Source organism: Streptomyces sp. R818 (assembly GCF_056172735.1).
The window spans coordinates 357,940-473,282 of the sequence record NZ_JAOCNE010000001.1 but is presented as its reverse complement, the minus strand read 5'-3'; the positions used below and the strand labels follow the sequence as shown (position 1 = coordinate 473,282).

Sequence of the window (115,343 nt, the reverse complement as noted above, 5' to 3'; positions counted from 1 at the left end):
CCAGCTAAAGAATGCGGCTACGGTGAATGCCTATTTGAAAAGCTAATTACTGCGTTCGGGCTACTCATCCGTAAGTGCAGCAACAGGTCGGCGGAGCGGCTTTGGGCTGGAGCTGCTTTGGCGCGAGTGATCATGGCCCCGTAAGCTTCCGGCGCGTCGGGCAGTCTGTGGACCTGCCCGGTAAAGCACGACGTTGGGGCCATGATCTTCGAGGCTCGCGCCAAAGTGGCTGCCTAAAGCCGTGGAGCCGACCACCCCAGCCACGACGTACCCCTTCTCTGGCATCAGGCGGCTGGTTTCTGTGCGCGCGGCACGGGCGCCGGCCGGGCTGGAGCGGGGCGGAGACAGGAGCGCAGGCCCGGCCGGGGGCCGGGCCGCGCGCGGTGAGCGGAGCGAGCCGCCTTGAACCAGTAGAGAAAGTTGTAACTCAGTCTGGCCACTGGGACTTGAAGTCGTATGCGCAGGTGGGGAGTTCGGCAGCCTGCCTGTGAGCCAGGGGCAGGAAGAGGACCGGGCGTATCGTCCAGGTGATCCGGGTGTTCGCGTGGGTCACTGAGACCGTGCACGGCTCTATGCGTAGGAGGGCCCGTCGGGTGTGGATGCGCCCCTCGTACAGCCATCTCCAGGCTTCTTCGGAGGCGTCCGCGTCGAGCGTCGGTGAGATGGTGCGCAGTGCGATTGCTACCCACCTGTCGGCCTGGGGCGCTGAGTAGGCGTCGAAGGATGCTCGCAGCCTTGGGGGTGCTGCCTCGGTGTCGGTGAGGTCTTCGGTCCAGCATTCACACCAGAAGCCGGGCCGCGGCCTAGGTTGGTCGGTTAGCACGAGCGGGCTTCGGGGTGCAGGCTGACGAAGAGTTCCGCCATGACCGTGTGGCCCCGGTCGCTGTCGTGGACCACGACCCGGTGCGCGAGGATGCTGACCATTCCTAGGCCCCTGCCGTGTTCTGCCTCCTGGTCGAGGTGCTCGACCTTGGGGGTTGATCCGGCGCCCCCGTCGTCCGTCACCGACAGCGCGACCATGTGCGGTGTCACCGCGACGGAGAGATGGAAGTTGCCGCCTGGGAGGCGACCGCTGGCGGTGTGCAGGATCGCGTTCGCGCTCAGCTCGCTCACGATCAGCTCGGCGTCGTCCACCAGGGGCGAGCCCTGGAGGATGTCCCGCGTCCAGCGTCGGGCCCGGCTCACCTCTTCGGGGAAACCTGGGCAAGTGAGGCCCCAGACTCGCATTGTGCTCGTATACTCGTGCATACAAGTTCCTTCGTGCTGGTAGGCCGCCATGTGCAGCGGGTTAGAGCTAGACGAGTTTGACGCCGTCGTGGGCGCGGACGGCCGGCGGGCACGGTGCGTCGAGTGCGTCCAGGACGCGGATCGCGTATGCCTCGTCGGCGAGTTCGGTGACTTCTTCGCGGGTGGCCCAGCGCAGGGCGCGGGTCTCGTCTCCGGTAGTGGGCGTGCCGTCGGCGGCCTCACAGCGGAAGACCATGGAGACGATCAAGCCGGTCATGTTCTTGTAGATGCCGGTGAGGGTCGCGGGGAGTGCGATCTTGATGCCGGTTTCTTCGAGGACTTCGCGTTGCAGGGCCTCGGGGATGGTTTCCTCGGCTTCGAGGACGCCGCCCGGGGGCTCCCAGTGGCCGTTGTCCCGGCGCTTGATCAAGAGGGCGCGGCCCTGGTCGTCGACGATGACTCCAGCAACGCTCACGGAGTGCGGACGGTCAGTGCTCAAGGTCCTCGGCCCTCTCGAATAGCTAGGCTCTCCACCGTAGCAACAACACTCGCCCACTCGTCTAGATACCTAAAGGAGTGCACGTGACGTCCCTTCCTGGCCTGCTTGGTGCCATTGACCCCACGAGTGATCGCGCGGTCTTCCGGCAGATCGCTGACCAGCTGCGCGAGTCCATCGACCGCGGGCGATTCAAGGAAGGCGAGAAGCTGCCTTCCGAGGCGGAACTCGTCGAGCACTACGGCGTCTCCCGGATGACCGTTCGGAACTCCTTCTCCGTTCTTCAGGGTGAGGGCCTGGTCCACGCCGAACACGGAAAGGGCGTCTTCGTTCGACCACGGCCACCCGTGCGGCGTCTCGCCTCCGACCGCTTCGCCCGGCGCCACCGCGACCAGGGGAAGTCCGCGTTCATCGTCGAGGCCGACGCGGCGGGCAGCCACCCCCAGGTCGACAGCCTGGAGGTCAAGGAAGAGAAGGCCAGTCAGGACATCTCCACCCGGCTCGGCTCGGTGCGGCGGGTGCTTGCTCGTCGTCGGCGGTATCTCCTCGATGGCCGGCCGGTCGAGTTCGCCACCTCCTACCTTCCGCTCGACATCGCGCGCGGTACGCAGATCGCCGAACCCAACCCCGGCCCCGGCGGCATCTACGCCCGTCTCGAGGAACTGGGTCACCACCTCGACCACTTCGAGGAGGAGATCCGGGCCCGGATGCCTTCGCCGTCCGAGGTGAAGACGCTCCGGCTGGCCTCCGGTGTGCCCGTGATCCATCTGGTCCGCACCGCGTTCGACACCGAGGGGCGAGCGGTCGAGGTCTGCGACACGGTCATGGCGGCGGACGCCTACGTGCTGTCGTACCAGCTCCCGGCCACGTGAGGGCCTGACGGTCGTGGCGCGGCGCGGGGCGCTTCCCGAACTCGTACACGCCGACAGGCATACTCGTATAGACGAGTGGGCAAGTTGTGTGGCAAGGTGGTCGCCGTTCCCGGAGATCGGGTTCGAAGGCTGCATCTTGTATAGACGAGTAGATGGGAAGAACCTTGCGAACCATCCGTGTGGAGACCTCGGCCGCGACGATCCTGCTCACCGAGGCGCCCGAGCCCAAGGTCCGCGACCGTCAGACCGGCGAGATCGCCAAGGACGCCAACAGCGGTGAGGCGCTGATGACGCTCGGCGTCGTCTACATCGAGGAGGGGGAGTCGTCCCTGATTAAGGTGACCGTTCCGGAGAGCGGTGTGAGTGACGGGCTGACGCTCGGGGCGCCGGTCTCGCTGCCGGGGCTCGTCGCCCGGCCGTGGGAGAGCGTGTTCAACGGGCAGCAGCGGCACGGCATCGCCTACCGCTGCGCCGCCGTCACTCCGGCCGCCTTCCCGGCCGCCATGGGGGCGTCGGCCTGATGTCCGACCTGACAACGCTCCTGGAGGTGGGTGGTCCTGTCGCCGCACTCGGCGGCGGGGCTGCCTACGCCCGAGCCAAGAACCCCGGCCTCTACTGGTCCACGGTCGGCCTGCCCATGTCCACGGCTCGCCTGCTCGGCTCGTACGGCTCGGTCATGGAGTCCTGCGGGCTGACCGTGACGCCGTCGCGGTTACGGGTGCTGGCGGTCAAGGCCACCACCCGGGGGAGGTCCGGCCCGTTCCACCGCGTCGCGGACTCATTCGCCCGACCACGACCGGGCTCCGGCTGCGCCTGCGGCTCGCGCCCGGCCAGGAACCCGCCGACGTGGCCGCCTCCGCCGAACGGTTGCGGCACGCCTGGGGTGTGCACGGCGTCTACGTGACCCCGGTCAAACCCGGCGTGGTCGACCTGCGGCTCGTCGGCTACGACGTCCTGCGCAAGGTCCGCATGCCGCGCAAAGCCGTGGGCGGCTTCCTGAAGGTGCCCGTGGCGCTGCGGGAGGACGCGACACCCTTCATGCGCGACTACCGGGCCGCACCGCACGGGCTCACCCTCGGCGCCACCCTGTCCGGCAAGTCCATGTACCTGCGGCACCTCGTCGCCGGGCTCGCGCGACAGCCGGTCGCCCTGGTCGGCATCGACTGCAAGCGCGGGGTGGAGCTGGCGCCCTTCGCCCCGCGACTGTCGGCGCTCGCCACCGACCCCGACCAGGCTGCCGAGCTGCTGCCCGTGCTCATCCGGGAAATGGAGGACCGGTACGACCTGATCAAGGCTCGGCAGGGGATTGCCCCGAGCACCCCGGATGAGGTCATCACGTCCGACATCTGGGGCCTGCCCGAGCACGAACGTCCCGTACCGATCGTGCTGGTCGTCGATGAGGTCGCAGAACTCTTCCTCGTCGCCACCAAGAAGGAGGAAGAGCGGCGGGACGAGATGGTCACCCAGCTCATCCGCCTCGCCCAACTCGGCCGCGCCGCCGGAATCTACCTCGAAGTTTGCGGGCAGCGCTTCGGCGCCGAACTCGGCAAGGGCGCCACCATGTTGCGGGCCCAGTTGAGCGGGCGGGTCTGCCACCGCGTCAACGACGAAGCCTCCGCCAAGATGGCTCTTGGCGACATCGCGCCGGAAGCCGTCTCCGCCGCCTGCACTATCCCGGCCGAGCGGCCCGGCCTCGCCGTCGCCGGGGACACCTCCGGTGGCTGGTCCCGTATCCGTACGCCGTATCTCTCGCTCGCTGATGCCGCCGCGACTTGCCGCGCGTCGGCTGACATGGTCCCCGACCTGCCCGCGCTGAAGCCGTTCCGGCCGTCCGTGCCCGTAGCGCCGCCGGTCGCGTCCCCGGCACCGGCCGTGCGACCGCGTCCGGCGACTAGCTGACCCGCACCTCCCGCACTCCGGTCGGCGTGACCGTCTCGCGCCATGTCCCTACCCCTCCCATGCCTGAACCCGGAAGGAGCCGCAGCATGCGCGCCCAACTGGCCCGTGTCGACGCGGTGCTCGTCCAGGCCGTCATCGCCGCCGCGCTGTCCTTCGCCCATCTGCACGACGTCGCTTCGGCGGCCGGACAGGACGGATGGAAAGCGTGGGCCTACCCGGTCTCGGTCGACCTGCTGCTCGTCGCCGCCTGGCGCCGACTGCGGACCGGTGACAGCAAGGCCGCGGGCTGGTGCTGGTTCGTCATCGCGCTCGCCGCCTCCCTCGGCGCGAACATCGCCACCGCCGGACTGCTCGACATGACCCACGTACCGGCCTGGCTCCGCATCCTCGTCGCGGGCTGGCCGGCGGTCGCCTTCCTCGGCGGGACGCTCCTCGCCCACTCGACGCCGTCCCCGCACGAAGGGACCGGCGCCACCGAGAACCAGAGCCAGACAACCGAGAACGTCGAGCACCAGGACGACGCCACGCCCGAGCCCGCCCCGGAACTCCCGCCGACACCGCTCCCCGTGCCCGCCTCGCCCCCTCCGCCCGCCGTCCCCGTCCCGGTCGCCCTGGTCGAGCACGCCCGCAAGGTCGCCGCCGAACACCACACCCGGACCGGAACGGTCATCGACACCCCGACGCTCCGCGCCCGGCTCGGTGTCCCCGCGCCGATGGCTGAGGCCATCTCCGCCCAACTCACCTGAGAAGGAGGCTCCACCGATGCCACACCTCGACCGAGACACGGCCGCCGACTACTACGACGCCGCCCGCGAGATGGCCGCCACCGGCCGCCCGACGCTGGCGCGACTCCTCGCCGAAGAGGCCGCCGCACGCACCGCCGACCCCGACCAGGCCGCCGAAATCCTGCGCGACTTCTCCAGCTTCAGCCTTCGCCGGGAGGGCTGAGGCATGACTCCTCTGAAGCGCTTCCGCAACGTCACCCGTATCGGCCCCGTCCAGGTCGGCACCGCCTACGACAACCGGGGCCGCGAGAAGCACACCGCCGCCTGCACCGCCCCGCGCTGCGGCTTCTCCGCCGACTACGACAGTCGCGCCGCCGCCGAGCTGGCCGCTCGCACCCACCGCTGCCCCGTCCGCTGAAAGGACCGATCACCGTGACCGTCAGCCTGCCGCTCGTCTTCGTCCTCGGCTGCTTCGCCTGGGGAGCGGTCAAGTTCCTCGGCGTCCGCACGTGGATCGTCGTCGTGATCGCACTGTTCGGCTTCTGGCTCTCGCACACGTTCATGGCCCCGGCCATCGAGTCCGGCACGCGCTCCGGCGTGGACATCGTCAACGGCTCACATAACTAGACGAGTAGGTAAGGAGAACTTCACCGTGTTCCTGCCCAAGTACCCCGACAGCCACACGCCGCCGCCCGCCCACACGCACGCGCCCAGCGACCCGGCTCCCGCCCGGCGACCGGTCCCGCAGATCTCCGTCAGCACCGGCGCGGTCGTGACCGTCCTCGTCGGCGGCGTCGTGCTCACCGCGCTCCTGGCCGCCGTCGCCGTCTCGGCCATCTCCGTGGCCATCACCGCCGTGGTCCTGCGCTCGATGCTCCGCGACCAGCGCCACCGCTGACCCACACGGACTCAGTCCGTACGCAGACCCCCGGGGCGGCCTTGATACCGCCAAGCATCCGCCGCCCCGGGAGCCCTGTCCCTCCTGACCGAAGCCAGAAGGAGAAACCATCATTACCCGCGCCACCCCGCCCCCGCTGCCCGAACTGGGACAGTTGGCCGCCTCCGGCACCATGCCCGCGCTGCTACGCCAGCTCTCCGGCCTCGGCGGCTGCACCCGCCCCATCCGCCTCGACGGCCACCGCACCGAACACGCCGTCGACACCCGTACCGGCGAGATCGGCAACGTCCTCCACCGCCTCGACTCCACCGACCTCCCGGCCGGTCACCTCCTGGTCCGCTGCAACAACCGCCGCACCACCCGCTGCCCGGCCTGCGCCGAGGTCTACCGCCGTGACACCTTCCACCTGATCACCTCCGGCCTGCGCGGCGGCAAGGGCGTCCCCGAACGCGTCGCCGCCCACCCCCGCGTCTTCGCCACCTTCACCGCCCCCGGCTTCGGCTCGGTCCACAACCGCCCCACCGGCCCCGCCCGAACCATCCGCCCCTGCCGCTGCGGCGTCCTCCACGACCAGGACGACCCCGCCCTCGGCACACCCCTCGACCCCGACACCTACGACTACGAGGCAGCCGTCCTCTGGAACGCGCACGCGGGCCTGCTCTGGCGCCGCTTCTCCATCTACCTCCGCCGCGAGGTCGCCAAGCGCGCCGGACTCACCCAACGCGCCCTCCGCGACTACGCCCGCGTCTCCTTCGCCAAGGTCGCCGAGTACCAGAAACGCGGCGCCGTCCACTTCCACGCCGTCATCCGCATCGACGGCCCCGACGGCGGCGACACCCCACCACCCTCCTGGGCAAGCGCCGAGCTGCTGACCGACGCCATCCGCGCCGCCGCGACCAACGCCCGCGTAGACGGCCCGATCATCGACAACCGCGCCCACGCCTTCACCTTCGGCCGCCAACTCGACGTCCGCACCATCCGCTCCGCCGACTTCGACGGCGGTCAGGAACTCACTGAACGGGCCGTCGCCGCCTACATCGCCAAGTACGCCACCAAGGGCGCCGAAACCGCCACGGGAGCTCTCGACCGCCCGCTCAAGTTCTTCGCCGAACTCGCCCAGCTCGACATCAGCGATCACGCCCGCCGCATGGTCCGAACCGCTTGGACTCTCGGTGCACGAAAGGAACTCGCAGACCTCCGGCTCCGCGCCTGGGCCCACATGCTCGGCTTCCGTGGCCACTTCTCCACCAAGAGTCGCCGCTACTCCGTCACCCTCGGCGCCCTCCGCGACGCCCGAGCCGAATGGCGCCGCGCCCAAGCCGCCACCGACGACCAGGCAGCCCCGGACACGACCCTCGTCCTCGCCCACTGGGTCTTTGCCGGGACCGGCCTCACGGACACCGAGACCTGGCTCGCCGAAACGCTCGAACCCGCCCTCGGAACCGAAGGAGAACCGACGTGAACTCCGGCCGTGACGAGCTGATGACCGTTCGCCAGGTCCTGGACGAGCTTGGCGGCGTATCCCGCCGGACGTTCTACCGGTGGCGCGAGTTGGGCCAGGGTCCGGCGGCGTTCAAGCTGCCTAATGGGGAGCTCCGGGTCTGGCGGAGTGACTTCAGCACGTGGCTGCGGCAGTTGGAGGCAGCAGCGTGAAGTCTCTCGATGTGAAGGTCTGGGGCGTCCGGAAGCGCGATACCAAGACGCCTTCGTACGGCGTTCGCTGGTCCGTAGCGGGCAACGTGTTCTCGGACTCCTTCCGTACCAAGGCGCTCGCTGATCACTACCGCAACAAGCTCATGCGAGCCATGAGGGACGGAGAGGAATTCGACACGGAGTCCGGCCTTCCGGCCTCGCTGGAAGAGCAGAAGCCGACCCTGTCTTGGTACGACTTCGCCCTGAGGTACCTCGCGATGAAGTGGCCGCATGCAGCGCCCAACACGCGGGACGGCATCAACGAATCGCTCACGAGCGTGACGATGCAGCTCCTCGACGAACGTCCCGGCCGACCCTCGGACGAGGTGATCCGCAAGACTCTGCGCAACTGGGCCTTCGTACTACCGGGCCCCGATCAGGAAGCCCCGGACGACGTGCGGAACGTCCTCCACTGGGTGTCCAAGGCTTCCCGGCCTCTGGCTGATCTCGCAGAGCCCGCCACGGCCCGCGCGGTCCTCGACTCGCTAAAGCTCAAGCTCGATGGCACGGCGGCCGCGGCGGAAACTGTGCGGCGTAAGCGCCGGACCCTGGTCAACGCCGCCAACTATGCCGTCGACCTGGGGGAGCTGCGCGAGAACCCGATCACGGCCGTCCGCTGGCAGAAGCCGAAGGTGTCTAACCAAGTCGACCCGCGGGCCGTCGCCAACCCGGAGCAGGCGCGGAACCTTCTGGCGGCTGTCTCCTACGTGGGCGGCTACCGGCGTGCGCGTGGCCGTCGCCTCGTGGGCCTATTCGCAGCGATGTACTTCGGTGGTCTCCGGCCGGCGGAAGCGGTCGGCCTAGTCGAAACGGATCTGAGCTTGCCTGAGCGTGGGTGGGGGTCGGCCCTGCTACACCGGACCCGTCCATCCGTCGGCAAGCGGTGGACCGATTCGGGGGAGACGCACGACGATCGCGGGCTCAAGAATCGACCGACTGAGGACATCCGGCGCGTGCCGATTCCACCTCAACTCGTCGCCGCGTTCCGTGAACACCTGGCCACCTTTGGCACGGCGGACGATGGACGGCTCTTCTTCAGCGAGAAGGGATCGGTCGTGCCGTCCTCGACCTACTATCGCGTGTGGCAGGAGGCTCGACTCCTTGCGCTGCCGCCGACCGTGGCGGCCTCACCGCTTGCGAGCCGCCCCTACGACCTTCGGCATTCGGCGCTCTCCACATGGCTCAATGCGGGCGTCGACCCAACCGAGGTGGCCGAGCGCGCGGGCAACAGCGTTGAGGTCCTGCTGACCCGCTACGCGAAGTGCCTCGACGGGCGGCAAGAGGTCGCCAACCGGCGTATCGAGGACCTGCTGCGCGAGTACGAGTGATCAACCCGACCGTCTCTGAGGCCCCTGGCGTCCAGTCCAGGGGCCTCGTCGTTTTCAGGGGCTCACCTGCGACGATGTGCCAAGATCCCGTCCACGCCTCGTCCACAAGCCCTGACATACGCCCACTCTGGGCTGCATACGCCTGCACATACGCGAAGACCCCGTTCTCAGCGTTTCCGCTGGTGACGGGGTCTTTGGACACCTCATGCAAGGTGCCCCCGGCAGGATTCGAACCTGCGCACACGGCTCCGGAGGCCGTTGCTCTATCCCCTGAGCTACGGGGGCGTGTGCCGCTGTGGGCGGCGACGGGTAGAACCCTACCAGCTCATCCGGGGTCCTCAGGAACAGGTATTTCGGGTGGCCAGGGGCGGGGTGTGCGCTCAGTTCCCCTGTACGGGGTGGAAGTGGGGAAAACCCGGACGCGGTGGTGGGTGTCGACCTACTCTCGAGTTGTGCCAGGCGCCTCGGGCCGGGTCCTCGTTGTCGACGACAACAAGGTGATCCGGCAATTGATCAGGGTCAACCTCGAGCTGGAGGGCTTCGAGGTGGTGACCGCCGCTGACGGTGCCGAATGCCTCGATGTCGTTCATCAGGTGCAGCCCGATGTCGTCACCCTCGATGTCGTCATGCCGCGGCTCGACGGGCTGCGGACCGCCGCAAGGTTGCGTGGGGATGCCCGGACCAGCGGGCTGCCCATCGTCGTCGTCAGCGCATGCAATCAGGTCGAGGTCGAGACCGGGCTCGAAGTCGGCGTCGATGCCTTTCTGGCCAAGCCGTTCGAGCCCAATGAGCTTGTGCGAGTGGTGGGGGAGCTGCGTAAGCGGGGGAGGGGAGTCGAGGTCCCGGTCACCTCGGTGGCTCCGGTGAACCCCATGACCTCCGTGGGCCCGGTCACTTCCAGCACCCCCTCCTCCGCCGAATCCCGGCACGACAGCGAGTCCACGGCCAGCGACCAGCCCCGCCCACCCATCTCGGACTCCGCCCACACCGCCGACGACCCGGGCCACCCGGCCCCGAGCCCGGATTCCTCCAGCCCCGCCCCCGGCGCCTGACCCGCTCGCCGAGCCACCCGCGTCCGCATCCCGGACGATCCGCCAAATCGACTCGCCTACCCACCCCCCTCCTCCCCTACGCTTGCCCCGTGACCCCAGCCGAGATCTCCCACACCGTGCTGCACGCCGTGCGTCGCGCGGTGGACGACGGTGAGCTGGCGGGCGGGGCACTTGGGATCCTGGAGCAGCCGGAGGCGGGTAGCGGCGCGCGGCGGCCCCGTGCCCGTATCGTCATCGAGCGGCCCCGGCCCGGCGGGCACGGGGACTACGCCACCAACGTCGCCCTGCAACTCGCGGGCCCGGCCGGACGGCCCCCGCGGCAGGTCGCCGAGGTTCTCAGGCAGCGGCTCGCCGAGAGCCCCGGCATCGATGCCGTCGACATCTCCGGGCCCGGGTTCCTCAACCTCACCCTCAGCCCCGGCGCCCCCGCCGACGCCACCCGCGACCTCCTCCTCCGCATTCGGCGCGAAGGACTCGCCTACGGGCATGGGCACGCCCTCCGTGGGCACGACATCGACCTGCGCATCCCCCGGGAACCCCGCGCCGAGATCCTCGCCGACGTCATCGGCCGTATCGGGCGCAGCCAGGGCGCCGAGGTCCGCGTCGAGCACGCCGCGGCCCCACGCGACGTCACCTTCCGGCCCGTTCCCGGCGACCCCCACCCCCTCGGGCTCGGCCGCGACGCCGGGCGCTGGGCCCTTCTCCACCCCGCCCCGCACGATCACCCCCACCTCGGCGAGGACCCACGGACGCACCTCGCCCAGCGCGAGTCCAACCCCCTCTTCCGCGTCCGCTACGCCCACGCCCGCACCCGCGCCCTCACCCGCAACGCCGCCGACCTCGGCTTCGTGAGTGCCCTCGATGACCCGTCCGGCGGTGCGGACGTCCTTGCCACCGCCCTCACCCGCAACGCCGCCGACCTGGGCTTCACCGTCGACCCGAGCGACGACGACGGAACCAGCCCCCACCTCCTCACCCCCCTCGCCGACCACCCCCGCATCCTGCTCAGCGCCGCGCGCCACCGTGCCCCCGACCGGCTCGCCCGGCACCTCGTCGTTCTCGCCGACGCCTTTCTCACCGACCCGGACGTGTACGCCCGCGCCCTCCCCATGGGTGAGGAGAAACCCTCGGCCGCCCACCGCGCCCGGCTCGCGCTCGCCGAAGCCGTCGGGACGGTGCTGGCCGGCGGCCTGTCCCTGCTCGGCATCGACGCCCCCGCACATCTATAGCCCCGGCACACAGCTCCGGCACACGAGAAGACGAAGAGAGCGCCCCGCAGTCATGAGCCGTTCCGCACACCCCGCAGGACCCCGCCACGCCGACGTCCTGCCCGAGGGGCACTACACCGCCCCGCCCGCCGACCTCAACGTCCTCGACCCGAAGGTCTGGGCGCAGACCGTCGCCCGTACACCGGAGGGCGGCGTACACGTCGGCGGCATCGAAGTGGCCCGGCTCGCCGAGGAGTTCGGGACCCCGGCCTACTTCCTCGACGAGGACGACTTCCGCGCCCGGTGCGCTGCGTGGCGGGATGCCTTCGGCCCGGACGCGGACGTGTTCTACGCCGGTAAGGCGTTTCTCTCCCGCGCCGTCGTCCGGTGGCTGCACGAGGAAGGGCTCAATCTCGACGTCTGTTCCGGAGGGGAGCTGGCCACTGCTCTCTCCGCCGGGATGCCCCCCGAGCGCATCGCCTTCCACGGCAACAACAAGACCGAGGAAGAGATCCACCGCGCCGTCGAGGCCGGGGTCGGGCGGATCGTGCTCGACTCCTTCCAGGAGATCGTCCGCGTCGCGCACATCGCCGACAGCCTCGGCAAGCGGCAGCGCGTGCAGATCCGCGTGACCGTCGGCGTCGAAGCACACACCCATGAGTTCATCGCCACCGCTCATGAAGACCAGAAGTTCGGGATCGCGCTCGCCGGGGGGCAGGCCGCCGAGGCCGTGCGGCGCGCCCTCAAGCTCGACGGGCTCGAGCTCATCGGCATCCACTCGCACATCGGGTCGCAGATCTTCGACATGGCCGGGTTCGAGGTCGCCGCCCGGCGCGTCGTCGGGCTGCTCGCCGAGGTGCGGGACGAGCACGGTGTCGAGCTGCCCGAGATCGACCTCGGTGGCGGGCTCGGTATCGCCTACACCAGCGACGACGACCCGCGCGAGCCGCAGGAGATCGCCAAGGCGCTCAGCGAGATCGTCACCCGCGAGTGCGAGGCCGCCTCGCTCCGGACCCCCCGGATCTCCGTCGAGCCCGGACGCGCCATCGTCGGGCCCACCGCCTTCACGCTGTACACGGTCGGCACCGTCAAGCCGCTCGAAGGGCTGCGGACGTACGTGTCCGTGGACGGCGGCATGTCGGACAACATCAGGACCGCTCTGTACGACGCCGAGTACACCGTCGCGCTCGTCTCCCGGCGCTCCGACGCCGAGCCGATGCTGGTCCGTGTCGTCGGCAAGCACTGCGAGAGCGGGGACATCGTCGTGAAGGACGCGTTCCTGCCCGCCGACATCGCGCCGGGAGATCTCATCGCCGTCCCGGCCACCGGCGCGTACTGCCGCTCCATGGCCAGCAACTACAACCACGCACTTCGCCCGCCGGTCGTCGCCGTGCGCGACGGCGAGGCACGGGTGATCGTCCGCCGTGAGACGGAGGAAGATCTCCTGCGTCTCGACGTCGGATGATGAAATAGACGTCTCGCCATCCGGACCGAGGACAGAAACCCCGGTCCGGTGGGTGAGACTGGATCCACCGTACGAAAACGCTGTACGAAAACAACCGTACGAGAACGGCGTATCCGAACGCCGGACACACATGCCGTAGGGAAACGAGGTCGGATGATGCGTACGCGTCCGCTGAAGGTGGCGCTGCTGGGCTGTGGGGTAGTCGGCTCAGAGGTGGCGCGCATCATGACGACGCACGCCGCCGACCTCGCCGCCCGCATCGGTGCCCCGGTCGAGCTCGCGGGCGTCGCCGTGCGGCGCCCCTCCAAGGTGCGCGAGGGGATCGACCCGGCGCTCGTCACCACCGATGCCACCGCCCTGGTCAAACGGGGAGACATCGACGTCGTCGTCGAAGTCATCGGAGGGATCGAGCCCGCGCGCACCCTCATCACCACCGCCTTCGAGCACGGCGCCTCCGTCGTCTCGGCCAACAAGGCGCTGCTCGCGCAGGACGGCGCGGCCCTGCACGCGGCCGCCGTCGACCACGGGCGCGATCTGTATTACGAAGCTGCCGTGGCCGGTGCCATTCCGCTGATCCGGCCCCTCCGTGAATCCCTCGCGGGCGACAAGGTCAACCGCGTACTGGGCATCGTGAACGGCACGACCAACTTCATCCTCGACGCCATGGACACCACCGGCGCCGGATACCAGGAAGCCCTCGACGAGGCCACCGCCCTCGGGTACGCCGAAGCCGATCCGACCGCCGATGTCGAGGGGTTCGACGCCGCCGCGAAGGCCGCCATCCTCGCCGGTATCGCCTTCCATACGCGGGTGCGTCTCGACGACGTCTACCGCGAGGGCATGACCGAGGTGACCGCCGCCGACTTCGCTTCCGCGAAGGAAATGGGCTGCACCATCAAGTTGCTGGCCATTTGCGAGCGGGCCGCCGACGGGGGTTCCGTCACCGCCCGCGTGCACCCCGCCATGATTCCGCTCGACCACCCTCTCGCCTCCGTGCGCGGCGCCTACAACGCCGTGTTCGTCGAGGCCGAGGCCGCCGGGCAACTGATGTTCTACGGACCCGGTGCCGGCGGCTCGCCGACCGCGTCCGCCGTACTCGGCGACCTCGTCGCCGTCTGCCGCAACCGCCTCAACGGCGCGACGGGACCCGGCGACTCCGCGTACACGCAACTGCCCGTCTCACCCATGGGCGACTCCGTGACGCGGTACCACATCAGCCTCGACGTGGCCGACAAGCCCGGTGTTCTCGCGCAGGTGGCGACGGTCTTCGCCGAGCACGGGGTCTCCATCGACACCGTGCGGCAGTCGGGGAAGGACGGCGAGGCAAGTCTCGTCGTCGTCACCCACCGCGCGGCGGACGCGGCCCTCACCGGGACCGTGGACGCGCTGCGTCAGCTCGACACCGTGCGCGGTGTCGCCAGCATCATGCGTGTTGAAGGGGAGTAGCAGCGATGACCGGAATGACCCACCAGTGGCGCGGCATCATCGAGGAGTACCGGGACCGGCTCCCGGTGACGGGCACCACACCGGTCGTGTCGCTGCGCGAGGGCGGCACGCCGCTCGTGCCCGCGCAGGTCCTCTCCGAGCGCACGGGCTGCGAGGTCCACCTGAAGGTGGAGGGCGCCAACCCCACCGGCTCCTTCAAGGACCGCGGCATGACCATGGCCATCACGAAGGCCAAGGAGGAGGGCGCGCAGGCCGTCATCTGCGCCTCCACCGGCAACACCTCCGCCTCCGCCGCGGCCTACGCCGTGCGCGCCGGCATGGTCTGCGCCGTGCTCGTGCCCCAGGGCAAGATCGCGCTCGGCAAGATGGGCCAGGCGCTCGTCTACGGCTCGAAGATCCTCCAGGTCGACGGAAACTTCGACGACTGCCTGAATCTCGCTCGCAGCCTCTCGGAGAACTACCCCGTCGCGCTGGTCAACTCCGTTAACCCCTTCCGTATCGAGGGGCAGAAGACCGCCTCGTTCGAGATCGTCGACGCGCTCGGCGACGCGCCCGACATCCACGTCCTGCCGGTCGGCAACGCGGGCAACATCACCGCCTACTGGAAGGGCTACAAGGAGTACGCCGCCGACTCGGTCGCGTCCCGTACGCCGCGCATGTGGGGGTTCCAGGCCTCCGGTTCCGCGCCGATCGTGCGCGGCGAGATCGTGAAGGACCCGTCGACGATCGCTACTGCGATTCGCATCGGGAACCCGGCCTCCTGGAACTACGCGCTCGCCGCGCGCGACGAGTCCGGCGGCTTCATCGACGAGGTGACGGACCGTGAGATTCTGCGCGCCTACAAGCTGTTGGCGTCCCAGGAGGGTGTCTTCGTCGAGCCCGCGTCCGCCGCGTCCGTCGCCGGTCTGCTGAAGGCCGCCGAGCAGGGCAAGGTCGACAAGGGCCAGAAGATCGTCTGCACCGTCACCGGCAACGGCCTGAAGGACCCCGACTGGGCCGTCTCCGGCGCCCCGCAGCCGGTCACCGTGCCGGTCGACGCGGCCGCGGCGGCGTCGCGGCTCGGCCTCGCCTGAGCCGAAACCGCCTGAATCGGCGCTGCGTCGGTACGGAGTCGGTACAGGGGGTGCACGGGGGGCTCACGACACGCATCGTGCGCCTCCTGTGCGCCCTATGTCGCCACAGAACCTTCCTTCGATAGGCTGTACCGAACCCGCCCGCCGCATATGCCGCGGTGCCGCCGCCGTTCCGTCGTTCCCCGACGAAGTTCCGCCGCGGTTCCGTCGTCAGCGGCCCGGGTCGAGCCGTACGCAGCACAAGACATCGGAAGTCTCGGAAGTTCTCGTCTCGGAAGTTCTCGAAACATCCCGCAGCTCAAGGAGAGTCATCGAGCGATGGCCGGTCCCGCGTTCCGCGCCGCCGCCGTCAGGGTGCGCGTTCCCGCAACCAGCGCCAACCTCGGCCCCGGCTTCGACAGCCTCGGCCTGTCGCTGGGGCTCTACGACGACGTCGTCGTCAGGGTCGCCGACTCCGGGCTGAACATCGACATCGCGGGCGAGGGCTCCGAGACCCTGCCGCGCGACGAGTCGCACCTTCTCGTACGGTCCCTGCGCACCGCCTTCGACCTGCTCGGCGGGCAGCCGCGCGGCCTCGAGATCGTCTGCGCCAACCGCATCCCGCACGGCCGCGGACTCGGCTCCTCCTCCGCCGCCATCGTCGCCGCGGTCGTCGCCGCGCGCGCCGTGACGATAGGCGGCGACGCCCGCCTCGACGACGCCGCGCTGCTCGAACTCGCCACCGAGATCGAGGGCCACCCCGACAATGTGGCGCCCTGCCTGCTCGGCGGCTTCACCATCGCGTGGATGGAGGCGGGCGCGGGCCGCGCGGTCCGCCTCGACGCCGCGCCCACCGTCGTGCCGGTCGTCTTCGTGCCGGGCAAGCCCGTTCTCACCGAGATGGCGCGCGGCCTGCTCCCGCGCGCCGTCCCCCATGTGGACGCGGCGGCCAACGCGGGCCGGGCCGCCCTCCTCGTCGAGGCGCTGACCCGCCGCCCCGAGCTGCTGCTCCCCGCCACCGAGGACCGGCTGCACCAGGAATACCGGGCTCCGGCCATGCCCGAGAGCGCCGCGCTCGTCGAGCGGCTGCGGGCCGACGGGGTTCCCGCGATGATTTCCGGGGCGGGGCCGACGGTCATCGCCCTGGTGGAGGACGGTGCGGCCGACAAGGTCGCCCGGCTCGCCGGAGAGGGATGGGCGGCCAATCGCCTGGCCCTCGACGCCGGCGGGGCGAGCGTACTGCCGCTCGGATCCTCGCCCGACTGATCCATACGTACGGTTGCCGGATTTCGAGAGGGGGAATGTTTGTTGGATCCGGTAGTGTTAACCTCAAGTCTGCACCCGACCTCACCATGGCGCGGTGCTGTGTGTCCCCGTCCGGGACAGCCATTCTTCCGGGAGCCTCCCCAGCAATTCCGCACAGCGTCCCGCTATGCCAGGACGCGGTGCTGAACGACGGCGAGCATGCTCCGGAACCGGTGTGACCGAACCGCGTGACACAGAGATCAAGTGCACCCGCGGACATCGCGAATCGCCGTCACCAATGAATTCTTCCGCCTCATCGGCGGACAACCGCCCCGGCACGGTCCGTAACTGCAGGACCACCGCCGGACAGCACGACCGGTCGCCGAGCCAGAAGGCCGACGTCCGCTCCAGGGAAGGACCCTTCGTGAGCGACACCACCGATCTGATGGGCGTGACTGCCGACAGCTCCGCTGCCGCGCCCGCCGCATCCGCAGGGGATGGATCCGCTGCGCCTGCCACCGGTGCTTCGGGCTCCCGGCGGCGCCGCGGTACCGGCCTCGACGGCATGGTGCTGGCCGAGCTGCAGCAGGTCGCATCGGGCCTCGGCATCAGGGGCACCGCGCGCATGCGCAAGAGCCAGCTGATCGAGGTCATCAAGGAGGCGCAGGCGGGAGGCGGAGCCCCCGCGAAGAGCGCCGACGCCGCCGAGACCAAGCCGAAGCGCCGGGCCACCTCGAAGGCCCGTACCGGCGAGGAGCCCGCGGCCGACGCCGCGCAGGCCAAGGCGGACGCCAAGGCGGCGAAGGCCGAGGCCCCCGACAGCGGCGCGGCCAAGGCGAAGAAGGCCACGGGCCAGCAGCAGATCGACATCCCCGGCCAGGGCGCCGGGGACGAGCAGCCGGCCGGTGAGCGCCGCCGTCGCCGCGCCACCGCCGAGGCGGGCAGCCCGGAGACCGTCACCGCCGAGGCCCAGGCCGCCACGAAGACCGAGCCGAAGGCCGACAAGCAGGACGGCGGCGACAACCGGGGCGACGGCGGCCAGGACGGCGGCAACGAGAACCGCCGTGACCGGCGCGACCGCCGTGACCGTGCCGACCGGGGCGACAGGAACGACCGCGGTGACCGTGGTGGCCGCGACCGCGACCGCCGCGGCAAGGGCGACGACCAGGGCGGCCAGGGCAACAAGGACCGTCAGCAGCAGGGCGGCAACCGCCAGGACCGTGACCGCGACCGGAACAACGGCCCGCAGGACGACGGCTACGACGACGACGGCGGCGGCCGTCGCGGCCGCCGTGGCCGCTACCGCGACCGCCGTGGCCGCCGCGGCCGCGACGAGCAGGGCTTCGGCAACGAGCCGCAGGTCTCCGAGGACGACGTCCTGATCCCCGTCGCGGGCATCCTCGACATCCTCGACAACTACGCCTTCATCCGTACGTCGGGCTACCTGCCCGGCCCCAACGACGTCTACGTCTCCCTCGCCCAGGTCCGCAAGAACGGCCTGCGCAAGGGCGACCACGTCACCGGTGCCGTGCGCCAGCCCAAGGACGGCGAGCGCCGCGAGAAGTTCAACGCGCTGGTGCGCCTGGACTCGGCGAACGGCATGGCGGCCGAGTCCGGCCGCGGGCGTCCCGAGTTCAACAAGCTCACGCCGCTGTACCCGCAGGACCGGCTCCGTCTGGAGACCGACCCGGGTGTGCTGACGACCCGCATCATCGACCTCGTCGCCCCCATCGGCAAGGGCCAGCGCGGTCTGATCGTGGCCCCGCCGAAGACCGGCAAGACCATGATCATGCAGGCGATCGCCAACGCGATCACGCACAACAACCCCGAGTGCCACCTGATGGTCGTCCTGGTCGACGAGCGTCCGGAAGAGGTCACCGACATGCAGCGGTCGGTGAAGGGCGAGGTCATCTCCTCGACCTTCGACCGCCCCGCCGAGGACCACACCACGGTCGCCGAGCTCGCCATCGAGCGTGCGAAGCGCTTGGTGGAGCTGGGTCACGACGTCGTCGTGCTGCTCGACTCGATCACCCGTCTGGGCCGTGCGTACAACCTCGCCGCGCCCGCCTCGGGCCGCATCCTGTCCGGTGGTGTCGACTCGACCGCCCTGTACCCGCCGAAGCGCTTCTTCGGTGCCGCGCGCAACATCGAGGACGGCGGCTCGCTGACCATCCTCGCCACCGCGCTCGTGGACACCGGCTCGCGCATGGACGAGGTCATTTTCGAGGAGTTCAAGGGCACGGGCAACGCCGAGCTCAAGCTCGACCGCAAGCTCGCCGACAAGCGCATCTTCCCCGCGGTGGACGTCGACGCGTCCGGCACCCGCAAGGAGGAGATCCTGCTCGGCAGCGACGAGCTGGCGATCACCTGGAAGCTGCGCCGCGTGCTGCACGCGCTCGACCAGCAGCAGGCGATCGAGCTGCTCCTCGACAAGATGAAGCAGACGAAGTCGAACGCGGAGTTCCTGCTGCAGATCCAGAAGACGACGCCGGCGCCGGGCAACGGCAACGACTGACGTTCTTCACGGCAGCACCGCAAGGGCTGGGCCCCGTCGCAGTACGCGACGGGGCCCAGCCCTTTTTCCCGCCCGTTTCCCCGCGCGCCGGAGACCTTCACCACAGGCATAAGGATGCGGCGCACCCGTGAAACATGCGCCGTACGAGGGTGAATGTGCTGGTGAGAGCGGTGTTACGGGCATCGTCCCGCACGCTGTGCGGTCCGCGCGCTCCCGCTGCGGGGACAGAACGCTGTGCAACCCTTCATGGCGGTCCGCCGTCACACCGAGTGAAGAGTGCAGCGGACGGGAACGCAGCCAGAGCGAACGAGGAGCACATGCCGGACAGTGACAGCAAGCCCGGGCGCCGTCGCGCCAAGGGACGCCGCCGCAAACCGCGCTCCGGCGGATCCAAGGCGCTGCGCGTCGTGGCGTGGAGCGCGGCGGGCGTCGTCGTCCTCGGCGGCACGGGCGCCGGCTACCTCTGGTTCCACCTCAACGGCAACATCAGAAGCGTCGACATCAACCAGGCGCTCGGCACCGACCGGCCCGAGAACGTCGACAACGGCTCGGAGGACATCCTCGTCCTCGGCTCCGACAGCCGGGCGGGCAAGAACAAGAAGGCCGGCGGCGGGATCGACGACGGCAGTGCCCGCTCGGACACCGCGATGGTCGTCCACGTCTACAAGGGGCACAAGAAGGCGAGCATCGTCTCCATACCCCGCGACACCCTCATAGAGCGCCCGTCCTGCACCGACAAGGACGGCACCGAGCACCCGGCGCAGAGCGACGTCATGTTCAACTCCGCCTACTCGACCGGCGGCGCGGCCTGCGCCGTCAAGACCGTCGAGTCGATCAGCGGAATCCGCATGGACCACTACGTCGAGGTCGACTTCAGCGGCTTCGAGCAGCTCATCGACGACCTCGGCGGCGTGAAGGTCACCACCAGCAAGGCGATCGACGACCCCGACAGCCACCTCGAACTCGACGCGGGCACCCACCAGCTCACCGGCGAGCAGGCGCTCGGCCTCGTCCGCACCCGGCACGGCGTCGGCGACGGCAGCGACCTGGGCCGCATCCAGCTCCAGCAGGCGTTCATGAAGGCGCTGATGGACCAGCTGGGGCACGTGGGCGTCTTCGGCAACCCCAAGAAGCTCTACGACCTCGCGAACACCGCCACGAAATCCGTGACCACCGACTCGGACCTGGCCTCGGTCAAGAACCTCACCTCGTTCGCGGGCGGCCTCAAGGGCATCGGCTCCGGCGACATGAACATGGTGACGCTGCCGGTCCAGTACGACACCGCCGACGCCAACCGCGTCCTGGTCGACCGGGCCAAGGCCGACCTGGTGTGGAAGGCCCTGAAGGCGGACAGGACGGTCCCGAGGTCGGCCGTCGAGGGCACGGCGAAGGGCGCCGCGGACGGCGTCGTCAGCTGACGCGCGGAGTCGCCGGAGGACCGTCGGAGGACCGTCGGAGGGCCGCCGGAATAGATCCGGGCCCACCCCCGTTTTGGGAGATACGAACAGTCCTGGCAGACTGGTACGTCGGCTCCGGTTCACGCTCCCGCAATCCGCGTCAGCGACCCGGCGCCCTCCCGAACCTAGGAGACACCCTTGAAGCGCGACATTCACCCCGAGTACGTCGAGACCCAGGTCAGCTGCACCTGCGGCGCGTCGTTCACCACTCGCAGCACCATCGACAGCGGCACCATCCGGGCCGAGGTCTGCTCCGAGTGCCACCCGTTCTACACGGGCAAGCAGAAGATCCTCGACACCGGTGGCCGCGTGGCCCGCTTCGAGGCCCGCTTCGGCAAGGCTGCCGCTGCCAACAAGTAGCGAGGCTTCAGCGCCGGTCTCCGGTGCCCCGATCGCAGGGGCACCGGGACCGGCGCTTTGCGGTGCAGCCCCCCTTGTGTCCGCAGCGACACAGCCACTTCGTACACGCAGGAGCCGGAGATGTTCGAGGCCGTCGAGGACCTCATCGGCGAGCACGCCGAGCTGGAGCAGAAGCTCGCGGACCCCTCGGTCCACGCCGACCAGGCCAACGCGCGCAAGCTGAACAAGCGCTACGCAGAGCTCACCCCGATCGTCGCGACGTACCGCTCCTGGAAGCAGACCGGCGACGACATCGAGACCGCGCGCGAGCTGAGCGCCGACGACCCGGACTTCGCCGCCGAGGTCAAGGACCTGGAGAAGCAGCGCGAGGAGATCACCGAGAAGCTGCGCCTTCTCCTGGTGCCCCGCGACCCGTCCGACGACAAGGACGTCATCCTGGAGGTCAAGGCCGGTGCGGGCGGCGACGAGTCCGCCCTGTTCGCCGGTGACCTGCTGCGCATGTACCTGCGCTACGCCGAGCGCGTCGGCTGGAAGACCGAGATCATCGACGCCACCGAGTCCGAGCTGGGCGGCTACAAGGACGTCCAGGTCGCCGTGAAGACCAAGGGCGGCAACGGCGCGACCGAGCCCGGCCAGGGCGTCTGGGCCCGCCTGAAGTACGAGGGCGGCGTGCACCGCGTGCAGCGCGTCCCGGCGACCGAGTCCCAGGGCCGTATCCACACCTCCGCGGCCGGTGTCCTCGTGACGCCCGAGGCCGAGGAGGTCGACGTCGAGATCAACATGAACGATCTCCGCATCGACGTCTACCGCTCCTCGGGCCCCGGCGGCCAGTCCGTCAACACGACCGACTCCGCCGTGCGCATCACGCACCTCCCGACCGGCGTCGTCGCCTCCTGCCAGAACGAGAAGAGCCAGCTGCAGAACAAGGAGCAGGCGATGCGTATCCTGCGCTCCAGGCTCCTTGCCGCGGCTCAGGAGAAGGCCGAGGCCGAGGCGGCCGACGCCCGCCGCAGCCAGGTCCGCACCGTCGACCGCTCCGAGAAGATCCGCACGTACAACTTCCCGGAGAACCGCATCTCGGACCACCGCGTCGGCTTCAAGGCGTACAACCTGGACCAGGTGCTCGACGGTGACCTCGACGCCGTGATCCAGGCGTGCGTCGACGCGGACTCGGCGGCGAAGCTCGCCGCCGCGTAACACCCCGTACGTATCCCCGTACGTCCACAGTTCGACCCGGAGGACCAGCGTGAACCTGCTGCTCGCGGAAGTGGCCCAGGCCACCCGGCGGCTGGCCGACGCCGGCGTGCCCTCGCCGCGCAACGACGCGGAGGAGCTCGCCGCCTTCGTGCACGGCGTGAAGCGGGGCGAGCTGCACACCGTCAAGGACGCCGACTTCGACGCCCGCTACTGGGAGGCGACCGCGCGCCGCGAGGCACGCGAACCGCTCCAGCACATCACCGGACGCGCCTACTTCCGCTACCTGGAGCTCCAGGTCGGACCGGGCGTCTTCGTGCCGCGCCCGGAGACCGAGTCGGTCGTCGGGTGGGCCATAGACGCCGTACGGGCGATGGACGTCGTCGAACCGCTCATCGTCGACCTGTGCACCGGCTCCGGCGCCATCGCGCTCGCGCTCGCGCAGGAGGTCCCGCGCTCGCGCGTGCACGCCGTGGAGCTGTCCGAGGACGCCCTCCAGTGGACGCGGAAGAACGTCGAGGGGTCCAGGGTCGACCTGCGCCAGGGAGACGCCCTGACGGCCTTCCCCGACCTCGACGGCCAGGTCGACCTCGTCGTCTCCAACCCGCCGTACATCCCGCTCACCGAGTGGGAGTACGTGGCCCCCGAGGCCCGCGACTACGACCCGGACATGGCGCTGTTCTCCGGCGAGGACGGCCTCGACCTGATCCGGGGCATCGAACGCACCGCCCACCGGCTCCTGCGCCCCGGCGGCGTCGTCGTCATCGAGCACGCCGACACCCAGGGCGGCCTCGTGCCGTGGATCTTCACCGAGGAGCGGGGCTGGGCGGACGCCGCCGACCACCCCGACCTCAACAACCGCCCGAGGTTCGCGACCGCCCGCAAGGCGATGCCGTGACCACCTCTGACTTCTCCGACTTCTCCGACTTCCCCACCACCGCAGTACAGGCATTCGAGCAGGAGGCCCGCTAAATGGCACGGCGTTACGACACCAATGACGCGACCGACCGCGCGACCGGTCTGCGCGAAGCCGCGTCCGCCGTCCGCCGCGGCGAACTCGTCGTGCTGCCCACCGACACCGTCTACGGGATCGGTGCCGACGCGTTCACCGCCGAGGCCGTCGGCGACCTCCTGGAGGCCAAGGGGCGCGGCCGCAACATGCCGAGCCCGGTCCTCATCGGCTCCCCGAACACGCTGCACGGCCTCGTCACGGACTTCTCCGAGATGGCCTGGGAGCTGGTCGACGCGTTCTGGCCGGGCGCCCTGACGATCGTCGCCAAGCACCAGCCGTCCCTCCAGTGGGACCTGGGGGAGACCCGGGGCACCGTCGCCGTCCGGATGCCGCTGCACCCGGTCGCCATCGAGCTGCTGACGGAGGTGGGCCCGATGGCGGTGTCCTCCGCCAACCTCACCGGTCATCGCGCCCCCGAGGACTGCGACGCCGCGCAGGAGATGCTCGGCGACTCCGTCTCCGTCTACCTCGACGGCGGCCCCACCCCCGGCATCGTCCCCTCCTCAATCGTCGACGTCACCGGCAAGGTCCCGGTGCTGCTGCGGGCCGGCGCCCTCACCGCCGACGAGCTGCGCAAGGTCGTACCCGACCTCGAGGTGGCGAATTGACAGCCCCTGAGACGGGGCGTGGCATAGGCACCGACTACGGAGCGCCGCTCGCGCTTCCCGGCGACTCCTTCCGCATCCTCCACGTCAGCACCGGCAACGTGTGCCGCTCCCCGATCACCGAGCGGCTGACCCGGCACGCCCTCGCGGACCGGCTCGGCGACCCGCTCGCCGGCGGTCTCATCGTGGAGAGCGCGGGCACCTGGGGCCACGAGGGCGCCCCGATGGAGGCCAACGCCGAACAGGTCCTCGCCGAGCTCGGCGCGGACGCCTCCGGCTTCGTCGGCCGCGAGCTCCTCGACGACCACGTCATAAGAGCCGACCTCGTCCTCACGGCGACCCGCGACCACCGCGCCCAGGTCATCTCCATGGGCCACAGCGCGGGCCTGCGCACCTTCACGCTGAAGGAGTTCACCCGGCTCGTCCAGGCCATAGACCCGGCCACCCTGCCCGACCCCCTCGACACCAAGGCGGGCGGCGTCGTCGAACGCGCCCGCTCCCTGGTCCGCGCGGCGGCGGCCCTGCGCGGCTGGCTCCTGGCCCCGAGCGTCGAGGCGGACGAGGTGTACGACCCGTACGGGGCGCCCCTGCCGTTCTTCCGCTCGGTGGGAGGGGAGATCAGCGAGGCGCTGGACCCGGTGGTGGCGGCACTGACGGGCAAATCCAGCCCCTCCGGCGTTTGAGGAGCGGGGTCCGGGGCGGAGCCCCGTGACGGCGAGCCCAGGCGCCCTGAGCCCTCCGGACCTACATTGGGTAGCACCTCTCCCACTCAAAGGCCCGGAGCCGAAAATGCCGGTCACGACAGGACCCGCACCCCTGGCGGAGCTAACGCGTCAAGACCCCGAACTGGCCGAACTGCTCGCCGGCGAGGCGACCCGCCAGGCCGACTCCCTCCAGCTCATCGCCGCAGAGAACTTCGTCAGCCAGGCAGTCCTCGAGGCACTCGGCTCGCCCCTGGCCAACAAGTACGCGGAGGGCTACCCCGGCGCCCGCCACCACGGCGGCTGCGAACTCGTCGACATGGCCGAACGCCTGGCGATCGAACGCGCGAGGGCCCTGTTCGGCGCCGAGCACGCCAACGTGCAGGCCCATTCCGGCTCCTCCGCCGTCCTCGCCGCGTACGCGGTCCTGCTGCGCCCCGGCGACACCGTCCTGGCGATGGGCCTCCCGTCCGGCGGCCACCTCACGCACGGCTCCCCGGCCAATTTCTCCGGCCGCTGGTTCGACTTCGCGCCGTACGGGGTCGACCCCGAGAGCGGCCTCATCGACTACGACCAGGTGCACCACGCGGCCCGCGCCCACCGCCCCAAGGTCATCGTGTGCGGCTCGATCTCCTATCCGCGCCACATCGACTACGCGGCGTTCCGCGCCATCGCCGACGACGTGGGCGCGAGCCTCGTCGCGGACGCCGCGCACCCCATCGGGCTCGTCGCCGGGGGAGCGGCCCCGAACCCGGTCCCGTACGCCGACATCGTCTGCGCCACCACGCACAAGGTGCTGCGGGGCCCGCGCGGCGGCATGCTGCTGTGCCGCGCCGAGCTCGCCGACCGGGTGGACCGGGCCGTCTTCCCGTTCACGCAGGGCGGCGCGCAGATGCACACGATTGCCGCGAAGGCCGTCGCGTTCGGCGAGGCGGCGACACCGGCGTTCACCGCGTACGCGCATCAGGTCGTCGCCAACGCGAAGGCGCTGGCCGGGGCGCTGGCGGCCCAGGGCTTCGCCGTGACCACCGGGGGTACGGACACCCACCTCGTGACGCTGGACCCGGCGCCGCTGGGCGTACTGGGCCAGATGGCCCGCGGCCGTCTGGCCTCGGCCGGAATGGTCCTGGACATCTGCGCACTGCCGCACGGGGACGGCCGGGGGCTGCGCCTTGGCACCGCCGCGGTGACCACGCAGGGCATGGGCGAGGCGGAGATGGCACGGATCGCGGAACTTCTCACGGGCGTCGTACGCGGTGATCTCGACGCGGGCGCGGTGCGCGGCGAGGTCCGTGCACTGACCGCGCTCTTCCCGCCGTACGCGCCCCGGTGACGGGCGGCCGGAGGGCCGAAACCGTCCGTGGCGGGCCACCGTGGCGTGACCGTACGGTAACTCGTGCAACCATCGTCGCTACCCGGAAGTCCCCACCACTAAGCACGCGAGACTAGGGTGTGGGGCTGAGATGGCCAGCGATACCTGTGGGGAAGCCCGTGCGTGAATACCTGCTGACGCTCTGCATCACGGCCGCGGTGACCTATCTGCTCACAGGCCCGGTGCGGAAGTTCGCGATCGTGGCCGGCGCGATGCCGGAGATCCGGGCGCGTGACGTGCACCGGGAGCCCACGCCGCGGCTCGGCGGTATCGCCATGTTCTTCGGCCTGTGCGCGGGCCTGCTCGTCGCCGACCACCTCACCAATCTGGACAAGGTCTTCGACTCGTCGAACGAGCCGCGGGCGCTGCTCTCCGGGGCCGCGCTGATCTGGCTGATCGGTGTCCTGGACGACAAGTTCGAGATCGACGCGCTGATCAAGCTCGGCGGCCAGATGATCGCCGCGGGCGTCATGGTGATGCAGGGTCTGACGATCCTGTGGCTGCCGATCCCGGGCGTCGGCACGGTCGGCCTGACGCAGTGGCAGGGCACGCTCCTGACCGTCGCCCTGGTGGTCATCACGATCAACGCGGTGAACTTCGTCGACGGCCTCGACGGGCTCGCGGCGGGCATGGTCTGCATCGCGGCGGCGGCGTTCTTCCTGTACGCGTACCGCATCTGGTACGGCTACGGCATCGAGGCCGCGGCCCCGGCCACGCTCTTCGCGGCGATCCTGATCGGCATGTGCCTGGGCTTCCTGCCGCACAACATGCATCCGGCCCGCATCTTCATGGGCGACTCCGGCTCGATGCTGATCGGCCTTGTCCTGGCAGCGGGCGCGATCTCCATGACCGGCCAGATCGACCCGGACGCGCTCAAGCTGAACCTCGGCGGCTCCACCCGTGACACCACGCACGCGATGCTCCCGGTCTTCATCCCGCTGGTGATGCCGCTGACGATCATCGCGATTCCGTTCGCGGACCTCGTCCTCGCCATCGTGCGCCGCACCTGGAACGGCCAGTCGCCGTTCGCCGCCGACCGAGGCCACCTCCACCACCGCCTGCTCGAGATCGGCCACTCCCACAGCCGCGCGGTCCTGATCATGTACTTCTGGTCGGCGCTCATCGCCTTCGGCGCGGTCGCCTACTCCGTCCACTCCGCATCCGGAATGTGGGTCGTCCTGACGATCGTCGCCCTCAGCTTCGTCGGCCTGATCCTCCTCCTCCTGCCCCGCTTCACCCCACGCGTCCCCGTGTGGGCCCAGCGGGTGGTACCGCCGCGCTATCGACGCCGTACGGCCGCGAGCGGGGCCCCTGAGGCCTCCTGCGACGCACCGGCCGAGGACGAGGACCGCACTCCGGTCCCCGCGGGGATCAACGGAGCGACAGCCATCGGCGCTCGCTCGCGCTTCACGGACCGCAGCAAGGACAAGAGCTACAGCTGAGCACGGGGCGCGGCCGTGGCTCTGTGATCAAAACCGGGTGCCCTGCGTGATCGTCCTGTGTTAGGAATGTTCACGTCATAGGGGGAACGCGCCGCTCCTGACCAGGGCGGCACCCTCCTCACTCATTCATGAGCAGAGGATGATCCATGCGTAGATTTGCTGTGCTCGGCGTCGCTGTCGTGGCGTTCAGCGGTTCGTTGGGGACCGCGGCCGTGGCCGCTCCCCAGACGCAGACCGTTGCCGCGGGGGCCGTCAGCGCCCAGGGGGCCGCCCCCAGCTGCGTCAAGGTGAAGAAGACCCGCCAGGACGAGGGGTACAAGACCTTCAAGGTCACCAACAAGTGCTCCGGCACGAAGAAGCTCAAGGGCATCTTCAAGTACGGCTACGACTCGTCCTGCACGGCCGTGAAGAAGGACAAGACGGCCCTGCTCTCGTCGACCCAGCCGTGGGCCGACTGGGACAAGGTCGTCACCTGCTGAGCGAGTTCTGCCTGACGCCCCCGGGATCCCTGAGGATCCCGGGGGCGTCAACGTGAGGGCGATCGTTCGGGTGGTGGGTGCCTGGCAACGGGCCACAAAGTCGCTCAATACAGGATGAGTTGCCTTCCCGGGCGCACAGACGCGCAGGTTCCCTCTCACGTGTGACGGTTGGCACACGTCCTAGGTAAAGACCGCATCAAATAGTTTGTGATACCGTTCACGAAACCCGGGGATAGAGCCGAAAGACCGTAGTGCGACGGTCCCTTGGCCCGAATCTCTCACTCGGCCCCGGACTACGCTCGTCCATGACGACACCCTGCCCCCATCAATAAGCGGAGCTGCCGCCATGCCGTCCAACGACGCACGGACCCTTCTGAAAATTGCCGTACCCCCGGCTGCCGTCGGCGTGATCACCATCGTGGTCAGCGCCGTGGTCGCGGGCGGCAAGGGGGCCCTCGGCGCGCTCGTCGGAACGCTGGTGGCGATCGTCTTCATGGGGCTCGGGCTCTTCGTCCTCGAGCGCACCGCCAAATCTCTTCCGCACCTGTTCCAGATGATGGGCCTGATGCTCTACGCGGCCCAGTTGCTGCTGATGGTCGTCTTCATGGCCCTCTTCAAGGACACGACGCTGTTCAACCCGAGGGCCTTCGCGATCGCCCTCGTCGTCTCGACCCTCGCGTGGATCGGCGCTCAGACGCGCGCCCACATGAAGGCCAAGATCCTTTACGTCGAGCCCGACTCCCAGAAGGGCGAGAAGCCCGAGAAGACGGGGCCGAAGTCGTGAAGCGTAGGGGCGGGATAAGTGGGGGTTCACGACCCTGCTATCGTCCGGTGCCAACTGCGGCATCGCGGGCGCGGGCAACTGAGCTGACGCCTGCTGTAGCGCGAGGCTCGATGCCCGACCGCCGCCCCCACATCCGAACCACCAGTCCCGTGCCGAACCGCGGCTGCGCGCCGCGCCGACACAACGAGGTTGCCGTACCTATGCGCCACGCTGAAGGAGCCCGCGGTGAGTGCTGACCCGACGCAGGTGCTCGCCTTCGAGACCGACTGCCACCTTTTTGATGGGTGTGGCTTCCCGGCTCCCGGCCTGCACTCGTTCCTGTTCGAACCCCTGTGGGGCGACGCGGACAGCAACATGTACTTCAACAAGCCGATGCTGCTGGCGCTGCTCGGCTCGCTCATCATCGTCGGCTTCTTCTGGGCCGCCTTCGGCAAGCCGAAGATGGTCCCCGGCAAGCTGCAGATGGTCGCGGAGGCGGGTTACGACTTCATCCGGCGCGGCGTCGTCTACGAGACGATCGGCAAGAAGGAGGGCGAGAAGTACGTACCGCTCATCGTCTCGCTGTTCTTCTTCGTCTGGATGATGAACCTCTGGTCGATCATCCCGGTCGCCCAGTTCCCGGTCACGTCGATCATCGCCTACCCGGCCGTACTCGCCGTAATCGTCTACATCCTCTGGGTGTCGCTGACGTTCAAGCGCCACGGGTTCGTCGGCTTCTTCAAGAACGTCACCGGCTACGACAAGTCGCTGGGCCCGGTTCTGCCGCTGGCCATGGTCATCGAGTTCTTCTCGAACCTGCTGGTCCGCCCCTTCACGCACGCCGTGCGACTCTTCGCCAACATGTTCGCCGGTCACACCCTGCTGCTGCTCTTCACGATCGCCAGCTGGTACCTGCTGAACGGCATCGGCATCGCCTACGCCGGCGTCAGCTTCATCATGACCCTGGTGATGACCGCGTTCGAGCTGTTCATCCAGGCACTTCAGGCTTACGTGTTCGTCCTGCTGACGTGCACCTACATCCAGGGCGCGCTCGCCGAGCACCACTGAGTGCCCCTCACCCACACCCCCTCAGACGTCCGGTGGCCAACCCCCACCGGTTCGCACAGAAAAGGAAGAACTGGCATGTCCCAGACCCTTGCCGCTGTTTCCGGTTCGCTCGGCTCCATCGGTTACGGCCTCGCTGCCATCGGCCCCGGCGTCGGCGTCGGCATCATCTTCGGTAACGGCACGCAGGCCCTGGCCCGTCAGCCCGAGGCGGCCGGCCTCATCCGCGCCAACCAGATCCTCGGCTTCGCCTTCTGTGAGGCGCTCGCCCTGATCGGTCTGGTCATGCCGTTCGTCTACGGCAAGTAATTCGCGGACTTACGAACCGCCGACTAGACGAAAGGCACTGAAATGAGCCAGCTGCTCACGATCGCGGCCGAGGAGATGGAGAATCCCCTCGTCCCGCCGATCCCCGAGCTTGTCATCGGCCTGATCGCCTTCGTCATCGTCTTCGGCTTCCTCGCCAAGAAGCTCCTCCCGAACATCAACAAGGTTCTGGAAGAGCGTCGCGAGGCCATCGAAGGCGGTATCGAGAAGGCCGAGGCCGCTCAGACCGAAGCCCAGAGCGTCCTCGAGCAGTACAAGGCTCAGCTCGCCGAGGCCCGGCACGAGGCCGCGCGGCTGCGCCAGGAGGCGCAGGAGCAGGGCGCCACGCTCATCGCCGAGATGCGCGCGGAAGGCCAGCGGCAGCGTGAGGAGATCATCGCCGCCGGTCACGCGCAGATCGAGGCCGACCGCAAGGCCGCCGCTCAGGCGCTGCGTCAGGACGTCGGCCAGCTGGCCACCGACCTGGCCGGCAAGCTCGTCGGCGAGTCCCTCGAGGACCACGCCCGGCAGTCGCGCACGATCGACCGCTTCCTCGACGGGCTCGACGACGCCGCGACGAAGGCAGAGGCTGCTCGATGACCGTGCACGGAGCGAGCCGCGAGGCCCTCGTCGCCGCGCGTGAGCGTCTGGACGCGCTGACCGACAACACGTCGGTCGACGTCACGGCGCTCGCCGGCGACCTGGCCGCGGTCACCGCGCTGCTCGACCGCGAGGTGTCGCTGCGCCGGGTCCTCACCGACCCGTCGCAGGCCGGCGACGCCAAGGCCGAGCTTGCGGGCCGACTGCTCGGCGGTCAGGTCAGCGGCGAGGCCGTCGACCTGGTGGCCGGCCTGGTCCGCTCCCGGTGGTCGTCCTCGCGTGACCTGGTCGACTCCCTGGAGGAGCTGGCGAACACCGCGGACCTGACCGCGGCGCAGAAGAGCGGTGACCTCGACAACGTCGAGGACGAGCTGTTCCGGTTCGACCGGATCGTCGGCTCGAACGCCGCGCTCCGCTCCGCGCTCACGGACCGCACCGCGTCGGCCGCCGCCCGCGGCGGACTCGTCAAGGAGCTGCTCGGCGGCCGGGCACGGCCCACCACCGAGCGCCTCGTCGAGCGTCTTGTGACCGTGCCGCGGGGACGTAGCCTGGAAGCGGGACTCGAGTCCCTCTCCAAGCTCGCCGCCGAGCGCCGGGAGCGCATGGTGGCCGTCGTCACCACGGCGGTCCCGCTGAGCGACCAGCAGAAGCAGCGCCTGGGCCAGTCCCTGGCGAAGCTCTACGGCCGCCAGATGCACCTGAACCTGGACGTGGACCCCACGGTCCTCGGCGGGATCAAGGTGCAGGTGGGCGACGAGGTCATCAACGGCTCCATCGCGGACCGCATCGAGGAGGCCAGCCGCCGTATGGCCGGCTGACCGCACTCACCACGTACTACCTACGGCCCTAGTTGGGCCGTGCAGAGGATTCCTGGGGGCTGACCCCAGACCCCCCAAGAACACTTCGGGCCCAACAAGGAGAGCAGGGAACCCAGATGGCGGAGCTCACGATCCGGCCGGAGGAGATCCGGGACGCGCTGGAGAACTTTGTCCAGGCGTACAAGCCGGACGCGGCCTCGCGCGAGGAGGTCGGTACGGTCACCGTGGCCGGCGACGGCATTGCCAAGGTGGAGGGTCTCCCCTCGGCCATGGCCAACGAGCTGCTGAAGTTCGAGGACGGCACCCTGGGTCTCGCCCTCAACCTCGAGGAGCGCGAGATCGGTGCGGTCGTCCTCGGCGAGTTCAGCGGCATCGAGGAGGGCCAGCCGGTGCACCGCACCGGTGAGGTGCTCTCCGTCGCCGTTGGCGAGGGCTACCTGGGTCGCGTCGTCGACCCGCTCGGCAACCCGGTCGACGGCCTCGGCGACATCGAGACGTCCGGCCGCCGCGCCCTCGAGCTGCAGGCCCCCACGGTCATGCAGCGCAAGTCGGTGCACGAGCCGATGGAGACCGGCTACAAGGCCGTCGACGCGATGACCCCGATCGGCCGTGGCCAGCGTCAGCTGGTCATCGGCGACCGCCAGACCGGCAAGACCGCCCTGGCCGTCGACACGATCATCAACCAGCGTGACAACTGGCGCTCGGGCGACCCGAAGAAGCAGGTCCGCTGCGTCTACGTCGCCATCGGTCAGAAGGGCTCCACCATCGCCTCCGTGCGCGGTGCCCTCGAAGAGGCCGGCGCGCTCGAGTACACGACCATCGTCGCCGCCCCGGCGTCCGACCCGGCCGGCTTCAAGTACCTGGCGCCGTACACCGGTTCGGCCATCGGCCAGCAGTGGATGTACGAGGGCAAGCATGTCCTCATCATCTTCGACGACCTCTCGAAGCAGGCCGACGCCTACCGCGCCGTGTCCCTGCTGCTCCGCCGCCCGCCGGGGCGCGAGGCCTACCCGGGTGACGTCTTCTACCTGCACTCGCGTCTGCTTGAGCGCTGCGCGAAGCTCTCGGACGACCTGGGCGCCGGTTCGATGACGGGTCTGCCGATCGTCGAGACGAAGGCCAACGACGTCTCCGCGTTCATCCCGACCAACGTCATCTCCATCACCGACGGCCAGTGCTTCCTGGAGTCGGACCTGTTCAACGCCGGTCAGCGCCCCGCGCTGAACGTCGGTATCTCCGTCTCCCGAGTCGGTGGTTCCGCGCAGCACAAGGCGATGAAGCAGGTCTCCGGCCGTCTGCGTCTGGACCTGGCCCAGTACCGCGAGCTGGAGGCGTTCGCCGCCTTCGGATCCGACCTGGACGCCGCGTCGAAGGCGCAGCTGGAGCGCGGTCAGCGCCTGGTCGAGCTGCTGAAGCAGGCTCAGTACCAGCCGATGCCGACCGAGGACCAGGTCGTCTCCGTGTGGGCCGGTACCACCGGCAAGATGGACGACGTGCCGGTCGCCGACGTGCGCCGCTTCGAGAAGGAGCTCCTCGAGTACCTGCACCGCAAGGAGCAGGGCCTCATGACCTCCATCAAGGAGGGCGGCAAGATGTCGGACGACACCCTCACGGCCGTCGCCGACGCCATCGCGGAGTTCAAGAAGCAGTTCGAGACCTCGGACGGGAAGCTTCTCGGCGAGGACGCCCCGGCCGCCGCCGGCAAGTGACGACGGAAGGGACCTGACTCATGGGAGCCCAGCTCCGGGTCTACAAGCGTCGCATCCGATCCGTCACGGCGACCAAGAAGATCACCAAGGCGATGGAGATGATCGCCGCCTCGCGTGTCGTCAAGGCGCAGCGCAAGGTGGCGGCCTCCACGCCGTACGCGACCGAGCTCACGCGCGCGGTCACGGCGGTCGGCACTGGTTCGAACACCAAGCACCCGCTGACCACCGAGGCGGAGACGGCGACCCGTTCCGCGGTGCTGCTCCTCACGAGCGACCGCGGTCTGGCCGGCGCCTTCAACTCCAACGCGATCAAGGCCGCGGAGCAGCTGACGGAGCGGCTCCAGGCCGAGGGCAAGGAGGTCGACACGTACATCGTCGGCCGCCGTGGTCTGGCCCACTACAACTTCCGCGAGCGCAAGGTCGTGGAGTCGTGGTCGGGTTTCACCGATGAGCCCACGTACGCGGACGCCAAGACGGTGGCGGGCCCGCTGATCGAGGCCATCGAGAAGGACACGGCCGAGGGTGGCGTGGACGAACTCCACATCGTCTTCACCGAGTTCGTCTCGATGATGACGCAGACGGCGGTCGACAGCCGCCTGCTGCCGCTCAGCCTCGAAGAGGTGGCGCAGGAGTCGTCGTCGAAGGGCGACGAGATCCTCCCGCTGTACGACTTCGAGCCGTCGGCGGAGGACGTCCTCGACGCCCTGCTGCCGCGCTACGTCGAGAGCCGTATCTACAACGCGATGCTCCAGTCGGCTGCCTCCAAGCACGCCGCCACGCGCCGCGCGATGAAGTCGGCGACCGACAACGCGGGAGACTTGATCAACACGCTCTCCCGACTTGCCAACGCGGCCCGCCAGGCCGAAATCACCCAGGAAATCAGCGAGATCGTCGGTGGCTCTGCAGCCCTGGCCGACGCGACCGCGGGGAGTGACAAGTAATGACGACCACTGTTGAGACGGCCGCTGCCACGGGCCGCGTCGCCCGGGTCATCGGCCCGGTCGTCGACGTGGAGTTCCCCGTCGACGCGATGCCGGACATCTACAACGCCCTGCACGTCGAGGTCGCCGACCCGGCGCAGGACGGCGCGAAGAAGACGCTGACCCTGGAAGTCGCCCAGCACCTGGGTGACGGCCTGGTCCGCGCGATCTCGATGCAGCCCACCGACGGTCTGGTCCGCCAGGCCACGGTGGTCGACACCGGCTCCTCCATCTCGGTGCCGGTCGGCGACTTCACCAAGGGCAAGGTGTTCAACACCCTCGGCGAGGTCCTGAACGTCGACGAGCAGTACACCGGTGAGCGCTGGGGCATCCACCGCAAGGCGCCGAACTTCGACGAGCTCGAGTCGAAGACCGAGATGTTCGAGACCGGCGTCAAGGTCATCGACCTTCTCACCCCGTACGTCAAGGGTGGAAAGATCGGCCTGTTCGGCGGTGCCGGCGTCGGCAAGACGGTGCTCATCCAGGAGATGATCTACCGCGTCGCCAACAACCACGACGGTGTCTCCGTGTTCGCCGGTGTCGGTGAGCGCACTCGTGAGGGCAACGACCTCATCGAGGAGATGGCCGAGTCCGGCGTCATCGACAAGACGGCGCTTGTCTTCGGTCAGATGGACGAGCCGCCGGGCACCCGTCTGCGCGTGGCCCTCGCGGGTCTGACCATGGCGGAGTACTTCCGCGATGTGCAGAAGCAGGACGTGCTGTTCTTCATCGACAACATCTTCCGCTTCACGCAGGCCGGTTCCGAGGTCTCCACGCTGCTCGGCCGTATGCCGTCCGCCGTGGGTTACCAGCCGAACCTGGCCGACGAGATGGGGCTCCTCCAGGAGCGCATCACGTCGACCCGTGGCCACTCGATCACGTCCATGCAGGCGATCTACGTGCCCGCGGACGACCTGACCGACCCGGCCCCGGCCACCACCTTCGCCCACCTCGACGCGACGACGGTGCTCTCCCGTCCGATCTCGGAGAAGGGCATCTACCCGGCCGTGGACCCGCTGGACTCGACGTCCCGCATCCTCGACCCGCGGTACATCGCGGCGGACCACTACAACACCGCGATGCGCGTGAAGAACGTCCTGCAGAAGTACAAGGACCTCCAGGACATCATCGCGATCCTCGGTATCGACGAGCTCGGCGAGGAGGACAAGCTCACTGTCCACCGCGCCCGTCGCGTGGAGCGCTTCCTGTCCCAGAACACCCACGTCGCCAAGCAGTTCACCGGCGTCGACGGGTCGGACGTCCCGCTGGACGAGTCGATCGCGGCCTTCAACGCGATCATCGACGGTGAGTACGACCACTTCCCGGAGCAGGCGTTCTTCCTCTGCGGTGGCATCGAGGACCTCAAGGCCAACGCCAAGGACCTCGGCGTCTCCTGACCCCGTAGTCCGCGAGAGGGCCGGGTCCGTACCCGGCCCTCCCGCGACGCCCACTAGACTTTGACCCAACACCCGGCAGCAACGCCGGGTGGTGACCCGAGGAGCCCACCTTGGCTGCTGAGCTGCACGTCGAGCTCGTCGCCGCGGACCGCAGTGTCTGGTCCGGCGAGGCCACCCTGGTCGTCGCGCGTACCACGTCCGGCGACATCGGCGTCATGCCCGGTCACCAGCCGCTGCTCGGTGTGCTGGAGTCGGGCCCGGTGACCATCCGCACCAGCGAGGGCGGAACGGTCGTGGCAGCTGTCCACGGCGGTTTCCTCTCGTTCGCGGACAACAAGCTGTCGCTGCTGGCCGAGATCGCCGAGCTGTCGGACGAGATCGATGTCCAGCGTGCGGAGCGGGAGCTCGAGCGCGCGAAGGCGGAGGGCGATGCCTCCGCCGAGCGTCGCGCGGACGTCCGCCTGCGCGCGGTGGCGGCGCGCTGATCCCAGCGCACCCGTAGACGCGACTCAGCCGCGGCCCGGACCGGAGATACGCTCTCCGGACCGGGTCGCGGCTGAGGGCATCTACACCCGTTTTTGCTGTTCCGTTATCTGGCGTTTGGATCTGTCGAGAAGCGAGGAGGTCGGTGCAGATGGTCCTCGTTCTCGTGCTGTGCGTAGTCGCGGTCGTCGTACTCGTACTGCTGGGGCTCTTTGTCTTCGGACTGCGGCGCCGGCTGATCCAGCGCTCGGGCGGCACGTTCGACTGCTCCCTGCGGTGGGACGCGCCGGGCCCCGACGCCGAGGACACCTCCGGCAAGGGCTGGGGCTACGGCATCGCCCGCTACAACGGCGACCGGATCGAGTGGTTCCGCGTCTTCTCGTACGCCCCGCGCCCCAAGCGGATCCTGGAGCGGGCCGCCATCGAGGTCACCGGCCGCCGCGCCCCGGAGGGCGAGGAGGAGCTCGCGCTCCTCTCCGACGCCATCGTTCTCGCCTGTGTGCACCGGGGGACCCGGCTTGAGCTCGCGATGAGCGAGGACGCGCTGACCGGTTTCCTGGCGTGGCTGGAGGCGGCGCCGCCCGGCCAGCGAGTGAACGTGGCCTGAGTAATTCAAGCCCCGCTCTTCGAACGAGAGGCAGCGGGGTCCGGGGCAGCGCCCCGTGACGTGAGCATGGAAGAAGCCGAGCTGGTAGGGGGCGTTCCCACCAGCCCGGCTTCAGTCTTTGTGAACCCCGGCCGACTACTTCAGGCCGGAGTCGATCGCGCTGACCAGCTCACCGTTCGTCGTGTCTCCCGAGAACTCCCAGAAGAACGCCCCGCCCAGACCCTGCGACTTCGCCCAGCTCATCTTCGAGTTGATCGTCGCCGGGGTGTCGTAGGACCACCAGTCGGACCCGCAGTGGGCGTACGCCGTACCGGCGATCGTGCCGTTCGAGGGGCACTTGGTCTTGAGGACCTTGTAGTCCTCGATGCCCTGCTCGTACGTGCCGGCGGCCGGACCCGTGGCGGTGCCGCCCGGCGCGTCCTGCGTGACGCCGGTCCAGCCGCGCCCGTAGAAGCCGATGCCGAGCAGCAGCTTCGACGCGGGGGTGCCCTGCGCCTTCAGCTTGGCGATGGCGTCCGCGGAGGTGAAGCCCTGCTGCGGGATGCCCGAGTACGAGGTGAGCGGGGAGTGCGGGGCCGTCGGGCCCTTGGCCTCCCAGGCGCCGAAGAAGTCGTACGTCATGACGTTGTACCAGTCGAGGGACTGGGCCGCGCCTGCGTAGTCGGTCTTCTCGATCTTGCCGCCGGCCGAGCCGTCGGCGGTGATCGCGGCGGTGACCAGGTTCTTCGTGCCGAACTTGGCGCGCAGGGCCGAGGTGAGCCCCTTCAGCGCGTTGGGCCCGGAGGTGTCACAGGTCAGGCCGCAGGCGTTCGGGTACTCCCAGTCGATGTCGATGCCGTCGAAGACATCGGCCCAGCGCGGGTCCTCGACGAGGTTGTAGCAGGACTCGGCGAACGCGGCCGGGTTCTTCGCGGCCTCACCGAAGCCGCCGGACCAGGTCCAGCCGCCGAAGGACCACAGGATCTTCAGGTTCGGGTGCTTGGCCTTCAACTGGCGGAGCTGGTTGAAGGCGCCGCGCAGCGGCTGGTCCCAGGTGTCGGCCTGGCCGGAGACGGAGTTGGCCGCGGTGTAGGCCATGTCCGTGTCGGCGTAGGCGTCGCCCATGGTGCACTTGCCGCCCTGGACGTTGCCGAAGGCGTAGTTGATGTGCGTGATCTTCGCGGCGGAGCCGGAGGTCTCCAGATTCTTCGGGTAGTACTGGCGGCCGTAGACGCCCCAGTCGGTGAAGTACCCGAGCTTGACCTTGTCGCCGGTGCCGGGGTTGCCCGGGTCGGTGCCGCCGCCAGTGGTGTGGACCTTCACGGCGCCGGAGACCGGGCCCGTCTGGTCGGCGGTGTCGCGCGCCTGGACCGTGTACGAGTAGTCGGTGCCCGCGGTGAGGCCGCTGTCGGTGTAGCTGGTGCCGGTCACCGTGGCGACCTTGGCGCCGTCGCGCAGGACGTCGTAGTTCTTGACGCCCTTGTCGTCGGTGGCGGCCGACCAGGAGAGCTTGACCGAGGTGTCGGTGATGCCGGAGGCGGTCGGGGTGCCGGGCGCGGAGGGTGCCGCGTCGCCGGGCACGTCGCCGCCGTCACAGGAGCCGCCGTTGAGCTTGCAGCCGGTGGGGGCGCCGGTGCCGGAGCCGTTGAACCCGAAGGAGATGGAGGCGCCGGGGGCGAGTGTCCCGTTCCAGGAGAGGTTCTTGGCGGTCCAGTGGTTGGCGGAGTTGGTGACGGTGGCGTCCCACGCCGAGGTCACCTTCGTGCCGGAGGGGTAGTCCCACTCGACGGTCCACGAACTGAGGCTCGTGGTGCCGGAGTTCTTGATGGTCCACTTGCCCTCGAAGCCGCTGCCCCAGTCCTGGGTCTTGGCGAACGTGGCGGTGACCGCGCTCGCCTCGGCGGCGGCCTGGGACGGGGTGGCGAGGGCGACCAGACCGGCCGCCGGCAGCAGCATGGTGGCCAGGACCGCGGTGGTGCGGTGCCGAAGTCTTCGTCGGGGTACGTCACTTGAGCGCATTGCTGGCTCCTCGGGTGTTCCTGGGTTCGCTATGACGGGGGACGGAACCCTGCGACGCCCGTGAGCACCGGAAGTGGGGGGTGTGCTCACCGCAGTGCGGCGAGAATAGAAAGGTCTGGACCAGCGGTCAAGGTCTAAACCAATTACAGGTTTCGGCCAACCTGCTGAGCAGCGTCTAAACCTCTACAGACCCAACTCCTGCGCGAGCACGGCGGCTTGCACCCGGCTCCGCAGCCCCAGTTTTCCCAGCAAGCGGCTGACGTGCGTCTTCACGGTGGCCTCCGCCATGTCGAGACGCGCCGCGATCTCCGCGTTCGACAGCCCTTCGCCGAGCCGCCCGAGCACCTCGCGCTCGCGCCGCGTGAGGGTCTCCAGCTCCGGGGGAGCGGCGGGCGGTTCCGCCCGCGCGGCGCCCGTCGCGAACTCCGCGATGAGCCGGCGGGTCACCGCGGGCGCGATCAGCCCCTCGCCGCGCGCCACGGTCCGCACGCCCTCGATCAGGTCCTTCGCGTCGGTGTTCTTCAGCAGGAACCCGGCCGCGCCCGCGCGCAGCGCCCCGAAGACGTACTCGTCGTGGTCGAAGGTGGTCAGGACGAGCACGTCCGCCAGCCCTTCACCGACCACCGCGCGCGTGGCCGAGACACCGTCCAGGCGCGGCATCTGTACGTCCATGAGCACCACGGTGGGACGGAGTTCGCGGGCCCGCTCCACGGCCTCCTCGCCGTCCGCCGCCTCCCCGACGACCTCGATGTCGGGGGCGCTGTTCAGGATGAGGACGAGCCCGGCGCGCACGGCCGTCTGGTCCTCGGCGACGAGTACGCGGATCACGCGGGCTCTCCTTCGGGGGCGGGGTTCGCGGGGTTCTCCAGCGGCAGCACGGCTCTCACCCGCCAGATCTTGCCCCCGTCGGAGCGGCCTTCGGGGCCCGCGTCGAACGCGCCGCCGAGCAGCGCCGTACGTTCGCGCATGCCGACGAGCCCGGCGCCGGAACCGGGCGCGCGCGGGCCGTCCCGGTCCCCGTACGGGCTGCTCACGCACACCTCGACGCGCTCGTCGCCGCGGCGCTCGACGACGACCGTGACCTGGCCTTTCGCGGCGTGCTTGAGGGCGTTGGTGAGGGACTCCTGGACGATGCGGTAGGCGGCGAGCTCGACGGGGGCGGGCAGGTCCTCGGTCGAGCCGGTCAGGGTGAGGGCGACGTCCAGCCCGTTCGTACGGGACTGCTCGACGAGGGCGCCGAGTCCGTCGAGGGTGGGTGCGGCGGCGGGTCCCGTGTCACCGCTGGAGTCGCGCAGGATGCCGATGAGGCGGCGCATTTCGGCCAGCCCGTCGACGCTGTTCTCGCGGATCGTCTCCAGGGCGGTGCGGGTGGTGGCGGGCTCGTTGATGGAGAGCGCGGCCGTGGAGTGGATGGCGATGGCCGAGAGGTGGTTGGCCACCATGTCGTGCAGCTCGCGGGCCATCCGCGCGCGCTCCGCCGTGACCGCCTGCGCCCGGTCCATCTCGGCGAGCAGTGCGGTCTGTTCGGCGCGAAGGCGCTCCTCGGCGGCGCGGTCGCGGTGGTTGCGGACGAGGACGCCGGTCGCCGCGGGACCGAACGCGACGAGCCCGGTCGCCACGCCCACCAGGACCGCCTCCGGCTCGCGCCACCAGGCCAGGAAGCCGAGCGTGGCGGCCACGGTGACCAGGCCGGTGGAGACGGGCAGGCGGCGGGCCATGGCCGGGGTGCCGTAGAGCGCGGCCGCGTACATCAGGTCGGTGAACATCAGCACCGTCGCCAGGCTGCCCTGCGTGAACTGGTCCGCGACCAGGACGAGCGTGCCCGCCACCACCGCGAACTGCGGGCGCGTCCGGCGCAGCAGCTCCAGGGCGGACATCAGGACGAGCGGGATCAGCAGCCACGAGCCGTTCAGCAGCCGTCCGGGGTTCATCCCGAGCCCGATGCCCCACAGCGCCAGCCCGCCGAGCAGGCCCACCGCGGCGATACGGACGTCGTCGCGGTGCGGGCGGGGCTGCGGCAGGTGCATGACCCCCATCCAACACGCAGGGCGCGGGCTCGGCATGGGACGCGGGGACGAAGCGGAGCGGCCGGTCGCTACATCGAAGGATGCAGTCGTACTTCGTCACCGGCGACGACGATCACGGGCCGTGGCGGGGCGAGGCTTGAGGGGAGGACGAGAGGAGTTCGCCGTGATCGTCACCCTGATCATCATCTGCGAGGTCGGCTTCTGGGTGCTGCTGGCCGCCGGTCTCGCGCTGCGCTACTGGGCGCGGATGCCGCGCGCGAGCGTCGCCGTGCTGCTGTGCGAGCCGCTCCTCGAAGTGCTGCTGCTGGTCGTCACCGCCGTCGACCTGAAGAACGGCGCCGAGCCCGACTGGAAGCACGGCCTCGCCGCCGTCTACATCGGCTACTCCATCGCCCTCGGCCACTACACGATCAAGTGGGTCGACGTCCGCGTGGCCCACCGCTTCGCGGGCGGCCCGCCCCCGTCGACCCCGAAGTACGGCACCGCGCGCGCCCTGCACGAGTGGCGTGTGGCCGCCCTGTGGACCCTGGCCGCACTGATCGCCATGGGGCTGCTGCAAGGCGCGATCTGGTACGTCGGCGACGACGGCTCGACCAGCTCCCTCGAAGCCTGGCAGCAGAGGATGCTGTTCGTGATCGCCATCAACGTGATCATCGCGGTGAGCTACACGGTGTTCCCGAAGAAGGCGCCGGCGGGCACGGCCTAACGCTCACCGCCCGGCACCCACAGCACGTCCCCGACCTCCTTGTTCGCGATCCGCGCCAGGATGAACAGGAGGTCGGAGAGGCGGTTGAGGTAAGTGGCCGTCAAGGGGTTCATGGTCTCGCCGTGCGCTTCGAGCGCCGCCCACGTGGAGCGCTCGGCGCGGCGCACCACCGTGCACGCCTGATGCAGGAGCGCCGCGCCCGCCGTGCCGCCGGGGAGGATGAAGGAGCGGAGCTTCTCCAGCTCGGCGTTGAAGCGGTCGCAGTCCGCCTCCAGCTTGTCGACGTAGAACTGCTCGACGCGCAGCGGCGGGTACTCGGGGTTCTCGACGACCGGCGTCGACAGGTCGGCGCCGACGTCGAAGAGGTCGTTCTGGACGCGGGTGAGGACCTTGACGACCTCCTCGTCGAGGCCGCCGAGCGCGATGGCGGTGCCGAGCACGGCGTTGGCCTCGTTGGCGTCCGCGTACGCCGAGATCCGCAGATCGGTCTTGGCGGTGCGGCTCATGTCGCCGAGGGCGGTGGTGCCCTTGTCTCCGGTACGGGTGTAGATGCGCGTCAGATTGACCATCCGGCCAGCCTAGCTAGCCGTTCGTCCGGCAGAAGGCGCGTGTGCCCACTGTCACCGAGAGCGCGGCGAAGGCGAGTGCGGCCACGGTCCCGTACAGCATGTGCGCCGTCGCGTACTGGCCGACGTACGCGTCCCTGACCGCGTCCACCAGATAGCGCACCGGCATGACGTGCGAGAGCGCGTCCAGCCAGCCCGGCGCGAGCGCCATCGGCAGCATCAGCCCCGACAGCAGCATCGAGGGCATGGTGACCGCGTTGACGACCGGGCCGAACTCCTGCGGCTTGGTGACCTTCGCGGCGAGCGCGTACGACAGCGACGCGAGGGACACGGTCAGGAGCGCCGTGAAGCCGAAGCCGATCAGGATGCCGGCGAGCGGCGCCCGCAGGCCCATCACCAGCGCGGCGAGCACGAGCAGCACGGCCTGGAACAGGAAGAGCAGCGTGTCCCGCAGGACCCGGCCGAGCAGCAGCGCGAGCCGGCTGACCGGCGTGACGCGCATCCGCTCCAGAATGCCGGAGTTCTTCTCCAGGAGGACTCCGAAGCCCGCGAACGCGGCGCCGAACAGGCCGAGCTGGAGCAGCAGCCCAGGGACCAGGACCTGCCAGGAGTCGGCGTCCGGGCTGAGCGGCAGATCGGTCAGAAGCGGGCCGAAGAACAGCAGGTAGAGCAGGGGCATGAGGACGCCGAAGAGCATCTGGAAGCGGGAGGAGAGGGTCTGCCGGGCGTACCGCCCGAAGATCAGGAACGTGTCCGAGGCCAGGGTTCCCATCGCGGTCACACCGCCACCGGGGCCGCGTCCACCGGCGCGGGAGCCCGCCCGGTGATGGCCAGAAAGGTGTCCTGGAGCGTCGCGTCGACGGAGCCGCCGTACCGGAGCTTGAGCGCGCCCGGCGTGCCCTCGGCGGCGACCACGCCCTGGTCCACGACGACGATCCGGTCGGCGAGCGCGTCGGCCTCATCGAGGTAGTGGGTGGTGAGGAAGACGGTCGTGCCGTGCGCGGCGCGCAGCCTGCGCACCAGGTCCCACAGGTCGGCGCGGCTGCCGGGGTCGAGCCCGGTCGTCGGCTCGTCGAGGAACAGCACGTGCGGCCGGTGGGTGAGCCCCATCGCGATGTCGAGGCGGCGGCGCTGGCCGCCGGAGAGCGCGGCCGTCCTGCGGTCCATCAGCTCGGTGAGGCCGAGGTCCGCCGCCAGTTCGTCCGCCCGCTCCTTCGCCTGAGCCTTCGTCAGCCGGTACAGGCGGCCCTGCGTGACCAGCTCCTCCCGCACGGAGACGGTCGGGTCGACGCCGCCGGACTGGGCCACGTAGCCCACCGCGCGCCGGACCCCGGCCGGGTCGGTCGTGAGGTCGCAGCCCGCGACGGTGGCCGCGCCACCCGTCGGCGCGAGCAGGGTCGTGAGCATCCGCAGGGTGGTGGTCTTGCCCGCGCCGTTCGGCCCGAGGAAGCCGAGGATCTCGCCGGGGGCGACGCGCAGGTCGATCCCGCGGACGGCCTCCACCGGGCCCCGCTTGGTCTGGAAGGTCCGGGCGAGGCCGGACGCGCTGATGACTGCCATGCGCCTCAGAAAAACAGAGTCACTGGAATTTTGCAACGCCTCCAAAAATTCAAAGGGTCCAGCCAATCGGTAGGATCGACGGCATGGCAGAGGGGCTCAGAGAGCGGAAGAAGCGGCAGACCAGGCAATACATCTCCGACGTCGCGACCGGACTCTTCCTGGAGCGCGGCTTCGACGCGGTGACCGTCGCGGAGATCGCGGCCGCCGCGGACGTCTCCGTGAACACCGTCTACAACTACTTCCCGGCCAAGGAGGACCTGTTCTTCGACCGCTCCAAGGGCATCGTCGACCGGTTGTCCCGCTGGGTGCGCGGCCGTGCGCCGGGCGAGTCCGCTGCCGTCGCCGTCCTGCGGGAGCTGCGCGAGGAGATCGAGGCCGTCTCGCCGCACGTCGGGCTGATGGACGGCTACAGCGCCTTCATGCGCGTCGTGCAAGCGGCCCCCGCCCTGCGCTCCCGCCTGTGGGCCATCCAGCAGGAGGTCATCGAGAACCTGACCGCGACGCTGCGCGAGGAGACCGGCGCGGGCGACGGCGACCCGCTGCCCGACCTGATCGCCGGTCAGATCGGCTGGGTCCAGTCGACCGTCATGGCGGCCATCGGGCGGCGCATGCTCGACGGCGGCACCCCCGCCGCCGTCTCGCGGGAGATGCTCGACGTCCTGGACGACATCGAGGGACTCCTGAGCGAGAAGGTGCTCAACTACGCCGTCCGCGACGCCTGATGGCGCGGGGCGCCCCGCACCGGTGTGATGTCCGTCATTCGAGACGTGACGCGCATCTCTAAGCGGTCACACGGCCCCTCACGGACGCTAGGGTCCGCAAAAGAGCAACGTAAACAGTGGTCGCGAACAGTGGTCGCGCGGAACGTGACAACGCGGTTAGGGGAAGCGCACGTGGCAGGGAAGCTCGCCGTCATCGGAGCCGGTCTCATGGGGTCCGGCATCGCTCAGGTCTCCGCCCAGGCGGGCTGGGACGTCGTCCTGCGCGACGTCACCGACGAGGCCCTCACCCGCGGCACGGACGGCATCAAGGCGTCGTACGACAAGTTCGTGAGCAAGGGCAGGCTCGCCGCCGACGACGCCGAGAAGGCGCTCGCCCGCATCACCACGACCACCGACCTGGACGCGGTCGCCGACGCCGACATCGTCGTCGAGGCCGTCTTCGAGAAGCTCGAGGTCAAGCACGACATCTTCCGTGCGCTCGACAAGATCGTGCGCCCGGACGCCGTGCTCGCCTCGAACACCTCCGCCATCCCGATCACCAAGATCGCGGCGGTGACCGACCACCCCGAGCGCGTCGTCGGCGCGCACTTCTTCTCGCCGGTGCCGATGATGCAGCTCTGCGAACTCGTGCGGGGCTACAAGACCAGCGACGAAACCCTCGCCACCACGCGGGAGTTCGCCGAGTCCGTCGGCAAGACCTGCATCGTCGTCAACCGCGACGTCGCCGGGTTCGTGACCACCCGCCTCATCTCGGCCCTCGTCGTCGAGGCCGCGAAGCTGTACGAGTCGGGCGTCGCCACCGCCGAGGACATCGACACCGCCTGCAAGCTCGGCTTCGGCCACGCCATGGGACCGCTGGCCACCGCCGACCTCACGGGCGTCGACATCCTGCTCCACGCCACCGGCAACATCTACACCGAGTCCCAGGACGAGAAGTTCGCGCCGCCCGAGCTGATGCGCCGGATGGTTGACGCCGGTGACATCGGACGCAAGAGCGGGCAGGGCTTCTACAAGCACGCGTGACGCGGCGCCTGACGCCATGTCACCCGTCGGGGTGAATTCGGTATCGGTTCGCTTACAGACGGCAACTTATGGCTCACCGAGCCCGTCAGTTGCTGTGACATACCCAGATCACCCGGACCACCGAATTCACCCGGACCACATGACCAGCTGAGTACCCGAGTACTTCCGCCTCACACGGGGAGCGCATATGCACATCAGGGGCGACCACGCCGAGCTGATCGTCGGGGGCCGCCTCGACGTCCGCAGCGCGGCGGACGCCCGTACGGTCCTGCACACCGCCGTCGACGACGGTTTCGGCGACCTCGTACTGGATCTGTCCGAACTGGACTCCTGGGACGCGACCGGCCTCGGCGTCATCATGGGCGCCCACCGCCGCGCCGGGCGCTGCGGCCGCCGCCTCGTGCTGCGCGGCGTGCCGCCCCAGATGCAGCGCCTCCTCGTCGCGACCCGGCTGCACCGGATCCTGGCCATCGAGGGCGGCATCGGCGTCGAATCGCTGCCCCGGGTGTGACCCGGGGCCGCCCCGGTGTGTGACCCTGGGATGAATACGCCGTTCCTGTGGGCAGCGCCCACAATCCTCACGAGACTGTGACGTCTCGGACGGCGCGGGACCCCGAGTGTTCATAGATACTGTGCCAAGGTCTAGGGTTCGGTCGCCCGCGTCATGACGAACCCGCCACGCGGGACCGGACCAGAAGCGACAGCGCAGTGTGCACAGGCCGGGAGGGCAGAAGGCGCACCACGCTTTTGGGGGGCTTTGACCATGGACCCGAACAACCGCGGACCGGAGAATTTCGGCCAGGACCAGCGCGACGACACGCCCGCCGGAGGCAGGCGCCCGCCGCGCGACCAGTTCACGCCCGACTTCGGCCAGCCGTCGCCCGCGCTCGCCCGCACCGTGCAGCTCGTCTCCGGCGACTACCTCCTCACCGTCAACCCCGTCGACGGCAGCGAGATCGAAGCCTGCCCGCCGGACCGCCGCCCCGGCCGGCCCGGCAAGCACGACGCCGCGGACCGCGCCGAGCTCGCGCGCGCCGCCCGCCCGCCGCTGCCCCCGGGCCCCGCACTGCCCCGCCTGCCGCTCCTGGAGCGCCAGGAGGAGCGCGAGCGCCTCGTACGCCTCCTCGCGCGCGGGCGCTCCGTACGGCTCACCGGACCCTCGGGCGCCGGGCGCACCGCGCTGCTCGACCAGGTCGCCGAGGACTGCGCCGACATCGCCCCCGACGGCGTCGTCCGCCTCTCCGGACACCGCCGCACCGCGACCGACCTCCTGTACGACCTCTTCGCCGCCGTCCACGACGCGCCGCTGCACCGCCCGGACCGCGCCCTCCTGCTCGAACTCGTCCACGAGATCGGCGCCGTCGTCGTCCTCGACGACCTCGAGTTCGGCGGCGCCGCGCTCGACGAACTCCTCGAGGCGACACCCGAGTGCGCCTTCCTCCTGGCCACGACACCCGACATCGCCGCGCCGTCCGCCGACTCCCTCGTCGAGGAGGTCTTCCTCGCCGGCCTCAGCCGCGGCGCCGGACTCGAACTCCTGGAGCGCGCCGTCGGCCGCGTCCTCACCGACGACGAGGCGCAGTGGGCCGGCGACCTCTGGTTCGAGTCCGAGGGCCTGCCCCTGCGGTTCGCGCAGGCCGGCGCCCTGCTGCGGCAGCGCGACGTGCTCCGCGCCGACCCCGACGGCTTCGACGCCTTCGGCCTCGGCGAGGACGCGGGCGCCGCCCCGGCCGACCCGCCCCTCCTCGACACCTCCTACGCCATCGAGGACGGCCCCGACGTCCCGCTGCCCTCGCTCGCCGACGGGGCCGCGCCCGCCGCGCTGCTCGCCTCCCGGATGAGCGCGTCGGCCCGCGCCACCCTGCGGTTCGCCGTCGCGCTCGGCGGCGAGGTCCCGCACCAGGCGCACCTGCCCGCGCTCGTCGGCGACACCCACGCCGACGCGGCGCTCGCCGAACTCGTCTCCTGCGCCCTCGTCACCTCCGTCGGCGCCCGCTACCGCCTCGCGTCCGGCGTGCAGGTGCAGCTGGAGGCCGTCGGCTTCGGCGAGGAGACCGTCGAGTACGCGCACACCGCCGCCCGGCACTACGCCTGGTGGGCCGCGCACCCCTCCGTCGGCCCCGAGCGGGTCGCCGCCGAGGCCGACGCCGTGCTCGCCGCGCTCTCCGTCCTCGTCCCCGGGACGACACCACCCGGCGAGGACGAGGTGAGTCCCGCCGTGGAGCTGGCCCGCGCGGCGGCGCCCGCGTTCGCCGCCGGGTTCGCCTGGGGCGCCTGGGAGCGCGCGCTGCGCTCGGGCCAGGAGGCGTCCCGGCTCTCCGGCGAAGTGCCCGAAGAGGCCTACTTCCACCACGAGTTGGGCATCCTCGCCCTCCTCGGCGGCAACCTCGACCGGGCCCGCGCCGAACTGGAGGCCTCCATCGGCCTGCGCGGCGCCCTCGCCGACAAGCGCGGCACCATCGCGGGCCGGCGCGCCCTCGCGCTCGTCGCGGACCGCTCCGGCGGCGTCCTGCCCGGCGGGCGCACCGCCGCGGGCGAGGAGGTCCCGGAGGCGATGTACGAGGAGTCGGCGTCGCCGCCCGGCGGCACTCCGGCCGCGTACCCCTTCCCGGTGCCGGTCCCCGAGCCGGACACGGTCGCCACCCGCAGGGTGCCGCCCGTGCCCACGCCCGTACCCGCCCCGACCGTCGTCGGCGGCAAGGCGCCCACCCGTAAGTCCATCGTCGGCGGCACCCGGCGCAACCTCGTCGCCGCCGGGGCCGGCGCGCTCCTCGTGGCGGTCCTCGGCACGGTCGTCACGCTCGGCGCCACGTCCGGCAACGACGATCCGCCGTCCGACAAGGTCGGTACGAATCCGTCGGCGACGGCAGGGGAGAACAGCGGCGACCTCGGCGCGGACGAGGCCCCACGCGGTGGCGGCACCACCAGCGGCCCGGCCTCGTCCACCCCGTCCGACCCCGGCGCGGACGGCATCCCGGGCACGGCGGACGACCCGACGCCCACGTCCCGCACCAGCGCCTCACCGTCGAGCATCCCGAGCGGTTCGGCCACACCGGACGACCCGGAGACGTCGCCGAGCAAGTCGCCGAGCAAGAGCCCCAGCAAGTCGCCGAGCAAGACGCCGCCGCCGAGCAGCCCCACCCCGTCGACCAGCGAGCCGGACCCCGACCCGTCTACCAGCGAGCCGGACCCCGGCCCGACGACCACGCCCCCGGAGCAGCCGGGAACGACGACCAACTCGGCACCTCTGACGTCGACCAGCGCCCCGTAAGGGGCGCGGGGAACTGCGCGAGCAACCACAGAAAAGCCGCGGTCGCGTTTGCTCGGTACATGAGCAGACGCGACCGCGGCTTTGTCATGGCTGAGCGCGCAGTTCCCCGCGCCCCTGGGCGGCTTAGAACAAGCGGAGCTTGTCGTCCTCGATGCCACGCATGGCGTTGTAGTCGAGCACGGTGCAGCCGATACCCCGATCGGTGGCCAGAACCCGGGCCTGCGGCTTGATCTCCTGCGCGGCGAACACGCCTCGCACCGGCGCCAAGTGCGGATCCCGGTTCAACAGCTCCAGATACCGCGTGAGTTGCTCGACCCCGTCGATCTCCCCACGCCGCTTGATCTCGACCGCCACGGTCTGCCCCTCGGCATCCCGGCACAGGATGTCGACGGGCCCGATGGCGGTCATGTACTCGCGGCGGATCAGCGTGTACCCCTCGCCGAGCGTCTCGATACGGTCGGCGAGCAGCTCCTGGAGGTGCGCTTCCACGCCGTCCTTGATGAGCCCCGGGTCGACACCCAGTTCGTGGGAGGAGTCGTGCAGGATCTCCTCCATCGTGATGATGAGTTTCTCGCCCGCTTTGTTGATGACGGTCCAGGTGCCCGCGTCGTCCCCGGTCCCTTCCTTCAGGGTGCACGGGGGCGACATCCAGTTGAGGGGCTTGTAGGCCCGGTCGTCCGCGTGGATGGAGACGCTGCCGTCGGCCTTCACGAGGATGAGGCGCGGGGCGAGAGGGAGATGGGCGGTGAGCCTGCCCGCGTAATCCACGGAGCAGCGGGCGATGACAAGACGCATGGTCGGCAACGCTACTCGACGCCGACGGGTCCACGCGATTCGCCCGCCCCATGGCCCCCAGCACGCTACGGGCGCCCCACCGGGCGCCCTTTATCATCCGGAACCCACCCGTTCGTTATTGGCCGGTTGTGTGCGAACCAGGCTCTGCACGCCCTGTTGCGGCCCGGATGCGTTGCCTACCGTAGAAGCAGGAGGTCGCGGCGCGTGCACGCTGTGTGTTCGGAGGGTCGTGCCGTGGGCTCCTGGTCTGTCCGTCAACCCCCGCTCCGTTGGGGGTGCGAGAGGAGAACCCATGTCGCTCGACGTCTCACCGGCACTGTTGGAACAGGCCGAGCGAGGCGAGGTCGACGAAGCGGATTTCGTCGACTGCGTCCGGACCTCCCTGCCCTACGCGTGGGAGATGGTCAGCTCGCTGGTGGCACAGCTGAAGGTCGACGGCGGAGAGTTCGCCGACAACCAGACGCCGCCGCCGGACGAGCAGGCACGTGGGCAGCTGCTGCGCGCGCTCGCGAGCGACGCGATTCGCGGCGCGCTGCAGCGGCACTTCGGTGTACGGCTGGCTTTCCAGAACTGCCACCGGGTCGCGGTGTTCCCGCAGGACCCGGCGGTGGACGGGACACTGGCCCGCTTCACCTCGGTCCGTAACCAGCTGCTCAACCAGTCACCCGAATTCCGTGACTGCTGACGGCTGAACCGGAATGCCTGCCGTCCCGTACGCGGGAGGTGCATCAGTACGGGACGACAGGCATCACGGGAACAGCCACCGCGCTCAGCTGAGCTGGGGCAGTACCTCCGAGCCGATCCGCCGCACGTTCTCCTCCGTCGTCGCGAGATCGCCCGAGCCCTCGACCAGGAGCGCGAACCGGGTGATACCGGTCCGCTCGGACGTGGCCGCGAGCCGGTCCGCGCACAACTGCGGCGTGCCGACCGGGTGCAGCCCGCACAGCAGCTCCGTGTAGGCGAACGGGTCCCGCATCGAGCGCGCCCGCCCGTCCACCGTCACATGCGCGTCGAGCCCCTGCTTCAGCCAGCCCGGCATCGCCTTCAGCAGCGCCTCCGCGGCCTCCGCGCGGCCGTCACCGACCTGGGCGACCCCGGCGGAGACATGGGGTGCGGTGACTATGTCGGCCGCCGGATGCCCGGCATCGCGGGCGCAGCGCCGCCACAGGGCGACCATCTCGGCCTTTTCCTCGTCACCGATGTGCATGCCGAGGAGCATGGGCAGACCGCGCTCGGCGGCGAGCCGCACGCTCTTCGGCGACGTGCACGCGACGACGACCTCGGGGCCCGCCGGGTCCGTCCCGCCGATCGCCTCCGCGGGGCGCGGCACGACCGGCACCTCGCGGAAGGCGAACCGCTCGCCCTCGCCCGCCACCCGGGGCTCTCGCAGCCAGCGCAGGAGCAGATCGAGGGAGTCGGGGAAGCCCTGCTCGTACGCCTCGACGCCCGCGCCGAAGACCTCCAGGTCGACCCAGGGTCCGCCGCGCCCGACGCCGAGCGAGAACCGCCCGCCGGAGGTGAGGTGCAGCAGGGCCGCCTGCTCGCCCAGGGCCACCGGGTGCGCCGTGGGCAGGACGCTCACCGCCGTGCCGACGCGCAGCGTGCGGGTGCGGCCGAGCAGCAGCGCGGCGAGGGTGATCGCCGACGGGCATGTCCCGTACGGTACGAAGTGGTGCTCGGCGAGCCACACCGAGTCCAGGCCGGCCTCCTCGGCGACCTCGGCGGACCGCACCGCGCGGTGCAGCGCCTCCCCCTGCCCCTGACCCGGGAACTGGGCCGCCAGTACAAAAGTTCCTACGCGCATCGCCTTCCTGCCTCTCTCGGCGCCGACGCCGCACTCCCCCTGAAGGCAATAACGGCTGACAAGTGCCAAAGGCACGGCTGCGCATGCAGATTTGCGGATTTTCCGCAGAACCTTGACAGGGCGCCCGAACGGTGACGGGCGGGTACCCCTGCCCGGTCGGCGTACGCTGGACGCGCGTTTCCGCCCCCGTACCCGCACACTCCGTGAGGTGAGCCGTGTCCCCGCGCCGCAACCGTCCGAAGGCCGGCGGGCCGCCCGCAGGCAGCAGCGAGGACGAGGGGCAGCGCTACGGCGGGTTCCAGTCCACCGAGAGCTGGCAGGGCGAGGAGTGGTGCGTACGGCACGTGGCGGGGGCGAGCGCGGCCGGGAAGACGTATCGCTGCCCGGGTTGCGACCAGGAGATCCCGTCCAGGGTCGCACACGTCGTGGCGTGGCCGGAGTACGGCGGCGTGGACGACCGCCGCCACTGGCACAAGGCGTGCTGGAACGCGAAGGACCGCCGCACCACGAAGGTGCAGCGGTCCCGGAGCGCGCCGCGCCACTGAGGGCGCGGCATCGAGCGCGGACTACACGTCGCGGTTGTTCAGGGTGAAGAAGGCGCCGCCGAGCGCGACCGCCGCGATCACTCCCATGATCCACAGCGGGTCCCAGCCGGACGGCCCAGAGCCGCCCGCGACCGAGTCGCCGTAAAGCACCGCGAGCTGGCTGGGGATCGAGTACTCGAAGAGGGCCTGCTGCAGGTCGGCGAGCGAGTCCGAGAACATGAACATCGCGAGGACCAGCGGCAGCAGCACGATGCCGATCATGATGGTGATGGCGCCCGCCGAGTGCCGTACGAGGGTGCCGACGGCCAGGCCCACCAGGCCGAGCAGCCCGACGAAGAGACCGACGCCGACGGTCGCCTTGAACCACTGCGAGCCGCTCGGCGAGTCGACGCCCACGATGCCGACCTGGAGCACGGAGACCAGCGCCGTGAGCACCGTCGTCAGGACGAAGACCAGCGAGAAGAAGACGATCGCCTTGGCGGCGAGCACCCGGCTGCGGCTGGAGCAGGCCGTCATCGTCGTACGGATCATGCCGGTGCCGTACTCCGACGCGATCGTCAGGACACCGAGCGTGATCACGCAGATGGTGCTGAGGAGCACGCCGAAGAAGCCGAGGCTGAGCACCTCGTCCGGCTTCGGCTGCGTGGTGTCGGCCGCGGTGACGATCGCCGCGGAGCCCAGGCCGATGCCGACCATGAGCAGCACCATCACGCCGAGCGTCCACATCGTGGAGCGCACCGAGCGGATCTTCGTCCACTCCGAGGCGAGCGCGTCCCCGAGGTGCGCGCGGCGCACGGGGATCGGCGAGGTGTACGAGCCCGGGAAGACCTGCCCGACAGGCGTCGCCGGGGGCTGCTGCGGGGCGGCGTAGGGCGGGGGCGGCGTGCTCATCGGGCGTCGTCCTTGTCCATGGTCGGAGCGGCGGCGGGCGGCTGCGGCGCGGGTGCGGGGGCGGCCTCGGGCGCGGGTGCGGCGGGTGCCGGTACGGGCGCGGGGGCGGCCGCGGGCGCCGGTGCGGCGTACGGGTTGGCGACCGGTGCCTGCTGCGGCTGTGCCTGGGGAGGCGGCGGGGCGTACCAGCCGGGCTGGCCCTGTCCGGCGACCGGCATCGGCTGTGGCGGCAGCGCGCCGGGCGGCAGCGGCTGCGCGAAGCCCGCGAGCTGGTCGTCGGTGGAGCGGTAGTCGACGGCGCCCTGCGTCATCCGCATGTACGCCTCCTCCAGGGACGCCTGGTGCGGCGAGAGCTCCCAGAGGCGGACGTCCGCGCCGTGGGCGAGGTCGCTGATGCGCGGCAGCGGCAGGCCCATGACACGCAGCGCGCCGTCCTGCTCGGGAAGGACCTGGCCGCCCGCCTCGGTCAGCGCCGAGGTCAGCTTCTCGCGCTGCTGCGGCTCGGCGTCGGGGGTGCGGACCCGGGCGAAGTCGGCCGAGTTGTGCGAGATGAAGTCCCTGACGCTCATGTCGGCGAGGAGCTGGCCGCGCCCGATGACGATGAGGTGCTCGGCGGTCAGCGCCATCTCGCTCATCAGGTGCGAGGAGACGAAGACCGTGCGGCCCTCCGCGGCGAGCGTCTTCATCAGGTTCCTGACCCAGAGGATGCCCTCGGGGTCCAGGCCGTTGACCGGCTCGTCGAAGAGGAGGACCTGGGGGTCGCCGAGGAGGGCGGCGGCGATGCCGAGCCGCTGGCCCATGCCGAGCGAGAACCCCTTGGAGCGCCGCTTGGCGACGTCCTGGAGGCCGACGACGCCAAGCACCTCGTCGACGCGGCGGGCCGGGATGCCCGCGAGCTGGGCCAGGCACAGCAGGTGGCTGCGGGCGGCCCGGCCGCCGTGCATCGCCTTGGCGTCGAGCAGGGCGCCGACCTGCCGCGGCGCGTTCGGCAGCTTGTTGTACGGGTAGCCGCCGATCGTCACATGTCCGGTGGTCGGCTGGTCGAGGCCGAGGATCATGCGCATCGTCGTCGACTTGCCCGAACCGTTGGGTCCGAGAAAGCCGGTGACGGTCCCCGGCCGCACCTGGAAGGAAAGGTTGTACACGGCCGTCTTGGCGCCGTAGCGCTTCGTCAGGCCGACTGCCTCGATCATTCTCCGCACCCATCGGAAGGTTCTGAAAAGGTTCAGGACTCCGGGGCACACGCCCCCGTAAGGGTTAGGAGGATATCCGGGCGCTGACGGTTCCGGCCAAGAGTGAGTAAAGGGTTCGGCGGCTCTCCGCGCGCCTCCCGAGGCGTTACGCGTCGCGCTTCTTCAGCAGCGCATATCCCACCAGCAAGGCCACCACGACCCACACCACCAGGATGATCAGCCCGCCCCAGGGGCCGTACGGGGTGTCGTCGTTCGGCGGTGTCACGACCTGCATGATCTTCGAGCCGGCCTGGTCGGGGAAGTACTGGGCGACCTTCTTCGTCGCGGAGACGTTGCCGAGGATGGGGGAGACCAGGAAGAGGAACGGCATGAGGATGCCGAGCGCCAGCATGGGGGAGCGCAGGATCGCGGCGACGCCCATGGCGAACACCGCCATCAGCGTCATGTAGAGGGCGGCGCCGATGACCGCCCGCAGCACGTTCGGGGAGCCCAGATCCGTGCTGTGGTTGCCGAGCATCGCCTGGCCGAGGAAGAACGCGGCGAAGCTGGTGACGAGGGCGACGACGAGCGCGAGCAGCGCGGCGACCGCGATCTTGGAGAACAGGAACGTGCCGCGCCGCGGGACCGCCGCCAGCGAGGTGCGGATCATGCCCGTGCTGTACTCGCTCGCCACCACCAGGACGCCGAAGACGACCAGGGCGAGCTGGCCGAGCGTGAGCCCGGCGAAGGCGGTGAAGGTCGGGTCGAAGGTCAGCTTGTCCTCGGTGGACATGTTGTCGAACTCGTTCTTCGACAGGGCGCTGATCAGCATGCCGAGGCCGACGGAGACGACAATGGCGAGGCCGAGTGTGAGGGCCGTCGAGTTCACCGACCTGATCTTCGTCCACTCGGAGCGCAGGACCTGGGCGACGGCCATGTCAGGCCCCCTTCTCATTGGCGCCCCACTGCGGGGCGGCGGGCCCCGAGTGCGCGTGGTACTCGACCGACTCGGCGGTCAGCTGCATGAACGCCTCTTCGAGGGAGGCCTGCTGCGGGCTCAGCTCGTGCAGGGTGAGCTGGTGGCCCGCGGCCAGTTCGCCGAGCTCCTCGGCGGAGTGCCCGTCGACCTCGAGCGTGCCGTTGCCCGCCTCGACGACGGTGATCCCGGCCCCGTGCAGCACGTCGAGGAGCCGCTCGCGCTGGGGTGAGCGCAGCCGTACGTAACTGCGCGAGTTCTCCCGGATGAAGTCCGCCATGGTGGTGTCGGCGAGGAGCCGGCCCTGGCCGATGACGACCAGGTGATCGGCGGTCAGCGCCATCTCGCTCATCAGGTGCGAGGAGACGAAGACCGTGCGCCCGGCCGAGGCGAGCGATTTCATCAGGGTGCGGATCCAGTGGATGCCCTCGGGGTCGAGCCCGTTGACCGGCTCGTCGAACATCAGGATGCGCGGGTCGCCGAGGAGCGCGCCCGCGATGCCGAGCCGCTGGCCCATGCCGAGCGAGAACCCCTTGGACTTCTTCTTGGCGACCGCCGTCAGGCCGACCGTGTCCAGGACCTCGTCCACCCGGCCGCGGGGGATCCCGTTGGACTGCGCCAGGCACAGCAGGTGGTTGTAGGCGCTGCGGCCGCCGTGCATCGCCTTGGCGTCCAGGAGCGCGCCGATGTGCCGGAGCGGGTCCTTGAGCTGGGCGTAGCGCTTGCCGTCGATCCTGACCGTGCCGGCGGTCGGGTTGTCCAGGCCGAGCATCATGCGCATGGTGGTCGACTTGCCCGCGCCGTTCGGCCCGAGGAAACCGGTCACGATGCCGGGCCGCACGGAGAACGTCAGGTCGTCGACGGCCGTCTTCTCGCCGTACCGCTTGGTGAGCCCCGCAACCTCGATCATGCGGCAACGCTAGAACGTGAAGAAGCCCCCTGCCACTTATTCAGCACAGGGACTTCAACCACCCAGGGGCGCGGGGAACTGCGCGACCAGCCACGACCGGCCCGCAGTCACCCCACAACCGGAAGTACCGGGACTACCGGGACTGCTGCGCAGGCACACCACGCGAGACGGGCTCATCATCAGCCGGGGCCCCAGCGGCAGCGACAGCCGCCCCGGTGAGCGTGGCCAGCATCTCCCGCACATTGGTGAGCTGCGCGTTGATCGAGTCACGACGGTTCGTCAGCGCCGCGAGCTCACGCTCGGATTCGCTGCGGATGCGATCCGCCTTCGCGTTGGCGTCGGCCACGATGTCCTCGGCCTGGCGCTGAGCGGTCTCCACCGTCTGGCGGGCGCGGCGCTCGGCGTCGGTGCGCAGCTTCTCCGCCTCCAGGCGGAGCTGCTCGGCGCGGTGCTCGATCTCCGCGAGGCGCTTCTCGGCCTTGGCCTTGACGCGGAGGCCAGGGTCGCGCTCGGACTGCTCGCGGCGCTTGGCCAGGTTCGTCTCCGAAGTCGGGCGGCGACTCGCCTCTGCGGCTCCTTCGGCCGGGCGAACCGACTCGGGCTCGTCCCGGTTATTGGCGGGCACACTGCTGGCGCCCGGCGGGACTCGGCCAGCTCGCGGTGCTGCTCGGCGGCGCGGCGGGCCTCCTCGCGCAGGTCCTTCGCCTCCTCCTCGGCGAGGCGGAGGATCTTCTCGACGCGCGCGCCGAGCCCGGCGTACGACGGCTCCGCGTCGTTCACCTGGGCCTGGGCGTTCTGCGTCTCGAGGTGGAGCTCCTCGATGCGCTTTTCCAGAGCAGTGATTCGAGCAAGAGCGCTGTCACGGTCGGAGACGAGCTTGGAGATTCGTTCGTCCACCTGAGCGCGGTCGTACCCACGCCGCACAAGCTCGAAGCCGTAGGGGGAAGTGTCGCTCATGGGGTTCCTGTCGAATGAGACCGGTGAGGTGATAGAGGGAATCCTAGGGGTCGTAGCGGCGTGTCATCGAGCGTATGCCCGTTTGATCTGGAGAATGACACTCCTTTTGAGTGGCGTGGCCCCGGAAGTACTTGCCAGATACAGGGTCGAAGGTCAGTGCGAAGCACGGTAGTTGTGCTCCTGGCTACCCCTCTGCCCCCTTGCCACTCGAACGTGTGGCGCCCGCCGCGGCGCCCGCCTTGACGCCGCTGTCCTTGCCCCCGCTGCCGGACGACGTCTCAAAAGTCTCCAACGCCTCCAGCACGTCCTGGACACGGGAAATCTCAGCATTGATGTCCTTGCGGCGCCTGACCAGGACGTCCAGCTCGCGCTGACCCTTTTCGATCATGGCCGTGGACTCGGCCTCCGCGTCCGCCCTGAGCTTTTCCGCCTCGCGCGACAGCTCGGCCTTTTTCTGCTCGGCCTCCTTGAGCAGCCCCTCGGCCTTTTTCACCGCCGCGATACGGACCTTGCTCGCCTCCGAATTGGCGTCGGCGACCAGCTCCTTGGCCTTGGCCTGCGCCTCGGCGAGCTGCTCCTCCGCGGCCTTGACCAGCGCGTCGCACCGTTCGCCCGCGTTCTTCATCGCCTCCGCCGACTCGCGCCTGGCGCGCTCGTGCAGCTCCTCGATCTCGGCCGTGATCCGGTCGCGCAGCTCCTCGGCGCGCTGCCTGATCTGCGTCGCGTCCCGGCGGGCGCCGACGAGCAGCTCGTCCGCGTCCGTGCGGGCCTTCTCCACGCGCGTGTTGCCCTCGACCGTGCCCTCGGCGACGAGGCGGTCGGCCTCCTTGCGGGCCGCGCCGACCATCGTGTCGGCCTGCGCCTCGGCGTCCGCCGTCGTCTTCTGCGCCGCCTCCTGCGCCTCGCGCGTCAGCTTCTCGGCCTCCGCGGTGGACTCCGTGATGAGCTTGTCGACCTGCTCCGCGGCCTCGGTGCGGCGCTTGTTGGCGTCCTTGCGGGCCTCGTCCAGGGTGCGCTCGGCCTCCTCGCGCGCCTCGGACCGCAGCCGCTCGGCCTCCTCCGCCGCCTCGGCCTTGACCCGCTCGGCGTCGCTGCGGATCCGCTCCGCGTGCGCCTGCGCGGAGCCGACCGTCTCGGCGGCCTCGGCGCGCAGCCGCTCCGCGTCCCCGGTCGCGTCCGAGATCAGCTTCTCGGCCTGGGCGACCGACTCGGCGCGCACCCGCTCGGCCTCGGCGCGCGTGTCGTTCGCCAACTGCTCGGCGGCGGCCGTCGATTCGGCGTGCAGCCGCTCCGCCTCGGTGGTGGCGGCGGCCACCAGCTCCTCGGCCTTCGCGGTGGACTCGGCGCGGACGCGCTCCGCCTCCGCGTTCGTCTCCGCCGTCAGGCGCTCGGCCTCGGCCGTCGCCTCGGTGATCAGGGTGTCGGCCTGCGTGGCGGCGTCGGACCGGATCCGGTTCGCGTCCTCGCGGGCCTCCGCGCGCGTACGGGACGCGTCCTGGTCGGCGGCCGTCCGCAGGTCGGAGACCTCGGTGCGGACCCGCTGGGCGTGCTCGGAGGCGTCCGTGCGCAGCCGCTCGGACTCGGCGATGGCCTCCGCGACGGTGCGCTCGGCGAGCGCCTTCGCGGCCTCCGCCTCGGTGTTCGCCTCGGTGCGGACGCGGGCGGCGTCCTCGGTGGCGCGCTCGCGCTCCGCGTGCGCGTCGGCGCGGACCCGGTCCGCCTCCTCCTGCGCCTCCTGCTTCGTGCGCTCCGCCGCGTGCTCGGCGGCCGAGCGAAGGCCGGTGATCTCCTCCTGGGCCTGCTCCTGGAGCCCGGCCACGGAGTCGCGGACCTGCTGTGCGGTCTGCTCGGCGGCGGCCACCATCTCGGTCGCCCGGGTGTCCGCCTCCTCGACGAGCCGGGCCGCCTCGGCCTGCGCCTCCTCGACGCGCGCCCGCGCCACCGCGAGCAGCTCCTCGCTCTGCTCGCGGGCCCGCTCGCGCTCCTGGTCGGCCTCCTCGCGCGCGCTGCCGAGCGTCTCCTCGGCCTCGCGGCGCCTGCGGGCGGCCTCCTCCTGCGCGGCGGCCAGCGTCTCGGCGGCCTCCGTGGCGATCCGCTCCGCCGCGTTCTGCGCCTCGGAGCGGATGCGGTCGGCGGACTCCTGCGCCTCGGTCTTGAGGTGCTCGGCCTCGGTCGCGGCGTCGGAGCGCAGCCGCACCGCCACGTTCTCCGCCTCGGAACGGGCCGTCGCCGCGTCCGTCGCCGCCTCGGTGCGCAGCCGCTCGGCCTCGGTCTCGGCCTGCGCCTGCACCGTCCGGGCGCGCTCGGCCGCCTCCGCGCGCAGCCGGTCGCCCTCGTCGGCCGCCTCCTTGCGGAGCCGCTCGGCCTCCGCGCGGGCGTCGCTCAGCGCCGTCTCGGCCGCCGTGAGGCGCTCCTCGGCCTCCGTGTGGAGCCGGGTCAGCTCGGCGGCGGCCTCCTCCTGGCGGGCGCTTATGGCGCGCTCGGCCTCGTCCTTCAGCTCCTGCGCGGCGCGCTCCGCCTCGGCGCGGGTGGCCTCCGCCTGCTCCTCGGCCTCGGTGCGGTGCCGGTCCGCCTCCGCGCGCGTGCGCTCCAGGGTCTCCTCGGCCTGCTTGCGCAGGGAGGTGGCCCGCTCGATCGCCTCGGCGCGCACCCGCTCGCTCTCGGCGGTCGCGGCGCTGCGCAGCTCATCGCTGTCGCCCCGCGCCTTGGCGAGCAGCTCCTCGGCGGTCTTGGCGGACTCCTCGATCTGTTGGACGGCCTCGCGGCGGGCCTCGGCCCGGATCCGCTCGCCCTCCTCGACGGCCTCGGCCCGCAGCTGCTCGGCCTCGCCGCGCAGCCGCCGCGCCTCCTCCTGGAGCTCGACCGTCTTGGCGCGGTACTCCTTGGTGTCGTCCTTGGCAGTGCCCTTGAGCTGCTCGGCGATGTCGTGCGCCTCGGCGCGCAGCCGGTCGGCCTCGGCCTCGGCCTCGGCGCGGATCCGCTCGGCCTCCTCGGCGGCGGCCTTCGTCGTCGACTTCGCTTCCTCGGACGCCTTGTTGAGCACGTCCTCGGCCGTGCGCGCGGCCTTCGCCAGCTCGCCCGCGGTCTCCTCCGCCGTGGCCGTACGGGCCTTCTCCTTGGCCTCCGCGATCAGCGTCTCGGCGTCCGCGCGCGCGGTGGCGACGAGCTGCTCGGCCTCCGCCTTGGTGGCCTCGGCCTCCTTGGTGGCCTCCGCGACGAGCCGGGCCACCTGCTCCTTGGCCGTACGGGTGCGCTGCTCATTGGCGGACTCGGCGCCGGCGAGCTGCTTGGCCGCGGCCTCCTTGGCCTCGCTCAGTACCTTCTCGGCCTCGGCGCGGGCCTCGCGCAGCGCCGCGTCGGCCTCGCTGATGCGCTGCTCGGCGGCGCGGCTCAGCTCGCTCGCCCGGCGCCGGGCGGCGTCGGACTCGGCGGTCGTCGTGGAGCGCAGCTGCTCGGCGTGGTCGGTGGCCTCCTGGGCCTGCGTCGACGCCGCGTTCAGAAGCCGCTCGGCGTCCTGGCGGGCGCGGGCGAGGAGCGCCTGCGCCTGGGCGGACGCGTTCTCCGCCTCGTCGGTCAGGCGCCGGCGGGCCTCGGCGGCGACCCGCTCGGCCTCCGCGCGGGCGGCGGCGAGGGTCTGGTCGGCCTCCGAGCGGGACTCGTCGAGGAGGCGGCGGGCCTGCTGCTCGGTGCGGGCGCGGAGCTGCTCGGCCCACTGCACGTTCTCGTTGACGTGGTTCTCGACCGTGCGGCGGCGCTCCGCCAGCTCCTGGTCGAGCTGCTGGCGCCGGTTGACCGCTTCGGCGTGCAGTTCCGCCTGGAGCCGCGACTGCTGCTCGGCGTGCTCCTGGAGGATGCGCTGGGTCTGCGCGCGGGCCTCCCGCAGCTCGCGCTCGGCGTCCGCGCGCAGCTGCTCGGCCTGGATCTGGGCGTTGCGGAGCAGCTGCTCGGCCTGGTAGCCGAGGTCCGCCCCGTCGTAGGACGGCCGCATCGCGAGGCTGCGCCGCGCCTCGTGCAGCTTGGCGCGCAACACCTCCACCTGGTAGCCCAGGTCCTCGGCGTGCTGGACGGCCTTCTCCCGCTCGGTCTTCAGCCGGTCCATCTCGGCCTCGAACCGCGAGAGATGGTCGGTCTCAGCCGGCTTGTGGCCGTCCTGGCTCTCGTAGCCCCGCACTGCGCGGTCCCATCCGTCCCCTGGTCGCAAGTACTGCCTGACGAGCTCCGTCCGTCCGCCGGACGGGGCTCACCGGGGAATGGTGTCAGATCGAGAACGGCGGCGCCCCGGGCTTGCGTGTGCGCAGCCCGACTCCGCCGACCCTCGTCCCCCGATACCCGGACCCCGGCCCACGGCTGCCCCGTCGTCCCGCTTGCACGCGACAGCCGCCCCCCAACCCTACCGGCCCAAGTATGCGGAGGTCAGTGCTCCGTCTTCTCCTGCGGGGCGGCGGTGACGAGTTCGGTGAGCACACCGTGGCAGTCCTTGGGGTGCAGGAACGTGATGCGCGACCCCATGGACCCCCGGCGCGGCTCGTCGTACAGAACGCGTACGCCCTTGCCCCTGATGTCGGCGGAGTCCGCGTCCACGTCGGCCGTGCCGAAGGCGATGTGGTGGACGCCCTCCCCGTTCTTGGCCAGCCATTTGCCCACCGCGGAGTCCTCGCGCGTGGGTTCGAGCAGCTGCAGGTAGGAGGCGCCTCCGTCGCTCGTCTCGTTGATCTTGAGCATGGCCTCGCGCACGCCCTGCTCCTCGTTGACCTCGGTGTGGAACACCTCGAAGCCGTACGTGGCCCTGTAGAACTCGACGGTCGCGTCGAGGTCGTGACAGGCGATCCCGATGTGGTCGATTCGCGTCAGCATGTGGTAAGTGCAGCGCGGTCCGGGGCGATTACGCAACGTGCGCGCGATCACACTTGTCCGGCGATGACGTGCGGCGTACCGCTCAGTACATTCGAGTAAACCCTCGTTCACTTCTCATCCCCAAGGGGCCGTGCCTCATGACTGGAACGACCGGTACCACCTCAGTGATCGTCGCGGGAGCGCGGACTCCCATGGGCCGCCTCCTCGGGTCCCTCAAGTCCTTCTCCGGAGCCGATCTCGGAGGATTCGCGATCAAGGCCGCCCTCGACCGTGCGGGGATCGGTGGCGACCAGGTGCAGTACGTGATCATGGGCCAGGTGCTGCAGGCCGGGGCAGGGCAGATCCCGGCGCGCCAGGCAGCCGTCAAGGCGGGCATCCCCATGAACGTCCCGGCGCTCACGATCAACAAGGTCTGCCTCTCGGGCCTCGACGCGATCGCCCTCGCCGACCAGCTCATCCGCGCCGGCGAGTTCGACGTCGTCGTCGCCGGCGGCCAGGAGTCCATGACCAACGCGCCGCACCTGCTGCCCAAGTCCCGCGAGGGCTACAAGTACGGCGCGATCGAGATGCTCGACGCCATGGCGCACGACGGGCTGACCGACTCCTTCGAGAACATCCCCATGGGCGCCTCGACGGAGAAGCACAACACCCGCCTCGGCATCGCCCGTCCCGAGCAGGACGAGGTCGCCGCGCTCTCCCACCAGCGCGCCGCCGCCGCACAGAAGAACGGCGTCTTCGAGGCCGAGATCACGCCCGTCGAGATCCCGCAGCGCAAGGGTGAGCCGGTCCTCTTCAGCAAGGACGAGGGCATCCGCGGCGAGACCACAACGGAGACGCTCGGCAAGCTGCGCCCCGCGTTCGCCAAGGACGGCACGATCACCGCGGGCACGTCGTCGCAGATCTCCGACGGCGCCGCCGCCGTCGTCGTCATGAGCAAGACCAAGGCGATCGAACTCGGCCTGGAGTGGATCGCCGAGATCGGCGCGCACGGCAATGTCGCGGGCCCGGACAACTCGCTCCAGTCCCAGCCGTCGAACGCCATCGCGCACGCCCTGAAGAAGGAGGGCCTGGAGGTCAGCGACCTCGACCTCATCGAGATCAACGAGGCGTTCGCGGCCGTCGCCGTCCAGTCCATGAAGGACCTCGGCGTCACCTCCGACAAGGTCAACGTCAACGGCGGCGCGATCGCCCTCGGCCACCCCATCGGCATGTCCGGCGCCCGCATCGTCCTCCACCTCGCCCTGGAGCTGAAGCGGCGCGGCGGCGGGGTCGGCGCGGCCGCGCTGTGCGGCGGCGGCGGTCAGGGTGACGCGCTGGTGGTACGGGTACCGAAGGCGTAACCGCGACACGTTGTACGAGTCCGACCGAACGGAGCTGTGATGCAGGACGTCCCCACGCTGGTCGCCCAGGCGAGAGAGGGCAGGCCGCGCGCCGTGGCCCGGCTGATCTCCCTGGTGGAGGGGGCGTCCCCGCAGCTCCGTGAGGTCATGGCCGCGCTCGCGCCGCTCACCGGGAACGCGTACGTGGTCGGGCTCACCGGATCGCCCGGGGTCGGCAAGTCCACGTCCACGTCCGCGCTGGTCAGCGCGTACCGGCGGGCCGGGAAGCGGGTCGGGGTGCTCGCCGTCGACCCGTCCTCGCCGTTCAGCGGCGGTGCGCTGCTCGGCGACCGGGTGCGGATGTCCGAGCACGCGTCCGACCCGGGCGTCTACATCCGCTCGATGGCCACGCGCGGCCATCTCGGCGGCCTCGCGTGGGCCGCGCCGCAGGCGATCCGCGTCCTGGACGCGGCGGGTTGCGACGTCGTCCTGGTGGAGACCGTCGGCGTCGGCCAGTCCGAGGTCGAGATCGCCGCGCAGGCCGATACGAGCGTCGTACTGCTCGCCCCGGGCATGGGGGACGGCATCCAGGCGGCCAAGGCCGGAATCCTGGAGATCGGCGACGTCTACGTGGTCAACAAGGCCGACCGCGACGGCGCCGACGCCACCGCCCGCGAGCTGAACCACATGCTCGGCCTCGGCGAGGCCCGCGCCGCCGGTGACTGGCGCCCCCCGATCGTGAAGACCGTCGCGGCGCGCGGCGAGGGCGTCGACGAGGTCGTCGAGGCCCTGGAGAAGCACCGCGCCTGGATGGAGGAGCGCGGCGTCCTGACCGAGCGCCGGGCGGCGCGCGCCGCCCGCGAGGTCGAGACGATCGCGGTCACGGCCCTGCGCGAACGCATCGGCGACCTCTCCGGCGACCGCCGCCTCGGCGTCCTGGCGGACCGCATCGTGACGGGTGAACTGGATCCGTACAGCGCGGCGGACGAGCTGGTGGAGGGGCTGACCAACACCTGAGCCCTCCGGGCACGGGCGGGCGGGGCGGGCCCCGCTGGTATGTGCGTCCCGCGGGTGTTAGATGCCGCGCCGTGCGGGTGGAGGGGTTTGCGGGCATGTGCGGGCCCTGGGCGCTCTCGGCGCCGCGCCGTGTCGGCGGAGGGGCTCGCAGGCATTCGCGGGCTCGTGGGCGCTCTCGGTGCCGCTCGGGGCTGGGCGAAGGCCTCGCCAATGCTGTGGCCGACGGGCGTCGTGGGCTCCTCTCCGAGCTGGTCGAGGGGGCTCTCCCTGAGGCCCCGCGAGGGCCCTCTGCGCCTCTCCGCGCTGGTCGACGGGCTCGCCCCAGCTGCAACCTCCGGGTGCCGCCCGCGCCGCCTCGGGGCAGAAAGCCGATCGGCAGCTGAGGCCCCACCCCGCGCTCCTCCGCGCTGAGCAAAGCCCTCACCGGCGCCCGCGCTGCCCGCGCTGAGCCGAGCCCTCACCGGTGCCCGCACCCCCGCGCACCCCGTGCTCTCCACGCTGAGCCGAGCCCCCACCGGTACCCGCGCCCCCGCGCTGCCCGCGCTGAGCCGAGCCCCCACCGGGTGCCCGCGCCCCCGCGCACCCCGCGCTCTTCTGCGGCGCCTGGCGCCTCTGCTAGCTTGGCCGTGTGACCTTCCTTCGTGCGTAGAACTCCGGTGCGTCGACGCCCCGTTGAGTTCACGTGTGCCCGGAGGAAATCCATCATGTACGCCGCTGTTCTGCGAACCCCGTATGCCCTGCGCACCTTCGGTGCCGCCCTGCTCGGGCGGTTGTCGTACGGGGTCGTGTCCCTCTCCCTGATGCTCGCGGTGCAGGCCGCCACCGGCTCGTACGCCGTCGCGGGCACCGTCATGGCGGTGTTCGGGGCCGCCAGTGTCCTTCTGTCGCCGCTGCGCGCCCAGTACATCGACCGGTACGGGCCGCGTCGCGCGCTGACCCCGATGGCCCTCGGGTACGCGGCGCTGCTCGCGGTGGTCGCCGCCGTGACCTGGCGGCCGGGGGCGCCCGGCGCGCTGCTCGTCGGGCTCGCCCTGTGCGCGGGGGCCGCGACGCCGCCGCTCGGCCCGGCCATGCGGACCGTGTGGTCCCGGAGCCTGACCGACCGGCGGCTCCTGCAACGGGCCTACAGCCTCGACGGAGTCGCCGAGGAGCTGCTTTTCGTGTCCGGGCCGCTGATCGTGGGCGTGCTCGTGCTGGTCGCGCCCGCCGCGCTCGGCGTCGCCCTGAGCGCCGGGCTCGTCGCCGTCGGGACCCTGGGGTTCGTCGCCTCGCCCATGGTCGGGACGGCGGTTCCGGTGCGACGGGAGCGGCGGGAGCGGGCCCGCGTCCTGGGGCGGATCAGGCGCCCCGTGCTCGTGACCCTCGGCGTCGGCATCGCGCTCGGCGCGGCCGACCTGCTGGTGCTGGCCTTCGCCGAGGACCGGGGCCGGGCCGACGCGGCGGCCTGGGTCCTCGCCGCGCTGTCGGCGGGCAGCGCGGTCGGCGGCCTCGTCAACGGCGCCGTCGACTGGCGGCGCCCCGCCCGTACCCGCCTGACCCTGCTCGCGTTCGGCCTCGCGGCGGCGCTCGGGGCCGCGGCCCTCGCCCCCGGCCTGCTCACCCTCACGGGGGCAGCGGCCTGCGTCGGCCTCTTCGTCGCACCCGCGCTGACGACCGCGTACCTCATCGCGGACGAGACGGTCGACCCGGGCCTGCGCACACAGGCGGGCGCCTGGGTCAACACCGCGGTGAACGCGGGCAGTTCGGGCGGCGCGGCGGGCATCGGCCTCCTGGTGGGCCACGCCCCGCTGCCCGTCTGCTTCGCGGCGGCGGCGGTGGCCCCGCTGCTCGCGGGGCTGTTCGCCGCGACGCCCCGACTCGCGGGGCCGGTGCCCGGCGAAATCAAGCCCCTCCGGCGCTTGAGGAGCGGGGTCCGGGGCGGAGCCCGGTGACCCGCGCCTCGGCCCCGGACGAGCACCCGGTACCGCTCAGTCGTCGTCCCCGTCGTCGTCGGCCGAGCGGTCCAGCGACACCGCACCCGACCGGAGGTCGACCCGCCAGTCCTGCTGCTTCCCGTTCGCCGACGTCGTCTCGACCTCCCAGGCCTTGACGGCCCCGTCGTCATCCGCGTCGACCGAGGTCACCGTCCCCTTGGCCGCGGCGGCGCGCGCCGCGTCCTCGGCGGAGACGGACGCCCCCTTCAGCGCGGAGGCGACCCGCGCCGCGTCCCCGTCGTCGTCCTTCTCGCTGTGCGCGCCGAGCACCTTCCCCGTACCGGGGTCGACGTCCACGTCGTGCCACGTGTGGCCGGAGCCGATGATGTCGACCTCCCAGACCAGGCGGCCGTCGTCGGAGTCGAGATCGGCGCCGGTCGCGGTGCCCGGCGTGTGCTTCAGGGCGGCGGCGATCGCGTCCTCGGCCTTCACCTTGGCGCCCTTGGCCTCGTTCGCGTTCTCCCGCGCGTCGCTGACCCCGTCGTCCTTGACACGCACGCTCGACTTCGGGCCCGCCGAGCCGTCGTCGTCGGCGACGGCCACCGCGGTCGCGGCGCCCCCGCCGAGCAGGGCGACGGCGGCGAGGGCGGAGATGACGGTCGTACGGCGCTTCATGAGGTTCTCCCGTTCGCAGAGACGGTCAGGTCGGCTCCGTGTGGTGCCGGGAACCAACCTGCCGAAGCGACCCTGAAGCCCCGCTGAAGCACCCTGAAGGTTTCTTCAGGTTCGGCCTGCCACCCTTGCTGCCATGCGCTTGCTGATCGTGGAGGACGAAAAGCGGCTCGCCCTGTCGCTCGCCAAGGGGCTCACCGCCGAGGGCTACGCCGTCGACGTGGTCCACGACGGCCTGGAAGGGCTGCACCGGGCGGGCGAGGGGGCGTACGACCTCGTCCTCCTCGACATCATGCTGCCCGGCATGAACGGCTACCGCGTCTGCGCCGCCCTGCGCGCCGCCGGCAACGACGTGCCGATCCTCATGCTCACCGCCAAGGACGGCGAGTACGACGAGGCCGAAGGGCTCGACACCGGCGCCGACGACTACCTGACCAAGCCCTTCTCGTACGTGGTCCTCGTCGCCCGCGTGAAGGCCCTGCTGCGCCGCCGCGGCAGCGCGGGCAGCGCCTCGCCCGTGCACACCGTCGGCCCGTACGCGGTGGACACCGCCGCGCGCCGCGTCACCCACGCCGGGGACGGGGAGGTCCCGCTCACCGCCAAGGAGTTCTCCGTCCTGGAACAGCTCGTCACGCGCGCGGGGGAGGTCGTCTCCAAGGCCGACATCCTGGAGCACGTCTGGGACTTCGCCTACGACGGCGACCCGAACATCGTCGAGGTCTACATCAGCGCCCTGCGCCGCAAACTGGGCGCCTCCCTCATCCGCACCGTGCGCGGCGCCGGTTACCGCCTTGAGGTGCCCAGGTGAGGCGCGCCTTCGGCTCCGTACGCGCGCGTGCCGCGCTCGCCGCCACCCTCGTCGTCGCGATCGCCCTGGTCGCGGCGGGCGCCGCCGTGCTGCTCGCGCTGCGCGCCAACCTCACCGAACAGGCGGACAGCACCGCCGACTCGGGCGCGCGCCGCGTCGCCACGGCCCTGGCCACCGGCACCGCGCCCGGCGCCCTCGACCTGGACGACGAGGACCAGCCCGTCCAGGTCGTCGACGGCGACGGACGGCTCGTGGCCGCCTCGGAGGACCTGGAGCGGATCGACGGCACCGGCACGCGCGCGGTGCGGCCCGTCCCCGCGAAGGCCGCCCAGGACGACAGCGAGGACGGCGACGACGGCAACGGCGATGGCGGCGACGGCGACGGCAACGGCGATGGCGGCGACGGCGGCAATGGCGGCGACGGCGGTCCGGGTGAGGACGACAGCACCGGCCCCGGCAAGGTCTCCGATTCCACCGACTACAGCGGCGGCAGCGCCACCGTCGACGGCGACAGCGCCGACTACCGGTTCGCCGAGGTCACCGTCGACGACACCGCCTACGGCGAACTGACCGTGTACGCGGGCGCCCCGCTCTCCGCCGAACAGGGCGCGACCTCCACGGCGCTGACCGCGATGCTGATCGGCTTCCCGGTGCTGCTCGTGGTCGTCGGCGGCGTCACCTGGCTGGTGACCCGGCGCGCGCTGCGGCCCGTCGAGGCGATCCGCGCCGAGATGGCCGCCGTCACCGCCTCCCGCGACCTGGCGCGCCGCGTGCCCGAGCCGGACACCCACGACGAGGTGGCCCGCCTGGCGCGGACCACGAACGAGACGCTCGCCGCGCTTGAGGAGTCCGTCGAGCGGCAGCGCCGGTTCGTCGCGGACGCCTCGCACGAGCTGCGCAGCCCGATCGCGAGCCTGCGTACCCAGCTCGAAGTGGGCGCGGCGCACCCCGAGTTGCTCGATGTGCCGGGCGCGGTGGAGGACACCGTACGGCTGCAGGAGCTGGCGGCCGATCTGCTGCTGCTCGCGCGGCTCGACGCGGGGGAGAAGCCGGGCGCGGCCGAGGTCGATCTCGCCGCGCTGGTCCGCGAGGAGCTGTCCCAGCGGAGCGGTGACCGCCTCCCGGTCGCCGTGGAGGCGCGGGGGAGTGCGCGGGTGAGCGGCTCGCGGAGCCAGCTGGCGCGGGTGCTCGGCAATCTCGTGGACAACGCGCAGCGGCACGCCCGTACCAGCGTCCGCGTCACCCTGTCCGCCGGGCGGGGCCGGGCGGTCCTGGCCGTCGCGGACGACGGGGACGGCGTGCCGGCGGGCGAGCGGGAGCGGATCTTCGAGCGGTTCGTCCGGCTCGACGACGCGCGGTCCCGGGACGGCGGCGGGGCCGGTCTGGGCCTCGCCATCGCCCGGGACGTGGCCGAGCGGCACGGCGGCACCCTGACGGTGCGCGCCGCGCCGGACGGCGGAGCCCTGTTCGAACTCGTACTGCCTTTGAAGTGACCGGTGCGAATTAGTTGGGGAAAACTGTTCGGAAAAGGTGCGGCACGGGGGAAGTCGGCGGTCCTCCGTACCTCACACGATTCGCAGCTGTCACGGTTTGCCGCGCTGCGAACGCAGATGCTCGGCGATGGGTGCGAGCGCCTTGGTGAGGTTGGCCAGGTCCTCCGCCGGGACGAGATCGACGAAGTGCTGGCGCACGGACGCCACATGGTGCGGGGCGACCTTCTGCATGGTCTCCAGGCCGAAGTCGGTGAGCACGGTGTACAGGCCGCGCCGGTCCGACTCGCAGTTCTCGCGGCGTACCAGGCCCGCGTTCTCCATGCGGGTGATCTGGTGCGAGAGCCGGCTCTTGGACTGCAGCGTCGCCGCGGCCAGGTCGCTCATCCGCATCCGGAGCTCCTCGGCCTCGGAGAGGTTCACGAGGATCTCGTAGTCGTTCATCGTCAGGCCGAAGGGCTGGAGATCCTTCTCCAGCTGGTAGTTGAGCAGCCTGTTGACCTCCAGGTGGGTGCGCCAGGCGCACTGCTCCGCGTCGGTCAGCCATTGCGTGGCCGTGTCGGTCTCCATAAATCGATTCTACCTAAGAAGTTGAAAGGCGAACGAATGTGGGGGTTGTGACGCCTCGCACCCCTGGCGACCGCTGCCGATCGCTATGGGGTCACGCGTTCGACGTCACACTCCGCAGACTACCGCTCACAGCCCGAAGCGACGCTGGAGGTCCCCGAGCTGTCCGGGAAGGCGCGGTGCCGGTGGCTGACCTGCGCCTGCACCGGGTGCGCCGCCCGGGACGCCCGCCTGGTGAGGCACGTCACCCGTCAGCCGCTCGGGCATCAGCGCCTCACTGGACTGCAGCAGGACCGTCCCCGCGCCGACGAACTCGAACTGGTGCTCCTCGCCGGAGACCCCGCCGACGCCCGTCATCGCACGTAGACCGCCGATCACGCCGGTCAGATAGGCATGGTCGTAGTGGTGGCACGGCGACGGGCAGTCGGCCCAGCCCACCAGCGCCTGCGGGTCTACCCGCACGGGCGGTTCCATGAACACCACGGGACCGTTTGAAGCCGCGACGAATTTGCCGGTGCCAATGAGTGTCAGAAAGCCCGGCACAATCGATTGCTTCAGCGCGAGACTTGGCTGAAAAGCGAGCAGATTGCCCGCCCGGATGGTCAGATTGCCGTCATCCAGGTCGTAGGAGTTCACGTCGAAGGCGCGGTCCGCGAGGAGCATCTTGCCGCTGCCCTCCGCCACCACCCAGTCGCTCGCGTGCAGCGGCGAGTGGAACGAGGTGCGCACGAGCCGGTCGAGCCGGCCGTGCCCGATGCCGTTGAACTCCATCCGCCCGTAGTAGGCGATCATCTTCCCCTTCTGCAGGAACCACTGACTGCTCTTGAGTTCCACACAGAAGGTGTACGCGTTGACGTTGTCGTCGACGGGCAACGTCATCGGGTCGAAGACCACAGGGCCACTCACGCCACTCACGCCGGTCACAGCTTCTCCTCCGAGGCCTGGACGTACACCGCGCCGCTCCCGCTCAGCTCCAGCTGGAACGCCTCGCCGCTGCCGCGGCCCACCATGTCCCGCCAGCCGAGCGCCGTGGACAGCTTGTTGCGGACGTCCCCGTGGTGGGCGACGTACGCCTGCGGGTCGACGTGCACGGACCGGCCCGGGGTGATCGGCACCTCGATGACACCGCCGTGCGCCATGACGGCGACGGACCCGTGCCCCTTGAGCGTCGTCGTGAACAGACCCTGTCCGCTGACCTGGCCGCGCACCATGCCCATGACGCCGCCCTGCGAGCCCATGAACATCGTGCCCTGCCGGAGCGTCCCCTCGAAGGCGAGCAGCCGGTCCGCCTCCACGTACAGCGTGTCGCCGGAGAGCGTGATCACCTGCACGTGGTGGCCGCCGTGCCCGAACAGCACGGTTCCGCTGCCCTCGACGGTCATCAGCGGCGTCGCCTCGTTGGCCACGCGCCGCCCGAGCATGGACATCAGGCCGCCCTGCCCGCCCTGCACGTTGGGCGTGAAGGAGACCTCGCCCTTGTAGGCGAGCATCGCGCCGCGCTGGCTGTAGAGCCGCTGCCCCGGCACGACGGTCACCTCGACCATCTTGGAGTTGATCTCCCGGAAGTTCGCCGGCGGCATCACACATCACCCGCGATCGTGTTGCGCTCACTGGGCTGGACGTAGACGAGCCCGTCGCCCTCGAACCGGATCTGGAACGCCTCGCCGCCGCCCTCCCCCAGGAACGTACGGAAGGTGACGCCGGACTGGAACGACTGGTTGAGGTTGCCCTGGTGCGCGATGTACGCGCCCGGGTCGACGGTCAGCGGGTAGTCGCGGCTGACCCGGAGCACCACGGCCGGGCCGTCACTCATGATCGCCGCCTGGCCGTGCCCCTCGACGGTGGTCGTGAAGAGCCCGTTGCCCTGCGAGGCGCCGCGCATCCCCGTGAAGCTGGTGCCGGTGCGCAGCCCCGCGTCCGTGCACAGCAGGTTGCTCGACTCCACGAAGAGCTTGTCGCCGCGCAGCTCCACAAGATTTATCTCGCTCGCCCGGTCGGCGAACCAGCAGGTGCCCTGCCCCTTCACCTCCATCACCACCATCTGCTCACCGGTGATGCGGCGCGTCACCATCCCGCGGATCCCCTCACCGCCACCGGTCAGTTTCTTGAACGTCATCCGGCCGTCGTACGCGACCATCGACCCGTTCTTCGCCTTGACGCTGTCGCCCGTCATGTCGACGGCGAGCATCTTGCTGCCCTGCAGCCGGAACGTTGCCACGGGTCGAAGGTAACCGGGCCGGGGAGCCCGCCGACAGGGCCCGAGGCGCGCGATGCCACAATGAGGAACGCTTGTGCGTCCTTTCACAAGATCGACGCGCACGCCGCACCGCCCGTACCACCACCCGCCCGTCGCTCCCGCTTCTCACGCCGAAGGTGCCCCGTGGACATCAAGACCGCCTCAGCCCTCCGCCGCCTCCGCCTCGTCTCCGCGCCGGAGGCCGTCTCCTTCCTCCTGCTCATCGTCTGCTCGGTGCTCAAGCGCACGACCGACTTCAACGCGGTGCCGGTGATGGGCATGGTGCACGGCATCCTCTTCGTGCTCTACGTGCTCTTCTGGCTGGACGCCTGGAACCGTACGAAGTGGAGCTTCGGCCGCGCGGCCCTCTACTTCGTCCTCTCCGTCCTGCCGACCGGCGGCTTCTTCGCCGAGCGCAAGCTGAAGCGCGAGGCCGACGACGCGGTCAGCCAGGTCATCGCCGCCCGGGCCCGCCAGGAAGGGATCGTGAACGCATGATCGTCGCCTTCTCCGTGACCCCGCTCGGGGTCGGCGAGGACGTGGGGGAGTACGTGGCCGACGCGGTCCGCGTCGTCCGCGAGTCCGGCCTGCCGAACCGCACCGACGCGATGTTCACCTCCGTCGAGGGCGAGTGGGACGAGGTCATGGACGTCGTCAAGCGCGCCGTCGCGGCGGTCGAGGCGCGTGCGCCCCGGGTGTCGGTGGTCATGAAGGCGGACATCCGGCCGGGCGTCACGGACGGAATGACGTCGAAGGTGGCGACCGTCGAGCGCCACCTCGCCGACGGACGCGCCGACGGACGCGCCGACGGTCGCGCCGACGGCTGAGCCGCGTGGGCCGGCCGGGACGGAGCCGACCGGCCAAAGAGCGAGACAGGGCTGACCACCATGTGACCGGCCGGTAAGGTCGGAGACGTGCCGAAGCCGCTCAGTCTTGCCTTCGATCCCATCGCCCGCGCCGACGAACTCTGGAAGCAGCGCTGGGGATCCGTGCCCTCCATGGGCGCCATCACCTCGATCATGCGCGCGCACCAGATCCTGCTCGGCGAGGTCGACGCCGTCGTGAAGCCGTACGGGCTCACGTTCGCGCGCTACGAGGCACTGGTGCTGCTCACCTTCTCCAAGGAGGGTGAGCTGCCCATGTCGAAGATCGGCGAGCGCCTCATGGTGCACCCCACGTCGGTCACCAACACGGTCGACCGCCTGGTGCGCTCCGGCCTCGTCGCCAAGCGCCCCAACCCCAACGACGGCCGCGGCACGCTCGCCACCATCACCGACAAGGGCCGCGAGGTCGTCGAGTCGGCGACGCGCGACCTGATGGCGATGGACTTCGGGCTCGGGGTGTACGACGCCGAGGAGTGCGGGGAGATCTTCGCGATGCTGCGGCCCCTGCGGGTGGCGGCCAACGACTTCGACGAGGAATGAGGCGGCCCCTGCGAGGGGCGGCCAACGACGTCGACGAGGAACGAGGCGGCGGATTCCGCTCCCCGGGCCCGGCTGAAGATCGCGCAAATCGGGCGGTTACGCTCGTCCCATGAAGAAGAGCGTGCTGACCCGCTACCGGATCATGGCCTACGTGACCGGTGTGCTCCTGGTCCTCCTGTGTCTCGGCATGATCGCCAAGTACGCGCTCGGTATGGACGGCGCGGCGGACGCCACGCGCGTCATCGCCATCGCGCACGGCTGGCTGTACGTCATCTACCTGGTCTTCGCCTTCGACCTCGGGTCCAAGGCGAAGTGGCCGGTCGGCAAGCAGCTCTGGGTGCTGATCGCGGGGACGATCCCGACGGCGGCGTTCTTCGTCGAGCGCAAGGTCTCGGCGGAGCTGGAGGCCAAGGTCACGGAGGACGGCGGGAAGCTCGCCAAGGCGTGAGCTTCTTCGTGGCCGCGTGCCGCTGAGTACCACTGAACCGCTCGCACTCGGGAGTGTGAGCGGTTCGCCATCGACATTTACTAGGACGTCCAAGTAAATTGGGTGGCATGGGAAGCATGGACGCTGACGCCATCGCGGAGGGCCGCCGCCGCTGGCAGGCCCGGTACGACTCCGCCCGCAAGCGGGACGCCGACTTCACGACGCTGTCCGGAGACCCCGTCGATCCGGTGTACGGGCCACGGCCCGGGGACACGTACGACGGGTTCGAGCGGATCGGCTGGCCCGGCGAGTACCCCTTCACGCGCGGGCTGCATCCGACCGGCTACCGCGGCCGCACCTGGACCATCCGCCAGTTCGCCGGGTTCGGCAACGCCGAGCAGACCAACGAGCGCTACAAGATGATCCTCGCCGCGGGTGGCGGCGGCCTCTCCGTCGCCTTCGACATGCCGACGCTCATGGGCCGCGACTCCGACGACCCGCGCTCGCTCGGCGAGGTCGGCCACTGCGGCGTCGCGATCGACTCGGCGGCCGACATGGAGGTCCTCTTCAAGGACATCCCGCTCGGCGACGTCACGACGTCCATGACGATCTCGGGGCCCGCCGTCCCCGTCTTCTGCATGTATCTGGTGGCCGCCGAACGCCAGGGCGTCGACCCGGCCGTCCTCAACGGCACGCTCCAGACCGACATCTTCAAGGAGTACATCGCGCAGAAGGAGTGGCTCTTCCAGCCCGAGCCGCATCTGCGCCTCATCGGCGACCTGATGGAGCACTGCGCGGCGTCCATCCCGGCGTACAAGCCGCTGTCGGTCTCCGGCTACCACATCCGCGAGGCGGGCTCGACGGCCGCGCAGGAGCTGGCATACACGTTGGCGGACGGCTTCGGCTACGTGGAACTGGGCCTGTCCCGCGGCCTCGACGTGGACGTCTTCGCCCCCGGCCTCTCTTTCTTCTTCGACGCGCACCTCGACTTCTTCGAGGAGATCGCCAAGTTCCGTGCCGCGCGCCGGATCTGGGCGCGCTGGATGCGCGACGTGTACGGGGCCCAGACGGACAAGGCACAGTGGCTGCGCTTCCACACCCAGACGGCGGGCGTCTCGCTGACGGCGCAGCAGCCCTACAACAACGTGGTGCGTACGGCGGTTGAAGCTTTGGCGGCAGTCCTCGGCGGGACGAACAGCCTCCACACCAACGCCCTCGACGAGACCCTCGCGCTGCCGAGCGAGCAGGCCGCCGAGATCGCGCTCCGCACCCAGCAGGTGCTGATGGAGGAGACCGGCGTCGCCAACGTCGCCGACCCGCTCGGCGGTGCCTGGTACGTCGAGCAGCTCACCGACCGCATCGAGGCCGACGCCGAGAAGATCTTCGACCAGATCAAGGAACGCGGCCTGCGCGCCCACCCCGACGGGCGGCACCCCATCGGCCCCATGACCTCCGGCATCCTGCGCGGCATCGAGGACGGCTGGTTCACGGGTGAGATCGCCGAGTCGGCGTTCCAGTACCAGCAGGCCCTGGAGAAGGGCGACAAGCGGGTCGTGGGCGTGAACGTGGCGCACGGTTCCGTCACCGGGGACCTGGAAATCCTGCGGGTCAGCCACGAGGTGGAGCGGGACCAGGTCCGCGTGCTCGGGGAGCGGAAGGCGGCGCGGGACGAGTCGGTCGTCCGGGCCGCGCTCGACCGGATGCTGGCCGCCGCCCGCGACGAGTCCAACATGATCGCGCCGATGCTCGATGCGGTGCGGGCGGAGGCGACGCTCGGGGAGATCTGTGGGGTGCTCAGGGATGAGTGGGGGGTGTACACGGAGCCGGCCGGTTTCTGACCGGGACGAGGTCCCGGGCGCCCGCCTGTGGACGCTGCTGCCGGGTGCGGGCCCCGTCGTGGCTGGTGGCGGGGTTCCCCGCGCCCCTGGGTGGGTGCCCTCTTGCGTCGCTGTTGGGTGCGAGGCCTGTGGTGGCTGGTCGCGCAGTTCCCCGCGCCCCCTAGGGGGGTGTCCCTTTGGCGTCGTCCTCGGGTGCGCCTTCCGTCGTGGTTGCTCGCGCAGTTCCTCGCGCCCCTGAGATGCGCACTTCGTGCGCCATCTCAGGGCGTGGGCACGGGTGTGCGCCAACCCGGATGCGCGTCTGGGAGTGCGCCATCGCAGGGCGCCCCAAGGGGGAAGGCGCGGCGTAGCCGCAAGCCTTCAGGGGCGCGGGGAACTGCGCGACCAGCCACGGCACCACCCGCGCTTCGCAACGCAACCGCGCACATCGGACTGGGCGGCGAACAACCTTGATCGGGTCGCACCGGGCAGGTATCAAGTCTGACCGGCGAAAGGACCACGATGACCAAGCTGGTGTCCCTCCCGGGCTGGGGTGTGACGGACGACCTCAACTGGTTCGCGACCGGCGCCTTCTTCGAGGACGCCGCCGTGTTCATCCTGGACCGCGTCCAGGACCCGCGCCTGACCGAGGAACTGGCCGGCGCGGCGGCCTCGGGACACCTCTTCGTGGCGGACCTCCCCGAACCCACGCGGGCCGAGGTCCTGACGGCGCTCCGCGACGACTTCCCCGCCTATGTGGACAGGGAGATCTACCCGCCTGCCGTGGTCCGCGGCATGGACTACGCGGACGTCTTCGTGGCCCGCGCGAAGTCCTTGGCGGACATGGCCGAACGGAGTCTCGCCCTCCGTACGGCGTCGGGCCGGGGGGCCGCGGAACCCCTCGGCCCGACGGCCCTCAGCGCGCGGGCCCACCCCGGAGCACCGCTCGCGGGCCGCCTCCTGTGGTCGCGGGACGGGAACATCGACTTCCTCCCCGAGGACCGCTCGGCGCCCCTGGCGAGGGCCGGCTCCACCGGCTCCACCTCGATCCTCCTGGGGGCCGTACGGATCGCGGTAGGCGTCACGACAGGGCAACTGCTGTACGTACGAGGCCACGCGCCCCGCCCGACCTGGCTCCCCGCGAGCCTTCCCGCGCCGCTCGCGGAGCCGGGAACCGTCCACGTAACGCCCGACAGACCCTTCCTGCCCGGCGTGCCGTTCACGCTGGAGCCCGGCGAGGACTGGAAGGTCGAGCACGACGAACGGTCCGGTCGGCTGCGCGTCGCGGTGACGTCGGGGCACGAGGCGGCCGGGCAGGGAGAGGCGGTGACGATGATCGCGGCACACACCGGGATCGGGTTGCGCGCGGGGCGCATCTCCTCGGTCTGGTTGCGGACCCGCGTCTGACGCTCGTGCGGCTGTCAGCGGTCCGGGGAGCCGGCCGCCGGGTCAGGTCGATGCGACGCCAGGCCGCCGAGCAGCAGGGCCGTGAAGCGGCGGACCCAGTTCGCGTCCACCGGTTCTGCGCTGACCAGCGTCCGGTGCACCACCGCGCCCGCCGCCACGTCGAAGATGAGGTCCGCCGTGGCCGCGGCGGCGGCGGGGTCGGGGGAGGTGGGGAGTTCGCCTCGGCGCTCGGCTCGGGCGCGGCCCTCCAGGACGAGACGTTTCTGCCGGTCCACGATCGAGGTGCGGATGCGTTCGCGGAGGGGTTCGTCGCGGGTGGATTCGGCGACCACCGCCATCAGCGCCGTCTTCGTCTCCGGGCGGTCCAGGATCGCCGCGAACTGGAGGACGACCCCTTCGATGTCGGCGGCCAGGGAACCATTGTCGGGGAGTTCGAGTTCATCGAAGAGGACGGCTACCGCGTCGACCACGAGTTGTTCTGCGCTGCCCAGCGCCGGTAGAGCGTTGTCTTCGCGACACCCGCCCGCGTCGCCACGTCGCCGAGCGTCAGTTTCGACCAGCCCAGGTCGACCAGCGCCGCACGCGTGGCTTCGAGGATCGCCTCGTCCGCCGCGGCTGAGCGCGGCCGGCCGAGTCGACCCGCGCTGGACGGCGGCGTGCGGCTCTGCATGGTCGCGACCATACCGGCCAGTAGGTGGGTTGGCGCGCGTGAGCCAGATCACCCGGGCCCGCCCTCCGCGTCCTGCGTAGGACAGTTACGCTACGAGCCGTAGCGAAAGCTCGATAGTGTGATCTCGCCGCGGCCCGAACTCCGATCTGCACCCGGAGCCGGTCCGGACGAGCGGCAACCACGGATGCCGGGTGGGGACCCGGCATCACAGGCGCCGGGTGGGGACCCGGCGCCGCACCTCAGGAAAAGAAGTACCAGGCCGAGTCCGCTCCGTGTCTCTTCATTGCGTCTCGCAATCCGGCGGGAGGCCACGGAGCGGTACCCGGCCCACAGCGGGCCGCCGAAGGGGGAGAATGCACGCATGCAGCCACGGAACATGTCCATGAGCGGAGTCGTCGATCTCGCCGCGGTGAAGGCGGCCCAGGAGGCCAAGGCCAAGGCGGAGCAGGCGCGCGCCGAAGCCGCCCGGCAGGGCGGCGGCCCCGCCGCCGTGTCGCCGTCCAGCCTCGTCATCGACGTCAATGAGGCGGACTTCGAGCGCGACGTCCTGCAGCGCTCCACCGAGGTGCCCGTCGTCATCGACTTCTGGGCCGAGTGGTGCGAGCCCTGCAAGCAGCTCAGCCCCCTCCTGGAGCGACTCACCGTCGAGTACGGCGGGCGCATCCTCCTCGCGAAGATCGACGTCGACGCGAACCAGATGCTGATGCAGCAGTTCGGCGTGCAGGGCATCCCGGCCGTCTTCGCGGTCGTCGCCGGGCAGGCGCTGCCCCTCTTCCAGGGTGCCGCCCCCGAGGCCCAGATCCGGGGCACCCTCGACCAGCTGATCCAGGTCGCCGAGGAGCGCTTCGGGCTCACGGGCATCGCCGTCGACCCGGGCGCCGAGGGCGCGGCGCCGGTCGCCGAGACGCCCGCCGGTCCGTACGACGCGCTGCTCGAAGCCGCTGTCCAGGCGCTCGACGCGGGCGACCTCGGCGGTGCCATCCAGGCGTACAAGAACGTGCTCTCCGACGACCCCGCCAACACCGAGGCCAAGCTCGGCCTCGGCCAGGCCGAGCTGTTGCAGCGCGTGCAGAACCTCGACCCGCAGGCGGTCCGCAGGGACGCCGCCGAGAAGCCCGGCGACGTGCAGGCGCAGATCGCCGCCGCCGACCTGGACCTCGTGGGCGGACATGTCGAGGATGCTTTCGGCCGACTTGTCGACGCGGTGGCCCGCTCCGCCGGCGACGACCGCACGGCGGCGCGCGTCCGTCTCCTCGAGCTGTTCGAGATCGTCGGTGCCGACGACCCCCGCGTGATCACCGCGCGTACGGCCCTGGCCCGGGTTCTTTTCTGAGCTGACAGCTACGTGCCCTTAAACCCGCGGCATGTGATGCCGAGGTGAAAATTTCGGCCCCAAGGGCCCGCAGCGGCCGCGCTTTACCAAAACTTGGTAAACGCGGCCGCTGTTACTTGGAGTAAGTCGAAGCTCTCCTTCCGTCCGGTTTCGTACCGATATCAATCTGTTTGCCGCCGCTGTGGGCGGCACCCTGCGTTGCTGTCCGATGTCGGGCCGTCGTGGCGCGGTTACTCGTCCGTTACCCATGAGTAACGAACCCCCTTGTGCGAGCGCCGGGAATGCACCACGATCGGGCACGCTCGGTCCACTTCCTCACTTTCCCGACAACCACTCGGGCAGCGAGGGTTCTGGGTCCCCACCGAGCAGGTCGGCGGTGAAGCCTTGGGGAGCGCCGTCGGTCTGGGACAGGGGGGTCTCGGTCGATTTTCGGCTGAGCCTGTCCAGCAGGTTGCGCGTGATGGATCAGGTGCGACCAGTGGTTGTCGCTCGGGGGTGATCGCCGGTGATCAAGGTGCGAATGAGCGCCTCCGACACAGGCGCTCTCCTTCCCGAGGACGTAGCACTTCTCCCATCCCTGCCCGGCTGAGCCTTCGCAGAGGGCGAGTCAGGGCCGGAGATGTACGTCCGAGAAGGAGGAAAAGACAGTCATGAATTCCGTGGCTCGTGGTGGAACAAGATGGAAGCGGTTCGCCGTCGTCATGGTGCCGAGCGTTGCGGCCACCGCGGCGATAGGCGTCGCCCTCGCGCAGGGCGCTCTCGCGGCGTCGTTCAGTGTGTCGGGTCAGTCGTTCAAGGTCAGTGTCGACAAGCTCGAAGCCGACGGCATGATCCAGTACGGCGCCGTCGACGCTGAGAAGAACGGGACCCCTCACCCGGTCTCGGTCTCCGCGTTCAACTCGGCCGACCTCACCAACATGTGCCAGTCCGTGGTGACCCACGTGCCGGTCCTCGGTGACATCACGCTGCAGCTGAAGGCCGGTGGCGGCGGTAAGCCGGCGCACGCCGACAAGATCTACATCGATGTCGCGCAGCTCAAGGCGGACGCCGAGTTCACCAACATCAACATCGGTGTCGGTGCCGGGTCCTCCAGCCTCGGCCCGGGCATGAAGGGCGGCAAGGAGCAGGCCGACCCGAACGGCTTCGCGCAGGAGGCGGAGCACGCCACCCTGAAGGGCGTCGAGCAGACCGCCTGGGCGACGAGCGCCGGCACCTTCAAGCTCAACGGGCTGAACATGAGCCTGAAGAGGGGCAGCGGCAAGGGCATCGAGTGCTTCTAGGCCTCACCGCCTAGCAGCCACGATCACCCGCACCGCATCGCACGGAGGGGCGCGGGGGCATGGCCGGCACCGCTCGGCCGGGGTCCCGCGCCCGTATCCGCACATCACCACCGAACAGAACGCCAGTCCTGAGGAGCTGTACGACATGAGCGCCGAAGCGCAAGCAGGAGCAGGCGACAGGTTCGGCCACGCACGCCGGACGTTCCGCACTTGGCGCGGCCAACGCCCCTTCTGGGCAGGCCTGTTGACCGTGCTCGGCGGCATTCCGATCATGTACTTCCCGTACGCGAACCTCACGCTCGGCTCGATGACGATCCGGATGGCCACCACGGCCGGCGCCGGATCGTTGATCATCGGTGTCCTGCTCGTCGTGCTCGGCCTCACGATGTGGTTCCAGTACCAGTCCCGCGTCTTCGCGGGTGTCGCGGCGATCCTGCTCGCTCTGGTCTCCCTTGTCGTCTCCAACTTCGGCGGATTCGTCATCGGTTTCCTGCTGGCCCTGATAGGCGGCGCCCTCGCCGTCTCCTGGGCCCCGGCGAAGCCGCAGGAGGTGGCACCGGTGGCGGACACCGCCGTTGCCGAGACCGGTGACGCCGACTACGTGCCGCCGGTATCCGGCGCCACCTACCGCGTCGCGGGCGCACACCACGACGAGTCAGGGACGAGCCCGGATGACGGGACGAACGGGAGGCACCGTGCCGGCTGACGAGGTGCACCACGAGGACTCCGCGGGGGAGTCCCGTGCGAGAACCGGGCCGCGGCATGCAGCACCGAGGAAGCATCTTTTCAACAGGTTGCACATGCCCGCGGGCAAAGCGATCGCCATCGCGGCCATGCCCACGGCCGTACTGATGGGGATGGGGCTCACGCCCACGCTGGCGTCCGCCAAGGACAACCCCACCAAGTTCTCGGTGGACGACTACAAGGCATGCGCCGACGCCGTACAGGCGGAGCGCGACGCCAAGGACGGCAAGTCCGAGACGGAGAAGGACAAGGACGGGGCGTCCGCGACTCCGTCACCGTCCGCCTCGGCGTCCACGGGGAAGGACGCCGACAAGGACAGCACCAAGGGCGAGGGGACCAAGGGCGAGGGGACCAAGAGCGAGGGCACGGATCAGGCCGAGCCCACGCCCACCCCCACCGCCGAGAAGCAGAGCAGCGGCAAGAGCACCACGGAGACCGAAAGCAGCCAGGACGACAAGGACAGCAAGGCGGCTCAGGACACCGCCACGCCGTCCCCCTCGCCCTCCGCCTCCGAGACCAAGAACCCGCTCGACCCGCTGGGTCTCGGTGACGCGCTCAAGGACATCTTCACGCCGAAGGACAAGGAGACGGCCACTCCGACTCCGACCCCCTCGGCGTCGGCGTCGGCCTCGGAATCCCCGTCCAAGGACACCAAGGACGACCTCGGCTCCGCCGTCAAGGACACCGTCGAGGGCGTCGGCGACACCGCCAAGGACGCCACCGGCAAGGTCACCGACAAGGCCGGCGACGCGGTCAAGGACACCGAGGACGCCACGGAGAAGGCCGAGGGAGCGGCGGAGTCGGCGACCCCGACCCCTTCCCCGAGCGCCAGCGCCACCGGCATCCCCGAGGACTGCCCGGTCGCCACCGACGCCGAGGGCGCCGACGAGACCACCCCGGTCGCGCTGCCGGACAAGCCGTGGCGGCTGGAGGCCAGCTCGCTGCTGCTCAAGGGCGCGGACTACCAGGGCATCGTCAACGTCCGGATGGCCGACGGCACCGTCAAGCGCGTCATGAAGTACGTCATCTCGAACGGTACGGACATCGGGGACCTGCACCAGATCGCCCCGGGTTCCGGCGGCAAGTCCTCCCACATCCGCTCGGACAAGGGCTCGACGTCCACCATCCGGGGCGGGAAGACGACGATGTACACCGAGGAGCTGTCGGGCAACCTGCTCGGACTGATCCCCGCGACGTTCAACGCCGAAAACCCGCCGCCGATCAACCTGCCGATCCTGTACTTCACGAACGTGAAGGTCACGCAGGCCGCGCAGTTCGGCGGGAACCTGCACATCCCCGGTCTGACGATCTCCATCGAGGACGACTGACCGGCGTACCGACCCGAAGAACCACTCCGGGAGCCGCACACCACCGAGGGCGCCCCCTGTCTCGTACAGGAGGCGCCCTCGGTGCGTGTTCCGTCAGACGGTGCGGCGGCGGGTCAGTCGCGGCCGCCCAGGTGGTGCACGCGCACCATGTTCGTCGTGCCGGGGACGCCGGGGGGCGAACCGGCGGTGATGACGACGGTGTCGCCGTCGTTGAAGCGGTTCAGCTTCACCGTCTCGGTGTCGACCAGCTCGACCATCGCGTCGGTGGTGTCCACGTGCGGGACGACGTAGGACTCGACGCCCCAGCTCAGCGAGAGCTGGTTGCGGGTGTTCTCGTCCGTGGTGAAGGCCAGGATCGGCTGGGCCGCGCGGTAGCGGGACAGACGGCGGGCCGTGTCGCCGGACTGGGTGAAGGCGACCAGCGCCTTGCCGCCCAGGAAGTCGGCGATCTCGGCGGCGGCGCGGGCCACGGCGCCGCCCTGGGTGCGCGGCTTCTTGCCCGGCACGAGCGGCTGGAGGCCCTTGGAGAGCAGCTCCTCCTCGGCCGCCATGACGATCTTGGACATCGTCTTGACGGTCTCGATCGGGTACGCGCCCACGCTGGACTCGGCGGAGAGCATGACCGCGTCGGCGCCGTCCAGGATCGCGTTGGCGACGTCGGACGCCTCCGCGCGCGTGGGGCGCGAGTTGGTGATCATCGACTCCATCATCTGGGTCGCGACGATCACCGGCTTGGCGTTGCGGCGGCACATCTCCACGAGGCGCTTCTGCACCATCGGGACCTTCTCGAGCGGATACTCGACGGCGAGGTCGCCACGGGCCACCATGATCGCGTCGAACGCCGCGACGACGCCCTCCATGTTGGCGACGGCCTGCGGCTTCTCCACCTTGGCGATGACGGGGACCCGGCGGCCCTCCTCGTCCATCACCTTGTGGACGTCCTTGACGTCGTTGGCGTCGCGCACGAAGGACAGGGCGACCATGTCGCAGCCCATCTTCAGGGCGAAGCGCAGGTCCTCGATGTCCTTCTCCGACAGGGCGGGCACGTTGACGGCCGCGCCGGGCAGGTTGATGCCCTTGTGGTCGGAGATGACACCGCCCTCGACGACGATCGTCTTCACGCGCGGGCCGTCGATCTCGACGACGCGCAGCTCGACGTTGCCGTCGTTGATCAGGACCTGGTCGCCCTTGGAGACGTCGCCGGGCAGCCCCTTGTAGGTGGTGCCGCAGATCGACTTGTCGCCGGGCACGTCCTCGGTGGTGATGGTGAACTCGTCACCGCGCACCAGCTCGACGGGGCCCTCGGCGAAGGTCTCCAGACGGATCTTCGGGCCCTGGAGGTCGGCGAGGACGCCCACGGCGCGGCCGGTCTTCGTGGCGGCGGCCCGCACCCGGTCGTACCGACCCTGGTGCTCGGCGTGCGTGCCGTGGCTGAAGTTGAAGCGGGCCACGTTCATACCGGCTTCGATCAGCGAGACGAGCTGCTCTTCGGAGTCGACGGCTGGGCCCAGCGTGCAGACGATTTTGGAACGGCGCATGGAGGCGATCCTATCGGTTTGTTTCGCTACGGAATATTCCGTCTGGCGGAATCTACAAATGGGCGGGCGCGCGCTCAGTCGTTGCCGGGCGCGACCAGTGCGTAGGTCTGCTGCGCGATCTCCAGTTCCTCGTCGGTCGGCACCACGGCCACCGTGACCCGGGCGTACTCGGGCGAGATGATCCGCGCCTCGTCGGAATGTACGGAATTGAGCTCGCCGTCGACCGCGAGGCCCAGCTCCTCAAGACCCGCGACCGCAGCCTCCCGCACCGGCGCCGCGTTCTCACCGACCCCGGCGGTGAACGCGATCGCGTCCACCCGCCCGAGCACCGCGTAGTAGGCCCCGATGTACTTCTTCAGGCGGTGGATGTAGATGTCGAAGGCGAGTTTCGCCTCCTCGTCGCCCGCGTCGACACGGCGCCGGATCTCCCGCATGTCGTTGTCGCCGCACAGACCGACCAGGCCGCTCTTCTTGTTGAGGAGGTCGTCGATCGCGTCCGCGGACATGTTGCCCACCCGCATCAGATGGAAGATGACGGCCGGGTCCACATCGCCTGAACGTGTCCCCATCACCAGACCTTCGAGCGGCGTCAGGCCCATGGACGTGTCCACGCACACCCCGCCGCGTACCGCGGAGGCCGAGGCGCCGTTGCCCAGGTGGAGGACGATGACGTTGACGTCCTCGGGCTCCTTGCCGAGCAGCTCGGCCGTCTTGCGCGAGACGTACGCGTGCGAGGTGCCGTGGAAGCCGTAGCGGCGCACCCGGTGCTCGTCGGCGGTCTTCACGTCGATGGCGTAGCGCGCCGCGGACTCCGGCATCGTCGTGTGGAACGCGGTGTCGAAGACGGCGACCTGCGGCAGGTCGGGGCGGAGCGCCATCGCCGTACGGATGCCCGTGAGGTTCGCCGGGTTGTGCAGCGGCGCCACCGGGATGAGCCGCTCCACCTCCTTGAGCACGGCGTCGTCGATCACGGTCGGCCTGGAGAAGAACAGCCCGCCGTGGACCACGCGGTGCCCGATCGCGGCCAGGTCGGGGGAGTCGAGGCCGAGCCCGTCCCGGGCCAGCTCGTCGGCGACGGCCTTGAGCGCCTCCTCGTGGTCGGCGATGCGCTGCTCCCGCTCCCGCGCCCCACCGCCCTCGCCGGTCAGCGGGGTGTGCTTGAGGCGCGAGGTCTCCTCACCGATCCGCTCGACGAGGCCGGCGGCGAGCTTGCTGCCGTCGCCCATGTCGAGCAGCTGGTACTTCACCGAAGAGGAGCCGGAGTTGAGGACGAGGACTCGGGTCGCAGTCACGGATGAGGATGCCTTTTCGTCGGGTACGTGCGTTCGAAGTAACGGGCGCGGTCAGCCGGTCGGCGTCTGGGACTGGATCGCCGTGATGGCGACCGTGTTCACGATGTCCTGGACGAGCGCGCCGCGCGACAGGTCGTTGACCGGCTTGCGCAGCCCCTGGAGGACCGGACCGACCGCGATGGCGCCGGCCGAGCGCTGCACCGCCTTGTACGTGTTGTTGCCGGTGTTCAGGTCCGGGAAGATCAGCACGCTCGCCTGCCCGGCGACCTCGGACCCGGGCAGCTTGGTGGCGGCCACGGACGGCTCCACGGCGGCGTCGTACTGGATCGGCCCCTCGATCCTCAGGTCGGAGCGGCGCTCGCGGACCAGCTCGGTGGCCTCGCGGACCTTGTCGACGTCGGCGCCGGAGCCGGACGTGCCGGTCGAGTACGACAGCATCGCGATGCGCGGGTCGACGCCGAACTGGGCGGCCGTCACCGCGGACTGCATGGCGATGTCCGCGAGCTGCTGGGCGTCGGGGTCCGGGTTCACGGCGCAGTCACCGTAGACGAGGACCTTGTCGGCCAGGCACATGAAGAAGACCGAGGAGACGATCGCGGCCTCCGGCTTGGTCTTGATGATCTCGAAGGCGGGGCGGATGGTCGCGGCCGTGGAGTGCACGGAGCCCGAGACCATGCCGTCGGCCAGGCCCTCCTGGACCATGAGCGTGCCGAAGTAGTTCACGTCGGCGACCACGTCGTGGGCCAGCTCGACCGTGACGCCCTTGTGGGCGCGCAGCGCCGCGTACGCGGCGCTGAACCGGTCCCGCAGCTCGGAGGTCTGCGGGTCGATGACCTCGGTGTCCGCGAGGTCGATGCCCAGGTCGGCGGCCTTCTTGCGGATCTGCTCGACGGGGCCGAGCAGCGTGAGGTCGCAGACGCCGCGGCGCAGCAGCACGTCGGCGGCGCGCAGCACCCGCTCCTCGGTGCCCTCGGGCAGGACGACGCGGCGCCGCTGCGAACGGGCCTGCTCCAGGAGCTTGTGCTCGAACATCATCGGCGTGAGGCGGTCCGAGGACGGCGCCTGGATGGTCTTGAGCAGCCCGGCCGTGTCGACGTACCGCTCGAAGAGGCCGAGCGCGGTCTCCGCCTTGCGGGGCGTGGCCGCGTTCAACTTGCCCTCCAGGGCGAACAGTTCACCAGCCGTGGGGAAGGAGCCACCGCTCACGGCGACCACCGGGGTGCCCGGCGCCAGCCGGTCGGCGAGCTTGAGGATCTCCTCGCCGGGCCGCTCGTTCAGGGTGAGCAGGACGCCCGCGATCGGCGGCGTCCCGGCGCTGTGCGCGGCGAGCGAGCCGACGACGAGGTCCGCGCGGTCGCCGGGGGTGACGACCATGCAGCCCGGGGTCAGGGCGTTGAGGAAGTTCGGCAGCATGGCGCCGCCGAAGACGAAGTCCAGGGCGTCGCGGGCGAGCCCCGAGTCGTCGCCGAGGAGGACCGTGCCGCCGAGGGCGTGGGTGATCTGGGCGACGGTCGGCGCGGAGAGTGCGGGCTCGTCGGGCAGGACGTAGGTGGAGACCGGGAGGTGACCGGCGAGCTGCTCGTGGATGGCGTCCCGGTCCTCGGCGGCGACCCGGTTGGCGATCATGGCGAGGACGTCGCAGCCCAGGCCGTCGTAGGCGCGGTAGGCGTTGCGGACCTCGGCACACACCGAATCGGCGGTCTGCTTCTTGCCGCCGACGACGGGCAGCACGGAGGCGCCGAACTCGTTCGCCAGGCGCGCGTTCAGCGCCAGCTCGTCCGGAAGCTGCGTGTCGGCGTAGTCCGTACCGAGCACAAGGACGACGTCGTAGTCCCGGGCCACCACGTGGAACCGGTCGACCAGGAGCGAGAGCAGCTCGTCGGTGCCCTGCTCGGCCTGGATCGTGGCGGCCTCGTGGTAGCCGAGGCCGAAGACGGTCGCCGGGTCCTGGGAGAGCCGGTACCGCGCCCGCAGCAGGTCGAAGAGCCGGTCGGGACCGTCGTGGACGAGCGGACGGAAGACGCCCACCCGGTCGACCTGGCGGGTCAGGAGCTCCATGACTCCCAGCTCGACGACCTGGCGGCCGTCGCCCCGGTCGATCCCGGTCACGTACACGCTGCGCGTCACGCGTGCTCTCCGTTCCTGTCGTGACGTTTCCGTCGTCGTCCTGGGGGCCGGCCGTCCGCGGCCAAAAAAATGGCCATATCGAAAGCTGTGCCCTATTGACAATACCTCTGGCGCTGGCTAAGTCGCCCGCCGGACAAAAGCCCTGTACAGCCCCTTGTGCAGCAGGGTTCCCACGCCCCCGCACAGCATGCCGAAGCGCCCCGCCCGGCGGGGGCGAACGCGGCGCCTCGCGGGGCGTGGAAGAATTGCAGTGGCTCACACGTACCGGCAGCGAGCAGGAGACACAGCACGATGCGCATCGGAGTTCTGACCGCAGGCGGCGACTGCCCTGGACTGAACGCAGTGATCCGGTCGGTCGTGCACCGAGCCGTCACGCACTACGGCGACGAGGTGATCGGCTTCGAGGACGGCTACGCGGGCCTGCTCGACGGCCGCGCCCGGCCCCTCGACCTCAACGCGGTCAGCGGCATACTCGCCCGTGGCGGCACCATCCTCGGCTCGTCCCGTCTGGAGCGCGACAAGTTCCGCGCGGCGTGCGAGGACGTCAAGCAGCTCGCCGAGGCCGGCGGCTTCGACGTCCTCATCCCGATCGGCGGCGAGGGCACGCTCACCGCGGCCCGGATGCTCTCCGACGCGGGCCTGCCCGTCGTCGGCGTCCCGAAGACGATCGACAACGACATCTCGTCGACCGACCGCACCTTCGGTTTCGACACGGCGGTCGGCGTCGCCACGGAGGCGATGGACCGTCTGAAGACCACCGCCGAGTCGCACCAGCGCGTCATGGTCGTCGAGGTCATGGGCCGCCACGCGGGCTGGATCGCCCTGGAGTCCGGCATGGCCGGCGGTGCCCACGGCATCTGCCTGCCCGAGCGGCCCTTCGACCCCGCCGACCTGGTCAAGATGGTCGAGGAGCGGTTCGCCCGCGGCAAGAAGTTCGCCGTCATCTGCGTCGCCGAGGGAGCGCATCCCGCCGAGGGGACGATGGACTACGGCAAGGGGGCGATCGACCAGTTCGGGCACGAGCGCTTCCAGGGCATCGGGACGGCGCTCGCCTACGAGCTCGAGTCCCGGCTCGGCAAGGAGGCGCGGCCCGTCATTCTGGGCCACGTCCAGCGCGGTGGTACGCCGACCGCGTATGACCGGGTTCTGGCGACGCGGTTCGGGTGGCATGCGGTGGAGGCCGCCCATCGGGGGGACTTCGGCAAGATGACCTCGTTGCGCGGTACTGACATCACGATGGTGCCGCTCGCTGACGCGGTGACCGAGCTGAAGACTGTGCCCAAGGACCGGATGGACGAGGCGGAGTCGGTCTTCTAGGCGCGGGGTCGCGTCTGCGGGGCGGGCTTTCGTCGCCGGGTGCGCGTCCGTCGTGGCTGGTCGCGCAGTTCCCCGCGCCCCCGGGATGCGCACTTCGTGCGACATCCCTCAGGGCTACCCGTGGCGGACCCTCGACCAGAACTCGTCCAGGATCCGGTCCAGGAAGTTCCTGCCCGCGTCGCCCGACTCGGCGGACGCGCCGCCGCCCCAGCTCAGGGTCGAGGTCATCAGTGCCTGGTACTCCAGGTGCATCTCGTGCAGGACGTCCTCCGCCTCGCGGCGCTGTACCGGCACGAGTCGCGTGAGCGGGCGGACGTACGCCTGCCAGCGGGTGGTGGCCGCGCTGCGGAGGAGGTCCGCGAGCTGGGCGTCCCGGCCGGTGACCGTCGTGAAGGCCCGCGGAGCGAGCCGCAGGGTCGTGGCGAGGGCGCTGGACTGGCGGTCGTTGCCGCGCCACTGGCCCGTCTCCTCCATGCGGAGGTACGCGTGGAGGTCGACATTGACCTCCCGGGCGACGTCCTCGGGGGCGAGCCCGAGCGCGAGCCGGTGTTCGCGCAGGGTGCGCGGCGCGCCGATCAGCTCACCGGGGGAGCACCACAACGCCCCGGCCAGTGCGGTGAGTTCCCCGGCCAGGGGCGTCGCCTCGCCGCGCTCCCAGGCGATGATCGTCTCCGGCGTGATGTGCGCGAGTCCGTAGGACGCGCGCATGCCGTACGCGACATGGCCCGGCGCCATGCCGAGCGCCTCGCGCAGGCGACGGGCGGCAGGGGCGTTGAACGGCGGGGTCGGCTGTTGCGCCGCGGCGGTGTGCACGGGCACAAAGTAGGGGGGAACGGGCCGCTTGGCTACGGTGCGTTCAACATGCGTGACATGTCGTAGGAACGTACAGCTCTGAAGGACGTCACCCCTTGACCGCACCTCCGAGCGCGAAGCCCCCGCCGAACCGCCGTGAGACCAGCACGTACAGCAGGATGACGGGCGTCGAGTAGAGGACGGAGAAGGCCGCGAGCTGGCCGTAGACGACGGTGCCGCGGTTGCCGAAGAAGTCGTTGATGCTGACCGAGGCGGGCATCTGGTCGGGGGAGAGCAGCAGCATGAACGGGACGAAGAAGTTGCCCCACATCATGGCGAAGCAGAAGACGGTGACGACGGCGACGCCGGGCCCCATCAGCGGCAGCACGATCCGCACAAGCGACTGGAAGGTGCCCGCGCCGTCCGTCCACGCCGCCTCCTCCAGCTCCTTGGGGACGCCCTCCATGTAGTTCTTCATCAGCCAGATGGCGAACGGGAGCTGGGAGGCGGTGAAGAAGTAGATCGTGCCCGCCATCGTGTCGATCAGATCGACCTGCACGAACAGCGCGTAGACCGGGACCATGACCGCGGTGATCGGCAGACACGTCGCGAAGAGGATGGTCGTCAGGTACGGGTTGTTGAGGCGCGAGCGGTACCGGGACAGGGGATACGCGGCGAGCGCCGCGCAGACGACCGTCAGGGCGGTCGCGCCGCCGCACAGGATCAGACTGTTCAACAACGGTGTGAAGGTGATGTCCGGCTTCAGGACCGCGTCGAAGTTGTCGAAGGTGGCGTGCGACGGGAACTTCACCTTCAGGTTCGCGTCGGCGTCCAGCGAGGACAGCACCACCCACGCCAGCGGGAGCGCGAAGGCGACGGCGACGAGGAACAGCGTCGCGTCGGCGGTGACCCGGTTGCGGCGGGTACGGCTACGGGCCACTCATGCCTCCGAGCGCAGCAGGCGCATGTAGACCAGGGAGAACAGGGAGCCGACCACGAGCAGGAGGAGGGCGACGGCCGTGCCGTAGCCGATCATGCTCTTCTGGAAGGCCTGCTCGTACATGAACAGCGGCAGCGTCTGACTGTGGTTGCCGGGACCGCCCCTGGTCATGACCCAGATCAGCCCGAAGACGGACAGTGTCTGCAAGGTGTTGAGCATCAGGTTCGTGCCGATGGAGCGGCGGATCATCGGCAGGATGACATGCCACAGCCGCTGCCACGCGTTCGCGCCGTCGACCTCGGCGGCCTCGGTGATCTCCTTGGGGATCTCGGACAGCGCCGCCGAGTAGACGAGCATCGAGAACGCGGTGCCGCGCCACACGTTGGCGAAGGAGACGGCCAGGATCGGCAGCGTGAACAGCCAGTTCTGACCGGGCAGATGGAGCCAGTCGAGGATGGCGTTGAGCGTGCCCTCGCGCCGGAAGAAGGCGTACAGGAGAAAACCGGCGACGACCTCCGGCAGCACCCACGCCGTGATCACCACGGCCCCCGTGACCGTACGGACCGGCTTCGAGGCGCGCTGCATGAGCCCGGCGAGCGCGAGCCCCAGCGTGTTCTGGCCGACGATCGACGACAGGAACGTGAAGACGAGCGTGAGCCGCACCGCGTTCAGGAACGCGTCGTCCTTGAACGCGGCCCGGAAGTTGTCGAACCCGACGAACGACGAACTGGCCTGGCCGGTGAGCTGGAGGTCGGTGAAGGCGATGTACGCGCAGTAGGCGATCGGGCCCGCGAGGAACAGGGCCATGATGATCGTGGCCGGCGCGACGGGCAGGGCGCGCAGGGCGGAGCGGCGACGGATCACGTGACGGTGGACCCCTTCCAGTTACCGGACCACAACCGGCCCACGGCTAGGGCTTGCTGACGACCTTGCCGTCGGCCGCGGTCTTCAGCTCCTCGTCGTACGACGAGGCCGCCTTGTCCACCGAGGCGTCCCCGGTGGTCACCGACTCCATGGCCTCCTGGATCGCCGTGGAGACCTTCGGGTACGCGGGGTACGCCGGCCGGTAATGGGTCGTGGCGACCAGGTCGGTGAAGAACTTGATGCCGGGCTGCGCCTTCACGTACGCCGGTTCGGCGGCGACGTCCTTGCGGACCGCGATGCCCGAGTTGGCGATGTACCAGCGCTGGGCGTTCGCCTTGGTCTGCATCGTCTTGATGAAGTCGAAGGCGAGGTCGGGGTTGCCCGCCTTGCTGGGCACGGCCCAGGTCCAGCCGCCGGACATGGAGACCTTGCCGGGCGCCTGCCCGTTCTGCGTCGGCATGGTGGCGAGCCCCAGCTTCTGCGACCACTCGGGCCACTCGTGCCCGCTGCCCTTCAGCCAGTCCTGGGGCAGCCAGGAGCCGTCGAGGTTGATGCCGAGCTTGCCCTTGGGCAGCATCTCGCCGCGCACGCGGGTCGCCCAGTTCGGGTCGAGCGCGTCGGAGACGTCGGGCCCGAGCTTCTCCTTGAAGACGGTCTCGACGAACCGGAGGCTGTCCTTGAACCCCTCGGACCCGGCGATCCACTTGTTCGAGGAGGTGTCGTACAGCGGATCGCCGCTGCTCGCGCCCGGTGTCCCGTACAGGAGCATCTCGAACCCCTGCATGGTCGCGGCCTCACCGTTGGGCTTGCCGGTGTAGACGTTCAGCGGGACTGCGTCGGGCACCTTCTTCTTGATGGTGCGGGCGGCGTCGAGGACCTCGGCCCAGTTCTTCGGCTGCCAGGGCGTGGCGATGCCGGCCTTGGCGAAGATGGCCTTGTCGTACCAGAGCCCGCGGGTGTCGGTTCCGTCCGGAACGCCGTACGTCTTGCCGTCCTGGGCCTTCGCCGCGGTCTTCGCGGTGCCGATGAACTGGTCCCAGTCGGCCCACTTGGCGAGGTACTGGTCGAGCGGTTTCAGATACCCGCTGGTGATGTCCGAGTTGATGAGGAACGTGTCCTCGTAGACCAGGTCGGGCGCGGTCTTCGGCGACCGGAGCATCTGCTGGAGCTTCGTGTAGTACTCCGCGTCCGGGGCCTTGATCGGCACGAGCTCGACTTTCTTCCCCGGGTGGTCCTTCTCGAACTGCTTCTTCATCGCGGCCAGATAGGTGTCCATGACCTTGATCTGGTTGTCCGTCGACTGCTTGAACGAGACCTTGATCGTGTTCGCGTCGCTGCCGGAGCCGCCGCCGCACGCGGTGAGCGTTCCGGCGGCCAGTAAGGCGGTGGCGACGAGGAGAGGGGCGGTGGGGCGCACAGGCACGACCTCCTACGGAGCTCACGGGCATCGTTGCCGCGCGGGGCTGCCCGGAAACGTAAGGGCGGCTCCGGACCAAGGTCAATGGGCGTGCGCAGGGCCGCCTGAGGCACCTGTGACACGGGGGCCGGGTTGGAAAGTTAGGTAAGCCTAAGCTAACTTAACTCTCGGTTGCTCACCCAACACACTCATCTCTCAGGGAGATTGACGCCGCATGCCTCGCATCACGCCCAGGATCCGCCGCTCCGCCGCCGTCGTCGTGGCCCTCGTCGCCGGTGCCTCGGCGGCGCCCGCCGCCGTCGCCGCCCCGGGGACCGCCGCCGTCGCCGCGCCCGTCACCAAAGGCCTCTACCAGTCGGCGTACTCGGAGCGGAACCACGTCCTGTGGACCGCGTCGGCGGTGGGCCGCCCTCCGGTGACCACCTCCGCCCTCACCAAGGTCGACCCGAAGACCCTCAAGGTGCTCGCGACCTACACGCCGCCGGTCACCGACGAGGCCACGGGCGCGGTCGAGGCGGTCTACGGCGTCGCGGTTGACGACGAGCACAACACGGTCTGGGTGACGAACACCCGCAACAACAGCGTCGCGGTCTACAGCCAGCGCACCGGCGCCCACCTCGCGACCCTCCCGGACGTCGCCCACGCCCGCGAGATAGTCGTCGACGAGAAGCACGACACCGTGTGGGCGAGCGCCTTCGGCGACGGCAGCCTCGTCGCCTTTGACAGCCGTACGTACAAGGAGAAGAAGCGCGTCACCGTGGACGGCGCCGGCCCGACCGGCATCGCCGTCAACGAGCGCACCGGCACGGTCTACGCGGCCGACCTCACCAACGACCAGCTCATCGTGGTGAACCGCAGGTCCGCGACCCCCCGCCTGATCCCGACCGGCGACGGCCCCCTCTCCGTAGCCCTCTCCGCCAACGGCCGCACGGCGTACACGGCCGACAACACGGCGGGCACCGTCTCCGTCGTCGACCTGGAGAAGGGCCTGGTCACGAAGTCCGTCGCGACCGGCGCGGGCGCGCTCTCGGTGGCCACCGACGCCCGCAGCGGCAAGGTCGTCACGGTGAACCGCACGGCCGCCACGGCCACGGTCGTGGACCCGCGCAAGGGAACGGTGACCAAGACGATCACCACGGGCGCCAACCCCAACCACGTCGAGACCGCGAACGGCACGGCCTATGTGGTCGACAAGTCCGGCACGGGCCCGACGGGCGAGGACCAGCTCACCCGCTTCCGCATCGGCTGATCACTTCCAGGTGTAGATCAACTCGGGCCGGCCGACCTGCCCGTACTGCGGACTGCGTACGGCCAGGCCCGAGTCCACCAGATGCTCCAGATACCGCCGGGCGGTGATGCGCGAGGCACCGACGGCCTCGGCGGCACCGGAGGCGGTCATCCCCTCGGGCGCCACCTCACGCAACGCCTGAGTGACCCGCTCAAGGGTGGGGGCGCTGAGCCCCTTGGGCAGAGCGGCGGGCGCGGGCGACCGCAGATTGGCGAGGGCCCGATCGACCTCGGCCTGCCCGGTCGCCTCCCCGCTCGACGTCCGGTACTCGGCGTACCGAAGCAGCCGGTCCCGCAAGGTGGCGAAGGTAAAAGGCTTGAGCACGTACTGCACGACACCGAGCGACACGCCCTCCCGCACCACGGCCAGATCACGCGCCGAGGTGACGGCGATGACATCCGCGTGATGCCCGGCGGCCCGCAAGGACCGGGCGAGCGCGAGCCCATGCCCGTCGGGCAGGTGCAGATCGAGCAGAATCAGCTCGACGGGCGCCCGCTCCAGGGCCCGCCGCGCCTCCGCCGCGCTGTGGACTTTGCCGACGGTGACGAACCCGGGCACCCGGTTGACGTACAGGGCGTGCGCGTCGGCGGCGACAGGATCGTCCTCGACCACGAGCACACTGATCCGCGATTCGGTCATGGCGTGGTGGTCCCGTCCTGAGAAAGAGTGGCAGCGCTCGAATGCAGGGGCAGCCGCACACTGAACTCGGCGCCCCCTTCCCCCGACTGTGCCAGCTCGAGCGTCCCCCCGTTGCGCCGCACGGCCTGCCGTACGAGGGCGAGCCCGAGCCCGCGACCGCCGGGCCCCGCCGGCTTGGTCGACCAGCCCCGCTCGAAGACGGCGTCGGAGTGCTCCGGATCGACGCCGGGCCCACTGTCGGCGACCCGCAACACCAACACATCACCGCTGGCCCGAGCGGTCACGGTGACGCGCGCCCGCAAGGACCCCTGAGCAGCGTCAACGGCGTTGTCGACGAGATTGCCGAGCACGGTGACAAGGTCCCGGGCAGCCAGCGCCTGCGGCAGCACCCCGTCATCGATCCGCGTATCACCGGCGACGACCAGCTCGACGCCCCGCTCATTGGCCTGAGCGGCCTTACCGAGCAGCAGGGCGGCAAGCACGGGCTCACTCACGGCCCCCACCACCTGATCGGTGAGCGCCTGAGCAAGCTCAAGCTCAGCAGTAGCGAAATCAACGGCCTCATCGGCCCGCCCCAGCTCGATCAGCGAGACAACGGTGTGCAACCGATTCGCCGCTTCATGAGCCTGCGACCGAAGAGCCTGCGTGAAGCCCCTCTCGGAATCCAACTCACCCATCACGGACTGGAGTTCGGTGTGATCGCGCAGGGTGACGACAGTGCCGCGCCGATCGCCGCTGGCCACCGGCGAGGTGTTCACGACCACGACCCGGTCGGCGGTCAGATGCACTTCGTCGACCCGGGGTTCGGCGGCGAGAAGCGCTCCGGTGAGCGGAGCAGGAAGCCCGAGCTCGGCAACCCCGAGCCCCACGACCTCTTCGCCGACCCCCAACAACTCCCGGGCCCCGTCATTGATGAGAGCGACCCGCCGCTGCCCGTCGAGCATGACGAGCCCTTCCCGCACGGCATGAAGGGCGGCTTGGTGATAGGCGTGCATCCGGCTCAGCTCACCGGCATTCATCCCATGCGTGTGCCGCCGAAGCCGGGCATTGATGAAGTAGGTCCCGATCCCTCCGAGCACAAGGGCAGCCCCCGCCACACTGGTGACGGCAAGCACCTGCCCCCGCGCCTGTGCGGTTATCTCCTCAATGGTGATCCCGGCACTGACGAGCCCGACGACTTCCCGCCCGGCCCCGTAGACCGGGGTGACGACACGCACGGAGGGCCCGAGAGTCCCCGTATACGTCTCGGGAAACGTCCGCCCCTCCAACGCGGGCCCGATGTGCCCGAGGAACCGCTTCCCGATCTGCGTCTCATCGGGGTGCGTCCACCGAATCCCGCGCGGATCCATGATCGTCACGAAGTCCACCCCAGTGTGCCGCTGCACGTCATCGGCGTAGGGCTGCAGCCGGACGGACGGATCACCGCCCCCCTCGATGGCGGCCCGCACGGACGGCGAGTCGGCGACAGCCCGGGCGGCCGCGGTCGCCTGCCGCTGAGCGGCCCGCTGCGCCTGCCCCCGGTCACTGACGTACGTGAACAAGGCGCACCCCGCGACGACAACAGCGACAAGCACGGCCTGCATCGCGAAGAGCTGGCCGGCGAGGCTACGCGGAAGGGGGAGGCGCATACGGCCAGTGTGCCGGGTCGTATAAGCGCGAACTAAATGAACGGAAGGGTGACGGTCCTCACGGCCTGGGAGATAGTCACCGGGATTCGCAGACCGTGAGCCGCACGGCCTGTGCGTACAAGAACCCTTCCCAACCGTTCCAGTACGCCGACGTCGTCGTCAGGAGGAACCGTGGCCGAGACCGCGCCCGCGACCAAGCCCCCCGCCGCAAAACGGGACCGCACGCACTACCTCTACATAGCCGTGATCGTCGCGGTGCTGCTCGGCATCGCCGTCGGCTTCATCTGGCCCGACTTCGCCAAGGAGCTCAAGCCCCTCGGCACGGGCTTCGTGAACCTGATCAAGATGATGATCTCCCCGATCATCTTCTGCACGATCGTGCTCGGCGTCGGTTCGGTCCGCAAGGCGGCGAGCATCGGCAAGGTAGGCGGCTTGGCCCTCGCCTACTTCATCGTCATGTCGGGCGTCGCCCTGGCCATCGGCCTCCTGGTCGGCAACATCCTGCACCCCGGTGACGGCATGCACCTGACCGAGGCGACGAAGGAGGTCGGCCACACCGCGGCCAAGGACGCGGCGGAGGGCCCGGTCGACTTCATCCTGGGCGTCATCCCGCACACCCTGGTCTCGGCCTTCACGGAGGGCGAGGTCCTCCAGACCCTCCTGGTCGCTCTCCTCGTAGGCTTCGCGCTCCAGGCCATGGGCCGCTCCGGCGAACCGGTCCTGCGCGGCGTCGAGCACATCCAGAAGCTGGTCTTCCGCGTCCTCGGCATGATCATGTGGGCGGCCCCCGTCGGCGCGTTCGGCGCGATGGCGGCGGTCATCGGCGAAACGGGCGTGGACGCCCTGAAGGCCCTGGCCACGATCATGGTCGGCTTCTACGTCACGTGCGCCCTGTTCGTAGGCATCGTCCTGGCCCTGATCCTCCGCTTCGCGGCAGGCTTCAACATCTTCGCCCTCCTGAAGTACCTGGGCCGAGAGTTCCTCCTGATCCTCTCGACCTCGTCCTCCGAGTCGGCGCTGCCCCGCCTGATCGCGAAGATGGAGCACCTGGGCGTGAGCCGCCCGGTGGTCGGCATCACGGTCCCGACCGGCTACTCCTTCAACCTCGACGGCACGATGATCTACCTGACCATGGCGTCCCTCTTCATCGCCGACGCCATGGACCAGCCGATGAGCATCGGCCAGCAGATCGGCCTGCTCCTCTTCATGATGATCGCCTCGAAGGGCGCCGCAGGCGTCTCGGGCTCCGGCATCGCGGTCCTCGCGAGCGGCCTCCAGTCCCACAAGCCGGCCCTGGTGGACGGCGTCGGCCTGATCGTCGGCATCGACCGCTTCATGAGCGAGGCCCGCGCCCTGACGAACTTCGCGGGCAACGCCGTGGCCACCTTGCTGATCGGCACGTGGACGGGCGAGGTGGACCGCGCGAGGGTCCAGCGGGTCCTCGCGGGCGACCTGCCCTTCGACGAGCGCACCCTCCTCGACACGACGGAGGACGACAAGAGCGACACCGAGCCCTCGCCGCCGCGCGCGGACGGGGCGAAGGAGCCGGTCACAGCCTGACCGAGAAGTAGAACTGGCGGGGCCGGGCACAGATGTGCCCGGCCCCGCTTGTACGACCGGCGGTCGATGGCGTAAGGTCCTTCGAGTTGTCACGGAGCCGACCGGCCCCGCCGGCAACACTTCCGCCGCTCAAAGCGGCACCCACACATCAGCATGATCTCCCCCTGGGATTGTTTTCGGCGTGCCCGAATTCAATTCGCCTCGGCCCGATTAGGAACGAGAGCGGGAATCAGCTAATGTCAGGGACGTCGGAACGGCCCAACGGCCCGGAAGGCAAACCCGGTTGACAGGGAATCAGGCCCGAAAGGATCTGATAGAGTCAACACCGCAGGAAGGCCGAAGGCCGGAAAGCGAAAGAAGTACCGAGCAAGACCCCGAGGAAATCGGATCGGAAAGATCTGATAGAGTCGGAAACGCAAGACAGCAAGACCGAAGGGAAGCGCCCGGAGGAAAGCCCGAGAGGGTGAGTACAAAGGAAGCGTCCGTTCCTTGAGAACTCAACAGCGTGCCAAAAGTCAACGCCAGATATGTTGATTACCCCGTCTCCGGCCGTCATCTGATGGTTGGGACGAGGTTCCTTTGAAACAAAACACAGCGAGGACGCTGTGACCGGACGGGACTATTCCTCCCGCCCGGTCCGCTCTCGTGGTGTCACCGGGATATCCCGGAAACATTCACGGAGAGTTTGATCCTGGCTCAGGACGAACGCTGGCGGCGTGCTTAACACATGCAAGTCGAACGATGAACCACTTCGGTGGGGATTAGTGGCGAACGGGTGAGTAACACGTGGGCAATCTGCCCTTCACTCTGGGACAAGCCCTGGAAACGGGGTCTAATACCGGATAACACTTCCGTCCTCCTGGACGGTGGTTAAAAGCTCCGGCGGTGAAGGATGAGCCCGCGGCCTATCAGCTTGTTGGTGAGGTAATGGCTCACCAAGGCGACGACGGGTAGCCGGCCTGAGAGGGCGACCGGCCACACTGGGACTGAGACACGGCCCAGACTCCTACGGGAGGCAGCAGTGGGGAATATTGCACAATGGGCGAAAGCCTGATGCAGCGACGCCGCGTGAGGGATGACGGCCTTCGGGTTGTAAACCTCTTTCAGCAGGGAAGAAGCGAAAGTGACGGTACCTGCAGAAGAAGCGCCGGCTAACTACGTGCCAGCAGCCGCGGTAATACGTAGGGCGCAAGCGTTGTCCGGAATTATTGGGCGTAAAGAGCTCGTAGGCGGCTTGTCACGTCGGTTGTGAAAGCCCGGGGCTTAACCCCGGGTCTGCAGTCGATACGGGCAGGCTAGAGTGTGGTAGGGGAGATCGGAATTCCTGGTGTAGCGGTGAAATGCGCAGATATCAGGAGGAACACCGGTGGCGAAGGCGGATCTCTGGGCCATTACTGACGCTGAGGAGCGAAAGCGTGGGGAGCGAACAGGATTAGATACCCTGGTAGTCCACGCCGTAAACGGTGGGAACTAGGTGTTGGCGACATTCCACGTCGTCGGTGCCGCAGCTAACGCATTAAGTTCCCCGCCTGGGGAGTACGGCCGCAAGGCTAAAACTCAAAGGAATTGACGGGGGCCCGCACAAGCAGCGGAGCATGTGGCTTAATTCGACGCAACGCGAAGAACCTTACCAAGGCTTGACATACACCGGAAAACCCTGGAGACAGGGTCCCCCTTGTGGTCGGTGTACAGGTGGTGCATGGCTGTCGTCAGCTCGTGTCGTGAGATGTTGGGTTAAGTCCCGCAACGAGCGCAACCCTTGTTCTGTGTTGCCAGCATGCCCTTCGGGGTGATGGGGACTCACAGGAGACCGCCGGGGTCAACTCGGAGGAAGGTGGGGACGACGTCAAGTCATCATGCCCCTTATGTCTTGGGCTGCACACGTGCTACAATGGCCGATACAATGAGCTGCGATACCGCAAGGTGGAGCGAATCTCAAAAAGTCGGTCTCAGTTCGGATTGGGGTCTGCAACTCGACCCCATGAAGTTGGAGTTGCTAGTAATCGCAGATCAGCATTGCTGCGGTGAATACGTTCCCGGGCCTTGTACACACCGCCCGTCACGTCACGAAAGTCGGTAACACCCGAAGCCGGTGGCCCAACCCCTTGTGGGAGGGAGCTGTCGAAGGTGGGACTGGCGATTGGGACGAAGTCGTAACAAGGTAGCCGTACCGGAAGGTGCGGCTGGATCACCTCCTTTCTAAGGAGCACTTCTTACTCGGACTTGTCCGGGTCAGGGGCCAGTACATCGGCGCACGTTCGATGCTGGTTGCTCATGGGTGGAACGTTGACTATTCGACCTGGTTGTCGGGTCGGAGGCTGTGAGTACTGCCCCTCGGGGCGTGGAAAGCATGATCTCCGGACGGGACCGGGTCGGGCACGCTGTTGGGTATCTGAGGGTACGGACTTGTTCCTGACCTCAATGCCGGCCCCGGTGAAGATCTGCGTGAGCGGGTTGTGACGGGTGGTTGGTCGTTGTTTGAGAACTGCACAGTGGACGCGAGCATCTGTGGCCAAGTTTTTAAGGGCGCACGGTGGATGCCTTGGCACCAGGAACCGATGAAGGACGTGGGAGGCCACGATAGTCCCCGGGGAGTCGTCAACCAGGCTTTGATCCGGGGGTTTCCGAATGGGGAAACCCGGCAGTCGTCATGGGCTGTCACCCGCTGCTGAACACATAGGCAGTGTGGAGGGAACGCGGGGAAGTGAAACATCTCAGTACCCGCAGGAAGAGAAAACAACCGTGATTCCGGGAGTAGTGGCGAGCGAAACTGGATGAGGCCAAACCTACGACGTGTGAGACCCGGCAGGGGTTGCGTCGTGGGGGTTGTGGGATCTCTCTTCTGTCGTCTGCCGGCGACAGGACGAGTCAGAAACCGTTGATGTAGGCGAAGGACATGCGAAAGGTCCGGCGTAGAGGGTAAGACCCCCGTAGTCGAAACGTCAGCGGCTCGTTTGAGAGACACCCAAGTAGCACGGGGCCCGAGAAATCCCGTGTGAATCTGGCGGGACCACCCGTTAAGCCTAAATATTCCCTGGTGACCGATAGCGGATAGTACCGTGAGGGAATGGTGAAAAGTACCGCGGGAGCGGAGTGAAATAGTACCTGAAACCGTGTGCCTACAAGCCGTGGGAGCGTCGCGCAAGGAACTTGTTCCTTGCGTCGTGACTGCGTGCCTTTTGAAGAATGAGCCTGCGAGTTTGCGGTGTGTTGCGAGGTTAACCCGTGTGGGGAAGCCGTAGCGAAAGCGAGTCCGAATAGGGCGACATAGTAGCGCGCTCAAGACCCGAAGCGGAGTGATCTAGCCATGGGCAGGTTGAAGCGGAGGTAAGACTTCGTGGAGGACCGAACCCACCAGGGTTGAAAACCTGGGGGATGACCTGTGGTTAGGGGTGAAAGGCCAATCAAACTCCGTGATAGCTGGTTCTCCCCGAAATGCATTTAGGTGCAGCGTCGTGTGTTTCTTGCCGGAGGTAGAGCACTGGATAGGCGATGGGCCCTACCGGGTTACTGACCTTAGCCAAACTCCGAATGCCGGTAAGTGAGAGCGCGGCAGTGAGACTGTGGGGGATAAGCTCCATGGTCGAGAGGGAAACAGCCCAGAGCATCGACTAAGGCCCCTAAGCGTACGCTAAGTGGGAAAGGATGTGGAGTCGCACAGACAACCAGGAGGTTGGCTTAGAAGCAGCCACCCTTGAAAGAGTGCGTAATAGCTCACTGGTCTAGTGATTCCGCGCCGACAATGTAGCGGGGCTCAAGCGTACCGCCGAAGTCGTGTCATTGCAGCAATACGCCCAACGGCGGCTGTGATGGGTAGGGGAGCGTCGTGTGCCGGGTGAAGCCGCAGCGGAAGCTAGTGGTGGACGGTTCACGAGTGAGAATGCAGGCATGAGTAGCGATACACACGTGAGAAACGTGTGCGCCGATTGACTAAGGGTTCCTGGGTCAAGCTGATCTGCCCAGGGTAAGTCGGGACCTAAGGCGAGGCCGACAGGCGTAGTCGATGGATAACCGGTTGATATTCCGGTACCCGCTGTGAAGCGTCAAACATCGAATCCAGTGATGCTAAGGCCGTGAAGCCGTTCCGGACCCTTCGGGGAATGGAAAGTGGTGGAGCCGCCGGCCCGATCTGGTAGTAGGTGAGTGATGGGGTGACGCAGGAAGGTAGTCCAGCCCGGGCGGTGGTTGTCCCGGGGTAAGGGTGTAGGACGTGATCCAGGTAAATCCGGTTCACATGAGTCTGAGACCTGATGCCGAGCCGATTGTGGTGAAGTGGATGATCCTATGCTGTCGAGAAAAGCCTCTAGCGAGTTTCATGGCGGCCCGTACCCTAAACCGACTCAGGTGGTCAGGTAGAGAATACCGAGGCGTTCGGGTGAACTATGGTTAAGGAACTCGGCAAAATGCCCCCGTAACTTCGGGAGAAGGGGGGCCATCACCGGTGATGACATTTACTGTCTGAGCTGGGGGTGGCCGCAGAGACCAGCGAGAAGCGACTGTTTACTAAAAACACAGGTCCGTGCGAAGCCGTAAGGCGATGTATACGGACTGACGCCTGCCCGGTGCTGGAACGTTAAGGGGACCGGTTAGTGCACTTTCGGGTGTGCGAAGCTGAGAACTTAAGCGCCAGTAAACGGCGGTGGTAACTATAACCATCCTAAGGTAGCGAAATTCCTTGTCGGGTAAGTTCCGACCTGCACGAATGGCGTAACGACTTCTCGACTGTCTCAACCATAGGCCCGGTGAAATTGCACTACGAGTAAAGATGCTCGTTTCGCGCAGCAGGACGGAAAGACCCCGGGACCTTTACTACAGTTTGATATTGGTGTTCGGTTCGGCTTGTGTAGGATAGGTGGGAGACTGTGAACTCTGGACGCCAGTTCAGGGGGAGTCGTCGTTGAAATACCACTCTGGTCGTGCTGGATGTCTAACCTGGGTCCGTGATCCGGATCAGGGACAGTGTCTGATGGGTAGTTTAACTGGGGCGGTTGCCTCCTAAAGAGTAACGGAGGCGCCCAAAGGTTCCCTCAGCCTGGTTGGTAATCAGGTGTTGAGTGTAAGTGCACAAGGGAGCTTGACTGTGAGACCGACGGGTCGAGCAGGGACGAAAGTCGGGACTAGTGATCCGGCGGTGGCTTGTGGAAGCGCCGTCGCTCAACGGATAAAAGGTACCCCGGGGATAACAGGCTGATCTTCCCCAAGAGTCCATATCGACGGGATGGTTTGGCACCTCGATGTCGGCTCGTCGCATCCTGGGGCTGGAGTCGGTCCCAAGGGTTGGGCTGTTCGCCCATTAAAGCGGTACGCGAGCTGGGTTTAGAACGTCGTGAGACAGTTCGGTCCCTATCCGCTGTGCGCGTAGGAGTCTTGAGAAGGGCTGTCCCTAGTACGAGAGGACCGGGACGGACGAACCTCTGGTGTGCCAGTTGTCCTGCCAAGGGCATGGCTGGTTGGCTACGTTCGGAAAGGATAACCGCTGAAAGCATCTAAGCGGGAAGCCTGCTTCGAGATGAGGACTCCCACCCCCATGAGGGGTTAAGGCTCCCAGTAGACGACTGGGTTGATAGGCCAGATCTGGAAGCCCGGTAACGGGTGGAGGTGACTGGTACTAATAGGCCGAGGGCTTGTCCTCAGTTGCTCGCGTCCACTGTGTTGGTTCTGAAACCACGAACAACCGTCGTAGCCACGGTCACGGCTCCGGTTGACAGTTTCATAGTGTTTCGGTGGTCATAGCGTGAGGGAAACGCCCGGTTACATTCCGAACCCGGAAGCTAAGCCTCACAGCGCCGATGGTACTGCAGGGGGGACCCTGTGGGAGAGTAGGACGCCGCCGAACTATTTGTTAAGGGAAAGCCCCGTGCCGATGGCACGGGGCTTTTCTGCGTTCAGCCGCGTACGAGACGGGAGGGGACGGTCGGGGTATGTGCGCCCGCAGCACGGTTCACGCGGTGGGGGCACCCGAAGCAAGGAACGACGCCATCAAGATGGCGAGGACGCACATACCCCGACCGTCCCCGTACCCACCCACCTGCCGGCGCACTGGCCTTGACGTCAGCGTCAACGTCTACCGTCATAGGCATGCGCATCGGAGAGCTCGCGGCCCGCGCCGGCACGACCACGCGGACGCTCAGGTACTACGAGTCGCGCGGGCTGCTCCCCGCGCGGCGCGGCGGCAACGGCTACCGGACCTACGACGAGGCGGACCTGCGCGCACTGCGGCAGATCCGTACGTTGCAGGACTTCGGGTTCGACCTGGAGGAGACCCGCCCGTTCGTGGAGTGCCTGCGCGCAGGCCACCCCGAGGGCGACTCGTGCCCGGCATCGCTGGCCGTGTACAGGAACAAGCTCACCGAACTGGACGCGCTCATCGACGAGTTGACCGCAGTACGGGCGAAGGTCGGAGCACAGCTGCACCGCGCGGAGCAGGCCGTCGCCGCGCTGGCAGCCGAGGAAGACCCGGCCCCGCGCTGCGAACTCGCCACACAACAGGAAGAGGACTGACCATGCGGGACGTGACGGACGCCGACTTCGACGAGCAGGTGCTCAAGGCGGAGCTACCCGTGCTCGTGGAGTTCACGGCCGAGTGGTGCGGGCCGTGCAGGCAACTGGCCCCGGTGCTGAAGTCGATCGCGGAGGAGGAGAAGGAGCACCTGGACGTCGTGGCGATCGACGTGGACGCCAACCCGGAGACGGCGACGAAGTACAACGTGCTGTCGATGCCGACGCTGATGGTCTTCAAGCAGGGCGAACCGGTCTGGTCCCGAGTAGGAGCCAGGCCCAAGCGCCGCCTGCTGGAGGAATTGTCAGGCACCGTCTGAGAAGAAAACCGAAGTTGGAATCAACCCCTGCCCGGGGTATATTCGGTGTTTCTGTGTGCCCACAGAAAAGGCCCCTCACCGGGGGCCAACTAAACACACCGTACCGGGCAGGGAGCAGTTTTGTCAAGCCGGGAATCCGCCGCATCGCAGAAAGAACTGCAAAAGGAACAGGAATTCATCGACCGGCTCTACGCGCGGGTCGACGCGCTGCGCGGCGCCGCCGCGGACTCGGTCAAGGACGCCTTGACGCCCGTCGGCACAGGTCAGCAGGCCCGCCTGGAGCGCGACCTGCTGCTGGTGGAGCGCTCGGGCCTGCTCGCCGCGCTGAATGCGGTGGACGGTTCGCTCTGTTTCGGCCGCATCGATCTCACGGACGGCATGGCGCACCACATCGGCCGTATCGGAATCAGGGAAGAAGACTCCGACCACACGCCGATTCTGATCGATTGGCGCGCAGGGGTGGCCCGCCCGTTCTATCTGGCGACGGGCCATGTCCCGATGGGATTGCGCAGGCGCCGCCACCTGACGACAGAGGGCCGCACGGTCACGGAGCTGCACGACGAGATCCTCGACCTGGGCGACGACGAGCGCACGGGCTTCGAGGACCCGAGCGGCGACGCGGTACTCCTCGCGGCGCTGAACTCGGCGAGAACCGGCCGCATGGGCGACATCGTGCAGACGATCCAGGCGGAGCAGGACCGGATCATCCGCCACGACCACAGGGGCGTCCTGGTCGTGGAGGGCGGCCCGGGCACGGGCAAGACGGCGGTGGCGCTGCACAGGGCGGCGTTCCTGCTGTACGAGCACAGGGAGCTGCTGGCCAAGCGGGCGGTGCTGATCGTGGGCCCGAACCCGGCGTTCCTCTCCTACATCAGCGAGGTGCTGCCGGCGCTGGGCGAGACGGGCGTCCTCCTCGCGACGGTGGGGGAGCTGTACCCGGGGATCCACGCGACGGCGCAGGACCCCCCGCGGGCGGCGGCGGTGAAGGGCGCGGCGCACATGGCGGAGGCGCTGTCCCTGGCGATCAGGGACCGCCAGCAGCTCCCCGAACCGGGCGCCCCGCTGATCATCCCCCACGACGACGGCGACCTGATCCTGGACTGGGAGATCGCGTACGAGGCGAGGCAGGCGGCCCGCGACACGCTGCTGCCGCACAATCTGGCCCGCCCGCACTTCGCGTTCCGGATCATCGACGCGCTGACGGACCAGCTGGCGGAGCGGATCGGCGCGGACCCGTACGGCGGCCCGAACTTCCTGGGCCCGGACGACCTGGCCCAGCTCGGCAAGGGCGTCGCGGCGAGCCCGGAGGTGCACGCGGCGATCGAGGAGCTGTGGCCGACGCTGACGCCGGAACAGGTCGTGGCGGAGTACTTGGCGGACCCCGTACACCTCACCGATGAGGACGCGGAGGCGCTCCGCAGGGCGGCGACGGGCCCGGCGGACTGGACCCCGGCGGACGTACCGCTGCTCGACGAGGCGGCGGAGCTGCTCGGCCACGACGACTCGGCGGAGCGGGCCGCGGCGGAGGCGGCGCGGCAGGAGAGGATCGCGTACGCGCAGGGCGTGCTTGACCTGTCCCGGGGCTCGGAGACGTACGAGTTCGAGGACGAGGACGAGTCGGAGGTCCTGGCCGCGCACGACATCGTGGACGCGGACCGGGTGGCCGACTGGTACGAGGAGGAGGACCACCGCAGCGCGGCGGAGCGGGCGGCGGCGGACCGGACGTGGGCGTTCGGCCACATCATCGTGGACGAGGCGCAGGAGCTGTCGCCGATGGCGTGGCGCCTCCTGATGCGGCGGTCACCGACGCGTTCGATGACGTTGGTGGGCGACCCGGCGCAGACGGCGGAGGAAGCCGGCGTCGGAGCGTGGGACGACATCCTCGCGCCGTACGTGGAGGACCGCTTCGAGCACACACGACTCGGGGTCAACTACCGGACGCCGTCCGAGATCATGGACGTAGCGGCGGCGGTGCTGCGCGAGGCGCACCCGGAGTTCGAGCCCCCGTCCTCGGTCCGGTCGACGGGTGCAGAACCCTGGAGGCGCGCGGTGACAGGAGACATCGCACAGGCAGTGGCGGAGATCGCGACGGCGGAGACCCCCGAGGAAGGACGCTTGGCGGTGATCGCGCCGCGCCACCTCCGCGAGGCGCTGGCCGCGCGGTTGCCCGGTATCTCGGCGGACGCCGCACCGGACCTGACCCGGCACCTGGTGCTGCTCGATCCGCGTCAGGCGAAGGGGCTGGAGTTCGACCGGGTGATCGTCGTCGAACCCGGCGAGTTCGGGTTGAGCGACCTGTACGTGGCGCTGACCCGTGCGACGCAGACCCTCGGTGTCGTGCACGCGAAGGAGCTGCCTCCGGCGCTCCAGCAACTCGCCGTAGGCGCATAGGAGGCAGGGCGGGGAACCGCGCCACCGTGGCTGGTCGCGCAGTTCCCCGCGCCCCTGGCGGGGCTATGGCCGCAGCCACACCGTAGCCAGCGGAGGCAGTGTCAGCCTGATGCTCGCGGGGCGGCCGTGCGCGCCCACGTCATCGGGCTTGACCGGCTCCGGATTGCCCACGCCCCCACCCCCGTACCGCGCTCCGTCCGTGTTCAGTACTTCATGCCAGGCGGGCACGTCCCCCGGCACCCCGAGCCGGTACTCGTGCCGTACCACGGGCGAGAAGTTGGAGACGGCAAGCAAGGGGCTCCCGTCGGCGGCGTACCGCAGAAATGCGAACACATTGTCCTCGACGGCGTCCCCGGCGACCCATGCGAACCCGGCAGGATCGGTGTCCCGCTCCCACAACGCGGCCGTCTCGCGATACGCGGCGTTGAGATCACGGGTCAGATCCCGCACCCCGCGATGATCGGCCTCAGCGCCGTACGCCGGGTCGAGGAGCCACCAGTCGGGCCCGCTGGCTTCGGACCACTCGGCGCCCTGGGCGAACTCCTGACCCATAAACAGGAGCTGCTTGCCGGGGTGGGCCCACATGAAGCCCAGATAGGCCCGATGGGTGGCGCGCTGCTGCCACCAGTCACCGGGCATCTTGCTGACGAGAGACCGTTTCCCGTGCACGACCTCGTCGTGGGAGATGGGAAGCACGTAGTTCTCGCTGTAGGCGTAGACCATCGAGAAGGTCATCTCGTGATGGTGGTACTTACGATGCACGGGCTCATGGGCGAGGTAATCCAGCGAGTCGTGCATCCACCCCATGTTCCACTTCAGCCCGAACCCGAGCCCGCCGAAGCCGCCAGGACCGACGTGATGGGTCGCGCGGGTCACCCCGTCCCAGGCGGTGGACTCCTCGGCGATGGTGACGACACCGGGCACGCGCCGGTACAGGGTGGCGTTCATCTCCTGGAGGAAGGAGACGGCGTCAAGGTTCTCTCGCCCTCCATGCTGGTTGGGCGTCCACTGCCCGTCCTCACGCGAGTAGTCCAGATACAGCATGGAGGCGACGGCATCGACGCGAAGCCCGTCGATGTGGAACTCCTCGCACCAGTACAGCGCGTTCGCCACCAGAAAGTTCCGCACCTCCTTGCGCCCGTAGTCGAACTCCAACGTGCCCCAGTCCGGGTGCGCGGCCCGCAGCGGATCCTCGTGCTCGTACAGCGGGCGTCCGTCGAACTCGGCGAGCGCCCAGTCGTCGCGCGGGAAGTGCGCGGGCACCCAGTCCATGAGGACGCCGATGCCGGCCTGGTGCAGGGCGTCGACGAGGAACTTGAAGTCGTCGGGGGTGCCGAGCCGGGCGGTGGGCGCGTAGAACCCGGTGACCTGGTACCCCCAGGACCCGCCGAAGGGATGCTCGGCGACGGGCATCAGCTCGACGTGCGTGAACCCCAGATCGGCCACGTACCGCGGCAGCTGCTCAGCGAGTTGCCGATACGTGAGGCCGGGCCGCCACGACGGCAGATGGATCTCGTACACCGAGAACGGCGCCTGGTGCGCGGGACGCTCACCCCGCGCCCGCAGCCACTCGTCGTCGTGCCACACATGATGCGAGGCGTGCACGACGGACGAGTTGGCCGGAGGCGTCTCCGTACGGGTGGCGAGCGGATCGGCGCGCTGGGTCTTGCTGCCGTCGGGCCGGGTGATCTCGTACTTGTAGAGCTCGCCCTCGCCGATGTCGGGGACGAACAGCTCCCAGATCCCGGTGGAGCCGAGCGAGCGCATGCTGTGGGCGGCGCCGTCCCAGTAGTTGAAGCCGCCGACGACGCGGACGCCGCGCGCGTTGGGCGCCCAGACCGTGAACCGCGTGCCCTGGATCCCCTGGTGCTCCATGGGGCGGGCGCCGAGCGCCGTCCACAGCTGCTCGTGGCGGCCCTCGCCGATGAGGTGCAGGTCGAGTTCGCCGACGGAGGGCAGCAGGGAGTAGGCGTCCGCGATGCGCTGCACGGTGTCGCCGTAGGTGATCTCGAGCGTGTACGGGGACGAGGCCGGGGACGCGGGGGCGGACCAGGCCGCCTCGGCCGGGAGGAGCGCGGAGAAGAAGCCGTCGCCGTCGTCGTGGAGGTCGGTGCGCAGGCCCTCCGGGGTGGTGACGGTGACCTTCTCGGCGTAGGGGCGCCACGCGCGGAAGACGACGCCGGTGCCGAGGGGGTGGGCGCCCAGGACCGCGTGCGGATCGTGATGGGTGGCCGTGAGAAGGCGCTCGCGGTCACTTGCCGGTACGGCACTGCTCACCGGCGCTGGTGCCTCAGCCGGAGCCGAAGCCGGCGCTGGTGCCTGAGCCGAAGCCGGGGACGGCGTTGGTGCCGATGCTGATGCCGCGGCCGGTGCCGGTACCGATGCCGGTTCCGGGGGCGGGTTTTCGGTCGGGCGGCGGGTCACGGGCGGGGCCTCCTTGGTTGCCGTGGTGCCGTGCTGTGGTCGATGCCGGTCAGACCGGCTCCGCGAGCCGCGCGAGCGCCGCCAGCGGCACGGGCAGCCAGTCGGGGCGGTGCCGGGCCTCGTACAGGGCCTCGTACACCGCCTTGCCCGTCTCGTACGCCCGCAGCAGGACGGGGTCGGTGCGCGGGTCGCGGCCCGCGGCGGACGCGTAGCCCGCGCAGTACGCGGCGCGGCAGGCGTCGGACCACTCGGGGTTCCAGGGGCGGTGCGAGCGGGCGGCGTAGTCGAAGGAGCGGAGCATCCCGGCGACGTCGCGGTGCGGCGGGTGCGGCATACGGCGTTCGGCGAGGGGACGGGACGGTTCGCCCTCGAAGTCGATGAGGCGCCAGAAGCCGGAGGGGTCGCGCAGGCACTGGCCGAGGTGGAGGTCGCCGTGGACGCGCTGGGCCTGCCAGGTGCAGCCCTCGGCGGCGAGGTCGGCGAGCGCCTCGAACGCGGTGCGCAGGCCGGGCAGGTAGGGCAGGAGCGCGGGGACCTGGTGGGCCGTGGCCTCCAGGCGTGCGGTCATCGCCTCGGCGAGCTGTTCCAGGTGGGCGCGGGTGAAGGTGACGGTGGGCAGGGCGCGGGCCAGGGCGGTGTGCACCTCGGCGGTGGCGCGGCCGAGCTCGCGGGCCTCGGCGGTGAAGTCCTCCTGCTCGACGAGGTGCTTGAGGGCGAGGTCGAAGCCGTCGGCCGCGCCCTTGAGGTAGGGCTGGAGCACGCCGAGGGTGGTCTCGCCGTCGGCGCTCCCGTACCAGGCGACGGGGGCGGGCACGCGGTCGCAGCCCTCGCGGGCCAGGGCGAGGGGGAGTTCGAGGTCGGGGTTGGTGCCGGGCAGGACGCGGCGGAAGACCTTGGCGATGAGCGCGTCGCCGTAGACGACCGAGGAGTTGGACTGTTCGGCGGCGAGCGGGCGCGGGGTGAGGTCGTCGGGTATTCGGCCGTCGGGTGCGCGGTCGAAGCGGAGTGTGCCGAGGGTGCCGGGCAGCCGGAGGCGTTCGAGGAGGACGGTGGTCTGGCGCGGGTCGTGCAGGGCCTCGTACGCGGTGCGGCCCGCGAGCGGGCCGCGGGTGATGTGGCCGATGATCGCGGGCGCGAGGTGGGGAGGGAGGGCGTCGGCGGTGCCGATGAGGAGCTGGTAGCAGTCGCCGGGGCCTTCGCCCGCCGGGGGCTGGTGGGCGCGCAGGAGTAAGTGCAGCAGGGCGTTGTCGGGCCGCAGTTCAGTGACGGAGTCGAGGGTCAGCTCGGTGACCGGGCGTCCTTTCCCCGCGAACCACCGCTGGCGCGGCAGCCACTCCCGCAACAGTGGGTCCAGGGACGTGAGCAGCTCGTCGTGGCCCTGTGCCGGGATGGCGGGCCGGGCTGCGGTTTCCGACATGGCGTCGCGTCCTTCCCCCGGGGGTGCGTCGGGTGGTGCGAGCGGGCCCGGGTGCCGAGATGCTGTTCAGAGGAGCTGCTGCGAGGAAGAGCTGCTGCGGAGAGAAGCTGCTGCGAGGAAAAGCTGCTGCGCGGAAGAGCTGCCCAGAAATGGGGACGTGCCGGGTATGCGTGTAGGAGTGCCCCGGGCGCGGGGAGGAAAACCGGAGGATCCGGCTCTCCTGCCCCGGGCCGCCCGGCCGTGCGGAACTCGGCCGGGCTGGGTTCAGTCCTTGCGCAACCGGTACCAGTAGAAGCCGTGCCCCGCCAGGGTGAGGAGGTAGGGCAGTTCTCCGATGGCCGGGAAGCGGACGCCGCCGATCAGCTCGACCGGGTGCCGCCCGGCGAAGGTCTGCAGGTCGAGCTCGGTGGGCTGGGCGAAGCGCGAGAAGTTGTGCACGCACAGCACCAGGTCGTCCTTGTACTCGCGCAGGAAGGCGAGCACGGCCGGGTTGGAGGACGGCAGTTCGGTGTACGAGCCGAGGCCGAACGCCGGGTTCTGCTTGCGGATCTCGATCATCCGGCGGGTCCAGTGCAGCAGCGACGACGGCGACGACATCGACGCCTCGACGTTGGTGACCTGGTAGCCGTAGACCGGGTCCATGATCGTCGGCAGGGACAGCCGGCCCGGGTCGCAGGAGGAGAAGCCGGCGTTGCGGTCCGGCGTCCACTGCATCGGGGTGCGCACCGCGTCGCGGTCGCCGAGCCAGATGTTGTCGCCCATGCCGATCTCGTCGCCGTAGTAGAGGATCGGCGATCCCGGCAGGGAGAGCAGCAGCGCGGTGAACAGCTCGATCTGGTTGCGGTCGTTGTCGAGCAGGGGAGCCAGCCGCCTGCGAATCCCGATGTTGGCGCGCATCCGCGGATCCTTGGCGTACTCCGCGTACATGTAGTCGCGTTCCTCGTCGGTGACCATCTCCAGGGTCAGCTCGTCGTGGTTGCGCAGGAAGATGCCCCACTGGCAGCCGGACGGGATGGCCGGGGTCTTGGCGAGGATCTCGGAGACCGGGTAGCGGGACTCGCGGCGGACCGCCATGAAGATGCGCGGCATGACCGGGAAGTGGAACGCCATGTGGCACTCGTCGCCGCCGGAGGGGAAGTCGCCGAAGTAGTCGACGACGTCCTCGGGCCACTGGTTCGCCTCGGCGAGGAGGACGACGTCCGGGTACTGGGCGTCGATCTCCTTGCGGACCCGCCGCAGGAACTGGTGCGTCGCCGGGAGGTTCTCGCAGTTCGTCCCCTCCTCCGCGTAGAGGTAGGGCACGGCGTCGAGGCGGAAGCCGTCGATGCCGAGATCGAGCCAGAAGCGCAACGCGGCGAGGATCTCCTCCTGCACGGCCGGGTTCTCGTAGTTGAGGTCCGGCTGGTGGGAGAAGAAGCGGTGCCAGAAGTACTGCTTGCGCACCGGGTCGAAGGTCCAGTTCGACGCTTCCGTGTCGACGAAGATGATCCGGGCGTCCTGGTACTGCTTGTCGTCGTCGGCCCAGACGTAGTAGTCGCCGTAGGGCCCGTCCGGGTCGGTGCGCGACTGCTGGAACCACTCGTGCTGGTCGCTCGTGTGGTTCATGACGAAGTCGATGATGACGCGCATGCCCCGCTGGTGCGCGGCGTCGACGAACTCCACGAAGTCGGCGAGGTCGCCGAACTCGGGGAGGACGGACGTGTAGTCCGACACGTCGTAACCGCCGTCGCGTAACGGCGACTTGAAGAACGGCGGAAGCCAGAGGCAGTCGACGCCCAGCCACTGGAGGTAGTCCAGCTTGGCCGTGATGCCCTTGAGGTCACCGACACCGTCGCCGTTGCTGTCCTGGAAGGAGCGGACCAGCACCTCGTAGAAGACGGCACGTTTGAACCAGTCAGGGTCCCGGTCCTTGGCAGGGGTGTCCTCGAAGGTGTCCGGGACGGGCTCATTCATGATCATGGGGTGGGTGACCCTCCGAATCCCTTTGGCAGAGAATTCATCGCGGCGTGGACGGTCGCAGGACGGTGAAGACGTGCGCGGGCGTACGGCCCGGTTCCAGGCGCACGTAGTTCGACCTGCCCCAGAGATGGGTGGCGCCGGTGAGCTCGTCGTGCACGGTTGTCGCGTCGTGCCAGCCGAGCCCCAGCTGCGGCATGTCCAAGGAAACCGTCGCCTCCTGGGTGTGGTGCGGATCGAGGTTCACGACCACCAGAACCGTGTTCGAGCCGCTGCGTTTGGAGTACACGACCACCTCGTCCTTGTCGGCGTGATGGAAGTGCACATTGCGCAGTCCGCGCAGCGCCGGACTGCGGCGCCGGATGTCGTTCAGCGCGGTGATCAGCGGGGCGATGGTGCGCCCCTCGCGCTGGGCCGACTCCCAGTCCCGCGGCCGCAGTTCGTACTTCTCGGAGTGCAGATACTCCTCGCTACCGGAGCGTAGCGGAGTGTTTTCGCAGAGTTCGTATCCGCTGTAGACGCCCCACGACGGGGAGAGGGTTGCGGCGAGCACGGCACGGAGTTCGAAGGCGGGCCGGCCGCCGTGTTGGAGGAACTCGTGCAGGATGTCCGGGGTGTTGACGAAGAAGTTGGGCCGCATCGCGGCGGCTGATTCGCCTGCCAACTCCTGTACGTACTCCGTGATCTCCGTCTTGGTGTTCCGCCAGGTGAAGTACGTGTACGACTGCTGGAAGCCGATCTCCCCGAGCGTCCGCATCATCGCCGGGCGGGTGAACGCCTCGGCCAGGAAGATCACGTCGGGGTCGGTGCGGCCGATCTCCCCGACCACGTGCTCCCAGAAGACGACCGGTTTCGTATGCGGATTGTCCACGCGGAAAATACGCACCCCGTGCGCCATCCAGTGGCGGAGCACCCGCACCGTCTCCGCGACGATCCCCGGCATGTCGCGGTCGAAGGCGATCGGATAGATGTCCTGGTACTTCTTCGGCGGGTTCTCCGCGTACGCGATCGTGCCGTCGGCCCGGTGGTGGAACCACTCCGGGTGCTTCTCCACCCAGGGGTGGTCGGGTGAGCACTGGAGGGCGAAGTCGAGCGCGATCTCCAGGCCCTCGGCCCTGGCGGCGGCGACGAAGCGGTCGAAGTCGTCGAGCGTGCCGAGGTCGGGGTGGATCGCGTCGTGGCCGCCCTCCGCCGAGCCGATCGCCCAGGGCACGCCGACATCGTGCGGGCCGGGGGAGAGGCTGTTGTTCGGGCCCTTGCGGAACGTCGTGCCGATGGGGTGGACCGGCGGCAGGTAGACGACGTCGAAGCCCATCGCCGCGATGGCCGGCAGTCTGCGGGCCGCTGTGGCGAAAGTGCCGCTGACCGGCGGTCTGCCCGGCTCCACCACCGCGCCCTCCGAGCGCGGGAAGAACTCGTACCAGGCCCCGTACAGGGCCCGCTCGCGCTCGACCAGGAGCGGCAACTCCTCGCTCACCGTCACCAGTTCGCGGAGCGGGTGCGCGGAGAGGACCGCGTCGACGTCCGGGGTGAGGGCGGCGGCGAGCCGGGTGGCGGCGGGCTCGGCCGTGTCGCGGAGCGCCGCGGCCGCCTGCAGAACCGTTTCTCGCAGTGGTTCCGCGAGCTCCGTGGCGGCGCGTTCGTACAGCGTCGCGCCTTCCTCCAGGACGAGTTCGGTGTCGATCCCGGCGGGGACCTTGATCTTCGCCGCGTGGCGCCAGGTCGAGACCGGGTCGCTCCACGCCTCCACCGCGAACGTCCACGCGCCCACCGCGTCCGGCGTGACCTCCGCGCCCCAGCGGTCGGTGCCGGGGGCCAGTTCGCGCATCGGGGTCCAGGGGCCGGGCTCGCCGTCGGGGCCGCGCAGGACCACGTTCGCGGCGACGGCGTCGTGGCCCTCGCGGAAGACGGTGGCCGTGACCTGGAACGTCTCCCCGACGACCGCCTTCGCCGGACGGCGGCCGCGGTCGATCACCGGGCGCACGTCACGGACGGGGATCCGGCCGATGGTGACCTGGACGGGCGGCGGCGCGGGCGCCTTGCGCGGCGCCGGTGCCTTGCGCTGGGCGGGTGTCTTGCGGGCGGCCGGTGCTTTGCGCTGGGCCGGGGTTTTGGCGGCCGGTGTCTTTGCGGCCGGGGTCTTCGGCGCCGGTGGCTTCTTGGCGGCGGTGCCGTCGGTGGCCCCCTTGCTGCGGGTGCGCTGCGCCGGCGGCACGCTCGCGGGGGCCCGGTCCTTGCCGGGTGGCGTCTTGTCTGAGGACGTCGGGATGGGGCGCTGTGCGGGCATGACCGCTCCTGTCCGCGGGGTCGGGGGTTGCGGAGACGACGTTCGGGGAGTGGGCCGTGCGAGGGGAGACACCGCCGCGCCGTCGGCGCGACCGTGCATAAATGCGTGCCGGGGGGAGCCTTCCACACTCTTCGGGCGAACAATCCGGAGCTTTGTTAACTACTCGCGCGTAAGGGAAAAGATGTCGCCGGTCCAGCCCCTCGAGCCGGGACCGACACATGAATTCCCCTTCCCGTTACAGGTAGTTGACCGGCAGAGGCGACGGAGGTCGTGTACGTGCGGACCGATCGATACGAGTACCCCGGTCCCGGCGGCTTGCACGCGCGTCTTCTCCCCGGCCGACCGTGCCGTTGGGCAGCTTTGCGCGCGGTGCCAAGTGCCACAAGTTGTGGATGGGGGCGGAACCGGCCATATCGGTTGCCTTGTCGGTGGCACATGCGAGTGTCTTGTCGGTGGCGCGTGCGAGCCTGAACCCATGTCGATCATCCACCGCACCGAAGTGAAGCCGACCAAGCTCGAACTCCTCACCGGGTGGCTGCCCGCGCAGCCCTGGTACGAGGGGTCCGGCACGCCCGCGCTGACCCGCTCCGGCGGGTTCCGGCTCGACGACCCCGCCGGAGCGGTCGGGATGGAGTTCATGGTGGTCACGGATGTCTCGGGGGCGCGCCCGGTCGCGTACCACGTGCCCATGGCCTACCGTGGCGCGCCGCTGTCCGACGCGTTCGAGGCCGCGCTCATCGGCACCGTGGAGCACGGCGTGCTCGGGCGGAGATGGGTGTACGACGGTGCACGCGACCCGCTGGTGCGCACCCAGTTGGCGGCCCTGCTGAAGGGCGAGGTCCCGGCGCACGCCCAGAGCGTGGACGGCGCGCTCGACCCGACGGTGCACGCCCGGCTCGACCCCGGCGCGCCGGCCTCACCGGAGATCGTCCGGGTACTGGAGCCGGGC

Annotated in this window: 100 protein-coding genes, 1 tRNA gene, 3 rRNA genes and 4 pseudogenes (1 of these 108 running past the window's edge); 70 read left to right on the top strand and 38 right to left on the bottom strand. The window is 69.7% G+C overall.

What is annotated here, in order from left to right; all coding sequences use genetic code 11:
* Positions 1-46, top strand: partial view of an MAE_28990/MAE_18760 family HEPN-like nuclease gene (locus N5I75_RS02075; protein ID WP_476673861.1) — the 3' end only. It extends 518 nt beyond the left edge of the window; 46 of the gene's 564 nt are visible here — the last part of the coding sequence; its start codon lies beyond the left edge, outside the window; the stop codon is at positions 44-46.
* Between the two features lie 381 nt (positions 47-427).
* Here the strand turns inward: N5I75_RS02075 and N5I75_RS02070 are convergent, their stop codons facing one another.
* Genes N5I75_RS02070 through N5I75_RS02060 form a run of 3 tightly spaced genes read right to left on the bottom strand, consistent with a single transcriptional unit; the run spans position 428 to position 1,702 of the window.
* Positions 428-823: a hypothetical protein gene (locus tag N5I75_RS02070; RefSeq protein WP_476673596.1), complete on the bottom strand. Its 396-nt coding sequence runs from the start codon at positions 821-823 to the stop codon at positions 428-430.
* Positions 817-1,248 (bottom strand): ATP-binding protein, encoded by a 432-nt coding sequence (locus N5I75_RS02065; protein ID WP_476673594.1) that lies wholly within the window; start codon positions 1,246-1,248, stop codon positions 817-819. The genes N5I75_RS02070 and N5I75_RS02065 overlap by 7 nt, the downstream gene beginning before the upstream one ends.
* Before the next feature lie 46 nt (positions 1,249-1,294).
* The gene (locus N5I75_RS02060) at positions 1,295-1,702 is read right to left on the bottom strand and encodes an NUDIX hydrolase (protein ID WP_476673592.1); all 408 of its coding nucleotides are present in this window, start codon (positions 1,700-1,702) and stop codon (positions 1,295-1,297) included.
* A 107-nt stretch (positions 1,703-1,809) separates the two neighbouring features.
* Here N5I75_RS02060 and N5I75_RS02055 point away from each other — a divergent pair, with 107 nt between their 5' ends.
* The 11 genes and pseudogenes from N5I75_RS02055 to N5I75_RS02005 all read left to right on the top strand — a co-directional run bounded on the left by N5I75_RS02055 (position 1,810) and on the right by N5I75_RS02005 (position 9,137).
* Positions 1,810-2,595, top strand: coding sequence for a GntR family transcriptional regulator (locus N5I75_RS02055; protein ID WP_476673590.1), 786 nt, complete (start codon positions 1,810-1,812; stop codon positions 2,593-2,595).
* A gap of 164 nt (positions 2,596-2,759) precedes the next feature.
* A complete protein-coding gene (locus N5I75_RS02050) occupies positions 2,760-3,116 on the top strand; it encodes an SCO3933 family regulatory protein (RefSeq protein WP_476673588.1) in 357 nt (118 codons plus the stop codon).
* Positions 3,116-4,494: pseudogene (locus N5I75_RS02045) on the top strand (FtsK/SpoIIIE domain-containing protein). The gene N5I75_RS02050 and the pseudogene N5I75_RS02045 overlap by 1 nt, the downstream one beginning before the upstream one ends.
* 86 nt (positions 4,495-4,580) lie before the next feature.
* Positions 4,581-5,240 carry a DUF2637 domain-containing protein gene (locus tag N5I75_RS02040; RefSeq protein WP_476673586.1) on the top strand — a complete coding sequence of 220 codons (660 nt, stop codon included), beginning with the start codon at positions 4,581-4,583 and terminating at the stop codon, positions 5,238-5,240.
* Positions 5,241-5,256: 16 nt separating this feature from the next.
* Complete coding sequence (locus N5I75_RS02035; protein WP_476673584.1) at positions 5,257-5,442, top strand: hypothetical protein; 186 nt, start codon at positions 5,257-5,259, stop codon at positions 5,440-5,442.
* A 3-nt stretch (positions 5,443-5,445) separates the two neighbouring features.
* Positions 5,446-5,637: a mobile element transfer protein gene (locus tag N5I75_RS02030; protein WP_361074833.1), complete on the top strand. Its 192-nt coding sequence runs from the start codon at positions 5,446-5,448 to the stop codon at positions 5,635-5,637.
* 14 nt (positions 5,638-5,651) lie between these two features.
* Positions 5,652-5,846 (top strand): hypothetical protein, encoded by a 195-nt coding sequence (locus tag N5I75_RS02025; RefSeq protein ID WP_398200879.1) that lies wholly within the window; start codon positions 5,652-5,654, stop codon positions 5,844-5,846.
* A gap of 25 nt (positions 5,847-5,871) precedes the next feature.
* Positions 5,872-6,117: a SpdD protein gene (locus tag N5I75_RS02020; protein WP_476673582.1), complete on the top strand. Its 246-nt coding sequence runs from the start codon at positions 5,872-5,874 to the stop codon at positions 6,115-6,117.
* 172 nt (positions 6,118-6,289) lie between these two features.
* Entirely contained in the window at positions 6,290-7,579 is a 1,290-nt protein-coding gene (locus N5I75_RS02015) for a replication initiator (RefSeq protein WP_476673580.1), read from the top strand.
* A gap of 20 nt (positions 7,580-7,599) precedes the next feature.
* Positions 7,600-7,770, top strand: a complete 171-nt coding sequence (locus N5I75_RS02010; protein ID WP_389089383.1) for a helix-turn-helix transcriptional regulator — start codon at positions 7,600-7,602, stop codon at positions 7,768-7,770.
* Complete coding sequence (locus N5I75_RS02005) at positions 7,767-9,137, top strand: tyrosine-type recombinase/integrase (RefSeq protein WP_476673578.1); 1,371 nt, start codon at positions 7,767-7,769, stop codon at positions 9,135-9,137. Before N5I75_RS02010 ends, N5I75_RS02005 begins: the two co-directional genes overlap by 4 nt.
* Positions 9,138-9,350: 213 nt before the next feature.
* On the opposite strand, the gene N5I75_RS02000 is transcribed toward N5I75_RS02005, so the two are convergent.
* Positions 9,351-9,422 (bottom strand) — tRNA-Arg (locus N5I75_RS02000).
* 119 nt (positions 9,423-9,541) lie between these two features.
* On the opposite strand from N5I75_RS02000, the pseudogene N5I75_RS01995 reads away from it, so the two are divergent.
* The 26 genes and pseudogenes from N5I75_RS01995 to N5I75_RS01870 all read left to right on the top strand — a co-directional run.
* Positions 9,542-9,967, top strand: a pseudogene (locus N5I75_RS01995) (response regulator); the annotation flags it as partial.
* A 311-nt stretch (positions 9,968-10,278) separates the two neighbouring features.
* Positions 10,279-11,418: an ArgS-related anticodon-binding protein NrtL gene (nrtL, locus tag N5I75_RS01990; protein WP_476673576.1), complete on the top strand. Its 1,140-nt coding sequence runs from the start codon at positions 10,279-10,281 to the stop codon at positions 11,416-11,418.
* Between the two features lie 52 nt (positions 11,419-11,470).
* Positions 11,471-12,862 (top strand): diaminopimelate decarboxylase, encoded by a 1,392-nt coding sequence (lysA, locus tag N5I75_RS01985; RefSeq protein WP_476673574.1) that lies wholly within the window; start codon positions 11,471-11,473, stop codon positions 12,860-12,862.
* A gap of 153 nt (positions 12,863-13,015) precedes the next feature.
* Positions 13,016-14,308: a homoserine dehydrogenase gene (locus tag N5I75_RS01980; protein ID WP_476673572.1), complete on the top strand. Its 1,293-nt coding sequence runs from the start codon at positions 13,016-13,018 to the stop codon at positions 14,306-14,308.
* Between the two features lie 14 nt (positions 14,309-14,322).
* A complete protein-coding gene (thrC, locus tag N5I75_RS01975; protein WP_476673859.1) occupies positions 14,323-15,381 on the top strand; it encodes a threonine synthase in 1,059 nt (352 codons plus the stop codon).
* A 318-nt stretch (positions 15,382-15,699) separates the two neighbouring features.
* Entirely contained in the window at positions 15,700-16,626 is a 927-nt protein-coding gene (thrB, locus tag N5I75_RS01970; RefSeq protein WP_476673570.1) for a homoserine kinase, read from the top strand.
* 403 nt (positions 16,627-17,029) lie between these two features.
* Positions 17,030-19,120 (top strand): transcription termination factor Rho, encoded by a 2,091-nt coding sequence (gene rho / locus N5I75_RS01965; RefSeq protein ID WP_476673568.1) that lies wholly within the window; start codon positions 17,030-17,032, stop codon positions 19,118-19,120.
* A 317-nt stretch (positions 19,121-19,437) separates the two neighbouring features.
* Positions 19,438-20,538 (top strand): LCP family protein, encoded by a 1,101-nt coding sequence (locus tag N5I75_RS01960; RefSeq protein ID WP_476673566.1) that lies wholly within the window; start codon positions 19,438-19,440, stop codon positions 20,536-20,538.
* Between the two features lie 177 nt (positions 20,539-20,715).
* Entirely contained in the window at positions 20,716-20,937 is a 222-nt protein-coding gene (gene rpmE, locus N5I75_RS01955; RefSeq protein ID WP_081219441.1) for a 50S ribosomal protein L31, read from the top strand.
* A 120-nt stretch (positions 20,938-21,057) separates the two neighbouring features.
* Entirely contained in the window at positions 21,058-22,134 is a 1,077-nt protein-coding gene (prfA, locus tag N5I75_RS01950) for a peptide chain release factor 1 (protein WP_476673564.1), read from the top strand.
* Between the two features lie 49 nt (positions 22,135-22,183).
* Positions 22,184-23,029, top strand: coding sequence for a peptide chain release factor N(5)-glutamine methyltransferase (gene prmC / locus N5I75_RS01945; RefSeq protein ID WP_394430398.1), 846 nt, complete (start codon positions 22,184-22,186; stop codon positions 23,027-23,029).
* A gap of 74 nt (positions 23,030-23,103) precedes the next feature.
* Positions 23,104-23,751 carry an L-threonylcarbamoyladenylate synthase gene (locus N5I75_RS01940; protein WP_398198979.1) on the top strand — a complete coding sequence of 216 codons (648 nt, stop codon included), beginning with the start codon at positions 23,104-23,106 and terminating at the stop codon, positions 23,749-23,751.
* Positions 23,748-24,431 carry an arsenate reductase/protein-tyrosine-phosphatase family protein gene (locus N5I75_RS01935; RefSeq protein WP_476673561.1) on the top strand — a complete coding sequence of 228 codons (684 nt, stop codon included), beginning with the start codon at positions 23,748-23,750 and terminating at the stop codon, positions 24,429-24,431. The genes N5I75_RS01940 and N5I75_RS01935 overlap by 4 nt, the downstream gene beginning before the upstream one ends.
* A gap of 106 nt (positions 24,432-24,537) precedes the next feature.
* Positions 24,538-25,782: a serine hydroxymethyltransferase gene (locus N5I75_RS01930; RefSeq protein ID WP_476673559.1), complete on the top strand. Its 1,245-nt coding sequence runs from the start codon at positions 24,538-24,540 to the stop codon at positions 25,780-25,782.
* A 158-nt stretch (positions 25,783-25,940) separates the two neighbouring features.
* Positions 25,941-27,263 (top strand): MraY family glycosyltransferase, encoded by a 1,323-nt coding sequence (locus N5I75_RS01925; protein WP_476673557.1) that lies wholly within the window; start codon positions 25,941-25,943, stop codon positions 27,261-27,263.
* Positions 27,264-27,409: 146 nt separating this feature from the next.
* Positions 27,410-27,742 carry a hypothetical protein gene (locus N5I75_RS01920; protein ID WP_476673555.1) on the top strand — a complete coding sequence of 111 codons (333 nt, stop codon included), beginning with the start codon at positions 27,410-27,412 and terminating at the stop codon, positions 27,740-27,742.
* A gap of 346 nt (positions 27,743-28,088) precedes the next feature.
* Positions 28,089-28,526, top strand: coding sequence for a hypothetical protein (locus N5I75_RS01915; protein WP_476673553.1), 438 nt, complete (start codon positions 28,089-28,091; stop codon positions 28,524-28,526).
* A 225-nt stretch (positions 28,527-28,751) separates the two neighbouring features.
* A complete protein-coding gene (atpB, locus tag N5I75_RS01910) occupies positions 28,752-29,573 on the top strand; it encodes a F0F1 ATP synthase subunit A (protein ID WP_476673551.1) in 822 nt (273 codons plus the stop codon).
* A 75-nt stretch (positions 29,574-29,648) separates the two neighbouring features.
* A complete protein-coding gene (gene atpE, locus N5I75_RS01905; RefSeq protein WP_024884520.1) occupies positions 29,649-29,879 on the top strand; it encodes an ATP synthase F0 subunit C in 231 nt (76 codons plus the stop codon).
* Between the two features lie 42 nt (positions 29,880-29,921).
* On the top strand, positions 29,922-30,476 hold the full coding sequence (locus N5I75_RS01900) for a F0F1 ATP synthase subunit B (RefSeq protein WP_394430386.1): 555 nt from the start codon (positions 29,922-29,924) through the stop codon (positions 30,474-30,476).
* 2 nt (positions 30,477-30,478) lie between these two features.
* A complete protein-coding gene (locus N5I75_RS01895) occupies positions 30,479-31,294 on the top strand; it encodes a F0F1 ATP synthase subunit delta (protein ID WP_476673857.1) in 816 nt (271 codons plus the stop codon).
* A 116-nt stretch (positions 31,295-31,410) separates the two neighbouring features.
* Complete coding sequence (gene atpA, locus N5I75_RS01890) at positions 31,411-33,003, top strand: F0F1 ATP synthase subunit alpha (protein WP_394430384.1); 1,593 nt, start codon at positions 31,411-31,413, stop codon at positions 33,001-33,003.
* A gap of 20 nt (positions 33,004-33,023) precedes the next feature.
* Positions 33,024-33,944, top strand: a complete 921-nt coding sequence (locus N5I75_RS01885) for a F0F1 ATP synthase subunit gamma (RefSeq protein WP_476673547.1) — start codon at positions 33,024-33,026, stop codon at positions 33,942-33,944.
* Entirely contained in the window at positions 33,944-35,380 is a 1,437-nt protein-coding gene (gene atpD / locus N5I75_RS01880) for a F0F1 ATP synthase subunit beta (RefSeq protein ID WP_394430380.1), read from the top strand. Before N5I75_RS01885 ends, atpD begins: the two co-directional genes overlap by 1 nt.
* A 110-nt stretch (positions 35,381-35,490) precedes the next feature.
* Positions 35,491-35,865 (top strand): F0F1 ATP synthase subunit epsilon, encoded by a 375-nt coding sequence (locus N5I75_RS01875; RefSeq protein WP_398199010.1) that lies wholly within the window; start codon positions 35,491-35,493, stop codon positions 35,863-35,865.
* A 149-nt stretch (positions 35,866-36,014) separates the two neighbouring features.
* Positions 36,015-36,470, top strand: a complete 456-nt coding sequence (locus N5I75_RS01870; RefSeq protein ID WP_476673544.1) for a DUF2550 domain-containing protein — start codon at positions 36,015-36,017, stop codon at positions 36,468-36,470.
* Between the two features lie 135 nt (positions 36,471-36,605).
* Here the strand turns inward: N5I75_RS01870 and N5I75_RS01865 are convergent, their stop codons facing one another.
* From N5I75_RS01865 to N5I75_RS01855, 3 genes are all read right to left on the bottom strand, one after another.
* Positions 36,606-38,468, bottom strand: coding sequence for a glycosyl hydrolase family 18 protein (locus N5I75_RS01865; RefSeq protein ID WP_476673542.1), 1,863 nt, complete (start codon positions 38,466-38,468; stop codon positions 36,606-36,608).
* A 183-nt stretch (positions 38,469-38,651) separates the two neighbouring features.
* On the bottom strand, positions 38,652-39,296 hold the full coding sequence (locus N5I75_RS01860; RefSeq protein WP_476673540.1) for a response regulator: 645 nt from the start codon (positions 39,294-39,296) through the stop codon (positions 38,652-38,654).
* The gene (locus N5I75_RS01855) at positions 39,293-40,495 is read right to left on the bottom strand and encodes a sensor histidine kinase (protein ID WP_476673538.1); all 1,203 of its coding nucleotides are present in this window, start codon (positions 40,493-40,495) and stop codon (positions 39,293-39,295) included. The genes N5I75_RS01860 and N5I75_RS01855 overlap by 4 nt, the downstream gene beginning before the upstream one ends.
* Positions 40,496-40,658: 163 nt before the next feature.
* Here N5I75_RS01855 and N5I75_RS01850 point away from each other — a divergent pair, with 163 nt between their 5' ends.
* Complete coding sequence (locus N5I75_RS01850) at positions 40,659-41,201, top strand: hypothetical protein (RefSeq protein WP_476673536.1); 543 nt, start codon at positions 40,659-40,661, stop codon at positions 41,199-41,201.
* Here N5I75_RS01850 and N5I75_RS01845 read toward each other — a convergent pair.
* The 3 genes from N5I75_RS01845 to N5I75_RS01835 are packed head-to-tail and all read right to left on the bottom strand — an operon-like array spanning position 41,198 to position 43,327.
* A complete protein-coding gene (locus N5I75_RS01845) occupies positions 41,198-41,770 on the bottom strand; it encodes a cob(I)yrinic acid a,c-diamide adenosyltransferase (RefSeq protein ID WP_476673534.1) in 573 nt (190 codons plus the stop codon). The two genes, N5I75_RS01850 and N5I75_RS01845, sit on opposite strands and share 4 nt — an antisense overlap.
* Positions 41,771-41,783: 13 nt before the next feature.
* Positions 41,784-42,539: an ABC transporter permease gene (locus tag N5I75_RS01840; protein WP_476673855.1), complete on the bottom strand. Its 756-nt coding sequence runs from the start codon at positions 42,537-42,539 to the stop codon at positions 41,784-41,786.
* A gap of 5 nt (positions 42,540-42,544) precedes the next feature.
* On the bottom strand, positions 42,545-43,327 hold the full coding sequence (locus N5I75_RS01835; protein ID WP_476673532.1) for an ABC transporter ATP-binding protein: 783 nt from the start codon (positions 43,325-43,327) through the stop codon (positions 42,545-42,547).
* A gap of 83 nt (positions 43,328-43,410) precedes the next feature.
* On the opposite strand from N5I75_RS01835, the gene N5I75_RS01830 reads away from it, so the two are divergent.
* From N5I75_RS01830 to N5I75_RS01815, 4 genes are all read left to right on the top strand, one after another.
* On the top strand, positions 43,411-44,049 hold the full coding sequence (locus tag N5I75_RS01830) for a TetR/AcrR family transcriptional regulator (RefSeq protein WP_476673530.1): 639 nt from the start codon (positions 43,411-43,413) through the stop codon (positions 44,047-44,049).
* A gap of 171 nt (positions 44,050-44,220) precedes the next feature.
* Positions 44,221-45,072: a 3-hydroxyacyl-CoA dehydrogenase family protein gene (locus N5I75_RS01825; protein ID WP_476673528.1), complete on the top strand. Its 852-nt coding sequence runs from the start codon at positions 44,221-44,223 to the stop codon at positions 45,070-45,072.
* Positions 45,073-45,259: 187 nt separating this feature from the next.
* Positions 45,260-45,583: an STAS domain-containing protein gene (locus tag N5I75_RS01820; protein WP_476673526.1), complete on the top strand. Its 324-nt coding sequence runs from the start codon at positions 45,260-45,262 to the stop codon at positions 45,581-45,583.
* Positions 45,584-45,835: 252 nt separating this feature from the next.
* Entirely contained in the window at positions 45,836-48,343 is a 2,508-nt protein-coding gene (locus N5I75_RS01815) for an ATP-binding protein (RefSeq protein ID WP_476673524.1), read from the top strand.
* A gap of 123 nt (positions 48,344-48,466) precedes the next feature.
* Here N5I75_RS01815 and nucS read toward each other — a convergent pair whose 3' ends face one another.
* Positions 48,467-49,138, bottom strand: a complete 672-nt coding sequence (gene nucS, locus N5I75_RS01810) for an endonuclease NucS (RefSeq protein WP_476673522.1) — start codon at positions 49,136-49,138, stop codon at positions 48,467-48,469.
* Positions 49,139-49,430: 292 nt separating this feature from the next.
* On the opposite strand from nucS, the gene N5I75_RS01805 reads away from it, so the two are divergent.
* Positions 49,431-49,823 carry an SCO5389 family protein gene (locus N5I75_RS01805; RefSeq protein WP_394430356.1) on the top strand — a complete coding sequence of 131 codons (393 nt, stop codon included), beginning with the start codon at positions 49,431-49,433 and terminating at the stop codon, positions 49,821-49,823.
* 84 nt (positions 49,824-49,907) lie between these two features.
* Here the strand turns inward: N5I75_RS01805 and N5I75_RS01800 are convergent, their stop codons facing one another.
* Complete coding sequence (locus N5I75_RS01800) at positions 49,908-50,942, bottom strand: LLM class flavin-dependent oxidoreductase (protein WP_476673520.1); 1,035 nt, start codon at positions 50,940-50,942, stop codon at positions 49,908-49,910.
* A 215-nt stretch (positions 50,943-51,157) separates the two neighbouring features.
* On the opposite strand from N5I75_RS01800, the gene N5I75_RS01795 reads away from it, so the two are divergent.
* Positions 51,158-51,487, top strand: a complete 330-nt coding sequence (locus N5I75_RS01795; protein WP_476673518.1) for an ATP/GTP-binding protein — start codon at positions 51,158-51,160, stop codon at positions 51,485-51,487.
* A gap of 21 nt (positions 51,488-51,508) precedes the next feature.
* Here N5I75_RS01795 and N5I75_RS01790 read toward each other — a convergent pair whose 3' ends face one another.
* The 7 genes and pseudogenes from N5I75_RS01790 to mce all read right to left on the bottom strand — a co-directional run bounded on the left by N5I75_RS01790 (position 51,509) and on the right by mce (position 61,247).
* The gene (locus N5I75_RS01790; RefSeq protein ID WP_476673516.1) at positions 51,509-52,378 is read right to left on the bottom strand and encodes an ABC transporter permease; all 870 of its coding nucleotides are present in this window, start codon (positions 52,376-52,378) and stop codon (positions 51,509-51,511) included.
* Positions 52,375-53,571, bottom strand: a complete 1,197-nt coding sequence (locus N5I75_RS01785; protein ID WP_476673514.1) for an ATP-binding cassette domain-containing protein — start codon at positions 53,569-53,571, stop codon at positions 52,375-52,377. Before N5I75_RS01785 ends, N5I75_RS01790 begins: the two co-directional genes overlap by 4 nt.
* A 145-nt stretch (positions 53,572-53,716) precedes the next feature.
* Complete coding sequence (locus tag N5I75_RS01780) at positions 53,717-54,487, bottom strand: ABC transporter permease (protein ID WP_476673512.1); 771 nt, start codon at positions 54,485-54,487, stop codon at positions 53,717-53,719.
* A gap of 1 nt (position 54,488) precedes the next feature.
* Positions 54,489-55,436: an ABC transporter ATP-binding protein gene (locus N5I75_RS01775; protein ID WP_476673510.1), complete on the bottom strand. Its 948-nt coding sequence runs from the start codon at positions 55,434-55,436 to the stop codon at positions 54,489-54,491.
* Between the two features lie 133 nt (positions 55,437-55,569).
* Positions 55,570-56,393 (bottom strand): annotated as a pseudogene (locus tag N5I75_RS01770) (cellulose-binding protein).
* Between the two features lie 184 nt (positions 56,394-56,577).
* A complete protein-coding gene (scy, locus tag N5I75_RS01765) occupies positions 56,578-60,564 on the bottom strand; it encodes a polarized growth protein Scy (protein WP_476673508.1) in 3,987 nt (1,328 codons plus the stop codon).
* Positions 60,565-60,806: 242 nt separating this feature from the next.
* Complete coding sequence (mce, locus tag N5I75_RS01760) at positions 60,807-61,247, bottom strand: methylmalonyl-CoA epimerase (RefSeq protein WP_476673506.1); 441 nt, start codon at positions 61,245-61,247, stop codon at positions 60,807-60,809.
* 137 nt (positions 61,248-61,384) lie between these two features.
* Between mce and N5I75_RS01755 the strand changes: the two genes are divergently transcribed.
* From N5I75_RS01755 to N5I75_RS01745, 3 genes are all read left to right on the top strand, one after another.
* Entirely contained in the window at positions 61,385-62,587 is a 1,203-nt protein-coding gene (locus tag N5I75_RS01755) for an acetyl-CoA C-acetyltransferase (RefSeq protein ID WP_476673504.1), read from the top strand.
* Between the two features lie 39 nt (positions 62,588-62,626).
* A complete protein-coding gene (gene meaB, locus N5I75_RS01750; RefSeq protein ID WP_476673503.1) occupies positions 62,627-63,583 on the top strand; it encodes a methylmalonyl Co-A mutase-associated GTPase MeaB in 957 nt (318 codons plus the stop codon).
* Positions 63,584-64,287: 704 nt separating this feature from the next.
* Complete coding sequence (locus tag N5I75_RS01745) at positions 64,288-65,514, top strand: MFS transporter (protein ID WP_476673501.1); 1,227 nt, start codon at positions 64,288-64,290, stop codon at positions 65,512-65,514.
* A gap of 36 nt (positions 65,515-65,550) precedes the next feature.
* Here the strand turns inward: N5I75_RS01745 and N5I75_RS01740 are convergent, their stop codons facing one another.
* Positions 65,551-66,171: a PepSY domain-containing protein gene (locus N5I75_RS01740; protein WP_476673499.1), complete on the bottom strand. Its 621-nt coding sequence runs from the start codon at positions 66,169-66,171 to the stop codon at positions 65,551-65,553.
* Between the two features lie 133 nt (positions 66,172-66,304).
* On the opposite strand from N5I75_RS01740, the gene N5I75_RS01735 reads away from it, so the two are divergent.
* Both N5I75_RS01735 and N5I75_RS01730 read left to right on the top strand, forming a co-directional pair.
* On the top strand, positions 66,305-66,976 hold the full coding sequence (locus tag N5I75_RS01735) for a response regulator transcription factor (protein WP_476673497.1): 672 nt from the start codon (positions 66,305-66,307) through the stop codon (positions 66,974-66,976).
* Entirely contained in the window at positions 66,973-68,469 is a 1,497-nt protein-coding gene (locus tag N5I75_RS01730; protein ID WP_476673495.1) for a sensor histidine kinase, read from the top strand. The genes N5I75_RS01735 and N5I75_RS01730 overlap by 4 nt, the downstream gene beginning before the upstream one ends.
* Before the next feature lie 90 nt (positions 68,470-68,559).
* Here the strand turns inward: N5I75_RS01730 and N5I75_RS01725 are convergent, their stop codons facing one another.
* From N5I75_RS01725 to N5I75_RS01710, 4 genes are all read right to left on the bottom strand, one after another.
* The gene (locus N5I75_RS01725; RefSeq protein WP_476673493.1) at positions 68,560-69,036 is read right to left on the bottom strand and encodes a MarR family winged helix-turn-helix transcriptional regulator; all 477 of its coding nucleotides are present in this window, start codon (positions 69,034-69,036) and stop codon (positions 68,560-68,562) included.
* 126 nt (positions 69,037-69,162) lie between these two features.
* Positions 69,163-69,912 carry an AIM24 family protein gene (locus N5I75_RS01720; protein WP_476673853.1) on the bottom strand — a complete coding sequence of 250 codons (750 nt, stop codon included), beginning with the start codon at positions 69,910-69,912 and terminating at the stop codon, positions 69,163-69,165.
* A 41-nt stretch (positions 69,913-69,953) separates the two neighbouring features.
* On the bottom strand, positions 69,954-70,613 hold the full coding sequence (locus N5I75_RS01715; protein ID WP_476673491.1) for an AIM24 family protein: 660 nt from the start codon (positions 70,611-70,613) through the stop codon (positions 69,954-69,956).
* Complete coding sequence (locus N5I75_RS01710; RefSeq protein ID WP_476673489.1) at positions 70,613-71,251, bottom strand: AIM24 family protein; 639 nt, start codon at positions 71,249-71,251, stop codon at positions 70,613-70,615. The genes N5I75_RS01715 and N5I75_RS01710 overlap by 1 nt, the downstream gene beginning before the upstream one ends.
* A 162-nt stretch (positions 71,252-71,413) precedes the next feature.
* Here N5I75_RS01710 and N5I75_RS01705 point away from each other — a divergent pair, with 162 nt between their 5' ends.
* From N5I75_RS01705 to N5I75_RS01680, 6 genes are all read left to right on the top strand, one after another.
* The gene (locus N5I75_RS01705; protein ID WP_394430319.1) at positions 71,414-71,767 is read left to right on the top strand and encodes a DUF3817 domain-containing protein; all 354 of its coding nucleotides are present in this window, start codon (positions 71,414-71,416) and stop codon (positions 71,765-71,767) included.
* On the top strand, positions 71,764-72,096 hold the full coding sequence (locus N5I75_RS01700; protein ID WP_476673487.1) for an MTH1187 family thiamine-binding protein: 333 nt from the start codon (positions 71,764-71,766) through the stop codon (positions 72,094-72,096). The genes N5I75_RS01705 and N5I75_RS01700 overlap by 4 nt, the downstream gene beginning before the upstream one ends.
* Before the next feature lie 87 nt (positions 72,097-72,183).
* On the top strand, positions 72,184-72,693 hold the full coding sequence (locus N5I75_RS01695; protein ID WP_394430315.1) for a MarR family winged helix-turn-helix transcriptional regulator: 510 nt from the start codon (positions 72,184-72,186) through the stop codon (positions 72,691-72,693).
* 109 nt (positions 72,694-72,802) lie between these two features.
* Entirely contained in the window at positions 72,803-73,141 is a 339-nt protein-coding gene (locus N5I75_RS01690) for a DUF3817 domain-containing protein (protein ID WP_476673484.1), read from the top strand.
* Between the two features lie 116 nt (positions 73,142-73,257).
* A complete protein-coding gene (locus N5I75_RS01685) occupies positions 73,258-74,958 on the top strand; it encodes an acyl-CoA mutase large subunit family protein (RefSeq protein WP_476673851.1) in 1,701 nt (566 codons plus the stop codon).
* Positions 74,959-75,459: 501 nt separating this feature from the next.
* On the top strand, positions 75,460-76,344 hold the full coding sequence (locus tag N5I75_RS01680; RefSeq protein WP_476673482.1) for a hypothetical protein: 885 nt from the start codon (positions 75,460-75,462) through the stop codon (positions 76,342-76,344).
* A 14-nt stretch (positions 76,345-76,358) separates the two neighbouring features.
* Here the strand turns inward: N5I75_RS01680 and N5I75_RS01675 are convergent.
* A pseudogene (locus N5I75_RS01675) lies at positions 76,359-77,014 on the bottom strand (TetR/AcrR family transcriptional regulator).
* A 361-nt stretch (positions 77,015-77,375) separates the two neighbouring features.
* Here N5I75_RS01675 and N5I75_RS01670 point away from each other — a divergent pair.
* The 4 genes from N5I75_RS01670 (at position 77,376) to N5I75_RS01655 (ending at position 81,699) form a co-directional block, all read left to right on the top strand.
* Positions 77,376-78,347: a tetratricopeptide repeat protein gene (locus N5I75_RS01670; RefSeq protein ID WP_476673480.1), complete on the top strand. Its 972-nt coding sequence runs from the start codon at positions 77,376-77,378 to the stop codon at positions 78,345-78,347.
* Between the two features lie 650 nt (positions 78,348-78,997).
* Positions 78,998-79,627 carry a DUF6230 family protein gene (locus N5I75_RS01665; RefSeq protein ID WP_476673478.1) on the top strand — a complete coding sequence of 210 codons (630 nt, stop codon included), beginning with the start codon at positions 78,998-79,000 and terminating at the stop codon, positions 79,625-79,627.
* Between the two features lie 145 nt (positions 79,628-79,772).
* Positions 79,773-80,333, top strand: a complete 561-nt coding sequence (locus tag N5I75_RS01660) for a DUF6114 domain-containing protein (protein WP_476673476.1) — start codon at positions 79,773-79,775, stop codon at positions 80,331-80,333.
* 94 nt (positions 80,334-80,427) lie between these two features.
* Positions 80,428-81,699, top strand: a complete 1,272-nt coding sequence (locus N5I75_RS01655) for a hypothetical protein (RefSeq protein ID WP_476673475.1) — start codon at positions 80,428-80,430, stop codon at positions 81,697-81,699.
* Between the two features lie 113 nt (positions 81,700-81,812).
* Here N5I75_RS01655 and pyk read toward each other — a convergent pair whose 3' ends face one another.
* From pyk to pta, 3 genes are all read right to left on the bottom strand, one after another.
* Positions 81,813-83,237 (bottom strand): pyruvate kinase, encoded by a 1,425-nt coding sequence (gene pyk / locus N5I75_RS01650; RefSeq protein ID WP_476673473.1) that lies wholly within the window; start codon positions 83,235-83,237, stop codon positions 81,813-81,815.
* 74 nt (positions 83,238-83,311) lie between these two features.
* Complete coding sequence (locus N5I75_RS01645) at positions 83,312-84,529, bottom strand: acetate kinase (RefSeq protein WP_476673471.1); 1,218 nt, start codon at positions 84,527-84,529, stop codon at positions 83,312-83,314.
* A 51-nt stretch (positions 84,530-84,580) separates the two neighbouring features.
* Positions 84,581-86,656 (bottom strand): phosphate acetyltransferase, encoded by a 2,076-nt coding sequence (gene pta, locus N5I75_RS01640; protein WP_476673469.1) that lies wholly within the window; start codon positions 86,654-86,656, stop codon positions 84,581-84,583.
* A 291-nt stretch (positions 86,657-86,947) separates the two neighbouring features.
* Here pta and N5I75_RS01635 point away from each other — a divergent pair, with 291 nt between their 5' ends.
* The gene (locus N5I75_RS01635; protein WP_476673467.1) at positions 86,948-87,973 is read left to right on the top strand and encodes a 6-phosphofructokinase; all 1,026 of its coding nucleotides are present in this window, start codon (positions 86,948-86,950) and stop codon (positions 87,971-87,973) included.
* Positions 87,974-88,087: 114 nt separating this feature from the next.
* On the opposite strand, the gene N5I75_RS01630 is transcribed toward N5I75_RS01635, so the two are convergent.
* From N5I75_RS01630 to N5I75_RS01615, 4 genes are all read right to left on the bottom strand, one after another.
* Positions 88,088-88,786, bottom strand: coding sequence for a helix-turn-helix domain-containing protein (locus N5I75_RS01630; protein WP_476673465.1), 699 nt, complete (start codon positions 88,784-88,786; stop codon positions 88,088-88,090).
* 88 nt (positions 88,787-88,874) lie between these two features.
* Positions 88,875-89,705, bottom strand: a complete 831-nt coding sequence (locus N5I75_RS01625; protein WP_476673463.1) for a carbohydrate ABC transporter permease — start codon at positions 89,703-89,705, stop codon at positions 88,875-88,877.
* Positions 89,706-90,512, bottom strand: a complete 807-nt coding sequence (locus N5I75_RS01620) for a carbohydrate ABC transporter permease (protein WP_476673849.1) — start codon at positions 90,510-90,512, stop codon at positions 89,706-89,708.
* Positions 90,513-90,615: 103 nt separating this feature from the next.
* Positions 90,616-91,986: an extracellular solute-binding protein gene (locus tag N5I75_RS01615; RefSeq protein ID WP_476673461.1), complete on the bottom strand. Its 1,371-nt coding sequence runs from the start codon at positions 91,984-91,986 to the stop codon at positions 90,616-90,618.
* A gap of 214 nt (positions 91,987-92,200) precedes the next feature.
* On the opposite strand from N5I75_RS01615, the gene N5I75_RS01610 reads away from it, so the two are divergent.
* A complete protein-coding gene (locus N5I75_RS01610; protein WP_476673459.1) occupies positions 92,201-93,235 on the top strand; it encodes a YncE family protein in 1,035 nt (344 codons plus the stop codon).
* Here N5I75_RS01610 and N5I75_RS01605 read toward each other — a convergent pair whose 3' ends face one another.
* On the bottom strand, positions 93,236-93,913 hold the full coding sequence (locus tag N5I75_RS01605) for a response regulator (RefSeq protein ID WP_476673457.1): 678 nt from the start codon (positions 93,911-93,913) through the stop codon (positions 93,236-93,238). It abuts the gene before it with no gap.
* The gene (locus tag N5I75_RS01600; protein ID WP_476673455.1) at positions 93,910-95,541 is read right to left on the bottom strand and encodes a sensor histidine kinase; all 1,632 of its coding nucleotides are present in this window, start codon (positions 95,539-95,541) and stop codon (positions 93,910-93,912) included. The genes N5I75_RS01605 and N5I75_RS01600 overlap by 4 nt, the downstream gene beginning before the upstream one ends.
* Before the next feature lie 171 nt (positions 95,542-95,712).
* Between N5I75_RS01600 and N5I75_RS01595 the strand changes: the two genes are divergently transcribed.
* From N5I75_RS01595 to N5I75_RS01565, 7 genes are all read left to right on the top strand, one after another.
* On the top strand, positions 95,713-97,101 hold the full coding sequence (locus tag N5I75_RS01595; RefSeq protein ID WP_476673453.1) for a cation:dicarboxylate symporter family transporter: 1,389 nt from the start codon (positions 95,713-95,715) through the stop codon (positions 97,099-97,101).
* 673 nt (positions 97,102-97,774) lie between these two features.
* A 16S ribosomal RNA gene (locus N5I75_RS01590) occupies positions 97,775-99,300 on the top strand.
* A gap of 311 nt (positions 99,301-99,611) precedes the next feature.
* A 23S ribosomal RNA gene (locus N5I75_RS01585) occupies positions 99,612-102,733 on the top strand.
* 87 nt (positions 102,734-102,820) lie between these two features.
* Positions 102,821-102,937, top strand: a 5S ribosomal RNA gene (gene rrf / locus N5I75_RS01580).
* The 16S, 23S and 5S rRNA genes sit together here, the layout of an rRNA operon.
* Positions 102,938-103,179: 242 nt before the next feature.
* Positions 103,180-103,602 (top strand): MerR family transcriptional regulator, encoded by a 423-nt coding sequence (locus tag N5I75_RS01575; protein ID WP_476673451.1) that lies wholly within the window; start codon positions 103,180-103,182, stop codon positions 103,600-103,602.
* Positions 103,603-103,604: 2 nt separating this feature from the next.
* On the top strand, positions 103,605-103,919 hold the full coding sequence (gene trxA, locus N5I75_RS01570) for a thioredoxin (protein ID WP_476673449.1): 315 nt from the start codon (positions 103,605-103,607) through the stop codon (positions 103,917-103,919).
* Positions 103,920-104,075: 156 nt separating this feature from the next.
* Positions 104,076-106,310 carry a HelD family protein gene (locus tag N5I75_RS01565; RefSeq protein ID WP_476673847.1) on the top strand — a complete coding sequence of 745 codons (2,235 nt, stop codon included), beginning with the start codon at positions 104,076-104,078 and terminating at the stop codon, positions 106,308-106,310.
* Between the two features lie 63 nt (positions 106,311-106,373).
* On the opposite strand, the gene glgB is transcribed toward N5I75_RS01565, so the two are convergent.
* The 4 genes from glgB to N5I75_RS01545 all read right to left on the bottom strand — a co-directional run bounded on the left by glgB (position 106,374) and on the right by N5I75_RS01545 (position 114,394).
* Positions 106,374-108,587 carry a 1,4-alpha-glucan branching enzyme gene (glgB, locus tag N5I75_RS01560; protein WP_476673447.1) on the bottom strand — a complete coding sequence of 738 codons (2,214 nt, stop codon included), beginning with the start codon at positions 108,585-108,587 and terminating at the stop codon, positions 106,374-106,376.
* 196 nt (positions 108,588-108,783) lie between these two features.
* Positions 108,784-110,151 carry a maltokinase N-terminal cap-like domain-containing protein gene (locus N5I75_RS01555; RefSeq protein WP_476673445.1) on the bottom strand — a complete coding sequence of 456 codons (1,368 nt, stop codon included), beginning with the start codon at positions 110,149-110,151 and terminating at the stop codon, positions 108,784-108,786.
* Positions 110,152-110,415: 264 nt separating this feature from the next.
* Positions 110,416-112,110 (bottom strand): maltose alpha-D-glucosyltransferase, encoded by a 1,695-nt coding sequence (treS, locus tag N5I75_RS01550; protein WP_476673443.1) that lies wholly within the window; start codon positions 112,108-112,110, stop codon positions 110,416-110,418.
* A 37-nt stretch (positions 112,111-112,147) separates the two neighbouring features.
* Positions 112,148-114,394 (bottom strand): alpha-1,4-glucan--maltose-1-phosphate maltosyltransferase, encoded by a 2,247-nt coding sequence (locus N5I75_RS01545; protein WP_476673441.1) that lies wholly within the window; start codon positions 114,392-114,394, stop codon positions 112,148-112,150.
* A gap of 475 nt (positions 114,395-114,869) precedes the next feature.
* Here N5I75_RS01545 and N5I75_RS01540 point away from each other — a divergent pair.
* Positions 114,870-115,343 (top strand): maltokinase N-terminal cap-like domain-containing protein (locus N5I75_RS01540; protein WP_476673439.1); only part of this gene is annotated, 474 nt, incomplete at its 3' end.

Excerpts from the sequence above, each read along its gene's own strand:
- N5I75_RS01600 (WP_476673455.1), bottom strand. The coding sequence starts at position 95,541 with ATGCGCCTCCCCCTTCCGCGTAGCCTCGCCGGCCAGCTCTTCGCGATG.
- N5I75_RS01575 (WP_476673451.1), top strand. The coding sequence starts at position 103,180 with ATGCGCATCGGAGAGCTCGCGGCCCGCGCCGGCACGACCACGCGGACG.
- N5I75_RS01725 (WP_476673493.1), bottom strand. The coding sequence starts at position 69,036 with ATGGAGACCGACACGGCCACGCAATGGCTGACCGACGCGGAGCAGTGC.
- atpD (WP_394430380.1), top strand. The coding sequence starts at position 33,944 with ATGACGACCACTGTTGAGACGGCCGCTGCCACGGGCCGCGTCGCCCGG.
- atpE (WP_024884520.1), top strand. The coding sequence starts at position 29,649 with ATGTCCCAGACCCTTGCCGCTGTTTCCGGTTCGCTCGGCTCCATCGGT.
- N5I75_RS01720 (WP_476673853.1), bottom strand. The coding sequence starts at position 69,912 with ATGACGTTGCCCGTCGACGACAACGTCAACGCGTACACCTTCTGTGTG.
- N5I75_RS01940 (WP_398198979.1), top strand. The coding sequence starts at position 23,104 with ATGGCACGGCGTTACGACACCAATGACGCGACCGACCGCGCGACCGGT.
- N5I75_RS01980 (WP_476673572.1), top strand. The coding sequence starts at position 13,016 with ATGATGCGTACGCGTCCGCTGAAGGTGGCGCTGCTGGGCTGTGGGGTA.
- N5I75_RS01775 (WP_476673510.1), bottom strand. The coding sequence starts at position 55,436 with ATGATCGAGGTTGCGGGGCTCACCAAGCGGTACGGCGAGAAGACGGCC.
- N5I75_RS01680 (WP_476673482.1), top strand. The coding sequence starts at position 75,460 with ATGACCAAGCTGGTGTCCCTCCCGGGCTGGGGTGTGACGGACGACCTC.
- meaB (WP_476673503.1), top strand. The coding sequence starts at position 62,627 with ATGCAGGACGTCCCCACGCTGGTCGCCCAGGCGAGAGAGGGCAGGCCG.
- N5I75_RS01700 (WP_476673487.1), top strand. The coding sequence starts at position 71,764 with ATGATCGTCGCCTTCTCCGTGACCCCGCTCGGGGTCGGCGAGGACGTG.
- mce (WP_476673506.1), bottom strand. The coding sequence starts at position 61,247 with ATGCTGACGCGAATCGACCACATCGGGATCGCCTGTCACGACCTCGAC.
- N5I75_RS01885 (WP_476673547.1), top strand. The coding sequence starts at position 33,024 with ATGGGAGCCCAGCTCCGGGTCTACAAGCGTCGCATCCGATCCGTCACG.
- N5I75_RS01655 (WP_476673475.1), top strand. The coding sequence starts at position 80,428 with ATGCCCGCGGGCAAAGCGATCGCCATCGCGGCCATGCCCACGGCCGTA.
- N5I75_RS02015 (WP_476673580.1), top strand. The coding sequence starts at position 6,290 with ATGCCCGCGCTGCTACGCCAGCTCTCCGGCCTCGGCGGCTGCACCCGC.
- N5I75_RS01780 (WP_476673512.1), bottom strand. The coding sequence starts at position 54,487 with ATGGCCGTCGCCCAGGTCCTGCGCTCCGAGTGGACGAAGATCAGGTCG.
- N5I75_RS01670 (WP_476673480.1), top strand. The coding sequence starts at position 77,376 with ATGCAGCCACGGAACATGTCCATGAGCGGAGTCGTCGATCTCGCCGCG.
- N5I75_RS01830 (WP_476673530.1), top strand. The coding sequence starts at position 43,411 with ATGGCAGAGGGGCTCAGAGAGCGGAAGAAGCGGCAGACCAGGCAATAC.
- N5I75_RS01620 (WP_476673849.1), bottom strand. The coding sequence starts at position 90,512 with ATGGCCCTGTTCCTCGCGGGCCCGATCGCCTACTGCGCGTACATCGCC.
- N5I75_RS02040 (WP_476673586.1), top strand. The coding sequence starts at position 4,581 with ATGCGCGCCCAACTGGCCCGTGTCGACGCGGTGCTCGTCCAGGCCGTC.
- N5I75_RS01605 (WP_476673457.1), bottom strand. The coding sequence starts at position 93,913 with ATGACCGAATCGCGGATCAGTGTGCTCGTGGTCGAGGACGATCCTGTC.
- N5I75_RS01820 (WP_476673526.1), top strand. The coding sequence starts at position 45,260 with ATGCACATCAGGGGCGACCACGCCGAGCTGATCGTCGGGGGCCGCCTC.
- trxA (WP_476673449.1), top strand. The coding sequence starts at position 103,605 with ATGCGGGACGTGACGGACGCCGACTTCGACGAGCAGGTGCTCAAGGCG.
- N5I75_RS01805 (WP_394430356.1), top strand. The coding sequence starts at position 49,431 with ATGTCGCTCGACGTCTCACCGGCACTGTTGGAACAGGCCGAGCGAGGC.
- N5I75_RS01715 (WP_476673491.1), bottom strand. The coding sequence starts at position 70,613 with ATGCCGCCGGCGAACTTCCGGGAGATCAACTCCAAGATGGTCGAGGTG.
- N5I75_RS02065 (WP_476673594.1), bottom strand. The coding sequence starts at position 1,248 with ATGCACGAGTATACGAGCACAATGCGAGTCTGGGGCCTCACTTGCCCA.
- N5I75_RS01555 (WP_476673445.1), bottom strand. The coding sequence starts at position 110,151 with ATGTCGGAAACCGCAGCCCGGCCCGCCATCCCGGCACAGGGCCACGAC.
- N5I75_RS01960 (WP_476673566.1), top strand. The coding sequence starts at position 19,438 with ATGCCGGACAGTGACAGCAAGCCCGGGCGCCGTCGCGCCAAGGGACGC.
- N5I75_RS01930 (WP_476673559.1), top strand. The coding sequence starts at position 24,538 with ATGCCGGTCACGACAGGACCCGCACCCCTGGCGGAGCTAACGCGTCAA.
- N5I75_RS01660 (WP_476673476.1), top strand. The coding sequence starts at position 79,773 with ATGAGCGCCGAAGCGCAAGCAGGAGCAGGCGACAGGTTCGGCCACGCA.
- N5I75_RS01665 (WP_476673478.1), top strand. The coding sequence starts at position 78,998 with ATGAATTCCGTGGCTCGTGGTGGAACAAGATGGAAGCGGTTCGCCGTC.
- N5I75_RS01870 (WP_476673544.1), top strand. The coding sequence starts at position 36,015 with ATGGTCCTCGTTCTCGTGCTGTGCGTAGTCGCGGTCGTCGTACTCGTA.
- N5I75_RS01735 (WP_476673497.1), top strand. The coding sequence starts at position 66,305 with ATGCGCTTGCTGATCGTGGAGGACGAAAAGCGGCTCGCCCTGTCGCTC.
- N5I75_RS02035 (WP_476673584.1), top strand. The coding sequence starts at position 5,257 with ATGCCACACCTCGACCGAGACACGGCCGCCGACTACTACGACGCCGCC.
- N5I75_RS01845 (WP_476673534.1), bottom strand. The coding sequence starts at position 41,770 with ATGGTCAATCTGACGCGCATCTACACCCGTACCGGAGACAAGGGCACC.
- N5I75_RS01835 (WP_476673532.1), bottom strand. The coding sequence starts at position 43,327 with ATGGCAGTCATCAGCGCGTCCGGCCTCGCCCGGACCTTCCAGACCAAG.
- N5I75_RS01900 (WP_394430386.1), top strand. The coding sequence starts at position 29,922 with ATGAGCCAGCTGCTCACGATCGCGGCCGAGGAGATGGAGAATCCCCTC.
- pyk (WP_476673473.1), bottom strand. The coding sequence starts at position 83,237 with ATGCGCCGTTCCAAAATCGTCTGCACGCTGGGCCCAGCCGTCGACTCC.
- N5I75_RS01815 (WP_476673524.1), top strand. The coding sequence starts at position 45,836 with ATGGACCCGAACAACCGCGGACCGGAGAATTTCGGCCAGGACCAGCGC.
- N5I75_RS01865 (WP_476673542.1), bottom strand. The coding sequence starts at position 38,468 with ATGCGCTCAAGTGACGTACCCCGACGAAGACTTCGGCACCGCACCACC.
- atpA (WP_394430384.1), top strand. The coding sequence starts at position 31,411 with ATGGCGGAGCTCACGATCCGGCCGGAGGAGATCCGGGACGCGCTGGAG.
- N5I75_RS01790 (WP_476673516.1), bottom strand. The coding sequence starts at position 52,378 with ATGAGCACGCCGCCCCCGCCCTACGCCGCCCCGCAGCAGCCCCCGGCG.
- N5I75_RS02030 (WP_361074833.1), top strand. The coding sequence starts at position 5,446 with ATGACTCCTCTGAAGCGCTTCCGCAACGTCACCCGTATCGGCCCCGTC.
- N5I75_RS01920 (WP_476673555.1), top strand. The coding sequence starts at position 27,410 with ATGCGTAGATTTGCTGTGCTCGGCGTCGCTGTCGTGGCGTTCAGCGGT.
- treS (WP_476673443.1), bottom strand. The coding sequence starts at position 112,110 with ATGATCATGAATGAGCCCGTCCCGGACACCTTCGAGGACACCCCTGCC.
- N5I75_RS01800 (WP_476673520.1), bottom strand. The coding sequence starts at position 50,942 with ATGCGCGTAGGAACTTTTGTACTGGCGGCCCAGTTCCCGGGTCAGGGG.
- N5I75_RS01690 (WP_476673484.1), top strand. The coding sequence starts at position 72,803 with ATGAAGAAGAGCGTGCTGACCCGCTACCGGATCATGGCCTACGTGACC.
- N5I75_RS01785 (WP_476673514.1), bottom strand. The coding sequence starts at position 53,571 with ATGATCGAGGCAGTCGGCCTGACGAAGCGCTACGGCGCCAAGACGGCC.
- thrC (WP_476673859.1), top strand. The coding sequence starts at position 14,323 with ATGACCCACCAGTGGCGCGGCATCATCGAGGAGTACCGGGACCGGCTC.
- N5I75_RS01855 (WP_476673538.1), bottom strand. The coding sequence starts at position 40,495 with ATGCACCTGCCGCAGCCCCGCCCGCACCGCGACGACGTCCGTATCGCC.
- N5I75_RS01635 (WP_476673467.1), top strand. The coding sequence starts at position 86,948 with ATGCGCATCGGAGTTCTGACCGCAGGCGGCGACTGCCCTGGACTGAAC.
- N5I75_RS01915 (WP_476673553.1), top strand. The coding sequence starts at position 28,089 with ATGCCGTCCAACGACGCACGGACCCTTCTGAAAATTGCCGTACCCCCG.
- N5I75_RS01740 (WP_476673499.1), bottom strand. The coding sequence starts at position 66,171 with ATGAAGCGCCGTACGACCGTCATCTCCGCCCTCGCCGCCGTCGCCCTG.
- N5I75_RS02010 (WP_389089383.1), top strand. The coding sequence starts at position 7,600 with ATGACCGTTCGCCAGGTCCTGGACGAGCTTGGCGGCGTATCCCGCCGG.
- prfA (WP_476673564.1), top strand. The coding sequence starts at position 21,058 with ATGTTCGAGGCCGTCGAGGACCTCATCGGCGAGCACGCCGAGCTGGAG.
- N5I75_RS01745 (WP_476673501.1), top strand. The coding sequence starts at position 64,288 with ATGTACGCCGCTGTTCTGCGAACCCCGTATGCCCTGCGCACCTTCGGT.
- thrB (WP_476673570.1), top strand. The coding sequence starts at position 15,700 with ATGGCCGGTCCCGCGTTCCGCGCCGCCGCCGTCAGGGTGCGCGTTCCC.
- lysA (WP_476673574.1), top strand. The coding sequence starts at position 11,471 with ATGAGCCGTTCCGCACACCCCGCAGGACCCCGCCACGCCGACGTCCTG.
- N5I75_RS01610 (WP_476673459.1), top strand. The coding sequence starts at position 92,201 with ATGCCTCGCATCACGCCCAGGATCCGCCGCTCCGCCGCCGTCGTCGTG.
- N5I75_RS01545 (WP_476673441.1), bottom strand. The coding sequence starts at position 114,394 with ATGCCCGCACAGCGCCCCATCCCGACGTCCTCAGACAAGACGCCACCC.
- N5I75_RS01840 (WP_476673855.1), bottom strand. The coding sequence starts at position 42,539 with ATGGGAACCCTGGCCTCGGACACGTTCCTGATCTTCGGGCGGTACGCC.
- N5I75_RS01755 (WP_476673504.1), top strand. The coding sequence starts at position 61,385 with ATGACTGGAACGACCGGTACCACCTCAGTGATCGTCGCGGGAGCGCGG.
- nucS (WP_476673522.1), bottom strand. The coding sequence starts at position 49,138 with ATGCGTCTTGTCATCGCCCGCTGCTCCGTGGATTACGCGGGCAGGCTC.
- N5I75_RS01685 (WP_476673851.1), top strand. The coding sequence starts at position 73,258 with ATGGACGCTGACGCCATCGCGGAGGGCCGCCGCCGCTGGCAGGCCCGG.